Raw genomic sequence first — 113,423 nt, 5'->3', positions numbered from 1 at the left:
TTGGGATATTAACCATCCTCATCTCTATCAGTTGAAGACTCGCATCTACAAAAATGGCATTTTGGTTGATGAAGAAGAGGAGACCTTTGGTTACCGCTATATGGATTGGCAAGCGGATAAGGGCTTCTTTCTAAATGGTCGCTGGTTGAAGATTCATGGGGTTTGTCTCCACCATGACTATGGAGCGCTGGGAGCTGTGGAAAATAGGTCAGCTGCTGAGAGACGCTTGCGCCAGATGAAGGAAATGGGCGTCAATGCGATTCGAATTACCCATAATCCAGCCAGTAGTATCTTGCTAGATGTGGCTGCCAAAATGGGCTTACTCATCCAAGAAGAAGCCTTTGATACCTGGTATGGAGGCAAGAAAGAATATGACTATGGTCGCTTTTTTGAGGAAGAAGCGACTCATCCAGAAGCGAAAGCAGGCGATTTCTGGTCAGATTATGATTTGCGCACTATGATTAAGCGTGGCAAGAACAATCCAGCCATCTTTATGTGGTCCTTGGGAAATGAAGTTAGTGAAGCAAATGGCGATGCTCATTCATTGAAGACGATCAAACGCTTGCTAGAAAGGGTCAAGGAGATTGATGATAGCCGTTTTGTGACCATGGGAATGGATCAATTCCGCTTTGGAGATGGTTCTGGAGGTCATGAAAAGATTGCTGATTTGCTGGATGTGGTGGGTTTGAATTACTCGGAAGACAACATTGATGGGATTCGCAAAAGACATCCCAAGTGGCGACTTTACGGGTCTGAAACCTCATCAGCGACACGGACGCGTGACAGCTATTTTCGTCCAGATAAGGAATGGGTTGGGGATAATCGCCGCGTTCGTAATTTTGAACAGTCAGACTATGGCAATGATCGAGTTCCTTGGGGGAAGACGGCGACGGCTTCTTGGACAGCAGATAGAAATCGGTTAGACTATGCGGGTCAGTTTATCTGGACAGGAGTGGACTATATCGGTGAGCCGACTCCTTGGCACAATCAAAATGACACGCCTGTAAAGAGTTCCTATTTTGGGATCGTGGATACGGCAGGGATTCCTAAAAATGACTATTATCTCTATCAAAGTCAGTGGTTGGACCTAGATCAGCATCCCATGGTTCATATACTGCCCCACTGGAATTGGGAAATCCACAAGAGTTATCAACAAGTTGTGGATAAGTATGGGAATATCCCTGTCCGGGTGTATTCAAATGCCCGTTCTGTAGAGCTATTTCTCAATGGAAAATCTCAAGGTAGGAAGACTTTTCAGGAAAAATGGACTTCAGATGGCAGAAAATACCAAGAGGGAGCAAGTTCTGAACAACTTTATCTCGAATGGAGTTTGGCTTATCAACCAGGAGAATTGCATGCTGTGGCCTATGACCGTCAAGGTCAGATTGTGGCAGAAGATAGGGTGGTGACTGCAGGTAAGCCAGCCAAAATCAGGTTACATGCCGAGAAAACACAACTGGAGTCAGATGGGCAAGACCTCCTTTATCTTTATTTTGATGTATTGGACAAGGATGGAAATTGGGTGCCGAGTGCTTCCAATCAGCTTCATTTTAAAATTGAGGGCCCTGCTCGCATTGTGGGTGTTGATAATGGCAGGCAGTCCAGTCGTGAACGTTATCAGGCTCAGAAAAATGGTCGTTTTAAGAGGAAAGCCTTTCATGGCAGAGGTGTACTTTTGGTTCAGAGCTTGGAGCAGGTAGGTCAAGTGAGAGTAAAGGCTAGTGGCAGAGGACTAGAGCCAGCAAGTTTTGATCTCTTAGTGGGAGAGGCTTTGGCTTGCCAGCCAGTGAAAAATCAGAGCTTATTTGAGATTCGAGTGGACAAGCAGGCAGGATTACAAGAAGGGGATTCCCCAGCCATTGGACTTTATCCACAAACTGTGGATAACCCTGTGAACAAGGTGGGGAATAGTGAAGTGATTTGGGAAACGAGTGGTAGTGCTCACGCCATTATCAAGCAGGGAGTACTTCATTGCTTGTCTGCAGGGGACTTGGCTATTCGCGCCTTTTATCAAGGGAAGACCAATCAAATGCACTTGCAGGTCGCAGAAAATACCTCACTAGGGCAGGCACTTTCTGTACGACCACTTCGCTTGTATACAGCTAAGGGAACTTATCCACAGCTTCCATCTTCAGTTTTGGCGGACTATGAGTTCGGGGGTGCAAAACGAGTCAAGGTTGTTTGGGAAGCAATCTCGGAAGAAGATTTGGCAAGCTTTCATGAGTTTACGGTATCTGGTCAGCTAGAGGGTCTGGATTTAAAGGCTTCTGCTCAGGTTTGTGTCCAAGGGATTTGCGCTATTGAGCCTGAAAGGGTTTGGACGCTTGTCAAGGAAGCCCCACACTTACCAGACCGAGTCAAGCTAGTCTTATCAGATGGCAGACGAGATACGGCCAAGGTTACTTGGGACGAACTCAAGCCTCAAATCTATGCTCAGGTAGGAGAATGCGTTCTCACAGGGCGGGTAGCGGGCTGTGAGTTGCCAGCAACAGTCACCATTCATGTGACAGATGCCAGTGTAGATGGAGAAGTCATTTCCAATCAATGGACAGGGTCCAATCTGCCTCTGGTCTTTACTTCCCACTCAGAGCCGAATCACCCAGCCTCCTACCTCAATGACAAGGTCATTGCTCGGAAGAAATCGATAGCCAATACTTGGATTGCCAAGTCAGAGCAAGCTAGCGTCGGTATTCTGTTTGGAGATGCAGGGATTTTAAAACCGCGATTTGTGGATAACGTGACCTTGTATTATGTCGAAAATCAAGAATACGTGGCGGTGGATCCTACCCATATCGATTATTATGTAGGAAATGAGCCTGCCTTGCCTCGGACTCCAAATCATTTAGATAAGGATTCCCTGCTCAAACAAGAGGAGAATTGGCGACCTGTATCAGCTATTAGAAAAGTTTCAAGTGATAAGGATGAGGAGCTTCGTTTTGAATTTGACAAGGTGGAAACCTATGCCCTTCGTCTTCGATTTGAAAACTTGGTAAATCCACTAGCGTTAACAGAATTGCAAGTGTATGCAAAAAAAGTAAAGAAAAATGTAGATAGGAAGTAATATGGTAAGAGAAATAAAACCGCATGGCCCCTTGCCTAGTCAGGCCCAGCTAGCTTATTTAGAGGATGAACTAGCAGCCTTTATCCATTTTGGGCCCAATACCTTTTATGACCAGGAATGGGGGACAGGTCAGGAGAATCCTGAACGATTTAACCCGACAAGGTTAGACGCGCGTGAGTGGGTTCGTGTACTCAAAGAAACGGGCTTTAAAAAGTTGATTTTGGTGGTCAAACACCACGATGGTTTTGTCCTCTATCCGACAGTTCACACAGATTATTCGGTCAAGGCCAGTCCTTGGAGGAGTGGAGAGGGGGATTTGCTCCTTGAAGTATCACAAGCTGCCACAGAGTTTGATATGGATATGGGGGTCTACCTGTCACCGTGGGATGCCCACAGTCCTCTCTATCATGTGGACCGAGAAGCGGACTATAATGCCTATTATCTGGCTCAGCTGAAGGAGATCTTATCAAATCCTGCCTATGGAAATGGAGGGAAATTTGCTGAGGTCTGGATGGATGGTGCCAGAGGAGAGGGCGCTCAAAAGGTCAATTATGAATTTGAAAAATGGTTTGAAACCATTCGTGACCTGCAGGGCGATTGCTTAATTTTTTCAACAGAAGGCACCAGTATACGCTGGATTGGCAATGAACGAGGGTATGCAGGTGATCCCCTGTGGCAAAAGGTGAATCCTGACAAACTAGGAACAGAAGCAGCGCTGGATTATCTTCAGCATGGAGATTCTTCAGGCACTATTTTTTCAATCGGTGAGGCAGATGTTTCCATCCGGCCAGGTTGGTTTTACCATGAGGACCAGGATCCTAAGTCTCTTGAGGAGTTGGTAGAGATTTATTTTCACTCGGTGGGTCGGGGAACTCCACTCTTGCTTAATATTCCGCCGAATCAAGATGGGCTATTTGATGCAAAGGATATTGAACGACTTTATGAATTTGCTGCCTATCGCAATGAGCTCTATAAAGAAGATTTGGCTCTGGGAGCTGAGGTATTTGGTCCAGCTCTTTCCGCAGACTTCGCTTGTCACCATCTGACAGATGGTCTTGAGACCAGCTCTTGGGCAAGTGATGTAGGCTTGCCCATCCAGTTAGAACTCGACTTAGGTTCTCCTAAAACTTTTGATGTAATTGAGTTAAGAGAAGATTTGAAGCTAGGGCAACGAATCGCTGCTTTTCATGTGCAAGTAGAGATGGATGGCGTCTGGCAAGAATTTGGTACAGGCTTTACAGTTGGTCATAAGCGTCTCCTGCGAGGTCCGCTAGTAGAGGCACAGAAGGTGCGCGTGATGATTACCGAGGCGCAATCTAAGCCTGTATTGACCAAGATTTCACTCTATAAAACTCCGAGGTTATCACAAAAAGTAGTTGTTCAGGGGCTAGCATTTGTAGAAAAAAGTCTAGCTGTGACAAAGGGAGAGACTCTTCATTTTAGGATTGAACGTAGCGAAAGTAGTACTCCTTTAGAGACTAAGATTTCGATCCAACCGGGGACAGGTGTCCATGGTGTCGCCTATCAGGACGAAATTCAAGTCCTTCAATTCCAAGCTGGGGAAAGCAAAAAAGACCTGACCATACCAACCCTGTATTTTGCTGCCGACAAGACCTTGGATTTCTATCTGAATCTGACTGTTGATGGACAGCTGGTTGATCAAGCTCAAGTACAAGTTTCATAAAATAAAAGAACCTTTGCACGATACAAAGGTTCTTTTGTCTACTAGCTAGTGACTTGGTAACCAGCTGAGGGTGAAGGTTAGTTGTTCAGCTTTTAGGAGATCTTGGTGTTGAATAGTTGATACTAGAGTTGTGTCCAGTCGGCATTCTTTTACAAAGTTAAAATGGCTGTGGTTTTGCTCAGCATGAATATCTAGCCATTTATCTTCTTTGGCAAGGTAGACTCGGAGGTGGTCAAAGAGAGGGATTCCGAGGTCATAGCTTGGTTTTCCTGGACAGGTCGGATAAAAACCGAGAGTTGACCAGATGTACCAGGCTGAGAGACTGCCATTGTCTTCATCGCCAGGATAGGCTTCCCAACTTGGGTGAAAAGCTTTCTGACGGAGCGTCTTGATGAGAAGAGCAGTGTAGTCAGGGTAATCGCAGTAACGGAAGAGATAAGGAATGTGGAAGCTTGGCTGGTTGGAAATGGCGAGTTGTCCAAAAGGAGCAGTAGCCATCTCGCTCATTTCGTGAATCTCGTAGCCATAGCCTGTTGTCTCAAAGAGGGGAGCCTCCTGACAGGCTTTTAAAAGATAGTTGCTAAAGGCTTCTTTTCCACCCATAAGCTGGATCAAGCCTGGGATATCGTGGAGGACGCCTAAAGTTGCTTGGATGGCTGAACATTCGGCATAATCACGTCCCCAACTATAAGGAGAGAAATCAGGACGGAAGTTGCCTTGACCATCACGCGCTCGCATGTAACCTGTCTCAGCGTCAAATAGATGGCGGTAATTTTGTGATGCGGCCTTGTAGGTTTCAGCGATTTCTATTTTCCCTAGTTTTTCAGCACAGCTAGAGATACAAAAGTCACTATAGGCATAGTCTAGGGTGTGGCTGACGCTTTCGTGGTGGTCGGTAGAGAGGTAGCCTAGTTCTTGGTATTGGGCTAATCCGTGACGACCATTGATGCCGAGAGGGTCGGACTTGGTGGCTGTTTCAAGCATGGCTTGGAGGAGTTCTTCTTCTAGGTCGGGGGCCATGTCCTTGCAGGCGCTATCTGCGATAATGCCATCTAGCAGGGTACCTGGCATCATGCCACGTTCATCTGGAGCCAGCCATTTTGGAAGGAAACCAGTATCGCGGTAGTTATTGAGAAATCCTTCTAAGAAGCGGTGGTAGTGTTCTGGTATGATAAGAGCAAAGAGGGGGAAGGTGGTGCGGAAGGTATCCCAGAAACCATTGTTGCTGAAGAGGACACCAGGCTTGACAGTTCCAGTAGCCAGATCCATATGGATGGCTTGCCCTGATTCATCAACCTCATAAAAAGTCTGTGGGAAGAGGAAGAGTCTGTAAAGGCAGTGATCAAAGAAGGTTCGGTCAGCCTCTCCTGTTTCCATGATATCAAAACGATGGAGGAGATTTTCCCAGTCCGCTTGTGCATTTGCTTTACAGTTATCAAAATCTTTTTGAGGTAGATTAAGCAGAGCCTGAGAGTGAGAGATGAAAGAAGTCGCTAGCTGAATTTCAGCATGGCTACTTGCTAAGTCAATTAGCCAGTCTTCGCCTTCTTGGCTGATAGCAAGGATATCCGTATTCATTTTCAGGGATGTGAACAGTATCAGTGGATTTTTGTTGGTTTCAGTTTTACCTTCTTGTCGTATGGTAAGAGTCCGCTCATCTACTTGCTCCACTGTCAGTTCATCTGCTGCGTGAAGATAGAGGGAGAGGGCTTTGCCTTGCTTTTGTTCCAAACGAATAGAAGCACCGTAGCAAGTCGGTGTAAGCTGGCTTTCAATCTGATAGCGCAGGGAGAAAATTTTCAGATAATGAGGTTGGAAAGAGGCCTTATCCATATCATAGGAAGACTGGCGATGGAAGAGGCTGTCTCCACCCAGTTGGCCTGTGACAGGTGTCAGAAGGAGCCAAGAGTAGTCGCCAATCCAAGGGCTGGGCTGGTGGGTTAATCGAATCCCCTGAAAGATAGGCAGATGCGGATCAAAAAACCAAGAGCCCTCCTCGTCACTGGTCTGGGGTACAAAGTAATTCATCCCAAAAGGCACTCCTGTGTATGGCAGGGTATTTCCTCGAGAAAAGGCATGTTTGCTGGCAGTTCCAAATCGGGTATCGATGGTTTCAAGTAGTGGTTTCATAGTCTTTCCTTTAGCTGTTTTTCTACATTATATCAGAAAAAGATAGCCTTTAGAAAAGGAGTTTTAAAGATAACTATTTTGTAGAAAAATGACTATCATTTGTGTATGTATTTTCTGTCTCAAAAGCTATATACTGAAAATGAAACTTGTTTGAAAGAGGATACTGCACGATGATTTATTCAAAAGAAATTGTTCGAGAATGGCTAGATGAAGTGGCAGAGCGGGCTAAGGACCATCCAGAGTGGGTGGATGTTTTCGAGCGTTGCTATACAGACACCTTGGACAATACGGTTGCAATCCTAGAAGATGGTTCAACCTTTGTACTCACTGGTGATATTCCTGCTATGTGGCTTCGGGATTCAACAGCTCAACTCAGACCCTACCTTCATGTGGCTAAAAGAGATGCCCTCCTGCGTCAGACCATTGCAGGTTTGGTCAAGCGTCAGATGACCTTGGTACTCAAGGATCCTTATGCCAATTCCTTTAATATTGAGGAAAACTGGAAGGGGCACCACGAGACCGACCATACAGACCTTAATGGCTGGATTTGGGAACGCAAGTACGAGGTGGACTCGCTTTGCTATCCTTTGCAGTTGGCTTATCTCCTCTGGAAAGAGACTGGCGAGACTAGCCAGTTTGATGAGACTTTTGTCGCAGCGACTAAGGAAATTCTCCATCTGTGGACAGTGGAACAAGACCACAAGAACTCTCCTTATCGTTTTGTCCGAGATACGGACCGTAAGGAAGACACCTTGGTAAATGATGGATTTGGCCCTGATTTTGCAGTGACAGGCATGACTTGGTCAGCTTTTCGCCCGAGTGATGACTGTTGCCAGTATAGCTACTTGATTCCGTCAAATATGTTTGCTGTAGTAGTCTTGGGGTATGTCCAAGAAATCTTTGCAGAACTGGACCTAGCTGATAGCCAGAGTGTTACCACAGACGCCAAGCGCCTCCAGTCTGAAATCCAAGAAGGAATTGAAAACTACGCCTACACAAGCAACAGCAAGGGCGAAAAGATTTATGCCTTTGAAGTAGACGGTTTGGGAAATGCTAGCATCATGGATGATCCAAACGTACCAAGTCTGCTGGCTGCACCTTATCTGGGCTACTGTTCGGTCGATGATGAAGTTTATCAAGCAACTCGTCGTACCATTCTGAGCCCTGAAAATCCCTACTTCTACCAAGGAGAATACGCTAGCGGTCTCGGAAGTTCTCATACCTTCTATCGCTATATCTGGCCAATCGCTCTGTCTATCCAAGGTTTGACAACAAGAGATAAGGCAGAGAAGAAATTCTTGCTGGATCAGCTGGTTGCTTGCGATGGTGGTACAGGTGCTATGCATGAAAGCTTCCACGTAGATGACCCAACTCTCTACTCTCGTGAATGGTTCTCTTGGGCCAACATGATGTTCTGTGAATTGGTCTTGGATTACTTGGATATCCGCTAAGGAACACGCTTTAGCGCAACTGATTCTTGGAAAGAATCACAAATTTACATTTAAAACGTTAACAATAAAAATTTAAATTTAGAATGAGGTTTTACTTCATGGAAAATGTTGTCGTACATATTATCTCACATAGTCACTGGGATCGTGAGTGGTACTTGCCTTTTGAAAGCCACCGTATGCAGTTGGTGGAATTATTTGACAATCTCTTTGATCTCTTTGAAAATGACCCTGAGTTCAAGAGCTTCCACTTGGATGGTCAAACCATTGTCCTTGATGACTACTTGGAGATTCGCCCTGAAAATCGCGACAAAGTCCAACGATACATCGACGAAGGCAAACTTAAAATTGGTCCTTTTTACATCTTGCAAGATGACTACTTGATTTCAAGTGAAGCCAATGTCCGCAACACTCTTATCGGTCAGCAGGAGGCTGCAAAATGGGGCAAATCTACTCAGATTGGTTACTTCCCAGATACCTTTGGAAATATGGGGCAAGCTCCTCAAATCCTTCAAAAATCAGGCATTCACGTGGCAGCCTTTGGTCGTGGTGTGAAACCGATTGGATTTGACAACCAAGTTCTCGAAGATGAGCAGTTTACTTCCCAGTTTTCAGAAATGTACTGGCAGGGTGCGGACGGAAGTCGTGTCCTCGGGATTCTCTTTGCCAACTGGTACAGTAACGGGAATGAAATCCCAGTTGATAAAGACGAGGCCTTGACCTTCTGGAAACAAAAACTGGCAGACGTGCGTGACTATGCTTCGACCAACCAGTGGTTGATGATGAACGGCTGTGACCATCAGCCTGTCCAGAAAAATTTGAGTGAAGCCATTCGTGTGGCAAATGAACTCTTCCCAGATGTAACCTTTGTTCATAGTTCTTTTGATGAATATGTCCAAGCCGTGGAAAGTGCCCTACCAGAGCAATTATCAACGGTTACAGGTGAGTTGACCAGTCAGGAAACAGACGGCTGGTACACACTTGCCAACACTTCTTCATCTCGCATTTATCTCAAACAAGCCTTCCAAGAAAATAGCAACCTCCTAGAGCAAGTTGTAGAACCCTTGACGATTATCACTGGGGGCCACAATCACAAGGATCAGTTGACCTATGCTTGGAAAACACTTTTGCAAAATGCGCCGCATGATAGTATCTGTGGCTGTAGCGTGGACGAAGTTCACCGTGAGATGGAGACACGTTTTGCCAAGGTCAATCAAGTCGGAAACTTTGTTAAGAGCAATCTTCTTAACGAATGGAAGGGTAAAATCGCTACAGCTAAGGCTCAAAGCGATTATCTCTTTACTGTCATTAACACAGGTTTGCATGATAAGGTTGATACTGTCAGCACAGTGATTGATGTGGCGACTTGTGATTTTAAGGAATTGCACCCAACAGAAGGTTACAAGAAGATGGCTGCCTTAACCTTGCCAAGCTACCGTGTGGAGGACTTGGATGGTCGTCCTGTAGAAGCTAAAATCGAAGACCTCGGGGCTAATTTTGAGTACGATTTACCAAAAGACAAGTTCCGACAAGCTCGTATCGCTCGACAAGTGCGCGTGACCATTCCAGTTCACCTAGCGCCACTTTCTTGGACAACCTTCCAATTACTGGAAGGAGAACAAGAACACCGCGACGGTATTTACCAAAACGGAGTGATTGATACACCATTCGTAACGGTGAGAGTAGATGACAATATCACAGTTTATGACAAGACAACTCACGAAGCCTATGAAGACTTTATCCGCTTTGAGGACCGTGGGGATATCGGAAACGAGTATATCTATTTCCAACCAAAAGGAACAGAGCCAATCTATGCAGAGCTTAAGGGCTACGAGGTCTTGGAAAACACAGCTCGCTACGCTAAGATTTTGCTCAAACATGAATTGACCGTGCCTGTCAGTGCCGATGAAAAGCTAGAAGAAGAGCAAAAAGGTATCATCGAGTTTATGAAGCGTGAAGCTGGACGCTCTGAAGAGTTGATAACTATTCCTCTGGAAACTGAGTTGACTGTCTTCGTTGACAATCCACAAATCCGTTGCAAGACTCGCTTTACTAACACTGCCAAAGACCACCGTATCCGTCTCTTGGTCAAGACTCATAACACGCGTCCAAGCAATGATTCTGAAAGCATCTATGAGGTGGTGACACGACCAAACAAACCAGCAGCTTCATGGGAAAATCCTGAAAATCCTCAACACCAACAAGCCTTTGTCAGTCTGTATGACGATGAAAAAGGAGTGACGGTAGCCAATAAGGGATTGAATGAATACGAAATCCTTGGAGACGACACTATTGCAGTGACTATTTTGCGTGCATCAGGTGAGCTAGGTGACTGGGGTTACTTCCCAACACCAGAAGCTCAATGCTTGCGTGAGTTTGAAGTCGAGTTTGCGCTTGAATGCCACCAAGCTCAAGAACGCTTCTCAGCCTATCGTCGTGCTAAAGCCTTGCAGACACCATTTACTAGCCTTCAGATTGCTAAACAAGAAGGAAGCGTGGCTGCGACTGGTAGCCTCTTGAACCATTTTGTTCTCAGCATACCGCAAATCTGTCCAACAGCCTTTAAGGTAGCTGAAAATGGAGAAGGCTATGTGCTTCGTTACTACAATATGTGTAGTGAAAATGTGCGTGTACCGGAAAGTCAACATCTCTTCCTTGACCTACTTGAACGACCATACCCCGTTCATAGAGGCCTCATTTCACCACAAGAGATTCGTACAGAATTCATCCAAAAAGAAGAAATCTAAGATTTTGAAAATGTTTGATAACTAATACTACAAGATAGAAAGGAGGGGCGAAAAGGTAAGAACTAACTGCTGATTCGCCCCTTTTTATGGTAAAAACAATGACTATTGCAACGATTGATATCGGAGGGACTGGGATTAAGTTTGCCAGTCTGACTCCTGATGGTAAAATACTGAATAAGACAAGCATTCCAACGCCTGAAAACTTGGAGGACTTACTAGCTTGGTTAGACCAGCGTTTGTCAGAGCAGGATTATAGCGGGATTGCTATGAGCGTTCCAGGCGCGGTCAATCAAGAGACAGGTGTGATTGATGGCTTCAGTGCAGTACCCTACATTCACGGATTTTCTTGGTATGAGGCGCTTAGCTCTTATCAGATTCCTATCCATCTGGAAAATGATGCTAACTGCGTTGGACTCAGTGAATTACTGGCTCATCCAGAACTTGAAAATGCAGCCTGTGTCGTGATTGGGACAGGGATTGGCGGAGCTATGATTATCAATGGTAGACTTCATCGAGGTCGCCACGGTCTGGGTGGAGAATTTGGCTACATGACCACCCTTGCCCCTGCTGAAAAGCTCAACAACTGGTCGCAACTAGCATCAACTGGGAATATGGTGCGATACGTGATTGAAAAATCTGGTCAGACTGACTGGGACGGTCGCAAGATTTACCAAGAGGCCGAAGCAGGAAATGCCCTTTGTCAAGAAGCCATTGAGCGCATGAATCGTAATCTGGCGCAAGGCTTGCTCAATATTCAGTATCTCATCGACCCAAATGTCATTAGTCTGGGAGGCTCTATCAGTCAAAATCCAGATTTCATCCAAGGTGTCAAGAAGGCTGTTGATGACTTTGTCGAGACCTACGAAGAATACACGGTCGCACCAGTTATCCAAGCCTGTACCTATCATGCAGATGCTAATCTTTACGGTGCCCTTGTCAACTGGCTACAGGAGGAAAACCAATGGTAAGATTTACAGGACTTAATTCCAAACAAACTCAGGCAATCGACTTGCTGACAAAGCATATTTCTTTACCAGATGTGGAAGTATCTGTTGCTCAGTCTGACCAAGCTTCTATCTCTATCAAGGGTGAGGGTGGCCACTATCAACTAACTTACCGCAAACCTCACCAACTTTATCGTGCCTTGTCCTTGTTGGCAACAGCTCTAGTAGAAGGTGATAAAGTAGCGATTGAGGAGCAGGCGGATTATGAAGATTTAGCCTACATGGCAGACTGTTCCCGCAATGCAGTTTTGAATGTCGCTTCTGCCAAGCAGATGATTGAGGTCTTGGCTCTCATGGGCTACTCAACCTTTGAGCTTTACATGGAAGATACCTACCAGATTGAAGGGCAGCCTTACTTTGGCTATTTTCGTGGAGCCTACTCGGTTGAGGAGTTGCAGGAAATCGAAGCCTATGCCCAGCAGTTTGACATGGCCTTTGTTCCTTGCATCCAGACCTTGGCCCACTTGTCAGCCTTCGTTAAATGGGGTGTCAAAGAAGTGCAGGAACTCCGTGATGTGGAGGATATCCTCCTTATCGGCGAAGAAAAGGTTTATGACCTGATTGATGGCATGTTTGCTACTCTATCTAAACTACAAACTCGCAAGGTCAATATCGGGATGGACGAAGCCCACTTGGTTGGTTTGGGACGCTACTTGATTCTCAACGGTGTTGTGGATCGTAGTCTCCTCATGTGCCAACACTTGGAGCGCGTGCTGGATATTGCAGACAAATATGGTTTCCACTGCCAGATGTGGAGCGATATGTTCTTTAAACTTATGTCAGCAGATGGCCAGTACGACCGTGATGTGGAAATTCCAGAAGAAACTCGTGTCTACCTAGACCGTCTCAAAGACCGAGTGACCTTGGTTTACTGGGACTATTATCAGGATAGCGAGGAAAAATACAATCGCAACTTCCACAACCATCATAAGATTAGTCATGACCTTGCCTTTGCAGGTGGTGCTTGGAAGTGGATTGGTTTCACACCCAACAACCATTTCAGCCGTCTTATCGCTCTTGAAGCGAACAAGGCCTGTCGTGCCAATGATATCAAAGAAGTTATCGTGACAGGTTGGGGGGATAATGGTGGGGAAACAGCTCAGTTCTCTATCTTACCAAGCTTGCAAATCTGGGCAGAACTCAGCTACCGCAATGACCTAGACCGTTTGTCTGCTAACTTCAAGACTAATACTGGTCTATCGGTTGAGGACTTTATGCAGATTGACCTAGCCAACCTTTTACCAGACCTACCAGGCAATCTCAGTGGCATCAATCCCAACCGCTATGTCTTTTATCAGGATATTCTCTGTCCGATTCTTGACCGACACATGACACCTGAACAGGACAAACCGCACTTCGCTCAGGCTGCTGAGACGCTTGCTGATATTAAAGAAAAAGCAGGAAATTATGCCTACCTCTTTGAAACTCAGGACCAGTTGAATCAGATTTTAAGTAGCAAAGTCGATGTGGGACGGCGCATTCGTCAGGCTTACCAAGAAGGTGATAAAGAAAGCCTGCAAGAAATCGCCAGACAAGAATTACCAGAACTCAGAAGCCAAATTGAGCACTTCCATACCCTCTTTAGTCATCAATGGTTGAAGGAAAATAAGGTCTTTGGCTTGGATACGGTCGATATCCGTATGGGCGGACTCTTGCAACGCATTAAGCGAGCAGAAAGCCGTATCGAGGCTTATCTGGCTGGCCAGCTTGACCGCATCGACGAGTTAGAAGTGGAAATCCTGCCATTTACTGACTTTTACGCAGACAAGGACTTCGCAGCCACAACAGCCAACCAGTGGCATACTATTGCGACAGCTTCAACGATTTATACGATCTAAAACAAGAACACCTTACCTTGAGCAGAGTGTTTCTCGTGAAACATCCCTCTCTTAAACAAGTACTCCACATAAAATAATTTGTGGAGTTTTTTCTATAATTAGTAGTTTAACCTAACCTTCAAATAGGAGTATACTAATAATGTAATCGTTATCAAAAGTCTAAAAAGGAATTTTTAGATAGATATCAAAATAAAAAGGGAGGAAATTATGAATAAGTTTTCAAAAACCTTGAGAGACAACTGGATCTTTCTCTTGATGGTTTTACCAGGGGCACTCTGGTTGATTCTATTCTTCTACATTCCAGTATTTGGGAACGTGGTTGCCTTTAAAGACTACCACATGACCAGTAATGGATTTATAGATAGTATCGTGAATAGTAAATGGGTCGGACTCGATAATTTCAGATTCTTGTTTAGTTCAAAAGACGCCTTTATTATCACACGAAATACTGTCCTCTATAATCTCGGCTTTATCTTTATCGGTTTGATTGTATCTGTAGGGATTGCCATCATCCTCAGTGAACTCCGTTCTAAGAGAATGGTTAAGATCTTCCAAACTTCCATGTTGTTCCCTTACTTCTTGTCTTGGGTTATCATCAGTTTCTTTACAGATGCCTTCCTAAACATTGATAAAGGTGTGTTCAACCATTTCCTAGAGTCTATCGGAATGAAGGAAATCAACTTCTACGCTGACTTGGGTATCTGGCCATATCTTCTACTTTTCCTAGGTATTTGGAAAGGCTTTGGATATAGCAGTGTCATGTACTATGCGACAATCATGGGAATTGATCCAACCTACTACGAAGCAGCAACAGTAGACGGGGCTAGCAAATGGCAACGAATTCGCAATGTAACTATTCCGCAGTTGACACCATTGGTAACCGTATTGACCATCCTTGCAGTCGGAAATATCTTCCGTGCAGACTTTGGTCTTTTCTACCAAATTCCCCACAATGCTGGTCAGCTTTATAACGTAACCAACGTCTTGGACGTATATGTTTATAATGGTTTGACTCAGACAGCGGATATCGGGATGGCTTCAGCAGCAGGTCTCTACCAATCAGTAGTCGGCTTGATTCTGGTTATCCTATCAAACTTACTTGCAAGACGAGTTGATCCAAACTCAGCCTTGTTCTAGAAAGGAGGAGAATATGGCAGAAAAGAAAATTAAAAAAGAAAAAATTGATAATGTCGGCATTCACTCCTTCAGTAAGAAAGCAGATATCTTCTTTAGTACCATTTCTGGTTTGATCGCCCTCTCGTGTATCCTACCCTTCATATTTGTTATTGTTATCTCTGTGACAGATGAAAAGAGTATCCTCCAAAATGGATATAGCTTCTTCCCATCCCAATTTGGATTAGACGGTTTTGAGTTCTTGGCACAGTTTAAGGATAAAATCCTCCAAGCCCTCTTCATCTCAGTCTTTGTAACAGTGGTGGGAACTATCACAAACGTTTTTATCACAACAACTTATGCCTACGCCATTTCACGGACAACCTTTAAGTATCGCAGATTCTTTACGATCTTTGCCCTTCTTAGTATGTTGTTCAACGCTGGTTTGGTACCAGGCTATATCGTGGTAACTCGTTTGCTTCAACTCGGTGATACAGTTTGGGCCTTGATTGTTCCAATGCTTCTCTCACCATTCAACATCATCTTGATGCGTTCCTTCTTCAAGAAGACCATTCCAGAAGCCATTCTTGAATCCGCTCGTATCGATGGTGCTAGTGAGGCCCGGATCTTCTTCCAAATCTGTTTGCCATTGTCATTACCAGGTATCGCAACCATCACGCTTTTGACAGCTCTTGGTTTCTGGAATGACTGGTTCAACGCCCTTCTTTACATCAAGAGTGACAACTTGTATCCATTGCAATATTTGCTCATGCAAATCCAGCAAAATATGGACTACATCGCCAAAGCAGTCGGCCTATCTGGTCAACTGGGAGTTGCTCTTCCAAAAGAAACAGGTCGTATGGCCATGGTTGTGGTCGCAACCCTTCCAATCGCGATTCTGTATCCATTCTTCCAACGCTACTTTGTAAAAGGTTTGACTATCGGTGGTGTGAAAGAATAGTACTTGTCGAGAAAAATCATTTCTCATTTCCAAACTTCCCTTGTGTGAAGTTAATACTCTTCGAAAATCTCTTCAAACGGCGTCAACGTCGTCTTGCCGTACTCAAGTACAGCCTGCGACTAGTTTCCTAGTTTGCTCTTTGATTTTCATTGAGTATAAGATCATTACATTGTTTATAAGTTTAAAAATAAAAAAAGGAGTTTTTATCATGAAAAACTGGAAAAAATATGCTTTTGCATCTGCTAGTGTAGTCGCTTTGGCTGCTGGTCTCGCTGCTTGTGGAAACCTTTCAGGTAACAAGAAAGCTGCTGACTCAGCTTCAGGTGAAAAAACTGTTATCAAAATGTACCAAATCGGTGACAAACCAGATAACTTAGATGAATTGCTAGAAAATGCCAACAAAATCATCGGTGAAAAAGTTGGTGCTAAATTGGATATCCAATATCTTGGATGGGGTGACTATGATAAGAAAATGTCAGTTATCACATCATCTGGTGAAAACTACGATATCGCCTTTGCATCTAACTATGTTGTAAATGCTCAAAAAGGTGCCTATGCTGACTTGACTGACTTGTATAAGAAAGAAGGGGCAGAGCTTTATAAAGCACTTGACCCAGCTTACATCAAAGGTAACAGCATTAACGGTAAAATTTACGCAGTTCCAGTTGCAGCCAACGTTGCATCATCTCAAAACTTCGCTTTCAACGGAACTCTTCTTGCTAAATACGGTATCGATATTTCAGGTGTCACTTCATATGAAACACTTGAACCAGTCTTGAAACAAATCAAAGAAAAAGCTCCAGATGTAGTGCCATTTGCGGTTACTAAGAACTTCATCCCATCTGATAACTTTGACTACCCAGTTCCAAACGGACTTCCATTCGTTATCGACCTTGAAGGGGACACTACTAAGATCGTAAACCGTTACGAAGTGCCTCGCTTTAAAGAACACTTGAAGACTCTTCACAAATTCTATGAAGCTGGATACATTCCAAAAGACGTAGCAACAAGCGATACTTCATTTGACCTTCAACAAGATACTTGGTTCGTTCGTGAAGAAACAGTAGGACCAGCTGACTACGGTAACAGCTTGCTTTCACGTGTTGCGAACAAAGATATCCAAATCAAACCAATCACTAACTTCATCAAGAAAAACCAAACAACACAAGTTGCTAACTTTGTCATCTCAAACAACTCTAAGAACAAAGAAAAATCAATGGAAGTGTTGAACCTCTTGAACACTAACCCAGAACTCTTGAATGGTCTTGTTTATGGTCCAGAAGGCAAGAACTGGGAAAAAATTCCAGGTAAAGAAAACCGTGTTAAAGTCCTTGATGGCTACAAAGGAAACACTCACATGGGTGGATGGAACACTGGTAACAACTGGATTCTTTACATCAACGAAAACGTTACAGACCAACAAATCGAAGATTCTAAGAAACAATTGGCTGAAGCTAAAGAATCTCCAGCACTTGGATTCATCTTTAGCACTGACAATGTGAAATCTGAAATCTCAGCAATCTCTAACACAATGCAACAATTCGATACAGCTATCAACACTGGTACTGTAGACCCAGATAAAGCTATTCCAGAATTGATGGAAAAATTGAAATCTGAAGGTGCTTACGAAAAAGTATTGAACGAAATGCAAAAACAATACGATGAATTCTTGAAAAACAAAAAATCATAAGATCAATTGATTTCGTGTATTCATTCCTAATTCCTAAAAACTGAATCACTGTTTTCCTCAGGCTTATCTTGGGGAGGCAGTGATTTTTTGAAACGAGAGCATAGATATCTATGTTGTTTTATCACTATTTAACCATTCAGGAAATCTCAAGTACCATTTAGGATTTGGAGTAAGGATTTAGGAAAATATAGCTTATATTAGAGATGTATCGAGTTTACAAAGGAGAGTTCATATGAAGAAGTATCAACTTCTATTCAAAATAAGTGCAGTCTTGTCTTACTTATTTTTCGTATTTGGTCTTTCTCAGCTGACGCTTATTGTTCAAAATTATTGGCAATTTTCTTCCCAGATTGGCAATTTCGTCTGGATTCAAAATCTCTTGAGTTTGCTATTTAGCGGAGTCATGATTTGGATTCTGGTTAAGACAGGTCATGGTTATCTCTTTCACATTCCAAGAAAAAAATGGCTTTGGTATTCGATTTTGACAGTACTAGTGGTAGTGCTCCAGATCTCTTTTAACGTTCAGACAGCTAAACATGTTCAGTCAACTGCTGAAGGTTGGGCTGTATTGATCGGTTATAGTGGGACCAACTTTGCTGAGCTAGGTATCTATATAACTTTGTTCTTTCTGACTCCACTTATGGAAGAGCTAATCTATAGAGGATTACTGCAACACGCCTTTTTTAAGCATTCGAGATTTGGCCTTGATTTGCTTCTTCCGTCAATTTTATTTGCTCTTCCTCATTTTTCAAGCCTGCCTAGTTTGTTAGATATCTTCGTCTTTGCAACATCTGGCATCATCTTTGCTAGTTTGACCCGCTATACCAAGAGCATTTATCCATCCTATGCGGTGCATGTGATTAATAATATTTTCGCAACATTACCATTTTTTCTGACTTTTTTACACAGGGTATTTGGGTAAAATATTGGTATGAGAGTTAGGAATGATAGTTTTTTAATTTATAAGTGAGTTTCAGGAGGAAAATAAGAATGACAACATTAAAATGGTTTGCCGGAGGCAGTGAAAGGCGTTGTGAAGCCATGACGATCATAAATCATCTCTTGGAAGATATAAAGGATACGCCTCAACTGACTCCCTTGAAAAATCTGTTAGTGAGTTATAAAAGACGATTAGAGGACGATGGGACCTCTACTCCATTTATTTTGAGTCAAATGAATGTTGACCTTGCGCGCGTATTGATTGATAACAAGCTAAGTTTGTCAGAAAATCAAGCTGAGCAGATCAAAAAATTGAGAGAACTATCTGCAATTCGCTATGGTTACTGATGAAGTGCAGGGACAGGCCATCTTCTACAATTTCCAGTCAAATAAATTGCATTCGCTTTCTCAAGCAGGTATACTAGTATAGTTAGATGAAAAATTCTGAAAATTTAAGAATAGAAAAGAGAACAAATCTTATGGCAAAAGATATTCGTGTCTTACTTTACTACCTTTACACTCCAATTGAAAATGCAGAGCAATTTGCTGCAGACCACTTGGCTTTCTGTAAATCAATTGGCCTTAAAGGTCGTATCCTAGTCGCTGACGAGGGAATTAACGGAACAGTTTCAGGTGATTATGAAACAACTCAAAAATACATGGACTACGTTCACAGCCTCCCAGGTATGGAAGACCTCTGGTTCAAGATTGACGAAGAAAGTGAACAAGCCTTCAAGAAGATGTTTGTTCGCTACAAGAAAGAGATTGTCCACCTTGGTTTGGAAGACAACGACTTTGACAACGACATCAACCCACTTGAAACAACAGGTGCTTACTTGTCTCCAAAAGAGTTCAAAGAAGCTCTTCTTGACGAAGATACCGTTGTCCTTGACACACGTAACGATTATGAGTACGACCTAGGACACTTCCGTGGGGCTATCCGCCCAGATATCCGCAACTTCCGTGAGTTGCCACAATGGGTCCGTGACAACAAGGAAAAATTCATGGACAAGCGTGTCGTGGTTTACTGTACAGGTGGCGTTCGCTGTGAGAAATTCTCAGGTTGGATGGTCCGTGAAGGCTACAAAGATGTTGGCCAATTGCACGGAGGAATTGCAACTTACGGTAAAGACCCCGAAGTTCAAGGTGAGCTTTGGGATGGGAAAATGTACGTCTTTGACGAGCGTATTGCCGTAGATGTAAACCATGTCAACCCAACCATCGTAGGGAAAGACTGGTTTGATGGAACACCATGTGAACGTTATGTCAACTGTGGAAATCCATTCTGTAACCGTCGTATCTTGACATCAGAAGAAAATGAAGACAAGTACCTTCGTGGATGCTCACACGAGTGCCGTGTTCACCCACGTAACCGCTATGTTTCAGAAAATGAATTGACACAAGCTGAAGTGATCGAGCGCCTAGCCGCTATCGGTGAAAGCTTGGATCAAGCAGCTACTGTATAAGATTAAACAGTCCTTAGGGGCTGTTTTTCTATGCTTTTTACTCAAAAATTAATACTCAATGAAAATCAAAGAGCAAACTAGGAAGCTAGCCGCAGGCTGTACTTGAGTACGGCAAGGCGAAGCTGACGCGGTTTGAATTTGATTTTCGAAGAGTATAAAGTTTGTTTTTGTATCTTTCAGAAAAATAAGGTATACTATATGTAAACGATTTCAAAGGAGTTCAGTTATGACGAAAACATTTTTTATTCCAAATAAACAGAGCATTTTAGGAGAACAGGAAATTTTGACTGCCAAGTCTATCTTGGCCTTGGTGGATGGTTTGGAGTCGCATAGCTATGATGCTATCTATCTCCGTCAGCCTCTTAATCGTCTTGAGTATATCGAGTGTGCGATAGTGGGGCAATCACAATTTCTTTTTAAGGTCAGTTATGCTGATAGTCAAAAGGCTTACCGTATCGATCTTCCTGACCTACTCACGAAGACAGACTGGCAGATTATCAAATCATTTTTAGATGCTCTGCTTGCTTATACAGGAACTGAGATTGAAGGACTAGATGGTTTTGATTTTGAAGCTTATTTCCAAGCAAGTATTCAAGCCCATCTGACAGACGCTGCAGCCCGTTTTACGATTTGCCAAGGAATTTTTAATCCTGTTTTCTTTGGTCATGAGGACTTGAAAAGCTTTTTAGAGGAAAATGGCTTGGCTCAGTTTGAAGCGCGTGTACGTGCGGTTCAAGAGACAGATGCCTACTTTGCAAGAGTTTCCTTCTATCAGGATGGAGAAGGCCAAGTGCACGGTGTTTACCATCTGGCTCAAGGAGTCAAGACAGTATTACCGAGAGAACCATTTGTTCCTACTGCCTATATTGAGCAATTGGTGGATAAGGAAGTGCAGTGGGAGATTGACTTGGTTCAAATCACAGGAGACGGCTCTAAACCAGAAGACTATGAAGCCATTGTCCGCTTAGACTATGCAAAATTCCTAGAGTCACTACCATCAGCATCTTACCACCAACTAGATGCCAATCAATTAGAAGTGCAACCCATCTTAGACAAAGATTTTAAAGCATTAGCACAAGAAAAGTAAAGCAGAAGCAGGTCAATTGCTATTTAGCGTGCGAAATATGGTTTAGTCTTGTTAAGTTTTGTAATATAAAATTTTAAGAATTGCTTAGTTCAATAAAAAACAGCATAATATAAAAAATATAATATTATTCGGTAACTAATTATCAGGAGATTTTAAGATGGATATCAAGAAGGAAGTAGGTAAAAGAATCCGAATGTTGCGAGAGATGAAACATATCACTCGTGAAACTCTTTGTGATGATGAAACTGAGATAACGGTGCGCCAATTAGCACGGATTGAATCAGGCCAGTCTTCCCCGAGTTTATCCAAGGTAGAGTATATAGCTTACAAACTAGGCTGTTCAATTTCACATATAGTAGATATGGATCATATGATTTTACCCTCCGAGTACTTGATATTAAAGGATAAACTCATTAAGTTTCAAACTTATGGAGATGATGATAGAATCCAAGTTAAGGAAGAGTTGTTTGAAAGAGTTTACGAACACTATTATGACAGTCTACCTGAGGATGAGCAGATTGCAGTTAGTGCCTTACAAGCTAGTTTTGATGTCTTTGTAAGTGAAGATGCAGGTTTTGGCGATGCTTTGCTGGATGAATATTTTGAACAAGTAAAGATAAGGAAAAACTATTCGGTGAATGATTTGCTTCTGATAAAATTGTACTTTGTTTCGTGTTTAGCAAGACCGATTGGGTATCATCATGAACTGTTTTGGATGCTTTCTAAAAAACTTATAAGAGAAACAAATTCATCCGATTTAGAGACAGCTTATATGTTAAAGAGAACAGTGCTTGATTCTTTAGCTGTTCAATGGATGGAAAAATCTTACTCCACTTTTGAGCCTTATGTTAAGGCGATGAACAGGCTGATGATTTTATCGCAGGATTTTCAAAACAAGCCAATTGTTGATATGCTTGAAGCTATGTGTACCTTATTTCATAAACGGGATAAGGAAAAAGCCATCCGCTTATACGATAGAGCTATTATTTGTGCTCAAGCATTTGGAGACCAAGTATTAGAAGCGCGTATATTGGGAGAAAAAGAAAAAGATTTAAAAACTTTTGAGGAAATGGAGAGCTAACATGACATTTTTGTCATGTTTTTTTATTTTTGAAAGCGCTATACTATGATCATAAAGAACAAGAGATAAGGAGGAAAGAAGCATGTTTGGATTTGAAGTATTCTTAAGTCTTAGTTTTTGGTTTTCTGGATAGGAGATAGAAATGGAAGATTTTAGTATCTCGCTAGAGACGTTTACACAAACTCGCCACAGTTTGCTGTTTCGAAATAACACGACGGAGCAAAAGTTGGTACAAATAGAGTTGAATAAGGAACCATTCCGTTTAGCTATTTTAGATGCAGGCGAAGAGCGAGTTTTAATCTTACCAGAAGAATTATCTATTATCGAAAGTTTTAGAATTTCAGAAGTGGAGGACAATCCATGATGTCAAAAAAACATGTTGTAGAGACAATGGTTCTTCTTGTGATAGCATCTTTATTTTTAGCAGGATTTTACTATCAAAACCAGGAATCTCATCATCAAGAAGAAACAGCGCAAGAGCTCCTCTTAAAAAAAGAGGAGGAAATAAACCAATATATTTCAAAAACTAAAAATACAACATTCAAGAATGCATTGTTAACCTCTAATGAGGGAGCACAGGTTCAACTATCAGATTATAAGTTTAGACCAAAGGTTGTGGTATTCTGGGCTAGTTGGTGTCCTGATTGCCAAAAAGAGCTCCCAATCATTCAGCGCCTTTATGATAAATACCAAGATAAAGTTGATTTCTTTATGGTGGATATAGTTGATGGGGAACGTGAAACACTTGAAACCTCTCATCAATTTTTAAGGAATCAGGGTTTTACCTTTCCAGTTTATATAGATCAAGATTTACAAGCTTTTAAGTTTTTTGATGTAAAAGCTATTCCAACAATATTTATAGTGGATAAAGATGGGATAGTGAAACAAATTTATGTAGAACAAGGAAGCGAAGAAATCTTGTCTAAAGATTTAAAACAGTTAATAAATGACTGAAATGAGAATCTCATTTGGTTATTATAAAAAATTTTTTAAAAGGAGGGTTTTCTGATGAGAAAACTAACTGGACGTGTCAAAAGACACATTGTAGCAGGTCGCTTTTGTATTATAGGTCTTCGATATGGAGTAGGCATATTTTGTTGGGATTAAATAGGAGGATGAAGTAGTGAAAAAACTAAGTAACAAAAATAAACAGCACATTGTAGCAGGTCGCTTTTGTATTATAGGTCTTCGATATGGAGTAGGTATATTTTGTTGGGATTAAAAGGAGGGTTAAGTAATGAAAAAACTAAGTAATAAACATAAAAAACACATTGTGGCAGGTCAATTTTGTGCTGTTTCACCACTCGGTATTTATGGAATGCTCACAGGTATTGGGTTCTTCTGCTGGAGTTAACGTAATCTAAAAATCTCTGGCAGGGTTCATTCCTTGTCAGAGACTTTTTAATATAATGAACGGAGAGAAACTATGAATCGTGTGATTTTAAGTCTTAAAAATATTGATAAAACATATGGGAAAGAACAGGTTTTACATAATATTTCCTTTGATATTGAGCAAGGGGAAATATGTGGTCTTATCGGTGAAAATGGTGCAGGAAAGACAACCTTAATGAGAATTCTTCTAGGACTAATTCAAGCTGATAAGGGAGAAATTGAGAGTGTTTCGCAGCATAAGATTGGTAGTATTATCGAATCACCTGCCCTCTATCCAAACTTGACTGGACGTCAACACCTGCAATATTATAAAACAAGATTTGGTTTAAAGACAGATATCACAAAAATGTTGGAATTGGTTCACTTGCCGGAACCGTCATGGGATCGAAAAGTAAAAAACTATTCCCTTGGAATGAAGCAAAGACTATCGATAGCAATTGCGCTTTTGGATAATCCAGAGCTTATTATCTTAGATGAACCAGTGAATGGTTTAGATCCTCAAGGGATTTCAGATTTAAGAAAAATGATTTTGAATTTACGGGATCAGTTAGGAGTTACTTTTTTAATCTCGAGCCATATTCTGTCAGAATTGGAATTTATAACAGATAAGTATATCATCATGAAAAAAGGAAAGATTCTAAATGTGATGAGTTCAAAAGAGCTAGCAAATGATTTGTCAGAAAAGCTCTTCCTTAAGACGAGTAATAATCAGATTCTAAAAACGTTTTTAAAAGAAGAGGGCATTGTTCATTTTGAGCAGGATGACTATCTGGTTGTGCCAGAAAAGGAAAAATTAATGGCTATCTTGGAATATAGTGTCGTGTCAAATCTAGTGATACAGGATATTTATATTAAGAAAGAACGCTTTGAGGACTACTATTTGCATAATATTATCTGATGATTTAAGAAAGGAGGAGAGTCATGAATTCTCTTAAAGCAGATATGTATAAATTTTACTGGGAAAAAAGAGGAGTACTTCCTAGTTTGTTGATAGGATTATTGATTTTGTTATTCTCCTTATTTTTTAAGTCATCGAATGAAGATGAACCAGCATTTCGAGTATTGATTTCAAATGTGAGTGGTTTTATTCCTTTGCTTTTTATCTCTACTAATTTATTTTTCTGGGGGGAAGATTATAGTTTCCGTACGATTAACATTCTCCTCACAAAAGAAAAACAACGTTGGAAGTTATTTTTATATAAAACTTTGGGAGCCTTTTGTTTGTCTTTCCTATATGTAACTATTTTTTATAGTTTAACAGCCCTCGTCTATTTGGAGGGAGACTTGGTGTTGATTGTTTCGACATTTTTACATCAACTACCATACTATTTGGTTATTATCAGTATCTCATTATTAATTTTTCAAATATTTGATAAGGTTTATGAATCATGTATGATTTATATACTCTATATTTTACTGTTTGATAACCTATTGGTTTATGTCCTTCCAAACTCTGGTGAGAGTGTGAGAGACTATTTATTAATGACTTTAAATTTGAAAACTTCCCCTGGAGTAAGTCAATTTACCCTTACGAATGTAGGCTATCCTATATTGGTAAGTATAGCAGTGATTGTACTTGCGTTTGTTGTATTCAGTAAAAAAGAATTTAAGTAGGAGTACTAATGATGAAAAAAATAGGAATTGTAATTGGGCTGTTGTTACTGTTTGTAGTGGCTGGAATTTTATTAACCTTAAAACGAGGAGAGACGACAATCAGTGTAAAACAATCGTGGGCTCTTTCTTCTAAAAGTATTAAAACGTTAGAGTTTTATGGTTCAAAGCAAGCAATTGATGTTAAAGTTGTCAAGAGTGAATCAGATGAAACAAGTGTTCAAATAGAAGGAAAAGTTTCCGAAGAATCAGTGAATAACATAACTAAAAACGTTAAAATGAGTTCAGATAGTCTATATATTCCATTTTCACAACATGGCTTTAATTTGGCTTTGAGTTCACAAGGGAAAGACAAGTTATATGTAACCATTTCCTTAGGGAAAAATGCAACTTTCGAAAAAATTTTTGTAGATACTCTTGTTGGCGATGTATCTATTACAGTTCCTAAAGATTTTGATGGAATCTATACTTTGCATACAAATAATACAGGAGAAGTTTTAAAGGTTCCTACGACAAATCAAACTTCGAATAGCGTCATTGAAGTTGATGGTTATAGTAAGATAAGTGTTGAAAAAGGAGAAAATAATGGTTAGTCACTATAAACAAGCAACTTTGCTGGATTGTGGAATGGCTTGTGTAAAGACAATCATTTCTTACTATTTCCCAAAATTAGAACATTTAGATAGTCTACAATTTGATAACAATAACCACCAAGGACTGTCTTTGTTTGATATAGAAGATATACTAAAAAGCTATGGTATTGATGCGGATTCTTATCAAATTGAGACTCCTAGTTTGTTAAACAACGTATCATTTCCTTATTTACTAGTAGTAGAAAGAGCTAGCTTGCCTCATTATATCGTCGTGTTGGATGGAGACAGTAGTTCATTGATTGTTTCTGATCCTGCAAATGAGGAAATTGAGAAAATTTCAAGATTAGAACTTTTTAGTCAGAGTGTAGGAATTGTTTTAATTCCTCAAAAGAATGAGAATGTTAATTCAGAAGATAGAAAAGATATTGTTACGATAAGCTATGCAGATAAGTTATATCATAGATTTCTAGCTTCACTTGGTTGGAAGAGAAAATTGGCAATCTTTTTCTTGGGATTAGCTAAAATTAGTTTACCTATTGCTATTGCTTTTTTACTACAAATAACAATGTCTGGTCTACTTAACATTCAGTTTAGTATTCAACTATTTACCCTAGCTTCAATAATATTAGCTTCATATTTGTATTGGCAGTTCTCTATATTAGAAACGAGATTAAAAGGAAAGATTGAGAATAATTTTTTAAATGATATTCTGTCCTCTTTTTATAAGAACCAATTAAATGATTTTTCTTTAACTAAAAATTATGAGTATGTGAGTAGTTATTTTTGGAATTTATTGTTATCAGCAACAGGTATTATGCAAAAATTTTACTTAAAGGTACAGCTTTTAGTGTTTTGTTTGCTACTGTTATTGCTATTAAAATTGAATATTATTATTTTCGCAGTTACATGCGTATCTATAGCTATTCTTGGTTTATATGTCAATTTTGAAATACGAAAAGTTGTAAAAAATCAGCGAGAATTTATTGCTAATAGTTCTAACTTTAGTTCTCTGGTAGAAAATACAATTTATGGTTTGCAAGATATTATAAGTTTCCAAAAATCTAGCGACTTCATCAAAGAATTTGATGAAAGACTCAATGAACTATTGGGAACGAAACTAGATAGTACACATATTACCAATAGATTATTAGCTTCTACGCAGATATTTATTGGTTTAACTGGTTCATTTTTGCTTGCTACTGTAAATATTATTAGAGATTACGCACATATATCGGAGTATACAAATAGTATTTTGATTTTATTACTGTTATCCAGCATTTTAAATTCTTTAATTACATCTTGGGTAGCATTGAAAAAAAGTCAATATTCCTTTGAGTTTATTGGACTAGAGGAAGTAGGGATGGAAAGTAATCTTGCTACCATTCCAGTATCTAAAATTGAACAATTGTCATGCCGGAATTTATGTAAAAAATGGGATGAAAGATTGGTGTTTACTAAATTAAATTTTGAGTTCAATAGTGGTGAATTAACCGTTATTACAGGCGGGAATGGAACTGGGAAATCATCTCTTTTGAATATTATTCAGGGATTATCTTCTCCAACAGAGGGTGATATTGTACTGAATGGAATGGAAAGTTTTTCTACTTTAGAGGAGACTAATATTTTAGATTATTTAAGCGTGTATTCATCTGAATTTCATGTATTCCCTGGAAGTGTTTCAAAAAATATTAATTTCACTCTATTTAATAAGGAAAACTATGAATCAAATAATCTTGATAGTCTGAATCTCAATATAGCTCTAAGTCATCAGATTGATGGGAAAGCCACCAATATTTCGCAAGGTCAGAAACAAAAAATTCTACTCATGAGGAGTTTATCGCAAGAAAAGGACATCTATCTATTTGATGAGCCTACAGGAAATTTGGACAGAAACTCAACTGAATTATTTCTAAATGAGGTTGAGAAATTAGTGAACGAGGAAAAGATTGTTATTGTCGTGACTCATGATAAGGATGTTATTGCTAGAGCAGGTAAAGTTATTAATATGGACGAATTTCATTAAAAGTTAATAAATGGAGATTGGTGGTTTCTAATCTTAATTTTACATATAACTAGTTTGCATAATATTTGGAATAACGAACTTCATAGCAACGTTATCATACTACTGAACTCTAGGAATAAAACCCATCCTAGGACAAAGATTTTAAAGCATTAGCACAAGAAGAGTAAATCAGAAGCAGGTCAATCGACTTGCTTTTTGGTATAGAAAAATCCTGCCATGGATGACAGGATTGAATCTTAAAGAAAGGCTAAGATACGAAGATAATCTCCAATCAGTGCCACTTCAGCTACAAAGAAGAGGAGGATAATGACTCCGTTCACAAGGACAGACAAGAATAATTGATAGAAGGAGTCGGTTTCACTTGCTTGACTTGGCCTTGTAATGATATGGAGACTAGCAAGCAGAATGATTCCAATGCTAATCACACACAAGAGGGCTGTAAATCGCAGGCTATCAAAGAAGGCAAAGAAACTAGCAATAGCAGTGAGGAAGATTGGAATTGCCAAGAGTTGACTATATTGTTGGAGAACCTTTTCTAGCGTCCAGTCCTTTTCTTGGTAGATAAATCGTCTCACGACGAAACTACCCAAGAGGAATGAAAAGAAGAAGAGTGTTGTTGCTACTAGGATAGAGATAATCGAAAAGAGATTCAATGAAGCAAATTGTTCAGGGAAGTGATTATGCATAGTTGCTATATGTCCATAGTAAGCATGTTTGATGTGGTAGATACTAAAGAAAAAGGAAGATGCAGAAAACAGAATGAGCAAGAGAAAGGCTGTGTAACTGTGTGTGCTACTTGTTTCAAGCTTGCTTGTAGGAGATTTGAGAGCCTCCACTAGCCAAGACCAAAAATCAAGCACTTGCTCTTTCCATTTATCCGTAGATTTTGGAGCTTGGTCGGGGATATAGGGACTTTCTAAGGATTGACTGAGAAGAAGGGGCTCTTTCGTGGTTGGTTTTTGCTGAGGAAGTGCTTCTTGGTTCTCTTCAGCTTTAGTGACTTTTTCTGTTTCTTTAGAAAAATCTTGCTCTTCTTCAGTAGAATCTAATGCTTTCTTTTCTTCTATTTCTGTTCTCGCTTCACTGTCTTCAGGCGTTTCAATTGTCTCTTCTTGCTGGCTTTCCAGTTCGACTTCGGCTTGAGAGACGTCCTCCTCTACTTGAGTATTTTTTTCAATTGGTGTATCGAGATTGGCTATCGTTTCTTCAGCCTTGTCTGCAACCTCTTGAGTTTGCTCTTCAGGTTTGTTCTTGCTTGTTGCTTTTACAAAATCATTACTTTCAAACCATTCTTGTTTCATGGTAGAACCTCCTTTTTAGTTAGATAAATATGCTTTCATAGTAGCAAATGTAAGCGCTTTTGTCAACGATTTCTAGAAGAAGACTCGTGTTCCTCTGATTTGAGTAGATAGATATCCTGGTCTGCTCTGGCGATGAGTTGATCTTTTGCATCTGCTTTTTCTGTCTTATAAGGATTGCTTAATCGTTCATCTTTGTTTTCTTCGTTTTTAAACGAACGCCTTCCTTCTCTTAAAAAATGAAGAATAGAACCATGTTTTGTTGAAAGATCTAAGTTGATTCTTTGTTTTTCTTCTTTGGAAAGTAGCAGATTTAGGTTTGTTTTTGCTACCAATTCCACCTTACCATGTACTTGGATTTTTTCAGCGTGGAAGTGATTCTCTGTTGACTCTAGCTGACTATCTGTAAGGTCTGTATCAAAGATATTAATGATATTAGGGGTTGTGAGTTTACTGTTTTTGATACGACTTCCTTCAATTCGGAGGAGATAGCCATTATTGGTATTGATGGTCGCATTTTCAAGACTAGCATTAGTGATACTAGTTTGTCCACGATTGGCTGACACGTTGATTCCTTTTAGAGTTCTCCCTTTTGGAAGTTGGAGAATAACTTCTTCAAAACGACGAGAGTAGCTACTTGCGATATGGAGAATCCCGCCAATTCCAGAAGAGAGAAATGGACTTTCAGACAGTTTCTTATCAGTGAGGCTCAGCGTTTTATCGTTTTGATTTGTGATAAGATCATGGTTAGCAGAAATAGATGGATGGTAAGAAATGTGGATTTGATCATCGAAAGAGTCTGTGATGGTCAGCGCGTGTTGGTGGAGAGTAATTTCTAGGTTTTCGACTTCCTTGCCAAAGGTTAGCTCTTCCGTACGGCTATCATAGACAGGTTCTTTGGACATGGCAAGTAGGCTCTTAATTCCGTCAGATTGGATGCCTACAAAGAGCAGGACAAAGCCGATAACGGTAGTCACAACACCAAAAATGAGAAATCCTTTTGTCCATTTACGCATGCTGGTCACCTCTCTTTCCTTTTTTAAGAACAAATTGCACCAGGCGAACAATGAGTAGACCGAAGAAGCGAGCTACATAGGAAATACCTAATAAAACCAGCGAAGAAGCACCGATAGCTAGTAAACCAGAACCGAAAATCAAGATAAAGGCTGATTTAGCTTGGGCTAGGACAGTAAAACTTTCAACTAAAAATAGGAATCCGCCGATGATACCAAGTATGGAAACTGCAAAGAAAGCCAGAATGACAGTCAAAGCAGCAACAAGGATTGCGAACAGGGACACGAGGATGGCGATTCCCAGAGGAATACCGATGGGTGCTGCAAGCAAAGCTAACAAGGCGATATGCAAAATTTGTCGGTTATTCTTTTGAGCAGGCGCTTCATTGATTTTTTTATCTAGAAGATTTGATAGAACTTCGTGGGCTGCTTCCTTAGGAGTTCCCAAGCTAGCGATGAGTTCTTCTTCTCCCTCGACTCCAGCATCGTCAAAGAGTTCTCTGAAATAGTCCATGGCTTCAATTTGGTCAGCCTGAGGCAGTTTTTTGAGATAAAGTTCTAGCTGAGTCAGGTATTCAGTTCTTGTCATGGCGGATACTCCCTTCTATGATGCCATTGATGGTGTCTGTATAAAGTGCCCATTCATCTTTTAGGGTCACGAGCTGTTCTATACCACCATTTGTCAAGGAGTAGTATTTGCGCATGCGACCTTGGAACTCTCTAGAATAGGTTGTCAGAAAGCTATTGCCCTCCAATTTTTTGAGAATGGGATAGAGTGTAGATTCTTTGATATTAGCGATCAGCTTAATGGTTTGGCTAATCTCATAACCATAAGAATCATCCTGCTCCAGTACAGCCAAGATGAGAAATTCAATCAAGGCAGAGGATGTTGGAAAGTACATGGGGAACCTCCTTTTCTAATGTGTAAGATTTTTATATATAATTTTTCTACACATACATTGTACATCTAAATGAAAGCCCTGTCAAGAGAAATGTGTAAAATTTTTATATATAAAAAACTTCTAGCCAAAACTAGAAGTTTAGAGGATTTTATCAGCTCTGTCCACTGTAAAGAGGGCCACAGTCATCAGGATATCGACGAGTAAGAGGGCAGCTACAGCTGGTACCCAAGAGTGGAAAAGGTCAAAACTGTAACCAAAGAGGGTTGGTCCAAAGGCTGCTAGGATATAGCCTCCTGTTTGAGATAGACCGGACAATTGGGCCGTCTTTTCAGGAGCGCTTGTCTTGAGTGAAAAATTGACCATGAGATAAGGGAAGAGGGCACTGGTTGCGGTTCCGATGAGGAGATGGATGGCAAGCCAGTAAAAGAAATTACCGATTGGGAAAAAGAGCATGGAAATACCGACCACACCAGCTAGTGAAACCAGAGTGAGCATGAGCTGACGGTTACGAGTAGATAAACTGGTTGTCAGGCTTGGGATGGTCATTGAAAAAGGAATGCTAATCAGGGAGAAGATAGAGGTCAGCAAGCCAGCTTCGTGACTGGATAGGCCTGCATGGATGGCCATGGTAGGTAGCCAGGTCATAGCGGTGTAAAAGAGTAAGGATTGAAAACCTGCAAAGACAATCACTGCCCAGACCTGTTTATTACGCATGACCTTTGCTTTGCTTTTTTGTTTGGTTTGTGGAGCTAGTCTGTGATTATAGCGGTGATTTGGGAGCCAGACCAAAAAAGTTGCTAGACAGAGCAGGGTGAGGAGGATGATAAGTCCTTTCCAAGAACTGGCTTGTGTAATAGGCACGGCTAGATAGGAAGCCAGAGCCGTCGCAATCCCCATAGAGGTTACATATAAGGTGGTCAGAAAACCAATCTTCTTTGGTTGATTGGCTTGGATGAGACTAGGAAGCAGCACATTGATGACTGCGATACTTGCCCCAACCATCAAGGTTCCTAGATAGAGCAGGGGCAGATTGATTAGTCGAATGAGAGAACCGATGGTCAAGAAGAAAAGGCTGTAGGTGAAGAGATGCTCCAAGCCGATTTTTTGAGCCAGTCGGGTAGAAAAGAGTGAGAAGAGGGTAAACATGAGGAGGGGAAGGCTGGTCAAGACACCAAGCGAACTAACTTCTACTCCCAACCCTTGCGAAATATCTCCCAAAATAATGGGTAAAACAGTAAAAGGAGTCCGCAAGGAAACACCAATCAGGATAATACCTGGAACAAAAAAGAGTGATTGCTTTTTCATATAATACCTCTTCTAGCTGATTTTAATAACAGCTTATTTTAAGGCTTTTTCCCTATAATGTCAAGTAAGGTTTTGGGCTTTCAAGATAAAAATGGGAAAGTCTTGAAAATTATGATAAAATAGTGGAAGGAAATCTATACATTGGAGAAAAACTGTGTCTGAAAAGCAAAAAATCAGCGTATTGATGTCGGTCTATATCAAGGAAAATCCGACATTTTTAAAGGATGCTATTGAGAGTGTTCAAAATCAGACTCTGAAACCGAGCGAATTGGTTCTGGTTGAGGATGGGCCTTTGACACCTGAGCTCTATCAGGTATTAAACCAAGTGGAAGCCCAGTCTGAAATTCCAGTGAAACGCTATCCTCTTGAGCAGAATCAAGGTTTGGGTCTGGCTCTTCGACAGGGTGTTTTGCAGTGTCAGTATGATATTATTGCCCGTATGGATACGGATGATATAGCAGTTCCAGACCGTTTTGAGAAACAGGTTCAGCTAATGGAGAAGGACAAGCTCGACCTATTAGGTGGACATATTGCAGAATTTATTGACAATCCTGATGAGATTGTTTCTTACCGTCGTGTTCCAACCCAGCATGCAGAGATTGTGGCTTATCAAAGGATGAGAAGTGCCTTTAACCACATGACTGTCATGTTCAAGAAGGACATGGTTCTCAAGGCAGGCAACTATGAGGATGGCCTTTATATGGAGGATGACCTCCTCTGGCTCAACATGATTGCTGCAGGAGCCAAGACTGGAAATCTGGATCAAATCTTGTGTAAGGTTCGTGTTGGAGCAGGAATGTTTGAGCGTCGTGGGGGACTGCGTTACCTCAAACTCTATCGTCAAGCTCGTCAGCGCATGCTGAAGAGAGGGCAAATTTCTTACCTGGAGTACGCCAAGAGTGTTGCCATTCAGATGATTGTTGCCCTTTGTCCTGGATTTGTCCGACAGTTTATTTTTATGAAACTGTTACGAAAAAGCAAGTAAAAGATTGTAGCAAATCGTAAACTAGAGAAAAAGTGTTATAATAACAATATAACTATTCAGCTCTTTTAAGGAGGAGTAAATTTCTATGAATAAAAAACTCACAGATTATGTGATTGATCTGGTGGAAATTTTAAATAAACAACAAAAACAGGTTTTCTGGGGAATATTTGATATTTTGAGTATGGTGGTTTCCATCATTGTATCTTATATTTTATTCTACGGATTGATTAATCCAGCACCTGTTGACTACATCATCTATACGAGTTTGGCTTTCCTGTTCTATCAATTGATGATTGGATTTTGGGGGCTGAACGCTAGTATTAGTCGTTACAGCAAGATTACGGATTTCATGAAAATCTTTTTTGGTGTGACTGCTAGCAGTATCTTGTCATATAGTATCTGCTATGCTTTCTTGCCACTTTTTTCAATCCGTTTCATCATTCTCTTTATCTTGTTGAGTACTTTCTTGATTTTATTGCCACGGATTACTTGGCAGTTAATCTACTCTAAACGCAAAAAGGGAAGTGGTGATGGAGAACACCGTCGGACCTTCTTGATTGGTGCCGGTGATGGTGGAGCCCTCTTTATGGATAGTTACCAACATCCAACTAGTGAATTAGAACTTGTCGGTATTTTGGACAAGGATTCTAAGAAAAAGGGCCAAAAACTTGGTGGAATCCCTGTTTTGGGTTCATATGATGATCTGCCTGAATTAGCCAAACGCCATCAAATCGAGCGTGTTATCGTTGCGATTCCGTCGCTTGACCCGTCAGAATATGAACGTATCTTGCAGATGTGTAATAAGCTGGGAGTCAAATGTTACAAGATGCCTAAGGTTGAAACGGTTGTTCAAGGACTTCACCAAGCAGGTACTGGCTTCCAAAAAATTGATATTACGGACCTTTTGGGACGTCAGGAAATTCGTCTTGATGAATCGCGTCTGGGCGCAGAACTGACAGGTAAGACAATCTTGGTTACAGGTGCTGGTGGCTCAATCGGTTCTGAAATCTGTCGCCAAGTTAGTCGCTTCAATCCTGAACGCATCGTCTTGCTCGGTCATGGGGAAAACTCAATCTACCTTGTTTATCATGAATTGATTCGCAAGTTCCAAGGGATTGATTATGTACCGGTTATTGCCGATATTCAAGACTATGACCGTCTCTTGCAAGTCTTTGAACAGTACAAGCCAGCTATTGTTTATCATGCGGCTGCTCACAAGCACGTTCCTATGATGGAGCGCAATCCAAAAGAAGCCTTCAAAAATAATATTCGTGGAACTTACAATGTTGCTAAGGCTGTTGATGAAGCCAAAGTACCTAAGATGGTTATGATTTCGACAGATAAGGCGGTTAATCCACCAAATGTTATGGGAGCAACCAAGCGCGTGGCTGAGTTGATTGTCACTGGCTTTAACCAACGTAGCCAATCAACCTACTGTGCAGTTCGTTTTGGGAATGTTCTTGGTAGCCGTGGTAGTGTCATTCCAGTCTTTGAACGTCAAATTGCTGAAGGCGGGCCTGTAACGGTCACAGATTTCCGCATGACCCGTTACTTTATGACCATTCCAGAAGCTAGCCGTTTGGTTATTCACGCTGGTGCTTATGCCAAGGATGGGGAAGTCTTTATCCTTGATATGGGCAAACCAGTCAAGATTTATGACTTGGCCAAGAAAATGGTCCTTCTAAGTGGACACACCGAAAGCGAAATTCCAATTGTTGAAGTTGGAATCCGCCCAGGCGAAAAACTTTACGAAGAACTCTTGGTATCAACAGAACTTGTTGATAATCAGGTTATGGATAAGATTTTCGTTGGTAAGGTTAATGTCATGCCTCTAGAAGCTATCGACCAAAAAATTGAAGAGTTCCGAACTCTCAGTGGAGATGAATTGAAGCAAGCCATTATCGCCTTTGCCAATCAAACCACCCACGTTGAATAAAAACAGAAAAACGCATATTATCAGTTCTGAAGAATCTTGGTAATATGCGTTTTGTTATGTAGAAACTTGCTCCATTTTCTTCTGAAATGGGGTTGTCGCCCAGTCTATGTTATTGAAAATAGGCCAAAACTTCTATGGGTTTGTGAGCGATATAATCAGGCTGATAGTTTAGCAAATCTGCTTGCTCCCCAAATCCCCAAGTGACGGCTAATTTCTGAATGCCTGTTTCTTGAGCACCCAGCATATCAAACTTGGTATCTCCGATGATGATAGCTTGTTCTGGGGCTAGTTGATGTGTCTGCAAGGTTTGGCGAATGACATCTGCCTTATGGGGTGCTTCAGGGCTTGAACCATAAATGCCATCAAAGAAATGATAGATTCCCAAGTTTTTAGTCATGTCTTGAGCGGTTGGAGTATTCTTTGTAGTGGTGATATAAAGAGGGTAATTGCTCGATAACTTCTCAAGCAAGTCTACGACCTGAGGAAAGAGTTGAGCTTCATGGATGCCTTTTGCCTTATAGTAAGAACGGTATATCTGGACAGCCTCAGAAATTTGGTCTTTGGGAAGGCAGGTCGCAAAACTACTTTCGAGGGGCGGTCCCATAAAACTAAGAATGGTTTTGGCATCAGGGCTAGGCACCCCTAGCTCTTTAAAGGTATGGGTAAAGGCATTGTGAATCCCGATAGAACTGTCAACGAGGGTTCCATCTAGATCGAAAAAGATAGCTGTGATAGAGGTCATGGTTTCTCCTATTTGATAAGCTTATTCTCCGAAAATTTCTTTTTGGAGGCGACGACCAGTAGGGGTGGCAGCGAGTCCACCTTCAGCTGTTTCACGAAAGGCAGTTGGCATGCTTGCTCCTACTTGGTACATGGCATCGATAACTTCATCCACAGGAATTTTAGATTCGATACCTGCCAAGGCCATGTCTGCTGCGATGAAGGCAAAGCTAGCTCCCATGGCATTACGTTTAACACAGGGAACTTCAACCAAGCCGGCAACAGGGTCACAAATGAGGCCCAGCATATTTTTAATAACAAAGGCAATGGCCTGACTGGCTTGATAAGGTGTCCCACCAGCAGCCAGAGTCAAGGCGGCAGCACTCATAGCAGAGGCAGAGCCGACTTCGGCTTGACAGCCACCCTCAGCACCTGAGATAGAAGCGTTGTTTGCGATGACTAGTCCAAAGGCACCTGCAGCAAAGAGGAAATCCAGCTGTTGCTCGTGGCTGAGGTCTAATTTTTCAATAGCAGCAGTGAGAACCGAGGGCAGACAGCCGGCACTTCCTGCTGTCGGAGTGGCACATACCAAGCCCATTTTAGCATTGTGTTCATTGACTGCGATGGCATTTCGGGCAGCCGAGAGAATCGTGTAATCTGACAAGGTTTTTCCGTTTTTGATGTAGTGGTCCAATTTGGCAGCATCTCCACCTGTCAGGCCACTACGAGATTTATTTTCATTGAGGCCAAGTTGGACAGAGGCTTTCATGACTTCCAGATTGCGTTCCATGAGAAGGAAGACTTCTTCACGTTCGCGACCGGTCAATTCAAACTCTGTTGTAATCATGAGTTCTGCGACATTTCCTTGAAAGTCCAGTTCTGCCTGCTCGACCAATTCTTTGATAGAATAAAACATGCTTCCTCCTATTTAAAGAAATTGACATTGTGGAGATGAGGGATTTTTCGAATTTCTTCGATAGCCTCATCACAGTTGCGACTGTCAACTTCGATAATCATAATAGCTTTTTCACCAGCTTTTTCACGAGTAACATTCATCTGGGCGATATTGATATCATAGCGGGAAAGGGCCTCTGTTACGAGGGCAATCATACCTGGAATATCTTGATGAACAATGATGATAGTCGGTGTATTCATATTGAGAGAGACGGCAAAGCCATTGAGTTCGGTTACCTGAATATTTCCTCCCCCGATAGAAATACCAGTCACGCTAATGGTCTTATGAGCATTTTTAACGGTAATTTTAGTGGTGTTTGGGTGAGGGGCATTGCTGTCTTTCTGAATGGTCCAGACAATCTTGATGCCACGCTTGTGGGCAATTTCCAGGCTGTTTGGGATTTCAGGATCATCTGTATCCATGCCCAAAATACCTGCAACAAGGGCTAGGTCTGTTCCGTGACCACGATAGGTCTTGGCAAATGAGTTAAATAGTTGGAATTCGACTTCTGTCGGAGTATCATCAAAAATGGAAGAGACAATCTTCCCAATACGAACAGCACCAGCTGTATGGCTACTAGATGGGCCAATCATAACTGGTCCGATGATATCAAAGACAGATTGAAAACGAAGTGATTTCATCAGTTTCCCCTTATAAAAATTCTTATCTCTATTATATCAAAGAATGAAGGTCTTGGCTTTAATTGTGGATGAAAACCTTTTTACACTACAAATAGCATAAAAAAGCATCTTTTGTAACAAAAAATAGCTTATTTAGGGAAATAAAAAATAATTTTGTAATATTTCTACATAAAAGTGTCAAGAAACGGTAATATTTAAAGGGTATGATAGAACTATAGAAAGAAGGAGAATTTTCAAATATGAAATCAACAACTAAAAAGATTAAAACAACTCTTGCAGGAGTAGCTGCCTTGTTTGCAGTATTTGCTCCATCATTTGTATCTGCTCAAGAATCATCAACTTACACTGTTAAAGAAGGTGATACACTTTCAGAAATCGCTGAAACTCACAACACAACTGTTGAGAAATTGGCAGAAAACAACCACATCGACAACGTTCATTTGATTTATGTTGGTCAAGAGTTGGTTATTGATGGCCCTGTAGCGCCTGCTGCAACACCAGCGCCAACTACTTATGCAGCACCAGCTGCTCAAGATGAAACTGTTTCAGCTCCAGTAGCAGAAACTACAGAAGTAGCAGAAGAAGCTCCAGTGGCAAGCGCACCTGCAGCAGAAGAAACTGTTGCTACAGCAGAAACTTCAGCACCAGCTGCAACTGTAAGCGGATCTGAAGCAGAAGCTAAAGAATGGATTGCACAAAAAGAATCAGGTGGTAGCTATACAGCTACAAACGGTCAATACATTGGACGTTACCAATTGACAGATTCATACTTGAACGGTGACTACTCAGCTGAAAACCAAGAGCGTGTAGCAGATGCTTACGTTACAGGACGTTACGGTTCATGGTCAGCCGCTAAAAACTTCTGGCTTAACAACGGCTGGTATTAAGAAATAACGAACAGAATAATATGAAAAGGTCGAGGAAATCCCTCGACTTTTTTATATTTCTTTAGGTTGATAATAGGTCTCCACTTCTTTTTTGAGGTAGGCCAGCATAGAAGTTTCCTCGGTCAGCTCCAGAAGGGAGAACCCTTTTTGGATAAATTTAGCATCATTCCTACAAATCCCAATACGGACATAGCAGATAGCAAGCATATCGTAGCTTTTCTTGTTCTTGGCATCCTCCAATAAAGTGTAGCAGATTTGTTGACACATGTTTTTGTCTTGATGGTATAAGTAAATGGTGGAAAGATTGAGTAGGATTGTCATTCGCAAGTCATGTAAATGTTGATAGTTTTTATAGACTTCTAAGCGTTGCAAGATTTTTTCAGTGATGAGATGGAGGTGTTCAATAGGAAAGCTGAAAAGGATGGTATTGAGGATTTTTAGGTCGCTTTCATACCATGTATCTTGTTTTTCAATTTTTTCCCAAAGTTTTTTGACAGTTTGTTTCACTTGGTCTGACAGTTGCTCTGTACCATGTTGACGAATATGAATGACAACTTCAAGCATATCCCTGATTTCTTCTATAGGCAGGTCGTGATGGGTCTTGAGATAGTTTTGGCATGTTTCAAAAAAATGAACTAGACCACTGCCACCAATGATGGAATTCATATTGAGATAAGTTTGCATGATTTCTGTCCGTTGGCTCGGCTGATAGAGATGGCAGATGTAGTCAAACTCTTCAAAACTCATATTCATTTGCCGGAGAAGAAAATCCATATTTTCATATTTAGGAGTTGCCTTACCACTTTCAATCTTTGATAGGCTAGTTCTTGAAAGAACATTTCCACAGACCTCTTCTTGGGTCAATCCTTTTGACTCTCGTATTTCTTTATAGACCTTTCCAAAATCATAACGCATGATTGACTCCTTTTCGTGAAAAAAGTTAACAAAGAATAAAATCCTATTAAAAATATTGTATCATAGTAATATAAAAAGTAAAGATGCAGAAGGATCTAATCTTAGATTGGGTGGATGGACAGGGTTCGCAACATATGTTAAAGTTCAAACCAGCGGTTCATGGAGTTCTGATGAGTATTAAGAGCTAGAATATAGGTTTGTATATTTGGGGGTGAGAATGTTCGCTCATCCCATTTGTTTTATAGGAGAGAAGTATGGATTACAAGGTCAGTATTTTTTTAAAAGGGATGAAAAATAAGCAATTCTTTTTAGCAATATTAATTATTTTAACTTCTATGATATTTTCTGTAAGTGCATTTATTGAAGAGGGGACGGAGTATTTTTTTAATCATGATTATATTGTGGCATTTTTACAAGGTTATAATGGTGATAGGTCGTTGTTAATAGTTTTGGCACCTCTTATTGCAACAATTCCTTTTGCGTCACAGCATATCGAAAATAGAAAAAGTGGAACAATGAAATATATTGTATCAAGGATGGGATATAGACAGTATTTTAATTCTATTTTTATAATCAATGGATTCATATCATTTACAACATTTATTTTTGGAATGTTATTATTCTTGATAATGTCAATTTTATTTTTTAATAGAAGTATAAATATGGATGCTTATTATGCAATAACAAAAGTTTCTATTTATGAATCAGCAGCGAGGACATCTCCGTTATTTTATGTAGGAATAATCATTTTACATTGTTCCTTTGTTGGCGTTGCATATAGTAGTGTTGGATTGGCGATGTCATATTTTATTAAGAGCAAATTTGTTGCATGGTTATCCCCATTTATTTTAACAACAATAGGATCATTGTTTGCTATGTTTCTAGATCTTACTAAAATTGAACCAATGGCAATTTTTGATGTTTCAAGAGTAAAAGGAATAAGCGTAATATTTGTTTTTGTATACTTAATCCTTATAGTAGTAATATCATATTGGATGTCGTATAAAAAATTTAAAAGGGATATAGAAACTGATGAAGAAATTTAAAGAATTAAAAAATAAAGAAGATTTTTATATAGGTTTTATATATTTATTAGTGGCTTTTGCTATATTAGCAAATTTTAGTCAGCTGATAGTATTGAAATATAAATTTGGGAATTTTCATTTTGGTGAGCTGATCCTTATTATGTTTAATGATTCCTATACTGGATATTTCGCATTTCCGTTTTTATTAGCTTTCATAATGATGCTAAAAAGCCCAGTTGAACAAAATATATTTTTTGTACTAAGTAGGTATTCAAGTAGAAATGATTTTTATAGAAATAAGCATTTTAAAATTTTGAAAAGTGTGATTTATTATGTGGTTAGTATTTGTATATTTTCCACTATAGTAGGAATAGGAGATTCTAACTTTGGCATTGGCATTTCAACAGCCACAAAAAAATTTTCAGAAACGTATTTATTTGGAAATTTTGAAACGAATATCGTAATTTATGAGATAGGAAAGATAATAATTTTACAAGGATTGTTGCTATATTTCTTTTCCCTGCTCCATGCACTTTTAACACAGTTTAGAATATCACAATCGTTAGTATTTGTTATCTATACGGGCACTTTGGTTATAATGGCAGGTTCAACATTGGGCTTTTTAGGAGAACATCTGAGACCATTTTCATTGTTTTCTATTTCTGGTTCAGTATATGGTTACGGTATAAATTTCATTGGTAGATGTGGGATATTGGTATTTGTTGATGCAATGTTGCTTCTATTAAATTTTAAAATATTTGAAAATAAAGATGTTACATTACCTAAAGGAAGTAAGCAGTATCAAAATGAGTAAGGAGTTGAAACGTATGAATTGTATAAAAGTAGATCATCTTTCAAAAATATTTGGGAAAAAGTATGTTATAGATGATGTTAGTTATGTTTTTGAATCAGGTAAAATATATGGAATTGTAGGAACCAATGGATGCGGTAAAAGTGTATTATTTAAAATGCTTTCAGGATTAATGAAACCTACTACTGGTAAGATTACAGTTGGGAGTGTAATTGTTGGGGAAAATGGTTCTATGCCACTTGATGTAGGGTTACTTATTGAACATCCGGGATTTTTGCCTAGTCTAACTGCATTAGAGAATTTAGAGCAATTAGCTGCAATCAAAAATAAAATTACTAAGAAAGAGATTGAGGAAGTATTGAATAAGGTAGGTTTATATCAGGATAAAGATGTAAAAGTAAAAAATTATTCATTAGGCATGCTACAAAGATTAGGGATTGCCCAAGCATTGATGGAAAATCCTAAGATTTTACTCCTAGATGAACCATTTAATAGTATGGACTATGAAGGTGTAGAAGAACTTAGAAAAATAATTAAGAGTTATGCTCGAAAGAATCATATTACTATGTTGGTCACATCTCACAATAAAGAGGATATTGAAGTATTATCTGATATTGTTCTTGAATTGAAAAACGGTAAATTAGTTAAGACATCTAACTTTTAGTAATGGTAGCTGGCTAACTTTATTATAGGTCTTTCAATATACTTTCCCTAAATCATAACGCATGATTGACTCCTTTTCGTGAAAAAAGTTAACAAATAATAAAATCCTATTAAAAATATTGTATCATAGTAATATAAAAAGTAGAAAATAAAACTAAAATAAGATTGGTGTAATTTTAAAATGGGCTTAATAGTACTATGATGTAGCTAGAAAAGGGGTGGAAAAATGTTTAAAAATAAGGAGCTTTTTAGAGTAGTCATGATATTTGTGATAGGAATCATCCTCATTTTAATGACACCAGTCTTATTTAAAGTTGTTATGGAACTATTTTCAAAATAGATAGGCCTCTGCTTTAGGCGGAGTCGTGAATCAGGAGGTTAAGTGATGAACTACAATGTAAAATATCTCTTATCAGGAATATTTATTATAGTCTTTATAGGTTTTCTAGTCTGGATGCGTTATTTTAATCAGAAGAAGGAAGAAGAGCATTCGGATGTGTCTTTTGAAGCGAGATTAGACAGTGAGGTTAAGACATTATATAAACAACTAGGATTGGGTGAGGAGCCTCATTATTTCTTAGCCTATCGCTACCTACATCCCTGGTTTAATTTGGCGATTTTACCACCAACAGTTGAAATTTTCTTAACTAAAATAGCGCTGGTGATGGTGACTCCAGATGAACTACTGATAAGAAATCTTGGGAATGGGATGACTTTCACAAGTGAGCACCATCGTGATTTGCGGCAAGGACTTATCCGCATTCCAAAATCAGAGATGAAAGAATTTGAGATTCGCAACTGGAAAAGAGTTTTTATATTTGGCGATTTTTTGACAATTAAAACAAGCCAACATAGCTATTATTTGCAGGTTAGAGATGATGGACTTCAAAAAGGAAGTCTTTCTACCAAACACTTCTCCGACTTGAAACGACAAGATTTTCTCGGGTTATTGACAGATAAACGGACATTTTGATAGACGCTTGCTCAAAAAACTAACCTCTAAACATTCAAAAACCACACAGTGTTTCTTTCAGCTTGATTGTACTCAAGACTGAAATCACTATGTGATTTTATTTGGAAGCTAGTTTTTCCCAGCCTCTTTTTGCTTACATGTAGGGAAATCTGTTCACTCTTTGTAGCCAATTTGATATAATCTTATCAAAAAAGTAGTATAATGTTTTTATAGAATATAAATAGTGGTGGATAGCATGCATGCATTATTAGCAACAAGATTAAAAAATAAGCGAAAAGAGCTGGGTTGGTCGCAAAAAGAATTGGCAGAAGGAATTTGCCAACAAACTCAGATAAGTCGCATGGAACAAGGCAAATATATGCCAGGAGCAGATTTGTTATATAAATTATCTGAAAAAATGGGCTTAAATATGGACTATTTCTTTTCAGGAGAAATTTCGAAAGAGTTTCTAGGCTTGTCTGCTTTCAAGAGATTGTCTAAAACATTATTGGAAAATCAAGATTACGCCTCTTTGAAATATGCTTTTGAGGGAGAAAGAAAGCAGCAGACTTCTTTATCTTTTGATGAAAAGATTTATCTGGACTGGATAGATGCTATTCTAACCTATCAATGTGAACATCAATTAAAACTAGCTATTTCAAAAATAGAGGACATCCTCAGTAGGATTAGTATTGATAAAGTGGACTACTTATATATTTTGAATACCCTGCTGATTTTCTTAGGCTATGATGAGGATAAGGAGAAATTTGAGCAACTATATGATCAGGTTTCCGTAGCCCTTTCAAAAATCGATACCAGTGTGCGTGAACAAATTGAGTTGTATATCAAAATAAAATACAATTATTGTTACCACCTTTGGAAACAGGAGGAGATGGATAAGTCCAGAGCGCTATTATTGGAGATAATTGAATTTTGTAACAAATATCATAGTAGCTTTAGGTTAGCAGATTTATATTGTTTGTTGGGAAATGTAACAGAAAATCTTGATATCTCTGTTGCTAAGGACTATTATATGAAAGCTAAGGTGCTTTATCTAATTGAAAATAATGAAGTCATGGCACTCAAGGTAGAACAATATCTAATGGATAAGAAGTCAGAGAATGTATAAGGCTGGGAAAAAAGTCTTTAAAATAAAGAAACGCATAATATCAGGTTTTGAAAAAACTGATACTATGCGTTTTATTATGGGGATATTTACTTCATTTTATCCTGAAATTGAGTTTTTGACCATCCTCTTCATACACAAAACATAACTATAATTCTTTTTTAAAAAAATATATGATTTTTTACTTTAATTGCTTGACAGTTTATATATGTTGATTTATAATATAGGTGAAAGAAGGTGGCAAGATGGGAAAATTAAAATTCGAATATTTGAAAGCGCTATCTATATTGCTTATTGTGCTAATTCTACTGAGTAATAGTCGAAGTTTTATTAGTACTACTCTAGTTACTCAAGGTATTGATACAGGAGCGTACTATTCTCCCGGTTAAAAATAAGTTCGTTGTTAAAGAATGAGATAGAAGGAAGGTGAGTCCAATGGACTACGATACTTGTTGATAAATTACGATAGCTGTTTTTACGGAACAGCTCTCGATAATAGGAGAAATAAATCATGAGAAAATTAGTTAAAATTGGTGTTGCATCTTTAATGGTATGTGGTATACTTGCTACTACAAATGCTTTAGCAGTATGGGTTGAGGGTGGTCAATGGAACTATGGAGTAGGTTGGACAGGAACTTTTGGATATTCTGATTATTTACATTCTACTCGATCTCATACAGCAACTGTCAAGCATGGAGGTAGAATCTCTAAGGATCGTGAAGATCCCGAGGTTTGGGCTCAAGCTTCCCTTAATAAAATTCCGCCAACAGGATTAGAATATTTCTATGGATTTTAAGTGAAATTTTCCCTCTCCTATTAGGAGAGGGAAAACTTTAGTGGAGGTACTTTTATGAAAAAAATCAGTCATCTTTGTATGTTTCTGCTGTTGCTGTGTACCACTTTTTTTGTTTTTAATGTAAACTACACACGTGAAGCGGTTCGGATTCGGGAAATGGGAAAGACTGTAGATTCTTTGGATTTGTATTTGAAAGATATTAACGAACCTGCAGCGTCTGTTCTTCGATTTTTTGAGGATGTATCAAAGGAGTACAAAGTCTCCATCATCAAAACAGACAGTGGTGATGAGGTAATCAAGTCTGGTGTTTTTGATAAAGATACCTTCCCCTACCAAGAGTTTGGGATTTCTTCTCTTGATTTTACCACAGATGGTGAAGGAGTCTACAGTAATAAAGAAATTTCTAATAAACTTGGTACGATACCGACCTTTCTAAAAGCCAAGCCTATTCAGCTTATAACTTTTCAAACCTATATCAAGGATACATCTCGTAGTTTAAATGGTCGCTATACGATAACTTCTACACAAGAGATGGATAAGGATAGGATTGTACAGAAATGGAGCGATTTTTTCAAGATAGACCAGGCTACCTTGCTAGAGCCTACCTATAAAAGTGCAGTGGAAGTCATAAATCGAGATTTGCTTTTATCTGCCATTGTTTTTGTCTTGGCTATTTTACTTCTTGTGTTAGTAACAGTTTATCAGCCGATGATGGAGATGAAACGAGTGGGGGTTCAAAAGTTACTTGGTTTTCAAAGCGGGGCGATTTTAGCTGGTTTTGTAAAAACTAATTTTTATCTTCTCTTGGGTGGAAGTCTTATCATTGACTTGGGACTATTTTTAGTGCTGGACTACAGACCAAAACTTTTGTTCCCAAGTTTACTCTTATCCCAATTTCTGCTTTTACAGTTGTATTTGTTCATCAGTTGGCTGACCTACCTAATGATTCAGAAAATGACAGTCAGCTCCATGTTGAAAGGTTTTTCATCTATCAAACTTGGTCTCATCTTCAATTATGTGATGAAAATAGGGACAACTATTTTATTGACGGTTTTACTGATTGGGGTAGGCAGAAGTCTAGAACAAGAAAACAAAGAACTTGCTTATCAGCAACAGTGGGTAAGCCAAGGGAATTACCTGACCTTAGAAACCTTCAAACTTAATGATAACCTGTGGCAGGAAGAGCTAGCAGGTTCAGGGAAATCTACAGATTATTTCTACCAATTTTATCAAGATTTGCTAGCAAAAATACAAGTAAATTATGTGCGAAGTGCGAGTCTTCCTATCAAACCAGTCATCAAAGCTGAACAAGTACAGCAGTACCAACTGCCTGATAAGGTAGATGTTTACTATGCAAACCGTCAATTTTTAGAAAGTCAGGGCTTTAAGCTACCTGATATCGGCACTAAAAAGGTGATCTTGTTGCCAGCCAGTGATAAAGGACAAGAAGGCAAGAATCAGTTCTTGGGAAAATCCATCGCCTATCTTTCTATGAGGTATGAAGATCAGCAAAAGCAAACAATAGAAGATATGGATGTAGAAATTGCCTACTATGAAAGAGATTGGTCTTTCTTCCCTTATAACAATGAGCGAAAGGAAAATCTCCACAATCCAATCATTAGTCTAGTAAATGATCAAGACATGATGTGGGAAGAAAAGACTCGTTTGTCAACGACAGGTTTAAATAACCCGATGAAAGTTGAAAATACAGAACAAAATCAAAAAGTGATTACGGAGTTAGTTGAGAAATTATCAGATGGGAATTATTTAAAATTTTCATCGATTCAAGCCATTCAACAAGAGAAAGTAGATTCTTATCGAGATGCAGTTCGAAATCTTAATATACTCTTTGCTTTGTTTGGTCTCCTTAGCATGATGATTTCCTACTTCTTACTAGTAACAACTTTCTTGTTGAAGCGTAGGGATATCATTACCAAGAAGTTTATGGGGTGGAAACTGGTCGATCGCTACCGCGCTCTCTTAGTTCTGCTCTTGCTGGGCTATAGTCTCCCTCTTCTGGTCTTGATTTTCTTTGCCCATGCGCTCCTGCCACTCCTACTTTTTGCAGGTTTTACATGTCTGGATATACTATTTGTGTTAGTCTTGGCTTCTAGGATGGAGAAAAGAAGTTTAGTAGAGTTATTGAAAGGGGGCATCTTATGATTGAGTTGGAAAATATTACCAAAACCATTGGGAGAAAAGTGATTTTGGATCACTTGTCTCTCAGGATTGATCAGGGGGATTTGGTAGCCATTGTTGGCAAGAGTGGTAGTGGTAAGTCGACCTTGTTAAATTTATTAGGTTTGATAGATAGTGATTACAGCGGACGGTATGAGATTTTTGGTCAGACAAATCTAGCGGTCAATTCTGCCAAGTCGCAAATAATAATCCGTGAACACATCTCTTATCTATTTCAAAATTTTGCCCTGATTGATGATGAAACGGTCGAGTACAATCTCATGCTTGCGCTGAAATATGTGAAATTGTCCAAGAAAGACAAGCTCAAAAAATTGGAAGAGATTTTAGAGAGAGTAGGTTTGTCAGCTACTTTGCATCAAAAGGTCTCCGAGTTGTCTGGTGGCGAACAACAACGAATTGCAGTTGCTAGAGCCATCTTAAAACCCAGCCAGCTGATTTTAGCCGATGAGCCGACAGGTTCGCTGGACCCTGAAAATAGAGATTTGGTCTTGAAGTTTCTCTTAGAGATGAATCGAGAGGGGAAAACAGTCATTATTGTGACCCACGATGCTTATGTAGCCCAACAATGTCATCGAATCATTGAATTGTGAAAAATACAGAAATCTTATCAAAAATCTTTAAATTTAAGGATACCTTTAAAATTTAATTTTAAAACACTCATTTATCAACATTTTTGATTGATAAAAATAGGAAATCGGTTGTTTTTGGGAGATTCCCTAAAATTACCTCCTAACCACACGTACTAAAAAGATACTTCCTATGGAAATCGTATGACTCTGAAGCTTCGAATAGTTCAGTTTTCATGATTTTTATGCTATTCTAGCTTTAAAATCCTTCAGAACGTAAAATTTTAAGCAGTCAAAGACTTAGAATATCCCTAAAACATTTATTTTATGACAATTCTAAACATAGAATTGCGTGGATATGTATGGATTTAATCTGTTCGATAGTTAGGACAGCTCTATTCTGGGAAATCTGAGCTATCAATGGTTTAGAACAGCATTTCAACAATGGATTTTGTTGAAGGATTGATTATTTTATGAAAGAGGTTGGTCGATTGACAGCCTCTTTCTTGTCTTCTCTAACCAAGCATGTTATAATGAATACTGCTCAAGCGACCTTCAATCGTGAAGCACACACGACCTTCAATCGTGAATAAACGAATAGATGGGAGACTTACCATGAGTGATAACTCTAAAACACGTGTTGTTGTGGGGATGAGTGGTGGTGTTGATTCGTCGGTGACGGCTCTTTTGCTCAAGGAGCAGGGCTACGATGTGATCGGTATCTTCATGAAGAACTGGGATGACACAGATGAAAACGGCGTTTGTACGGCGACCGAAGATTACAAGGATGTGGCTGCGGTGGCAGACCAGATTGGCATTCCTTACTACTCTGTCAACTTTGAAAAAGAGTATTGGGACCGTGTTTTTGAGTATTTCCTAGCGGAATACCGTGCAGGGCGCACGCCAAATCCAGATGTTATGTGCAACAAGGAAATCAAGTTTAAGGCCTTTTTGGACTATGCCATGACCTTGGGGGCAGACTATGTAGCGACTGGCCATTATGCCCGAGTGGCGCGTGATGAGGATGGGATCGTTCACATGCTTCGTGGCGTGGACAATGGCAAGGACCAGACCTATTTCCTCAGCCAACTTTCGCAAGAACAACTGCAAAAAACCATGTTCCCATTGGGACATTTGGAAAAGCCTGAAGTTCGCAGACTCGCAGAAGAAGCAGGACTTGCGACTGCTAAGAAGAAAGACTCGACAGGGATTTGCTTTATCGGAGAAAAGAACTTTAAAAATTTCCTCAGCAACTACCTGCCAGCTCAGCCTGGTCGCATGATGACTGTGGATGGTCGCGATATGGGTGAGCATGCAGGACTTATGTACTATACGATTGGTCAGCGTGGCGGTCTCGGTATCGGTGGGCAAAACGGTGGTGACAATGCACCTTGGTTCGTTGTCGGAAAAGACCTGAGCAAGAATATTCTCTATGTAGGACAAGGATTCTACCATGATTCGCTCATGTCAACCAGCCTAGAGGCTAGTCAAGTCCACTTTACTCGTGACATGCCAGAGGAGTTTACGCTCGAATGTACGGCTAAATTCCGCTATCGTCAACCTGATTCGAAGGTTACTGTCCATGTCAAAGGAGACAAGGCAGAGGTCATCTTTGCGGAACCGCAACGCGCGATTACACCAGGACAGGCAGTTGTCTTTTACGATGGCGAAGAGTGTCTAGGTGGTGGTTTGATTGACAATGCTTACCGCGATGGACAAGTTTGTCAGTACATTTAGATTGACAAATTTTCTCAATTTGCTACAATAATAAAAGCAATAGAAATGATGGTCAAAGCTCATGGATGTTGCAGGCTTTTTTGTCCTGCACTTCTTTGGAGTTTTGACTGTTTTTGTGTCGTTTAAGGGAAAGGACAAAAATGACTCAACAAGACTTTCGGACAAAAGTGGGAAATACGGTTTTTGGCGTTCGAGCGACAGCCTTGATTCTCCAAAATCGCAAGCTCCTAGTTACCAAAGACAAGGGCAAGTATTACACTATTGGCGGTGCGATTCAAGTCAATGAAAGCACGGAAGACGCGGTAGTCCGTGAAGTGAGGGAAGAACTGGGTGTCGAAGCTCAAGCTGGGCAACTAGCTTTTGTTGTTGAAAATCGTTTTGAAGAAGATGGTGTCTATTGGCACAACATCGAGTTTCATTATCTGGTGGACTTGCTTGAGGATGCCCCATTGACCATGCAGGAAGATGAGAAAAGGCAGCCTTGTGAGTGGATTGATTTGGATCAGCTTAAGGGTATCAATCTAGTTCCAGCCTTTTTGAAAACAGCCCTGCCAGATTGGGACGGCCAACTAAGACACATCCATCTTGAGGAATAGGAGAGAAAATAATGGTTAAGCTTATTGCCCATGTACTTGTTCATAGTGGTGATGATTATTTGCTCATTCAGCGTTCGGAAATTAAAAGAGGACAACCCAATGTTTATCCAACTTACTGGGATATTCCTGGTGGCGGGGTTGAAAAGGGTGAAATTCCGCGAGATGGAGCTCTTAGAGAATGTATTGAAGAAGCGGGAGTTAGGCTAGATAGCAGTTTGCTCAAACTTCTTCACGAAGATAGTCAACTGGATACCTCTAAGGATACTGTCTTTACTCGCTTAGTTTATAAAGCAGAGTGGGTTGGGGAGAAGCCAATTATCAGATTAGATCCTGAAGAGCATACGCACTTTAAATGGGTTACTATGGCTCAAGCTCTAGAGGAGGAGAAGTTAGTTCCTTATTTACGAGAAATTTTTGAAAGGTTAAGAAATGACATATAATTTTACTGAAGAATACGATATTATTGTAATCGGTGCGGGACACGCTGGGGTAGAAGCATCCCTAGCTGCTAGCCGTATGGGCTGTAAGGTCTTGCTTGCGACTATCAACATTGAAATGCTGGCTTTCATGCCTTGTAACCCCTCTATCGGTGGTTCTGCCAAAGGGATTGTTGTGCGTGAAGTTGATGCCCTCGGTGGCGAGATGGCTAAAACCATTGACAAGACTTACATCCAGATGAAGATGCTCAACACAGGTAAGGGTCCTGCCGTTCGTGCCCTTCGTGCGCAGGCTGACAAGGAGCTTTACTCTAAGGAGATGCGCAAGACAGTTGAAAATCAAGAAAATCTGACTCTTCGTCAGACCATGATTGATGAGATTTTGGTTGAAGATGGCAAGGTTGTCGGTGTTCGTACAGCGACCCATCAAGAATATGCTGCCAAGGCTGTTATCGTGACCACAGGGACTGCTCTCCGTGGGGAAATTATCATTGGAGACCTTAAGTATTCATCAGGTCCTAACCACAGCTTGGCTTCTATTAACCTTGCTGATAACCTTAAGGAATTAGGACTCGAAATTGGTCGTTTCAAGACAGGAACGCCTCCACGTGTCAAGGCTTCTTCTATCAACTACGATGTGACAGAGATTCAGCCAGGGGACGAAGCGCCTAATCACTTCTCATACACTTCACGTGATGAGGATTATGTCAAAGATCAAGTGCCATGCTGGTTGACCTATACCAATGTTACCAGTCATGAAATTATCCAAAATAACCTCCACCGTGCGCCTATGTTTACAGGTGTGGTCAAGGGAGTGGGGCCTCGTTACTGCCCATCGATTGAGGACAAGATTGTGCGCTTTGCGGACAAGGAACGCCACCAACTATTCCTTGAGCCAGAAGGACGCAATACAGAGGAAGTCTATGTCCAAGGTCTTTCAACCAGTTTGCCTGAAGATGTGCAACGTGAACTGGTTCATTCTATCAAAGGTTTGGAAAATGCAGAGATGATGCGAACAGGTTATGCCATTGAGTATGATATGGTCTTGCCTCATCAGTTGCGTGCGACACTGGAAACCAAGAAAATCTCAGGACTTTTCACTGCTGGTCAGACAAATGGGACGTCAGGTTATGAAGAGGCAGCAGGCCAAGGGATTATCGCGGGTATCAATGCGGCTTTGAAAGTCCAAGGCAAGCCTGAGTTGATTTTGAAGCGCAGTGACGGTTATATCGGGGTCATGATTGATGACTTGGTGACCAAGGGAACCATTGAACCCTACCGTCTCTTGACCAGTCGTGCTGAATACCGTCTCATTCTCCGTCATGACAATGCTGATATGCGTTTGACTGAGATGGGACGTGAGATTGGCCTTGTGGATGATGAACGTTGGGCTCGCTTTGCAATCAAGAAAAATCAATTTGACAATGAGATGAAGCGCCTAGACAGCATCAAACTCAAGCCAGTCAAGGAAACCAATGCCAAGGTTGAGGAGATGGGTTTCAAGCCGTTGACAGATGCAGTGACAGCCAAGGAATTCCTTCGCCGTCCAGAAGTTTCTTATCAAGATGTGGTGGCTTTCATCGGACCAGCTGCAGAGGACTTGGATGACAAGATTATCGAATTGATTGAAACAGAAATCAAGTACGAAGGCTATATTTCCAAAGCCATGGACCAGGTTGCTAAGATGAAACGCATGGAAGAAAAACGTATTCCAGCCAATATTGACTGGGATGACATTGATTCTATCGCAACCGAAGCCCGTCAGAAGTTCAAACTCATCAATCCAGAAACCATCGGCCAAGCCAGCCGTATTTCGGGAGTAAACCCAGCAGATATTTCTATTTTGATGGTGTATCTTGAAGGTAAAAATCGTAGTATTTCTAAAACTCTTCAAAAATCAAAATGATACGTCGTCGGCTTCGGCTCACCTAACTCAAGTTATGCTTTCGCCTAGCCTTCTAGTCTGATTTCGATTTTTATTGAGTTTTAATCTCAAAAGAAAGCATAGAGAAAAACAGCTCCGAAGACGGAGCTGTTTTGTTGACTTGTACTCAATGAAAATCAAAGAGCAAACTAGGAAGTTAGCCGAAGGCTGTACTTGAGTACGGCAAGGCGAAGCTGACGTGGTTTGAATTTGATTTTCGAAGAGTGTTATTCTTCATCTGGTGTGAGGATCATAGGGATGATAATCGGTTCACGTTCTGTATTTTCATAAAGGAAGGGGCGAATAGCGTTGACAATGGCACCATTGACTGATTGCACGCTAGCATCCTTATTTTTCAGTGCGATACGAATTGCATTGAAGAGGATGCGCTGGCTTTGGCGAATCAAGTCGCCAGACTCTCTCATGTAGACAAAGCCTCGGCTGAGGATGTCTGGGCCAGACAGAATCATCTGCGATTTGAAGTCAACAGTTGCGACTGCCAGAACGACACCGTCTTCAGATAGATCACGACGATCTTTGAGGACAGCTGCGCCGATTTCACCGATACGATTTCCATCGACATAGATATCTTGGGCGTTGAAATGACCTGCGATACGAGCTGAGTCAGCAGTAAGGGCAAGCACATCACCATTGCTCATGATAAAGATATTGTCCTTCTCAACACCAGTATCTACTGCTAGTCCAGCGTGGACCTTTTGCATGCGGTATTCACCGTGGACAGGCATGAAGTATTTTGGCTTAATCAAGCGGAGCATGAGTTTTTGCTCTTGCTGACCACCGTGTCCAGATGTATGGATATTGTTCACTTTACCGTGGATAACTTCGACACCAGCTTCTGAAATGATGTTAATCAGCTTGTTGACGCTAGTAGTGTTTCCAGGGATTGGGCTAGAAGAGAAGATAACCGTATCACCTGGTTGGAGTTGCACCTGACGGTGGGTTCCGTTGGCGATACGAGAGAGGGCTGCCATCGGCTCGCCTTGACTACCTGTACAGAGGATAAGAATCTCGCCTGCAGGGTAGTCTTTTATTTCATTTGGCTCGATAAAGGTTCCCTTAGGAGCTTTGATGTAGCCAAGGTCGATTCCGTTGACAATGGCCTTTTCCATAGAACGACCAAAGACCGCAATCTTGCGTCCAGTCTTAACAGCGGCTTCTGTTGCTTGTTGGAGACGGAAGATATTTGAGGCAAAGGATGCAAAGATGATACGTCCTTCAATGCCTTGGATAATCTTCATGATGGACTGGCCAACGACTTTTTCAGAGTTGGTAAAGGTTGGAATTTCTGCATTTGTCGAGTCAGACAGGAGACAGAGTACACCTTCTTCACCAAGCGCAGCCATACGGTGCAAATCTGCTGGTTCACCAACTGGTGTTAAGTCAAACTTGAAGTCACCCGTACAGACAATTTTTCCTTGAGGAGTATGAATGACAATCCCCAAAGGTTCTGGAATAGAGTGTGTCGTTCTAAAGAAAGTTGCCTTGAGATTTTTAAAGGTCAACTCTGTGTTATGGTTGATTTCGTAAAGTTTAGCGTTGCGTAAGAGGCCATGTTCTTCGAGTTTTCCACGGATCAAAGCTAAGGCAAGTGGTCCAGCATAGATAGGGACATTTGCTTGCTTGAGTAGGAATGGAATCCCACCGATGTGGTCCTCGTGTCCGTGTGTAATCAAAACAGCCTTGACGCGGTCGATATTGTCTACGATGTAAGAATAATCAGGAATGACATAGTCGATACCAAGCAAGTCATCTTCTGGGAATTTAATCCCAGCATCGACGATGATAATCTCGTCTTGGTATTCAATCCCGTAAGTGTTTTTCCCGATTTCTCCCAGACCACCGATGGCAAAAACGCCGACTTCTTCAGGTTTAAGAGTATAGGCCATATTAGAACTCCGTGATTTCGAAGGCGCCAGTTTCTTTTTCGTAATCTAGCAATTTGTCAGACAAGAGTTCGATATACTCGATATTGTACTCTGGGCGATTTTCTTCGACAAGTTGGCGAGCAGCGATGCGGCCCTCAAGTTCTGAGCTGGCATTGATGTCTAGGTAAAGTGCGCGTGTAGTTTCACGGCGTGGGCTACGTTCTTTTGTTTCTTGATAAAAAACTTTGTAAATCATATAGTTCCTTTCTATTTACAGGTCAGCTTATTCCAAACTTTTAGCATAGATTTGCTTGATTTCATTTCATTTTGTGTCTAGATTGACCTTGATTCGTTACAATTATTTCAATTATACCACAAAATGAAAAATTAGTAAAAGACGGAAACGAGAAAGTCACATAAGCACTCAAAGGTAAGCGTTTGCAAAAATAAAGAAAATATGTTATCTTGATAATGGAAGTGAAATTTATTGCTTGTCATAATTCCATATAGTTTTAAGTCAAGGAGGTTGCCCTATGTATAACTTATTTGCTTTTGCTATCGGAGCTCGCTTGGTGGCTTTTATTGTGTTTGTTGCTTGCGTTTACGCTGGGAATCTTCTATTTGCCAAACTGGAACGACGACAAACCAAGTTCTTATGGAAAATTACCTTTGTGACCCTCTACTCGCTTTTTCTCCTCCTTGTAACCTATGTCGTTTGGTTTGTATTTTACTTTGGATTAAATGCTTAGATGCCCTGCTCATGCTGGGGCATTTTTGTTTGGGGATAAAGAAAATTCCCATGTGCCAGCTTTTGTAGTATAATAGTAAGCAGACAAAAAGATAGGAATGTGTTATGAAAGTATTAGCTTTTGATACGTCCAGCAAGGCTCTTTCTCTCGCCATTTTAGAGGACAAGCAGGTTCTTGCCGAGACGACGATTAATATTAAGAAAAATCACAGTATTACCCTTATGCCTGCCATCGATTTTTTGATGGAAAGTTTAGATTGGACACCCAAGGACTTGGACCGAATCGTGGTGGCGGAAGGGCCAGGTAGCTACACAGGTTTGCGAATTGCGGTAGCCACTGCCAAGACTTTGGCTCATACCCTGAACATTGAGTTAGTTGGTATGTCGAGTCTCTTGGCTCTGGTGCCCTACCAACAAGAAGGCTTGTTCGTCCCTTTGATGGATGCGCGTCGCAACAATGTTTATGCAGGATTTTATGAAAATGCGAAACCTGTCATGCCAGAAGCGCACCTGCCTTTTGAGCGAGTGATTGAGTTAATCAAGGGTGCTAGTCAGGTAACCTTTGTCGGAGAAGTTGGCCCCTTTGTTGAGCAGATTCAAGAACACTTGCCAAGGACTAATTACAAAGAAACCTTGCCTAATGCAGCCAATCTTGCTCTTTTGGCTTGGGACAAGGAAGCAGACTCCTTGCATGACTTTGTGCCGAATTACCTCAAGCGTGTTGAGGCTGAGGAAAACTGGCTCAAGAACCACACCGAGTCTGGCGAGTCTTACATTAAACGCCTATGATAGAAATCAAACGAATCAAACAGCAACCTGACTTGACTCAAGCCATCTACGCAGTCATGGCTGATGTTTACCCAGTCAGTCCTTGGACGCTGGAACAAATCCAAGCAGATCTGTCCCAAGGCCAGACTTGGTATGCTCTGGCTTATGATGGGGCAGAAGTGATTGGCTTTCTAGCTGTGCAGGAAAATATCTTTGAGGCAGAAGTCCTGCAAATCGCTGTCAAAGGAGCTTATCAGGGTCAGGGAATTGCGTCAGCCTTGTTTGCAACATTGCCGACAGACAAGGAGATTTTCCTCGAAGTCAGAAGGTCAAATCATCGAGCGCAAGCATTTTACAAGAAAGAAAAGATGGCGGTCATCGCTGAGCGAAAGGCCTACTACCATGATCCAGTCGAGGACGCCATCATCATGAAGAGAGAAATAGATGAAGGATAGATATATTTTAGCATTTGAGACATCCTGTGATGAGACCAGTGTTGCCGTCTTGAAAAACGACGATGAGCTCTTGTCCAATGTCATTGCTAGTCAAATTGAGAGTCACAAACGTTTTGGGGGCGTAGTGCCTGAAGTAGCCAGTCGTCACCATGTCGAGGTCATTACAGCCTGTATCGAGGAGGCACTAGCAGAAGCAGGGATTACCGAAGACGATGTAACAGCTGTGGCGGTTACCTATGGACCGGGCTTGGTTGGAGCCTTGCTAGTTGGCTTGTCAGCTGCTAAGGCCTTTGCTTGGGCACATGGACTTCCACTTATCCCTGTTAACCACATGGCTGGTCACCTCATGGCAGCTCAGAGCGTGGAGCCTTTGGAGTTTCCCTTACTAGCCCTCTTGGTCAGCGGTGGACACACAGAGTTGGTTTATGTTTCGGAGGCTGGTGATTACAAGATTGTTGGAGAAACGAGAGATGACGCGGTTGGTGAGGCTTATGATAAGGTCGGCCGTGTCATGGGCTTGACCTATCCTGCAGGTCGTGAGATTGATGAGTTAGCTCATCAGGGGCAGGATATTTATGATTTTCCTCGTGCCATGATTAAGGAAGATAATCTAGAGTTTTCATTCTCAGGTTTGAAGTCTGCCTTTATCAATCTTCACCACAATGCCGAACAAAAGGGAGAAAGCCTATCTACAGAGGACTTGTGTGCTTCCTTCCAAGCAGCTGTCTTGGATATTCTTATGGCAAAAACCAAGAAGGCTTTGGAGAAATATCCTGTTAAAACTCTAGTTGTGGCAGGTGGCGTGGCAGCCAATAAAGGTCTCAGAGAACGCCTAGCAACTGAAATTACAGATGTCAAGGTCATCATTCCACCTCTGCGTCTCTGTGGAGACAATGCAGGCATGATTGCCTATGCCAGCGTCAGCGAGTGGAACAAAGAAAATTTTGCAAGCTTGGACCTCAATGCCAAACCAAGCCTCGCTTTTGATACCATGGAATAAAGAGTCAGCTTAGGGCTGGCTTTTTTGCTCTCTTAAATGTCAGAATATTTTGACAAAACTATAAAAATGATGATATAATATCTAAACAATAGGAGGTGGTGAGATGATTGAGAGAATGGAGTTGGGAGAATTTTACAAGGAATTACGCTTGGCGAGAAAGCTCAAGCAGTCAGATGTGGCTTGTGCTGGACTAACAGCCTCTCAGTTGTCAAAGTTTGAGCTAGGGCAGTCTATGCTATCTGCGGATAAGTTGATCCTAGCCATCCAAGGGATCAATATGAATTTTGATGAGTTTGGTCATAAGCTAAACAATTATCAAGAATCCCTACATATGCAGATTGGTAGAAAGGTTGTGGATCGCTTTGCCCACCAAGATATAGCTGGCTTAGAGCAACTGTTGGAGGAAATCAAGCAAGAACAGATGGCAGAGACCTATCGTTGTTTGAATGCCATTGTGATTAAAAATGCTATTCATTCCTTAAATAAGAGCTATCTGCTAACAGAGGAGGATAGGGAGTTTTTGACTACTTATCTCTATGCTATTGAGTCTTGGACCTGGTTTGAACTCTATCTCTTTTGTGATACCATGCCCTTCTTGAGCAATCAAGATCTGATTTTTTTATCAACCTCTTTGCTTGAAAAATCCAAGGAATTTAAAGAGTTGGTACATAATAGACTGTATATGAAGCAAGGACTCTTAAATATCTTATCAGAACTCATGGAGCGAAAACTTTTCTCATACATCCCAATCTTTGAAGCCGAGTTGGAGAGTATGCTGCGTCCGTATGATGTTTTTGAGAAAGTATCGTGGCAATTTTTAAAGAAAATGAGTATTTTTCTTCAAACTAAAGGAAGCAATCAAAAAGAGATTGAACACTTTATCCAATCTCTGCAAATATTAGAAAATCCACAATTGATAGCCCTCTTCGAATTGCGTTTTCAGCAATACAAAGAACTTATCAATTAATTAGAAAGGGGAAGACGATAACCCACTCCGAAATAAGCAGGAGTATCAGTTGGATTTTTCTTTTATTCATCATTATATCCCTCCTCATTAGTAATAACTTTATTATACCGGGGAGATAATCAAATCTACCAAAATCGCGAATGTGAAATTTCTATAAGAAAAAATGTCAAATATGCGATTTTCTAAAATAAGCCAATTTCCATGTTATACTGTCCTTGTAAAACATTTGAAGCAAATCCTAGGTCGCAGAAGTGGTTTACAAGAAGAAAACGATTGAAGGAGTATAAAAGATGTTAAATTTACAATTTGCAGAAACGATGGAATTGACAGAAGCTGAGTTGGAGAAGATTTACGGTGGAGATCTTGTGTATGTTGGCAATATCCCAAGCGGTGCATGGGGAGGGTTCGGGACACCTTGGTCAATCACTAATTTCTGGGAGAAAAATTTTAACCATGATTCTTCCACTGTTAATCGTCGTCGTTGATATTTAAAGCCCTTGCTTTTGTTTGGGTTAGGGCTTTTTTTATTTTATAGTATAGGAGAAAATAGAATGAAAAAGATAATCTCACGCTACTACTTTATTATAGCTATTCTACTAGTTGTTGCTGACCAGTTCTTCATTCGTTTGCTTTTACATAGCGATCTTGCTGCTGGTTTATCCGACTTTGCCTATTATTTGTCGGATATGCTGTTAAATTTTCTTGTGGTTCTGCTTGCTTTTATTGTTATGGTTTGGTCAGGGAAATGGCAGAAAATTAACAGTAGAAAATTTAAAGGTTCCTATCTTTTCTATTCCTTCCTAGCTCTTCTTGCTTTTGTTGTTTGGAATTTCGTCACCTTTTTTCTTTTTCCGCCTACCAAAAATGCAATTTCTTATCAACTGGATGTTCCTACTTTTACAGGAGCTACAGCATTTTTGATGTATTTTTTCTATCCTGTGATTGCAGGTCCCATTTTTGAAGAGATGATTTATCGTGGATTAGTGATGACAGCTCTGGAAAAAGGAAAGAAGTGGGGACTAGATGTGCTTGGCTCAGCTATATTATTTGGAATCTTACACATTAGTGGCCATGGTTGGGTCTTAACAGACTTTTTTGTATATATGGGTGGTGGTCTCATATTTGCAGTCTTGTTTAGAGTGACAAAGTCTATTTATTGGCCTATTGGGCTGCATATAGTCTACAATGGCATTGGTCAGATTTTGATGTTACTGTAATTTTGGTTGTTAGTAGTATCGCAGTCTATCCTTGGGGAAAGCTTCCCATTTGAATTTAAAAAGGAGTTGTGATGAAAGTATTTCTTCAAAATAGAAATTTTAGGCAATTAACCATCAACCAGTGGATTTCAACGGTTGGGGATACGATTTTTTATCTGGCTTTTTTGAATTATGTGGCAGATGCGTCTTTTGCCCCTTTGGCGATTTTACTTATCACGATTTCAGAAACCCTTCCTCAAGTTCTGCAAATCTTTCTGGGAGTTTTGGCGGATTTTCAACATCATCGTGTCCTAAAATATACAATGATTAGTTTTGCAAAATTTTTGCTTTACTCTATCGTTTCTTTATCACTTTCAGGGCAGTCCTTTTCCTTGTTATTAGTAGCATTTATTTGTCTGATTAACCTCTTATCTGACACATTGAGTTATTTTTCAGGCGCCATGCTCACTCCGATTTTCATTAGAATTATTGGGCAAGACCATCTGGCAGAAGCTATTGGATTTAAACAGTCAACTGTTAGTTTAGTGAAAACAATCAGTAATATTCTAGGAGGAGTCTTACTAGGTATTCTATCTATCCAGTCTATTTCCTTACTGAATGCTCTGACCTTTTTAATCGCATTTTTAGGTATTCTTTTCATAAAAACAGACCTCTTGAAAGTAGAAAAAACGATTAGCTATCAAGAAGGACTCTCTGTAAAATCCTTTTGCCAGCATCTGCTCCAATCATCAAAATTGATATGGAATATGAATAAGGTGCTCTTGGTTTTGTTTATTATCTCTATTAGTCAAGCAGTGATAAATGTTACAGTTCCTGTTTCTACTCTGTTTTTGAGGAATCAGCCCTTTTTGAATTTACAAACAGGTCAATCTCTTGCCTTGTTATCCACCCTTGAATTGTCAGCCCTTATTGTCGGAAGCCTTGTGAGTGGCTATCTGAAGAATACAATCTCCATAAAACTAGCCCTATATGCCTCGCTTATTATCCAATTACTCCTTTTAGTTGGCTTTGTGGCAGTTCGTTTTGACTGGATTCTTATCTTTAGTGCCTTGGATGCCTTTTTCGCAGGTATCCTCTCTCCTCGATTACAGGAACTCATTTTTAAACAAATACCTGAGGAGTCAATGGGAGCAGTTCAATCCTCTATCGGTGCCATTACAGTTGTTTTACCTAGCTTATTTACAATAGCTTTGGTAACCATTGCTACTAGCTTTGGAACTCTGGCAGTTAGCTTTGTTTTATTGCTATTTCTTCTAGCTGCCTTTATCATACTCTTGAATATCCGTGAAAACATTTAGCGAAGAATGTGTATATTATATGTTTGAGACTGGATTCCAGTCTGTTTATGATGGCTACAATCAGCAGACTGTTAAATTTTTGAGAAAGTTGCTTGACATTTCAGACCAATCGGTTTATAATCAAAAAATGTAGAGATAAATACATGAGAAAAGAAGAAAAAACAAGACTACGAAGAGAGAAAATCATTACCGCTGCTTTGTTTGAATTTGCTACAAAAGGCTATCAAGGTTTTGTCATCAATGAACTTTGTAAAGTGGATGGTATTTCCAAAGGAGTTTTGTATCATAATTTTTCAGGGAAATCAGACCTCTATCTAACTTGTTTTTAGGAGAGTTTTGAGAAAGCTTTGGCAGTGTTTCTGGGGGTGGAAGGTCAAGTGCCCTCCTTAGCTGATTATATGGAAAGACGTCACCAATTTTATCAGCAATACCCAGAACATAGCCACATTTTCTTTGAGGCAATGATTGCGACACCAGAAGAATTGGAAGCAGACATTGCACCACAGAAAGCTATCTTTTTGGACTTGAATGAACAAGTTTGTCAAAAACTTATATCAGAATCCAAAAGCTATCTTTTTGGACTTGAATGAACAAGTTTGTCAAAAACTTATATCAGAATCCAAACTGAAAGAGCATATTGATGAGAAACGAGCTATGGACTATCTGCGATTGATTCAGGATATGTTTCGTTCCTATTATTTAACTGTTTCGTCAGATAGCAGTTTGCCTGACTTGGTTTCAGGATATGAACATCAATTATCACAGGTTTTGGATATGATGATTTATGGAATACTAGAGGAAGATTCCTCTAAAAAAGGAGAAAAATAATGTCGAAAATTTGGAAATGGTTGTTACTAATTGCGGGTATTTTTGCAGTTTTTGTAGGTTTTAATATGTTTGCACATCCTCTTATTAGCTTGGCTTCCATGACTTTCTGGTTTGCACTTGTATTTGCAGTTCAAGGGATTTCTGAGATTGTACAATACTTCAAATCAGAAGAAAAGCATGGCTGGAATTTATTTGGAGGAATTGTTACCCTCATCCTCGCTCTTACCTTGTTCTCAGGTAGCTTTATTGAAATGGTAACATTTGTACCATTTATCATTTCTTTATGGGCCTTGACAAATGGTATTACAAAAACTATCGTTGGTTTCAAGGTTCGTAAGACGGATAAATCGGTAGGTACCCCTCTAGTTTGGATGGGGATTTTAGGAATCGTAGCAGGTTTAATCATGATGGGACACCCATTGATGACCGGTCTCTATATTAGTTACACCATTGCCTTTGTCTTTATTTATCAAGGTATTGTGGCAATTGTTCAATTCTTCAAGATTAAATAAGAATAAAATGGAGTCTGTCTGATTACAATCAGCAGACTTTTTTCTCTTTCCTGAATGTGTTATAATAGTCCATGCTATGGCTGGAGCCTTTTCAGCCTACTTATACTCTTCGAAAATCTCTTCAAACTGCGTCAGCTTCTATCTGCAACCTCAAAACAATGTTTTGAGCAACCTGTGGCCAGCTTTCTAGTTTGCTCTTTGATTTTCATTGAGTATTATTAAGACAATATGAGGAGAAAGATGAAAGAAAAAGGATTTTGGGAGGGGGCGCAGGCGGCCATGCCAACGGCCCTTGGTTATGTCAGTATTGGCTTGGCCTGTGGGATTATTGGTGCGCCCTATGTGACACCTGTTGAGATGGGCTTGATGAGCCTCTTTGTTTATGCTGGGAGTGCCCAGTTTGCCATGTTGGCACTGATTGCGGTTCAAGCACCTGTGGCAGCTATTGCTATGACGGTCTTTTTGATTAATTTGCGTCTCTTTTTGTTGAGTTTGCATGCGTCAACCTATTTCCGTCATACCAGTCTCTGGCAAAATATCGGTATGTCTAGTCTCTTGACGGATGAGACTTATGGCGTTTTGATGGGCGAGTTAGCCCATACAGACAAGGTCAATCCGATGTGGATGCACGGAAACAATCTCAACAGCTATGTGGCTTGGTTTGTGGGAACAGTTGTCGGAACGGCTCTGGGTGGTCTGCTGCCAAATCCAGAAATCTTTGGCTTGGATTTTGCCCTGGTTGGGATGTTCATTGGAATTTTTGCTTCGCAATTCCAGATTATGCAAAGACGGATTCCTGTCCGCAATCTGCTCATTATCCTAGCAGTTGTTGCGGTGTCCTTCTTTTTACTCTTAACAGTGGTGTCTCAGTCGCTAGCTGTTCTGTTTGCGACCTTGCTAGGTTGTACAATGGGGGTGGTTTTAGATGGTCAGTAAGTATCTTTTATTAGCAGTTATTTTCTCTGGCTTGGTGACTTGGATTCCCCGTATGATTCCCTTCATCTTGGTCAAGTATAAGGGCTTGCCTGCAATCGTTGAGCGTTTTTTGAAATTCTTGCCTGTTTCTATTATCTTTGCCTTGATTCTTTCAAGCGTAGTGACAGGCAAGGTTGGGAGTCTTCCTCAAATCAAATGGCTGGACTTCTTAGCAGTCTTTCCAACGGCTTGGGTAGCCTTTCGCTACCGCAATCTAGTTGGAACAGTTCTCTTTGGAGTGGTCTTAACTGCAGTCTTGCGTTTGGTCTTTTAATACTCTTCGAAAATCAAATTCAAACCACGTCAGCGTCGCCTTACCGTACTCAAGTACAGCTTGTGGCTAGCTTCCTAGTTTGCTCTTTGATTTTCATTGAGTATAAATTAGCCATAAAGAAAACCTATCACAGAGATAGATATCATATAATGGCGGAAATGCTCTTTTTCTGTTAAGATTATAAGGTATTCTATTTTGGAGGAAATGACATGAAAAAAATCGTTAAATACTCATCTCTTGCTGCCTTAGGCCTTGTTGCTGCAGGTGTTTTAGCAGCTTGTTCAGGTGGTGCTAAGAAAGAAGGAGAAGCAGCTAGCAAGAAAGAAATTATCGTTGCAACCAATGGCTCACCAAAACCATTTATCTATGAAGAAAATGGTGAATTGACTGGTTACGAGATTGAAGTCGTTCGCGCTATCTTTAAAGATTCTGACAAATATGATGTCAAGTTTGAAAAGACAGAATGGTCAGGTGTCTTTGCTGGTCTTGACGCTGACCGTTACAATATGGCTGTCAACAATCTTAGCTACACTAAAGAACGTGCGGAGAAATACCTATATGCCGCACCAATTGCCCAAAACCCTAATGTCCTTGTAGTGAAGAAAGATGACTCTAGTATCAAGTCTCTCGCTGATATCGGTGGAAAATCGACAGAGATTGTTCAAGCTACTACATCAGCTAAACAGTTGGAAGAATATAACAAACAACACGCAGATAACCCAACTATCCTGAACTATACTAAGGCAGATTTCCAACAAATTATGGGACGTTTGAGTGATGGACAATTTGACTATAAAATTTTTGATAAAATCGGTGTTGAAACAGTCATCAAGAACCAAGGTTTGGACAACTTGAAAGTTATCGAACTTCCAAGCGACCAACAACCTTACGTTTACCCACTTCTTGCCAAAGGTCAAGATGAGTTGAAAACATTTGTAGACAAACGTATCCAAGAACTCTACAAAGATGGAACTCTTGAAAAGTTGTCTAAACAATTCTTTGGAGACACTTACCTACCAGCAGAAGCTGATATTAAATAATTTTTTGAAATCATCCATTCTGAATCAGGTGGGTGATTTCTCAATTTTTAAGTATATAGTTTTAAACTATATATCTGATTATCTAATAACAATTTGTGAAATCAAACAAATTGTGAGATACTAGTACGGTATTATTTTTAAGGAGAAAGAATCATGAAAATTAAAAAATGGCTTGGTGTAGCAGCCCTTGCTACAGTCGCAGGTTTGGCTCTTGCAGCTTGCGGAAACTCAGAAAAGAAAGCAGACAATGCAACAACTATCAAAATCGCAACTGTTAACCGTAGCGGTTCTGAAGAAGCTCGTTGGGATAAAGTTCAAGAATTAGTTAAAAAAGACGGTATTACTTTGGAATTTACAGAGTTCACAGACTACTCACAACCAAACAAGGCAACTGCTGATGGCGAAGTAGATTTGAACGCTTTCCAACACTATAACTTCTTGAACAACTGGAACAAAGAAAACGGAAAAGACCTTGTAGCGATTGCAGATACTTACATCTCTCCAATCCGTCTTTACTCAGGTTTGAATGGAAGTGACAACAAGTACACTAAAGTAGAAGACATCCCAGCAAACGGAGAAATCGCTGTACCAAACGACGCTACAAACGAAAGTCGTGCACTTTACTTGCTTCAATCAGCTGGCTTGATTAAATTGGATGTTTCTGGAACTGCTCTTGCAACAGTTGCCAACATCAAAGAAAATCCAAAGAACTTGAAAATCACTGAATTGGACGCTAGCCAAACAGCTCGTTCATTGTCATCAGTTGACGCTGCCGTTGTAAACAATACCTTCGTTACAGAAGCAAAATTGGACTACAAGAAAGCACTTTTCAAAGAACAAGCTGATGAAAACTCAAAACAATGGTACAACATCATCGTTGCGAAAAAAGATTGGGAAACATCACCTAAGGCTGATGCTATCAAGAAAGTGATCGCAGCTTACCACACAGATGACGTGAAAAAAGTTATCGAAGAAACATCAGACGGTTTGGATCAACCAGTTTGGTAATAAGAAACAGGGAGGTGGGAGAGAAAATTCCACCTCTTGCTTTTGTATAGAGCATGGATTGTAAAGAAGACTATAGGTTCATAGAAAGGTAGAGAGAATATGGTTTTTCCTAGCGAACAAGAACAGATTGAAAAATTTGAAAAGGATCATGTGGCCCAGCATTATTTTGAGGTTTTGCGTACCTTGATTTCTAAGAAGTCGGTCTTTGCCCAACAGGTGGGGCTCAAAGAAGTTGCTAACTATCTGGGTGAGATTTTCAAACGTGTTGGGGCTGAAGTGGAGATTGATGAGACTTATACGGCTCCCTTTGTCATGGCGCATTTCAAGAGTTCGCGTCCAGATGCTAAGACTCTGATTTTCTATAACCACTATGACACTGTGCCAGCGGATGGGGATCAGATCTGGACAGAGGATCCCTTTACTCTTTCAGTGCGCAATGGCTTCATGTATGGGCGTGGGGTTGATGACGACAAGGGTCATATCACAGCTCGTTTGAGTGCTTTGAGAAAATACATGCAGCACCATGATGATTTGCCTGTCAATATCAGTTTTATCATGGAGGGAGCGGAGGAATCGGCTTCAACAGACCTAGATAAGTATCTAGAAAAGCATGCGGATAAACTCCGTGGTGCAGATTTGTTGGTCTGGGAACAAGGGACCAAGAATGCCTTGGAGCAGTTAGAAATTTCTGGTGGAAATAAGGGGATTGTGACCTTTGATGCCAAGGTAAAAAGTGCGGATGTGGATATCCACTCTAGTTATGGAGGAGTTGTGGAATCAGCTCCTTGGTATCTCCTTCAAGCCCTACAGTCTCTTCGTGCCGCAGATGGCCGTATCTTGGTTGAAGGTTTGTACGAAGAAGTTCAAGAGCCAAATGAACGTGAATTGGCCTTAGTGGATACCTATGCCCAACGAAATCCAGGGGAAATCAGCCAGATTTATGGTTTGGAATTGCCTCTCTTACAAGAGGACCGCGCAGCCTTTCTAAAACGTTTCTTTTTTGAACCTGCTCTCAATATCGAAGGGATTCAGTCAGGTTATCAAGGACAAGGGGTTAAAACGATTTTGCCAGCAGAAGCCAGTGCTAAGCTAGAGGTTCGTTTGGTTCCTGGTCTAGAACCGCATGATGTTCTGGAAAAAATTCGGAAACAGCTAGACAAAAATGGTTTTGATAAGGTAGAATTATACTATACCTTGGGAGAGATGAGTTATCGAAGCGATATGAGCGCGCCAGCCATTCTCAATGTGATTGAGTTGGCCAAGAAATTCTATCCACAGGGCGTTTCAGTCTTGCCAACTACAGCTGGAACAGGGCCTATGCATACGGTATTTGACGCCCTAGAGGTACCAATGGTGGCCTTCGGTCTAGGAAATGCTAATAGTCGAGACCACGGTGGGGATGAAAATGTGCGAATCGCCGATTATTACACCCATATTGAATTAGTAGAGGAGCTGATTAGAAGCTATGAGTAGAGATATTATCAAGTTAGATCAGATCGATGTGACTTTTCACCAAAAGAAGAGAACCATCACAGCGGTCAAGGATGTGACCATTCACATCCAAGAAGGGGATATCTACGGAATCGTTGGATATTCTGGAGCAGGGAAATCAACCCTTGTACGGGTGATTAATCTCTTGCAAAAGCCATCTGCAGGGAAAATTACCATTGATGACGATGTGATTTTTGATGGCAAGGTGACCTTGACGGCCGAGCAGTTGCGTCGTAAACGTCAAGATATTGGAATGATTTTCCAGCATTTTAACCTGATGAGCCAAAAGACAGCAGAGGAGAATGTAGCCTTTGCCCTTAAACACTCTGGACTCAGCAAGGAAGAAAAGAAGGCTAAAGTAGCCAAGTTATTGGACTTGGTTGGCTTGGCAGACCGTGCTGAAAACTACCCTTCACAACTATCTGGAGGGCAAAAACAGCGTGTGGCCATTGCGCGTGCCTTGGCAAATAATCCAAAAATCTTGATTTCAGATGAGTCAACTTCTGCCCTTGATCCTAAGACAACCAAGCAGATTTTGGCCTTGTTGCAAGATTTGAACCAAAAATTAGGCTTGACGGTTGTCTTGATTACGCATGAAATGCAGATTGTCAAAGACATTGCCAATCGTGTGGCAGTCATGCAGGATGGGCATTTGATTGAAGAGGGCAGCGTCCTTGAAATCTTCTCAGATCCTAAACAGCCTTTGACTCAAGACTTTATCTCAACAGCCACAGGAATTGATGAAGCTATGGTCAAAATTGAGAAGCAAGAAATCGTACAACATTTGTCTGAAAACAGTCTTTTAGTGCAACTCAAGTATGCAGGTGCTTCAACAGACGAGCCACTTTTGAATGAATTGTACAAGCATTATCAAGTAACGGCTAATATCCTCTATGGAAATATTGAAATCCTCGATGGTACTCCTGTTGGAGAATTGGTTGTGGTCTTGTCAGGTGAAAAAGCAGCGTTGGCAGGTGCCCAAGAAGCCATTCGTCAAGCAGGTGTACAACTAAAAGTATTGAAGGGAGGACAGTAAGATGGAATCATTGATTCAAACCTATTTGCCAAATGTCTATAAAATGGGCTGGGCTGGTCAAGCAGGCTGGGGAACAGCCATCTACCTAACCCTCTATATGACAGTTCTTTCCTTCATTATCGGAGGGTTCTTGGGGCTAGTTGCAGGTCTCTTCCTTGTCTTGACAGCGCCAGGTGGTGTCTTGGAAAATAAGGTCGTTTTCTGGATTTTGGATAAGATTACCTCTATTTTCCGTGCGGTGCCATTTATCATTCTCTTGGCAGTCTTGTCACCCTTCTCACACCTAATCGTAGGGACAAGTATCGGGCCAAATGCGGCTATTGTACCCCTATCTTTTGCGGTCTTTGCCTTCTTTGCCCGTCAGGTGCAGGTTGTCTTGGCTGAGCTGGATGGCGGTGTCATTGAGGCGGCTCAAGCTAGCGGAGCGACATTCTGGGATATCGTAGGTGTTTACCTATCAGAAGGTCTTCCAGATTTGATCCGTGTGACGACTGTGACCTTGATTTCTCTTGTTGGAGAAACAGCTATGGCTGGTGCGGTTGGAGCTGGTGGTATCGGTAACGTAGCCATTGCTTATGGATTTAACCGCTACAATCACGATGTGACCATCTTGGCAACCATCATTATCATTTTGATTATCTTTACAATCCAATTCTTGGGAGATTTCTTGACTAAGAAATTGAGCCATAAATAAAAAGAACTAGGCAATCTGTACATCATTCATAGGAGTTGTCGTTATAGTCAAGACTTAAAATGCTCTGTACTGGTTGCTATCAATCGTCGCTTTTATGAGTTAGAGAGTTAAGAATTGTGGGGAGTCAATATGCAAAATCTGGGAGAAGTTTTTAAAGAATTGAGAAAGAGTCGGAATGTATCTCTACAGGAGGCGACGGGAGGAGAGTTTACTTATTCCATGCTGAGCAAATTTGAGCGTGGAGAAGCAGACTTATCATCTATGAAATTGATTGCTGCCTTAGATAATATCCACTCTGATTTGAATGAATTTATGTACTTGGTACGTGGTTTTTCTCAGAAAAAGATTTTGGCTTTTCAAGAAAATCTCTGGGAACTATATGATAGAGAAGGGATTGATTCTCTACACTCCTTGTATGAAGAGACGACTCAAAAGTATAGATTAAGTGGTGAAAAGAGCTATCTTTTACAAATGATTCGTATCAAAAGCCTTCTTGTGTTTTTTGCTTCAGAAATCAGGGCAACGGATGAAGAACTGACTTTTCTCTATGACTATTTTTTTACTATTGATATCTGGGGAAATTATGAATTAGAACTATTTTCAACTATTTCTACTTTGTTTCCTCTGCCCCTCTATTTTAAATATTCTAGGGAGATGTTACAAAAGACAGATTTATTAGGCTCTTTACCTAGTAACAAAGTTGGTATTGACACCATTTTAATTAATGGACTCTTTAAAGCGATAGAGGAAAAGGATAAATTAAAAGCAGACTATTTTGTTTTTCAGATTGAAAAACGAGAATTGCCAGAATCTCAAGCTTATCTTAAAATCATTTATATGATTGCTAAAGGGTATTATGATACTATTTTTAATGTAAAAAATAAGGGTCTTGAAAAAATCCAGAGAGGCATTGCAATCTTACAAGATTTAGAATATGTAGATGGTGCAAGATATTATGAAAACTATTTTGCAAATCAGCTCTCAAATGAAGATTTGTAATATATTCTCATTACATCGATTGACGAAAAATAAATAGGCTTGTAGGTGGATTGATAATTAGTAGTTTCTAGGCTCTAGAGTTTCTATTTGCAGAAAAAATATATTACAAAAAAGTGGGGAGTCCCGCTTTTTTTGTTAGACTGGTTTCAATGAAATACTCTTTGAAATGTGAGAAAGGCCTGTTATGAAACTGTTCTTAAACCACCATTTATTTAGGATACTTACCTTATCAAGGTTTTTGAGCTCAAGTGGAGCTTATATTTATAATCTGGTATTTATTGTTTATGCTGCGAGTCTACCCTTTAAAAATATAGCAGTATTTATGGCGAATATGATTACGATTTTACCTTTCCTATTTACTTTTTATGTTGGAATTAAGGCTGATCATACTCGGAATAAAGCAAGGACAATTATCTGGGTTGGTTGTGTGCAAAGTCTACTATTTCTTTTGATTGCTAGTGTGATTCATGACCAGAACTTCGTAACGTTTGCTTTTATCTGTATGGTTAATATCTGTTCGGATATTTTATCAGATTATACAGCAGGCCTGCGTATGCCGATTATCCAGCATAACATTTCGGAAGATAGGCTCTATGAAGCTTATTCCTTTACTCAGTTTGTTTCCTATTTATCAAATCTAGGAGGTCAAGCCTTAGGAGTGTGGCTACTCACAACCAGTCATCAAAATTTTTCTTTTGTTGCAATTGTGAATGCTGGTTTCTTTTTACTATCTTCTCTCATTTTGTTCAAAAATAGAAGAGAATTGACGCATTTGTCTGTAAGTGTAGAGAATAAGTCGATTAGTTTACTTCAACAAGTTAAGGCAATCTATGCGGACATGGATGCTATCTTTAGACAGCGAGAAAGTAAATCATTGCTTAAAATTATACTTGTCATTTTGGTGATGAATACTTTGGGAGGAGCTGTTGGAGGTATTTATCACTTTTACTTATTAGACCATACTATCTATCATCTCAGTTATGCTCAATCCCTATTTTTAATTGAATGTGTTAGCTTGGGAGGAGCTATTCTTGGTAGCCTAACCCCAAATGGTTATTTTGGGAAATTATCTTTTTCAAGCTTGTTATCGCTCAATGCAATTCTGTTTGTCTTGCTGGCTACTGCTAATATTTTAGAGTTCTCTCCTCTAGTAGGTGTTGCCTGCTTAGCCTTTGTCATGTATTTGATGTCGAAATCAATGCCTAAATTAGATACTTTGTTACTGTCTAATTTGAGCGCGGATGTATTAGCTAGAAGTAATAATCTTTTGAGTATGATTTTTTCCCTAACATTACCCTTGGGAATGTCTGTATTTTCCTTCTTAGCTTTACAAGATATCAGGCTTTGTTGGTGGGTGTTTTTGGTAGTGAGTGTGATAGGGTTGATTTTATCACTAGAAAAAGGAAGTTTTTCAGGTAAAAAATTTTAACCGAGAAAGCTCAGACTTACTAGAAGGTCTTCCAGATTTGATCCGTGTGACGACTGTGACCTTGATTTCCCTTGTTGGGGAAACAGCTATGGCGGGAGCAGTTGGAGCTGGTGGTATTGGTAACGTAGCCATCGCTTATGGATTTATACTCTTTGAAAATCAAATTCAAACTACGTCAGCTTTGCCTTGCCGTAGGTATATGTAACTGACTTCGTCAGTCTTATCTCCAATCTCAAAACAGTGTTTTGAGCAACCTGCGGCTAGCTTCCTAGTTTGCTCTTTGATTTTCATTGAGTATTAACCGCTACAATCACGATGTGACGATTTTGGCAACCATTATTATCATTTTGATTATCTTTGCAATCCAATTCTTGGGAGATTTCTTGACTAAGTCTTGAGCCATAAATAAAAAAGAGCCGCCTGGCTCTTTTTTATTGACTAGATTTTCTGCGCAAATTTTTTACTCAAGGCTTGTCCAATCAAGGCACCCAATAGGGCTCCGATGACTACACTTGCAACAAATAGAAGGATGGTTCCAGGATTTGGAGCAACCATGATACGGTCGATATATTCTTGAGATTTTCCTCTTGCCAGAAGGGTAGCCATATAGGCTTTGGGCGCAATCCACATAAGCAAGATTGGACCAGTTGAGCTAAAAGCAAAAATAACGAAAGAAAGGAAATTCTTTGTTTGGTCCTTGTATTTTCCTAGGCTAGCTACTCCATCTGCTAGGAGGCCACAGATAATGCCAGGAAGGAAGGCACCGGCACCGTGTTTAGTTCCCAAGAAAAAGAGGGCAATAACAAGGCCGATAGTGGTAATGGCTCCAAAACGCGGAACTTTTGCGATTAGAATCATATAGGCGCTACCGCCGACAAGGGCAGTAAAGGCAGGCGCATAAAACATGTTTCCAGTTTGATCAAAGAGATTGCCCAAAAGGACACCAATCCCCATGGAGAGGAAGTAAAGAACTGCAAAAAGTAGTGTAGTTAAGATAGATTTCTTCATGAATTGTCTCCTGATAATTTTTTCACAATTCTCATTTTACCATGGTTTGATGGGATTGTAAATGGATACTAGAAGTTTTTGAAAACGCTTGAAATATGATATAATAGTTTCATAGTTATTTTTAGGAGGATATCATGGGGAGATTTTTAGACTTTGTCTTTAATCGTTTCTTTTTAGGGATGATTGCGACAGCCTTCTTTTGGCTATTAACTTTAGCAGGAGGGATTATCCTTGGTCTAGCGCCGGCTAGTGCCACCTTGATGAGCCTATATGCAGAACATGGTTATAGCTTTCGGGAATACAGTTTGAAGGAGGCGTGGTCTCTTTATAAGCAAAATTTCGTCTCAAGCAACCTGATTTTCTATAGCTTTTTAGGGGTGGATCTAGTTTTGGTCTATGGCCTGTATCTCTTGGTTCAATTGCCTCATCAGACTATTATTCATTTGATTGCGACCTTTTTGAATGTCCTAGTAGTTGCCCTGATCTTTTTGGCTTATACAGTATCTTTGAAATTACAAGTTTATTTTGATTTGTCCTATCGAAATAGTCTCAAACTATCCTTGATTGGCATCTTTATGAGCTTAGCAGCTGTGGGCAAGGTTCTCCTTGGGACAGTGCTACTTGTGGCAATTGGTTACTATATGCCTGCCCTACTTTTCTTTGTAGGAATTGGGATGTGGCATTTCTTTATCAGTGATATGTTGGAACCGGTCTATGAAAGTATCCATGAAAAATTGGCGACAAAATAGAATGAAGCAGTTTTGGCTACATACGCTTCTGCGAACCTACAGTTCAGTTATGATCATTATTATTGCGAGTTTTGCAATCTTACTCTCCTATGCTGACTGGGATTCACGGGAAAAGGAAGCCCAGAGAGTAGCCCAGCGTGTAACTACTCGAACAGTCGAAGAGGTGGAGTATTATTATCGCGAGTCAGCTCAGCTAGCACAAGATTTAGTAGCCAATCAAGATCGTATACAAGGGGTTTATAAGTACTTTAGCCTCTCCACTTCTGAGTATTTTTATTGGCTGTTAGAGCATCAAGCGGCTTCGTCAACTTCTATTTCTCTGTATGAAAATATTGATGATCTTTATGTCCAAAATGACTATATAACGGGTGTTGCAATCGTCTTGCAGGACTTTAAAGAAGTTTATGTGTCAACAAGGGATAAAAGAAGTGGGCATGTCTTGCCATCTGAGGCTTTTAAACCGGAGGCCAATAGTTTTGGGATTCCTGTTCTGGACCCAGCAACGGACCAATCTATAGGAGTAATTTACATCTCCTTGGATCCAGAAGTTTTATATCATGCCATTGACAATACTCGAGGTCATATTCCGATGGCTGTTACCGTGACTTCACCTTTTGATACGGAGATTTTTCATATTGGCGAGAGAGTCAATAGGGAGCATGAGAACTGGTTTGTCGGTTTTACCTCTCATGGTTATCAGGTTCAGGTAGCAGTTCCTAAAAACTTTGTTTTGCAAGGAACAGTGACTAGCTCTGCTTTGATTGTGGGCTTGAGCATGCTCTTTATTGTTATTCTCTATCTGACTTTGAGGCAGACCTTTGCCAATTATCAAAAGCAGGTAGTGGATTTGGTGGATTCCATTCAAGCTATTGCTCAAGGAGAGGAAGGTCTCCGCATCGATACGCTTGAAAAGGACCAGGAATTGCTCCTAATCGCAGAGACGACCAATGATATGTTGGATCGTTTGGAAAAGAATATCCATGATATTTATCAGCTAGAACTTAGTCAAAAAGATGCCAATATGCGAGCTCTACAAGCTCAAATCAATCCTCATTTTATGTATAATACGCTGGAATTCTTGCGCATGTACGCAGTTATGCAGAGTCAAGATGAATTGGCAGATATTATTTATGAGTTTAGCAGTCTCTTGCGGAACAATATTTCTGACGAAAGAGAAACCCTTCTCAAACAGGAATTGGAATTTTGTCGTAAATATAGCTATCTCTGCATGGTTCGCTATCCCAAGTCCATTGCCTATGGTTTCAAGATAGATCCAGAGTTGGAGAATATGAAGATTCCTAAGTTTACCTTACAACCTCTGGTAGAAAATTATTTCGCGCATGGTGTTGACCACAGACGGACAGATAATGTGATTAGCATCAAGGCTCTTAAACAGGATGGTTTTGTGGAAATTTTAGTGGTAGATAATGGCCGTGGTATGTCAGCTGAAAAACTGGCAAGTATTCGAGAAAAATTAAGTCAGAGACATTTTGAACACCAAGCCAGTTACAGTGATCAAAAGCAATCTATCGGGATTGTCAATATCCATGAGCGTTTTGTACTCTATTTTGGGGACCGCTATGCTATTACTATAGAGTCTGCGGAGCAAGCAGGTGTTCAGTATCGTATTACAATTCAAGATGAGTAGAAAGGGAGAAAATGTATAAAGTATTATTAGTAGATGATGAGTACATGGTGACAGAAGGTCTGAAACGTTTGATTCCCTTTGATAAGTGGGATATGGAGGTCGTCGCAACAGCCAGTCATGCCGATGAAGCCCTAGAATATGTTCAGGAAAATCCTGTCGATGTGGTCATTTCCGATGTCAATATGCCCGACAAAACAGGGCTTGATATGATTCGGGAGATGAAAGAAATCTTACCAGATATTGCCTATATCCTTCTCTCGGGTTATCAGGAGTTTGATTATGTAAAAAGAGCCATGAACCTTAGTGTGGTGGACTATTTGGTCAAACCTGTTGATAAGGTAGAGTTGGGAAATCTGCTGGAGAAGATTGCAGGTCAGCTCGGCGAGAGAGGAAAGAAAAGTCAGACCCTTAGTCAAGATTTAGATGAGGCTGGATTTGTTAGTTATCTAGGAGGTGAGGAGAATTGGTGGATAGGCCTATCCAAGGAAAAACAAGGCTCCTTCACCATTCCTTACTATGTCTTGGGACAAGACTGGCAGATTTTTATTTCTGATCAACCCCTAGATGGTTTAGTCGTTACTCCCTTTGAAGCTCCTTATCAAGAACACTTTGAACGCTGGAAGCTGAATGCTGAGAAAGCCCTCTTTTACGGCTCTGTAAATCTACAACAGTCTGAGAGTCTCTTTACCTATTACGAACCGATTTATAGGGTTATCATTCAGGGGAATCTCAATCAAATCGTTGAAGAGTTGAACCTTTTGGAGAAGGTGGTTCTTGAAAATACGCCGCGTGTTCCGATTACCAAACAGCTTTTTATCCAGTTTGTCATGGATGTCTTCCACTTGTTTGAACATCTCAAAGCTGATGATATGACGGACATTGTCAAAACCATTCATGCTATTCAAACCTTCGATGAATTGGTTCTTTATATCAAGGAAACTCTGACCCGATTCTTTGGGCAATATCGTATGAATGAGAATGTGGTCAGTGTTCTGGAAGTTATTGGGCGTGATTATCAGAAAGAACTTTCTCTCAAGGATATCAGTAAGGATCTCTTTATCAATCCTGTCTATCTGGGGCAGTTGATTAAGCGAGAAACCAATTCGACCTTCGCTGAATTGCTCAATAAACAACGTATTAAGGCTGCCCAGCAACTTTTGCTTTCAACCAGTGACAGTATCGAAGACATCTGTTATGCGGTTGGTTACAGTAACGTTGGATATTTCTATAAAGTGTTCCGAAAATTGTGCGGAAAATCGCCAAAAGCTTACCGAAAACAGGTAGAAACGACACTATAATATTTGTATCCCTTTACAAAAAGTGCTATAATATCAATAATAACATCAGGAGGTTCTATCATGAAAAAGAAACCAATTTATCTATGGGTCTTGCTCATCTTGTCTGCCCTTATTTCAGCTACGTCTCTGTTTGAACTTTTGAAGCCCTTGCCTAGTAAAGAAGTCCTTCGTGCTGCTCAAAAACAAGTTGCAGGGGTCAGTGCTCAGCAGGTAGAAGATAGCATTAATTTTAGCTATAGAGTGGCAGAAGCATCTCATTCTATTTTTAATGTGGCCTTGGTTGTACTATCTGCTATTTTAGTGGTAGTAGCGATTGTATTCCTTGTTCGTAAGAATTTGCAGTATGCAAACTATACTTATGTCGGCTATGTTTTGCTAGCCATTATTGGTTCGATTTATACCTATGTGACTTTACAAGACGCTTTGCAGCTGGTTCAAGATGAAACTATTCGTTTGACAATGGGTATTGGTTCAAAAGCTGTCAGCATTTTCTATATCGTCATCAATGTTCTCTTCCTAGCCCTTGTCTTCTACAAGATATGGCGTCAGCAAAAAGCCTTGGCTGAAGAAGAGGAAACAGAAGAACTTGCCTAAGTATTGACAAAAAAGAACTATCAAGTTACAATCTTGGTAGTTCTTTTTCGATTAAAAATAAAATCATGGAGGTACATATGAAGACAATTTCTTTAGTTTATATTAGTCTGAGTGGCAATACTGAAAGTTTTGTGACGCGCTTGAAAGACTATCTCTTGTCCCAGTACGAGGGAATTGAGGTTCAAAAGATTCATATAAAAGATTTGGTCAAAGAAGGCCAAGATTTCTATGAAATGGACCATCCCTATGTTGCTTTTTTGCCGACTTACCTAGAAGGTGGGAATGGCGTGGATAACGGAGATGTTGAGATATTGACAACGCCAGTGGGAGATTTTATCGCTTATGGTGACAATGCTAGTAAGTGTTTTGGCGTAGTTGGTTCAGGCAATCGTAACTTTAATAACCAATACTGCTTGACAGCTAAGCAATACAGTCAACGTTTTGGTTTCCCTGTCTTGGCTGACTTTGAAATGCGAGGCATGCTGGGAGATATCAAACGTGTCGCAGCTATTATCGCAGATTTGTATGAGTTGGAAAGTTGAGCTTAGGCTTGACTTTTTTATTATTCCAAGTGGTTTTATCAGCACTCTTACTTTTTATGCTTCAAGAGTTGATTGATATGGTCTACTTTTTTTGATGCTCTTTTATAGGAAATAGTCCAAATGATGAGGTAGACAATCGCAAACTCGATAATGAGTTGGAGGTAGAAAATCCAGTGGAAGGGGAACCAACCTGCTAGGGTTGCTAATGGGATAAATCCTACTAGCATAAGGAAGAAATGAGTCAGAGTTGCACGGAGCAAGCTCCAGTCACGGCTGAATAATCGCTTGCCAAAGTTGAAGAGAATACCGATGGCTGCCCAGATCAGTGTGCAGTAGAGCAAGACCAGGGCACCGTGAATCTGATGTTGGGTCATCACTTGGCCGATGAGAGACTCGGGACTCAGTGGAGCGTAGGTATTTGGTGCATAAATGAGTGAAAAGATGATAGAGAGGATGAGGCCGATGAGGACACCAGTAGCTGCGTCGTGGAAGATTTGTTTTTTCATAGTTCTAATTTCTCCTTGATGGTTTTTAGGTAACGGCGTGAAGAGTAGGTGAAGCTTTCGTTTTTCAAGAAAATTTCTACTAGGCCGTTGGGCGTGAGCTTGAGATGAGAGATGGAGTTGATATTGATGATTTCTGATTGGGAAATTTGGATAAAATTGCTTGGCAAGAGTTCAAGAACTTGATAGAGTCGCAAATCAATGTTGTAGGTCTGACTCGCAGTTTCTGCTAGAACCTTCCGATTCTCGATATAGAAGCGTTGTATCTTACCAATCTTAACGAGATAGACCTGATTATTAATTTTCCCTTTGATTTTTTCTATTCGATCCAGATTTTCTGCGAACTCGATGACTTTCTGGACTTTATCTGTCGGCTGAGGTGCTTGGACAATCAGTTTTTCCTCCTTGTAAGTTTCACTAATCTGTAGTTCTACTTTCATAAATTTCTCTCCTTGTTTTTCATACAAAATTGTGATCACTTCTTGTACACCTTTATTAAACACTATTTTATGCCCCCTGGCAAGGGACTTTGTTTATGTGGAGGGATTTGGCTCCTATGTGGTGCTTGCTTTTCTGTCCTTTCTGAAATATGGTATAATAGCACTAATCAATTTCTAGGAAAATAGATACGGAAAGGGGCTGAAAGATGTCTCATATTATTGAATTGCCAGAGGTGTTGGCAAACCAGATTGCAGCTGGAGAGGTTATCGAGCGTCCAGCTAGCGTTGTTAAGGAGCTGGTAGAAAACGCCATTGATGCGGGCTCTAGTCAGGTTATCATTGAGATTGAGGAAGCTGGTCTCAAGAAGATTCAAATCACAGATAATGGTCATGGAATTGCCCACGATGAGGTGGAATTGGCCCTGCGTCGTCATGCGACCAGTAAGATAAAAAATCAAGCAGACCTCTTTCGAATTCGGACGCTTGGTTTTCGTGGTGAAGCCCTTCCTTCTATCGCGTCTGTCAGTGTACTGACTCTGTTGACGGCGGTGGATGGTGCAAGTCATGGAACCAAGCTCGTCGCGCGTGGGGGAGAAGTTGAAGAAGTCATCCCAGCGACTAGTCCTGTGGGGACCAAGGTTTGTGTGGAGGACCTATTTTTCAATACGCCTGCCCGCCTCAAATATATGAAGAGTCAGCAAGCGGAGCTGTCTCATATCATTGATATTGTCAACCGTCTGGGCTTGGCCCATCCTGAGATTTCTTTTAGTTTGATTAGTGATGGTAAGGAAATGACGCGAACAGCGGGAACAGGTCAATTGCGCCAAGCTATCGCAGGGATTTACGGTTTGGCGAGTGCCAAGAAGATGATTGAAATTGAGAATTCTGACCTAGATTTCGAAATTTCAGGTTTTGTGTCCTTGCCTGAGTTAACTCGGGCCAATCGCAACTATATCAGCCTTTTCATCAATGGTCGTTATATCAAGAATTTCCTACTCAATCGTGCTATTTTAGATGGTTACGGAAGTAAGCTCATGGTGGGGCGCTTTCCGTTGGCTGTCATTCATATCCATATCGACCCTTATCTAGCGGATGTCAATGTGCACCCAACCAAGCAAGAAGTGCGGATTTCCAAGGAAAAGGAACTGATGACTCTGGTTTCAGAAGCTATTGCAAACAGTCTCAAGGAGCAAACTTTGATACCTGATGCCTTGGAAAATCTTGCCAAATCGACTGTGCGCAATCGTCAAAAGGTGGAGCAGACCATTCTCCCACTCAAAGAAAATACGCTCTACTATGAGAAAACTGAGCCGACAAGACCTAGTCAAGTTGAGGTGGCTGATTATCAGGTAGAATTGACTGATGAAGGACAGGATTTGACCCTGTTTGTCAAGGAAACCTTGGACCAATTGACCAAGCCAGCTAAACTGCATTTTGCAGAGAGAAAGCCTGCTAACTACGACCAGCTAGATCACCCAGAGCTAGATTTAACTAGTCTGGATAAGGCTTATGACAAGCTGGAGCGAGAAGAATCATCCAGCTTCCCAGAGTTGGAATTTTTCGGGCAAATGCACGGGACTTATCTCTTTGCCCAAGGGCGAGATGGGCTCTATATCATAGACCAGCACGCGGCTCAGGAACGGGTCAAGTACGAGGAATACCGTGAAAGTATTGGCAATGTTGACCAGAGCCAGCAGCAACTCCTAGTGCCCTATATCTTTGAATTTCCAGCGGATGATGCTCTTCGTCTCAAGGAAAGAATGACACATTTGGAGGAAGTGGGCGTCTTTCTAGCAGAGTACGGAGAAAATCAATTTATCCTGCGTGAACATCCTATTTGGATGGCAGAGGAGGAAATCGAGTCAGGCATCTATGAGATGTGCGACATGCTCCTTTTGACCAAGGAAGTTTCTATCAAGAAATATCGAGCAGAGTTGGCTATTATGATGTCCTGCAAGCGGTCTATCAAGGCCAACCATCGTATTGACGACCATTCGGCTAGACAGCTCCTCTATCAGCTCTCTCAATGTGACAATCCCTATAACTGTCCCCACGGACGCCCTGTTTTGGTGCATTTTACCAAGTCGGATATGGAAAAGATGTTCCGACGTATTCAGGAAAATCACACCAGTCTCCGTGAGTTGGGGAAATATTAAACTAAAAGGAAAACTATGTACGAATATTTAAAAGGAATCATTACCAAAATCACTGCTAAATACATTGTTCTTGAAGTCAATGGTATCGGTTATATTTTGCATGTGGCCAATCCTTATGCCTATTCAGGACAGGTCAATCAAGAAGCTCAAATTTATGTGCACCAGGTCGTGCGTGAGGATGCCCATCTACTTTATGGATTTCGCTCAGAAGATGAGAAAAAGCTCTTTCTCAGTCTGATTTCGGTTTCTGGGATCGGTCCTGTATCAGCTCTTGCTATTATCGCTGCCGATGACAATGCTGGCCTGGTTCAAGCCATCGAAACCAAGAACATCACCTACTTGACCAAGTTCCCTAAAATTGGCAAGAAAACAGCCCAGCAAATGGTGCTGGACTTGGAAGGTAAGGTAGTAGTTGCAGGAGATGACCTTCCTGCTAAGGTGGCAGTGCAAGCAAGCGCTGAAAACCAAGAACTGGAAGAAGCTATGGAAGCCATGTTGGCACTGGGCTACAAGGCAACTGAGCTCAAGAAAATCAAGAAATTCTTTGAAGGAACGACAGATACAGCTGAGAACTATATCAAGTCGGCCCTTAAAATGTTGGTTAAATAGGAGCGGAGCATGACAAAACGTTGTTCGTGGGTCAAGATGACCAATCCTCTCTATATCGCCTATCATGATGAGGAGTGGGGCCAGCCCCTCCATGATGACCAAGCATTGTTTGAGTTATTGTGCATGGAAACCTATCAGGCAGGCCTGTCTTGGGAAACGGTGCTCAACAAACGACAAGCTTTCCGAGAAGCCTTTCATGGTTATCAAATTCAAGCGGTTGTAGACATGACTGATACCGAATTGGAAGACTTGCTGGAGAATCCAGCCATCATTCGAAATAGAGCCAAGATTTTTGCTACACGCGCTAACGCCCAAGCCTTTCTACGACTACAGGAAGAATATGGCTCTTTTGATGCCTATCTTTGGTCTTTTGTTGAGGGGAAAACTATCGTTAACGATGTTTCCGATTACCGCCAATCCCCAGCTAAAACCGTTTTGTCTGAGAAATTAGCCAAAGATCTCAAAAAACGAGGCTTCAAGTTCACAGGCCCAGTCGCCGTCTTGTCTTTTCTACAGGCAGCAGGCCTGGTTGATGACCACGAGAATGATTGTGAATGGAAAAGCGGGAATTAGTGAGTGTAGGTAACTAGAATATCTGAGAATATAGAAAAAAGCTGAGAAATTTATCTCAGCTTTTTATACATACTAGTATATTTGTTAGAGTGAAGTCAGAAAAGTGATTCCACCTAAAATAACACCGGCTGAATTTGGAATGATTAGTATCCAATCCTTCTTAGGTTCCTTTGTCCATCCATAAATAACCCAGATTAAGCAAGATATTGCAGCTGATAAAGGTTGAAATGGTTGAGCTTTATTTCCTTGTAAATTAGCGATAATTTGAGGTATGTAGGCAATAAATACTATAATTCCAATAAAGGCACCAATAGAACCTACGATTCGATTAATTTTTTGTTTTGTCATATACACCTCCTTTAAAAGGATATCATAGAAATTAGCGAAATGCAATAAATTCAGATATAAATTGTAACGAAAACCAATACAAAAGCACAAAAATAGAGAAACTATTTATTTTTTGTTATAGTCAAAGCGAATGACTTGCTCCTTTGCATCTACATGGGCATGGATGCCAAAGGGGACAATTGCTCTTGGAGTTGCGTGGCCAACATTTAGATTATAGATAATCGGGATATTGCTGTCAATGATATCCAATAGCGCCTCTTTATAGTCGTCATAGAAAGTTTCATCCATAGGTTTTCCGACCAGGAGTCCACTGATGACCTTGAATATACCAGTGTTCTTTAAAGTCCGCAACATCTTTTTGAAGTCTTCTGGCTCAGGCTTTTCTTCGCTTGTTTCTAGCAAGAGAATTTTTCCTTCCCAGTCTGACAAGTCAGGGAAAAGTTTGTATTGTTGGCAGAGCTCCGTGCTATCTGCGTATCGAGAGTTGTCAAAGATATCGTAGAGGGATTCGAGGCAACCACCGAGAATTTTTCCCTCGAACTGGGCATTTCCTTGCAATAATTCAAAACCGGTATTTGCATGACTGACACGAGGTGTCCCCAGAGCCTTGGGACTGAAGTCAGTCCTTTCATCATACCAAACGTCACTAGGGCGGATTTCTGAGATTCTTCCCGTCTCAATCAATTCTTTAAAGTAGTGAAGGCTATAGGCTAACATTTCTTTGTCTAATTCACAAATGTCTGCTAAGAAGGATTGACCATAAAAAGTTTTGATTCCTAGTTTATGCAACATGAGATGGTTCATGGTTGTATCCGAGAAGCCAAGAAAAATTTTTTGTTTGATAACCTTTTGTAGTTGGTCATTTTCAAAAAGATAAGGTAGCAAGCGATAGGTATCGTCTCCACCGATGGCGCATAGGATTATGTCGATGCTATCATCAGAAAAGGCATGAATCAAATCCTCTGCACGCGCTTCAGGATGGTTCTTGATAAAGTCTAATCCTTTTAGCGAATGGGGCAAAACGATAGGATTGAGTCCCAGGTCCTTGAGACGTTGGACACCCAAGTCCACTTCGTGTTTGACAAAGTCCTCTCCGATAATGCCACTAGATAAACTAACAATACCAATAGTAGAAATCATATTTTATCCTCCTAGAAATAGATTGAACCTATTTTATCACAAAAGATTAGATAGAGCTATGTGGGATGTCAGAAGAATACTTTAAAATCAAAAAAGTAAGTGAAAAAGCAACCGCATCTGCAGTTGCTTTTATGATTCTTCTTAATAGCGTGTTGGTCCTGCACTTGCGCTGCGGATGTTCAAGTGTTTCTTGAGATAGAAGCGAAGGGCTAGGAGGGCTGCTCCAATAATAGCTAGTGGCAATGGAGCAAGTACTGGGTTAAGGCTAGCTGGTAGGAAGCTTGTTGCAAAGAAGACAAGCAACCAAAGGAACATAGAAGCTAGGATAACCAGTACAGATTTCCAGAAAGGTGGACGTTGACTTCGGTCCATATCAGGTCCATAGTATTGGTAAACAAAGTAGTACATCAAGTAGAAGGCAAATCCACCAACCAGTCCAACTAATAGGAGGGTAATCAAACCGTAACCGATAGCTTGATCTGCTGAGAAGAAGGTTGTGAGGGCGCTGACGAGGGCAAAGAGGCTAGTGATGAAAAGAGCCGAGTCCATAATCATGAGTTTTGGATCATCATTTTCCTTTGGATGCTCTTTTTCATATTGTTCCTTGACAGTGAAGCTGTGCGCCCAGTGGGTCGGTGCGCCATAGAGGGAACGAGCAGTCGTACCCTTGGCTTGCTCTTCAAGGATTTGGGGAATAACTTCCTCAAAAATAGCCTTGATTTCAGCATCTGTTTTTCCATCTTTGATGAATTGTTGGGTAGCGATGTGGATAAACTCTTGGTTTTTCTTAGTTAATTTTTGTAGATCAATCTGAGACATAGGAACTCCTCTTAGAACCATTTTTTATGGATGAGATAGAGAGTGAGCGAGACACTCATAGCAAAGGCGATAAAGACGATTAACCAAAAAGCATTTGGCTCGCCGTTTAGGGGGATTTCATTATCCTTAAAGTTCATCCCGTAGGCAGAAAAGACCATGGTTGGGATAGACATGACGATGGTCACAAGGGCCAAGGTTTTCATGATGTTGTTCTGGTTGTTAGAAATGATAGAGGCAAAGGTCTCTGTCATAGAGTGTAAGACATTTCCATAGATATCTGCCATCTCGATGGCCTGTTGGGTTTCAATCAGGGTATCTTCAAGCAGGTCTTCGTCCTCAAGGTATTTCTTGATATTGCTGGTTGAGCTGGTCAATTTCTTGATCACGCGCTCATTTGTTTTGAGGGAGGCCTTGAAATAGACGATGGTTTTTTCCAATTCCATGAGCTCAATCAATTCTTCATTACGAGTTGATTGATGCAGTTGACTTTCGATTTGCTCACTCTTACGGTCGATTGAACGAAGGGCTGTTAGGTAAAGCTCTGCATTGCGATAGAGAATCTGGAAGATAAAACGTGAGCGCATGAAGGTATAGAAATTACGCAATCGACGGTTGATAAAGACATCGAGGACTGGTAATGGTTCCAAACACGTAGTGATAATGGTTTCCTCGGTGATGATAATACCAAGCGGGATGGTGACGTAGTAGGTGCGGTTATTTCTTTCTTCTGTGACCGGCACGTCAACGATAATCAGGGTATACTCGTCTTCAATGGTAATACGAGACATTTCTTCCGCATCGAGCGGTGCTCGAAGGTCGGCAATATCAATATCGAAGGCGTTAGCGATTTCGAGTGATTCATTTTGAGTCGGATTAACGAGATTGATCCAAGTACCCGGTTCAAGCGTATCGATCTCTTTAAATTCAGTTGTTGTAGAGAGAAAAACTTGTTTCATATCCCTTATCCTTTCTCATTTTTCAGATTTTTTCACACCGTACTATTATACTACAAAATCGGCCTTTTGGGTAATAGAATCTCACTTTTTTTGGTATAATGGTAAGCAATAATGGACTAGAAAGAACAAAGATGCAAGATAAAATTGTCATTCATGGGGCGCGTGCCCATAATTTAAAAAATATTGATGTGGAGATTCCGCGAGACAAGTTGGTTGTCGTGACCGGTTTGTCAGGCTCAGGAAAATCCAGTCTGGCCTTTGATACCCTCTATGCGGAGGGTCAACGTCGCTATGTGGAGAGCTTGTCAGCCTATGCTCGTCAGTTTTTGGGAAATATGGAAAAACCAGATGTAGATGCCATTGATGGTCTCAGCCCAGCTATTTCCATCGACCAGAAAACGACCAGCAAAAACCCTCGCTCGACAGTGGGAACCACGACTGAAATCAATGATTATCTGCGTCTCCTCTACGCACGTGTGGGGACGCCTTACTGTATCAACGGGCATGGAGCTATCAAGGCTTCTTCTGTGGAGCAAATTGTGGATAAGGTTTTGGAGTTACCAGAACGCCAGCGCCTGCAAATCTTAGCACCAGTCATTCGTAAGAAAAAAGGACAGCACAAGAGCGTCATTGAAAAGGTTCAGAAAGACGGCTATGTTCGTGTCCGTGTGGATGGGGAAGTCTATGATGTGACCGAAGTGCCAGACTTGTCCAAGAGCAAGCAACACAATATTGATGTTGTGGTTGACCGTATTGTCATCAAGGAGGGCATTCGTAGCCGTCTCTTTGATTCCATTGAGGCAGCCCTTCGTATTGCAGAAGGTTATGTCATTATCGATACTATGGACGACTCTGAGTTGCTCTTCTCTGAGCATTATGCCTGCCCAGTTTGTGGTTTTACTGTTCCAGAGTTAGAGCCACGTCTCTTCTCCTTCAATGCTCCTTTTGGATCATGTAGCGAGTGTGATGGTTTGGGCATCAAGCTAGAGGTGGATACTGATTTGGTGGTGCCAGATGCCAGCAAAACGCTACGCGAGGGAGCCTTGGCACCTTGGAATCCTATCTCATCCAACTACTATCCAAATATGCTGGAACAAGCCATGACAGCCTTTGGAGTGGATATGGATAAGCCTTTTGAGGACTTGTCAGAAGAAGATAAGAACTTGATTCTCTACGGCTCAGATGGCAAGGAATTCCATTTCCACTATGAGAATGAATTTGGTGGTGTGCGCGATATTGACATTCCTTTTGAGGGAGTTGTCAATAATATTAAACGTCGCTACCATGAGACCAATAGTGACTACACCCGCACCCAGATGCGTCTCTACATGAATGAGCTGACCTGCGGAACCTGTCGTGGCTATCGTCTTAATGATCAGGCCTTGTCTGTCCGTGTAGGTGGCGAGCAAGGGCCACATATCGGAGAAATTTCAGACCTGTCTATCGCAGACCACTTGGAATTGGTGAGCCAGCTGACCTTGTCTGAAAATGAAGCCATCATTGCTCGGCCTATTCTCAAGGAAATCAAGGATCGTTTGACCTTCCTTAATAACGTGGGTCTTAACTATTTGACTCTGTCTCGTTCAGCAGGAACCCTTTCAGGTGGGGAAAGTCAGCGTATTCGCTTGGCAACCCAGATTGGTTCTAACCTATCAGGTGTCCTTTATATTCTAGACGAGCCGTCAATCGGTCTTCACCAGAGGGATAATGACCGTCTGATTGCCAGTCTCAAAAAGATGCGTGATTTGGGTAATACTCTCATAGTAGTGGAACATGACGAAGATACCATGCGTGAGGCGGATTATCTGATTGACGTTGGTCCCGGTGCAGGTGTTTTTGGTGGAGAGATTGTCGCTGCAGGTACGCCCAAGCAGGTTGCTCGCAATAGCAAGTCTATCACAGGCCAGTACTTGTCAGGCAAACGTGCTATTCCAGTGCCAACAGAGCGCCGTGCCGGAAATGGTCGTTTTATCGAAGTGACAGGAGCGCGTGAGAACAACTTGCAAAATGTCACAGCTCGCTTTCCACTAGGAAAATTCATCGCGGTGACAGGGGTATCGGGTTCAGGGAAATCGACCCTAATCAATAGCATTCTCAAAAAAGCTATTGCTCAGAAGCTTAACCGCAATTCAGATAAGCCTGGTAAGTTTAAGAATATTACAGGAATTGAGCATGTAGACCGCTTGATTGATATTGACCAGAGCCCAATCGGACGAACGCCGAGGTCCAACCCAGCTACCTATACAGGAGTTTTTGACGATATACGTGACCTCTTTGCACAGACAAATGAAGCCAAGATTCGAGGCTACAAGAAGGGCCGTTTCAGTTTCAACGTCAAGGGTGGTCGCTGTGAAGCCTGCTCAGGTGACGGGATTATCAAGATTGAGATGCACTTCTTACCAGATGTTTACGTGGCTTGTGAAGTCTGCCACGGAACCCGCTACAACAGTGAAACCCTAGAAGTTCACTACAAGGAAAAGAATATCTCGCAGGTCTTGGATATGACGGTCAACGATGCGGTAGAATTTTTCCAACACATTCCGAAAATTCAACGCAAACTTCAGACTATCAAGGATGTGGGACTGGGCTATGTGACGCTAGGTCAACCAGCTACCACCCTTTCTGGGGGAGAAGCCCAGCGTATGAAGTTGGCTAGTGAACTCCACAAACGATCGACAGGAAAATCTTTCTACATTCTGGATGAGCCGACGACAGGGCTTCATACCGAGGATATTGCTCGCTTGCTCAAGGTTTTAGCTCGCTTTGTCGACGATGGCAATACAGTACTCGTTATCGAGCACAATCTAGATGTTATTAAGACGGCAGACCATATCATTGACTTGGGACCTGAGGGCGGTGTCGGTGGTGGAACCATTATCGCAACAGGAACTCCAGAAGAAGTAGCGGCCAACGAAGCCAGCTACACAGGACAGTATTTGAAAGGAAAATTACATCATGAATAAACGTGTACAAGCATTTCTAGCTAAAATGCAAGAAAAAGAACTAGATGGCATCATCATTAATAACCTTAAAAACGTCTATTATTTGACTGGTTTTTGGGGTTCAAACGGAACAGTTTTTATCAGCCGTGACCGTCAGGTCTTGGTGACAGACTCTCGCTATATCATCGCAGCCAAGCAAGAAACCAGTGGGTTTGAGATTGTGGCTGACCGTGATGAATTGGCTGTCATTGCAGGCATTGTCAAGGATATGGGCTTGTCTAGAATCGGTTTTGAGGATGAGATTTCTGTCTCTTATTATCACCGTATGCAGGCAACTTTTGAAGGAATAGACTTGCTGCCACAAACTCAGTTTGTTGAAGGCCTTCGTATGATTAAGGATGAGGCGGAGATTGCAGCTATTCGTAAGGCTTGTTCTATCTCAGACCAAGCTTTCCGCGATGCTCTTGACTTTATTAAGCCAGGAAAGACTGAAATTGAGATTGCCAACTTCCTTGACTTCCGCATGCGTGAGTTGGGAGCATCTGGCTTATCTTTTGATACGATTCTAGCTAGCGGTATCAACTCTTCCAAACCCCATGCCCATCCTATGCACAAACCAGTTGAACTAGGAGAAGCCATTACCATGGACTTCGGTTGCCTTTATGACCACTATGTCAGTGATATGACACGGACTATCTATCTGGGACATGTCAGTGATGAGCAGGCAGAGATTTACAATACGGTTCTCAAAGCCAATCAAGCCTTGATTGACCAGGCTAAGGCAGGATTAGGTTTCCGTGACTTTGATAAAATTCCTCGTGATATTATCATCGAGGCAGGCTATGGCGACTACTTTACCCACGGTATTGGACACGGTATTGGACTGGATATCCATGAGGAACCATACTTTAGCCAGACTTCTACAGAAACTATTAAAGCAGGTATGGCCTTGACAGACGAGCCAGGTATCTATATCGAAGGCAAATATGGTGTTCGTATCGAGGATGATATTCTGATTACAGAAACAGGTTGTGAATTATTGACCCTAGCTCCAAAAGAGTTGATAGTCATTTAGTTGTTTGTCAAGAAAAAAGTACGAAAATGACGAAAAAAGTCAAAAAAATTTAAAAATAGGTCGCAAGTCGGATGTTTTTTATGGTATAATAGACTAAACTGATAGTAACATGTAGCGAAAGGGGTAGGTACATGATTAAAATTTATACAGTCTCAAGTTGTACTAGCTGTAAAAAAGCAAAAACCTGGCTCAATGCCCACCAGTTAAGTTATAAAGAACAAAACCTTGGTAAAGAAGGAATTACGAGAGAAGAATTACTGGATATTCTGACAAAAACAGATAACGGAATAGCCAGCATCGTTTCGTCTAAAAATCGCTATGCCAAAGCCCTTGGAGTGGATATTGAAGATTTGAGTGTCAATGAAGTCCTCAATCTGATTATGGAAACACCGAGAATTTTAAAGAGCCCAATCCTTGTGGATGAAAAACGCCTGCAAGTTGGCTATAAGGAAGACGATATTCGTGCCTTCCTACCACGCTCTGTCCGTAATGTAGAAAATGCAGAAGCACGTTTGCGTGCAGCTCTATAAACATCAAGGCTGGGAGCAACTCCCAGTCTTATTTTAATTTCAAAAAGAAAGAAGAAAGAAATGAAAAAAATAGTTCTTGTTAGTCTAGCTTTCCTTTTTGTCCTGGTTGGTTGCGGACAGAAAAAAGAAACTGGAACAGCTACAAAAACAGAAAAGGATACGCTTCAGTCGGCATTGCCAGTTATTGAGAATGCTGAGAAGAATACAGTTGTGACCAAGACTTTGGTCTTGCCCAAGTCAGATGATGGTAGCCAGCAAACCCAAACCATTACATACAAGGACAAGACTTTTTTGAGCTTAACGATTCAACAAAAACGTCCAGTTTCTGATGAGTTGAAGACTTATATCGACCAACATGGAGTGGAAGAAACTCAAAAAGCTCTTCTCGAGGCAGAGGAGAAGGATGAGGCTATTATAGAAGCTCGTAAATTAGCAGGATTTAAGCTTGAAACCAAACTATTGAGCGCAACCGAACTTCAAACAACGACTAGTTTTGATTTTCAAGTTTTGGATGTCAAGAAGGCTTCTCAGTTAGAATATTTGAAGAACATTGGTTTAGAAAATCTCTTGAAAAATGAACCAAGCAAATATATTTCAGACAGATTGGCAAATGGTGCGACAGAACAATAGAAAATCCAAATAAATAGACTGCCTGAATTGTAGAACGTAAGGAATTATGCTATAATGGTACTATTCTAAGGAAAGAGGGTGTTAGAATGGGATTTACTGAAGAAACAGTACGTTTTAAATTGGACGATTCCAATAAAAAAGAAATTAGCGAAACTCTGACTGATGTTTATGCTTCGTTGAACGATAAGGGCTACAACCCGATTAACCAAATCGTAGGTTACGTATTGAGTGGAGACCCTGCCTACGTTCCTCGTTATAATAATGCACGAAATCAAATCCGTAAGTATGAGCGGGATGAAATCGTTGAGGAATTGGTCCGCTACTACCTTAAAGGACAAGGAGTCGATCTATAACCTATGAGAATTATGGGATTGGACGTCGGTTCAAAAACGGTAGGGGTGGCCATTAGCGATCCGCTTGGTTTTACAGCTCAAGGACTTGAAATCATCCAAATCAATGAGGAGCAAGGTCAATTTGGTTTTGACCGCGTTAAGGAGTTGGTTGATACTTACAAGGTGGAACGATTTGTAGTGGGCTTGCCTAAAAACATGAACAATACAAGCGGACCGCGCGTGGAAGCTAGTCAAGCCTACGGAGCAAAGTTAGAAGAGCTTTTTGGTTTACCAGTAGACTATCAAGATGAACGCTTGACAACAGTTGCCGCAGAGCGTATGTTGATTGAGCAAGCAGATATCAGCCGTAACAAGCGCAAGAAAGTCATTGATAAGTTAGCAGCTCAGCTGATTTTACAAAATTATTTAGATAGAAAATTTTAATACAAAGGAGAGGCTATGTCACACGATCATAACCACGACCACGAAGAACGTGAATTAATTACACTAGTAGATGAGCAAGGAAATGAAACCTTGTTTGAAATCCTTTTGACCATTGACGGAAAAGAAGAATTTGGTAAAAACTATGTTCTTCTAGTACCAGTTAACGCAGAAGAAGACGAAGACGGACAAGTTGAAATCCAAGCTTACTCATTCATCGAAAACGAAGATGGAACAGAAGGCGAATTGCAACCAATCCCAGAAGACTCAGAAGACGAATGGAACATGATTGAAGAAGTCTTCAACAGCTTTATGGAGGAGTAAAAATGTTCAGTGAACATTTTTACCCTTACGCTAAAAATAAAGACCGTAAGTAAGTCTGGGAGACTGTATCAGCCCAACTCCCAGAAATTGGGAAGAGTTGGAACGTCTAGTGGACGTTTTTAGCCCTGCGCTAGAAATTAGAAACGCAGGCACATTCAGTGGATGTTTTTACCCCACGTTAACTTCATAGTAGCTAGTTATTAGCTAACCAGGTGAGAGGTCGGGACGAAAATCCTGGTCTCGTTTTTGTTAGTTATGAGACTTTATTGAGGCAGTTGATTGAACCTGTAATTAAGGAGATGTATATGTTTGAAGTAGAAGAATGGCTCCATAGTCGAATTGGTTTGAATTTTCGATCAGGTTTGAGCCGAATGCAACAAGCGGTGGATTTGTTGGGGAATCCCGAGAAGTCTTATCCTATTATCCATGTAACCGGGACTAATGGAAAAGGATCTACCATTGCTTTCATGAGGGAGTTATTTATGGGGCATGGTAAAAAAGTTGCGACTTTTACATCCCCTCATATCGTCTCTATCAATGATCGAATCTGCATTAATGGACAACCTATAGCTGATGCAGACTTCATCCGTTTGGTTAATCAGGTCAAGGAGATGGAGAAAACGCTTCTGCAAACCCATGATCAGTTGTCTTTTTTTGAATTGCTGACCTTGATTGCTTTTCTTTATTTTAGAGAGCAAGAGGTGGATTTGGTTTTATTAGAAGTGGGAATTGGCGGCTTACTAGACACGACCAATGTGGTAACTGGAGAGATTGCTGTCATCACCTCCATCGGACTTGACCATCAGGAGACTCTGGGTGACAATATAGCAGCAATTGCAGAGCAGAAAGCTGGTATTTTTAAGGCTGGTAAAAAGGCAGTGATTGCTAAGTTGCCTTCAGAAGCTAGGCTTGTTTGTCAGAAAAAAGCAGAATCTTTAGCTGTTGACCTTTATCAGGCAGGTCAGGATTTTTCAATGCTGAATGGGGATTTTTCAAGCTCTTTGGCTAACCTTTCACAGTTGAAAATAGGCTTGGAAGGAGCTTATCAGCAGGAAAATGCGGCCTTGGCGCTACAAACGTTTCTTCTCTTTATGAGAGAAGGAAAGGAAGCTGTTGATGAACAGGTTGTAAGACAGGCTTTGGAGAAGACCCATTGGGCTGGGCGTTTGGAGCGTATTCGTCCTCAAATTTACTTGGACGGTGCTCATAACCTCCCTGCCTTGACTCGCTTGGTTGAATTTACTAAAGAAAAAGAGCAGGAAGGATATCGTCCTCAAATCCTATTTGGAGCCTTGAAAAGGAAGGATTATCAAGGGATGTTGGCTTATCTGACTGAAAAATTGCCTCAGGTGGAACTCAAGGTGACCGGCTTTGACTATCAAGGTTCTTTGGATGAAACAGATGTAACAGGTTACGATGTAATTCCTTCTTACCGAGAATTTATTAGCGATTTTGAAGCAAGAGCAGATGCCCAGGATTTGTTGTTCGTTACAGGGTCTCTCTATTTTATCTCAGAAGTACGGGGCTACTTGCTGGCCCATGAGCAGATAAATTGACCTCCTTTTTTGAACTTGTTATACTAGGAAAACTACTAGTTAGAAGGAAAAACTTCTGTAAATTGGTAGCAGAAAGGAAATTCATCATGAAATTAAAAAGATTCACACTTTCTCTTGCTTCTCTAGCAAGTCTTAGTCTCTTAGTAGCTTGTTCACAAAGAGCTCAACAAGTTCAACAACCAGTAGCTCAATCGCAAACACAACAAACTCAGCAATCACAACCTGCTGCTTCATCTTCGGCAGAAAATTCAAACCAGGCAGCGACAAGTTCTTCACAAAATACGCCTGAGGCTCAACCAACCAATATTGATGGAACTTATACTGGTCAGGACGAAGGAGACCGTATCACTTTAGTGGTAACTGGAACAACTGGTACATGGACACAGGTAGAAACTGACGGAGATCAAGAAATCAAGCAGGTTAGCTTCGATGCCGCTAATCAACGCATGATTATTGGGGATGATGTCAAGATTTATGCAATTAATGGCAATCAGATGATTATTGACGATAGGGATAGAGAAGCGTCTGATCGCATTGTTTTATCAAAATAGACTGGAAGGAGACTGGTTTTGTCAGTCTCTTTTGCTTTTACTCAGAAAAATGATTATAAATACTTGCCTTCTACCGAATACCTGCGTTATACTAGTATTAATTACCTGTTTTTAGCATTCATACTCTTCGAAAATCTCTTCAAACCACGTCAGCTTCCATCTGCAACCTCAAAACAGTGTTTTGAGCAACCTGCGACTAGCTTCCTAGTTTGCTCTTTGCTTTTCATTGAGTATCAAAATATCAAGGAGGGGATGTATGAAATATAGAAAATTTCAATTATTGATGTCCAAGTATGGCTTTAGTCTTTCGATTATGTTGCTTGAACTGTGTCTTGTTTTTGGTCTCTTTCTTTATTTAGGGCGGATGGCTCCTATTCGATGGGGGATTCTCTTAATCTTTATGAGTATGGCGACTATCGTAGCGATTGTCAATCGTTCCATGGCGCCTGAAAGCAAGGTAATGTGGTTAGTGGTGACCTTTGTTCCTGTTATTGGCCCCCTGCTCTATCTGATGTTTGGTGAAAGGCGATTGTCCAAAAAAGAAATCAAGCAGTTGGACAAACTTGGCTCCATGCATTTTCGGGAGGATAACAGTAAAGCTCTCCGCCAGAAATTGAAGGAAGATGATAAGGCGGCTTACGGAGTTATCAAATCTTTGCTAAGTATGGATAGCAATGCCGATGTCTATGATCGAACAGATTCACAATTCTTTTCTTCGGGTGAAAGCATGTGGCAACATATGTTGGAAGACCTCAAGAAAGCTGAGAAATTTATCTTTCTAGAGTACTATATTGTCGAAGAAGGTCTGATGTGGAATAGCATACTAGATATACTAGAGCAAAAGGCAGCTCAGGGTGTAGAGGTCAAGATGCTCTATGATGATATCGGTTGTATGGCGACTTTACCTGGAGACTATACTGTTCAGCTTCGTAGTCGAGGAATTGAAGCACATAAGTTTAACAAGGTGATTCCTCGTTTGACGGTGGCTTACAACAATCGGGACCATCGTAAAATCCTTGTCATAGATGGTCAGGTAGCTTATACAGGAGGGATTAACTTAGCTGATGAGTACATCAACCATGTAGAACGTTTTGGCTACTGGAAGGACAGTGGGATTCGCTTAGATGGCCCTGGTGTCAAGGCTCTCACCCGTCTCTTTTTGATGACTTGGTACATTAATCGTGGGGAAATCAGCGATTTTGACCAGTATCACTTGGAAAATCAGCCTTGTTCTGGCCAAGGGCTCTGCATTCCTTACGGTAGTGGACCCAAGCCCATCTTCCGTACTCAGGTAGGGAAAAAAGTTTATCAAAGTTTGATTAATCAGGCTACTGATTCAGTCTATATCACAACCCCCTATTTGATTATTGACTATGATTTAACTGAGAGTATTAAAAATGCAGCCATGAGAGGTGTTGATGTCCGCATCGTGACTCCTTTCATTCCGGATAAAAAATTAATCCAGCTCATAACAAGAGGAGCCTATCCGGATCTTTTGTCAGCAGGAGTCAGGATTTTTGAGTATAGTCCAGGCTTTATCCACAGTAAACAAATCCTAGTGGACAAGGACTTTGCTGCAGTTGGAACCATTAATCTAGATTATAGAAGTTTGCTTCATCACTATGAAGATGCAGTTTTGCTATATAAAACGGCATCAATCACAGAGATTCAAAAAGATTTTGAGGAGATTTTTTCAGTATCGCAAGAAATTTTCCCTCATACGATAAAAAATAGCTGGTATCAAAAATTGATTAAGGAAATTGCCCAGTTATTCGCCCCTATCTTATAAGAAATCTAGGACTTAGGACACAAACCAGTCCTATTTTTCTTGCCTTTTACGAATAAGAAGATGTAGGAGGAACGATGCTGACTCAGAAGGAATTGAACTATATCACGACGTTTGAACAGACGCATTTACACCGATTTCGGGAAATTGAAACCTTTGTGAAACTATGCAAAAAATCACTCAAACACCCATCGCAAGCTGACAATTTTAGGTCTTTTTGATATACTAAGACAGATAAATTGAATAGGAGAAACGACATGGCTGTATATGGCAGAATCGAAGAAGTATCCGAAACGATACAGAGTAATGAAATTGAAAATAGACTGGATAGGAACCTTGAATCTCATGTAGAAAAAGAAGAACAGGTAGCTTTTCCATTTTTCAGACTCATCATTGGAAGTACGATTGCAACGGTTTTTTCTGTGGTGCTACCTTTACTTTTAGATATGGTAAGTCCCTCTCAGGCGCAGGATTTGTATATAGGGTGGGCTTTACATCAGGGAGGACAGCTCTACAGTAGCTATTATGCTAGTCACGGTCTTCTTTATTACTTGCCACTTTATATTACCCAAGGAGGCATTCTTTTTGCCTTGGTAGAATGGCTAGCTCTCTTAGGAGGAGGTTACTTCCTCTTTTCTTCAACTGACTATCTGACGGGACAAAGGGAACAAGCCAAGCAACTCCTAACCATATTTTATATTTTGGTATCCGGTCTCGGTTTTGGAGGAGGCTATGCTACGATCTTAGCTCTGCCATTCCTGTTTGCAGGATTTTCGTTCATAGCAGCTTATCTATCAAATCCTAACCATGACAAGGGATTTCTACGTCTGGGGATCTTTTTGGGTCTATCATTTTTCATAGAGCCTCTTACAAGTCTTCTCTTTACTGTAGTAGTAACGATTGGTTTATTTGTCTTTAATGTTGGGCATGGTCGCTTTGCTCATGGAGTTTATCAGTTTTTTGCAGCAGCACTTGGCTTTTCTCTCATCTTTTATCCAGTAGGCTACTATGTGCTTACTTCAGGTAGTTTTGGAGGAGCTATGGGAAGTCTTTTATATCCGATTGATTCCCTTCAGGTCTTTACGAATCCTCAACTAATGGATAATGTTGTATTCTATGGTTTGTTGACCTTTGGTTTAGGAGCTCTCTTCCTTGTTTTTCTAGGATTGTTCCAATCAAAGGCATCAAGATTGTATGTTATTTCAGTGCCAGCTAGTTTTGCTTTCTTATTTGTATTAGCTTTGTTGCTTTTTTCTCAAGAATCTCTTCACGGTTCGCGTTTGATTCTAATCCTTCCATTTTTACTCCTTCTTTTGATGACCAGTATTCGTGGGAAACATTCAGCTAGGGGAGCTCGCCGTAGTAGAAGAGAAGAAGTTCCTACTTTATGGAAAAAATTCATGAAAGGGAATCTCTACTTACCGATCCTAGTGGTGGTTTATCTGATTGCAATTCCTTTTGTAGCTCGTTTTGTCTTGCATCCAGCTTCTTATAGAGAACAACATCAAGTGGTAGATAGAGTCAAACAAGAGACGAGTGATGGTGACCAAATCTATATTTGGGATTCACATGTTCAGATGTATAAAGAAAGCCAGCGTTTGTCTGGATCCATGTTCCCATCACCTCTTCTTTACACGAGTACAGAAGAGAATAAAACTAGTTTAATCAATGACTTGAAAGAAAACAAACCTAAGGTGATTGTGGTGAATGATAAGGTAGCAGTCTGGTCTGAAGTGGAAACAATTTTGAAAGAAAATTACCAACAAGTAAAGACTGATTACTCAGAGTTTAAAGTCTATAAAATTAAATAACGAAATCAATATCTTGTGTATTTTTAAAAATTTTAGGATTTTTAACACAAGATATTGATTTTTCTTTTTAGAGTGGTATAATACTTTTTAGAAAGAACATTTTAGAAAAGAGCATGCATATGATTGCACTAGAAGAAAAAATTACAATTTTGCCAACTCTCTTCGTTGAAAAACGAGATGGGAGACGTGTTGTATTTGATGTGGACAAGATTGACAAGGCTCTCCACAAGGCGGCTGACAAGGTTATGGATGTGACACCCCTGGTCGAAAAACGCCTCGATGCTCTGACCGAGCGAATTGTCACAGAAATTCATAGTCGCTTTCCACAGGGGGTTAAGATTTACGAAATTCAAAATATCGTAGAACATGAACTCCTTGAAGCCAAAGAATATGCGCTAGCTGAGGAGTATATTACTTATCGGACACAAAGGGATTTTGAGCGTTCAAAAGCGACAGATATCAACTTTAGCATCCATAAACTTCTCAACAAAGACCAGGCCGTTGTCAATGAAAATGCTAATAAAGACAGCGATGTCTTTAATACCCAGCGTGATTTGACAGCAGGGATTGTTGGGAAATCAATCGGACTGCAAATGCTTCCTAAGCATGTAGCCAATGCCCATCAAAAAGGGGATATCCACTATCACGATTTGGACTACAGTCCTTATACACCTATGACCAACTGCTGTTTGATTGATTTCAAGGGGATGTTGGAGAATGGTTTTAAGATTGGAAATGCAGAGGTAGAAAGTCCCAAGTCTATCCAGACTGCGACAGCTCAGATTTCTCAAATTATCGCCAACGTTGCTTCTAGCCAGTACGGTGGCTGTTCAGCTGACCGTATCGATGAAGTTTTGGCGCCTTATGCAGAGAAGAATTACCAAAAACACCTCAAGGATGCGGAAGAATGGGTCTTACCTGACAAACGGGAAGATTACGCTTGGAAGAAAACCCAAAAAGATATCTATGATGCCATGCAATCTCTCGAGTATGAAATCAACACTCTCTTCACTTCAAATGGACAAACACCTTTCACTTCGCTAGGTTTTGGTCTAGGAACCAATCGTTTTGAGCGGGAAATTCAAAAAGCTATCTTAAACATTCGCATTAAGGGCCTTGGTTCAGAACACCGTACAGCCATCTTCCCTAAGCTCATTTTTACGCTAAAAAGAGGTCTTAACTTGGAAGAAGGGACTCCCAACTACGACATTAAGCAGTTGGCTCTTGAGTGTGCAACCAAGCGGATGTACCCAGACGTCTTGTCTTACGATAAGATTGTTGACTTGACAGGTTCCTTCAAGGTGCCTATGGGTTGCCGTTCGTTTCTTCAAGGTTGGAAGGATGAAAATGGTGTAGAAGTCAATTCAGGCCGTATGAATCTGGGTGTTGTGACAGTTAACCTACCTCGTATTGCTCTCGAGTCTGAAGGAGATATGAACAAGTTCTGGGAAATCTTCAACGAGCGTATGAATATCGCTGAAGATGCCCTGGTTTATCGTGTTGAACGGACCAAGGAAGCGACACCAGCTAATGCTCCTATCCTTTATCAATACGGTGCTTTTGGTCATCGTCTAGGTAAAGAAGAAAGTGTTGACCAGCTCTTTAAGAATCGTCGTGCGACAGTTTCGCTGGGCTATATCGGTTTGTATGAAGTAGCGACTGTTTTCTTTGGAAACAGCTGGGAAAGTAATCCAGATGCTAAGGAATTCACGCTAGATATCATTCGCGATATGAAACGCCGTGTAGAAGAGTGGTCTGACCAATATGGCTACCATTTCTCTATCTACTCAACACCATCTGAAAGTTTGACAGACCGTTTCTGCCGACTAGATACAGACAAGTTTGGTTCTATTCCTGATATTACAGACAAGGAATACTACACCAACTCTTTCCACTACGATGTTCGTAAAAATCCAACACCGTTTGAAAAATTGGACTTTGAGAAAGTCTATCCAGAAGCGGGTGCGTCAGGTGGTTTCATTCATTATTGTGAGTACCCAGTCCTTCAGCAAAATCCAAAGGCCCTGGAAGCTGTCTGGGACTATGCCTATGACCGTGTCGGCTATCTAGGAACCAATACTCCGATTGACCGTTGCTACAAGTGTGATTTTGAAGGGGATTTTGAACCAACTGAGAGAGGGTTTGCTTGTCCAAACTGTGGCAATAGTGACCCTAAAACAGTAGACGTTGTTAAACGGACTTGTGGTTATCTTGGCAATCCTCAAGCCAGACCTATGGTCAACGGCCGTCACAAGGAAATCGCTGCGCGTGTCAAACACATGAATGGCTCAACGATTAAAATAGCTGGCCATCAAGTAACCAATTAGAAAGAAATGAAATGGGAAAATATCAATTAGATGATAAAGGGCGCGCACAAGTGACCCGTTATCACGAGAAACACTCTAAAGGTGGAGCTGGTAAGAAAGAACGCTTGCTCAACCTCAGAGAACAATTTTTAAACAAGAATAAGAAAAAATAAAAGTGAGAGTCAACTCTCGCTTTTCTCTTAGTGGGAGGTAAGGATGGAATTACGCAGACCAAGTTTAGCAGATAAAGAAACAGTTTTAGAGATGATGGAAGAGTTTGAAAAATATCAGTCGCCTCACGACGGTGGTTTCTGGGATACAGAAAATTTTTCTTATGAGGAATGGTTGGAAAGTAATCAGAATCAGGAAATGGGGATTAATTTGACTGAAGGATGGGTTCCCGCAATTCAGTTAGTAGCTTTTTCTGTGAAAGGTAAAGCAATTGGATTTCTTAATCTCCGGTTGCGCCTCAGTAACTTTTTACTAGAAGAAGGTGGCCACATTGGCTACTCCATTCGTCCATCAGAAAGAGGCAAGGGTTATGCTAAGGAAACTCTCCGTCAGGGCTTGCAAGTTGCTAAGGAAAAGAATATCAAGAAAGCTCTGGTGACCTGTAGCGTGAATAATCCTGCTAGCAGAGCAGTCATTTTAGCAAATGGTGGGCTCCTTGAGGATGTTCGTGATGGTGTAGAGCGTTATTGGATAGAGGTAGCGAATGAATAATCCAAAACCACAAGAATGGAAAAGCGAGGAACTCAGTCAAGGGCGTATCATTGACTACAAGGCTTTTAACTTTGTGGATGGAGAAGGTGTGCGGAATTCCCTCTATGTATCAGGCTGCATGTTTCACTGTGAGGGGTGCTATAATGTAGCTACCTGGTCCTTCAATGCTGGCATTCCCTATACAGCAGAATTAGAAGAACAGATCATGGCAGACCTTGCCCAGCCCTATGTTCAAGGATTGACCTTGCTGGGAGGGGAACCTTTTCTCAATACTGGCATTCTTTTGCCACTCGTGAAGCGTATTCGGAAAGAATTGCCAGATAAGGATATCTGGTCCTGGACGGGCTATACATGGGAAGAAATGATGTTGGAAACTCCAGATAAACTGGAACTCTTATCATTGATTGACATTCTTGTCGACGGACGATACGATCGAACTAAGAGAAATCTCATGCTCCAGTTTCGAGGTTCGTCCAACCAACGAATTATCGATGTGCAAAAATCTTTCAAAAGTGGGCAAGTAGTGATTTGGGATAAACTCAATGACGGGAAAGAAAGCTATGAACAGGTGAAGAGAGAGTAACTTTCTTCTATAAAATACTTAAATAAATGACCTGTCAAAAAGGAAAACATTTTCATGTTAAAAATTTTAAAAAACAGCAACAAATCCCTTGCAATCGCAGGGGCTTTGTGTTATTCTATTATGGTGCTGTAAATTACAGCCTTAGCTTTGATGCAAGAGGTTGCGACACGCTCGGTTGCATTGCCACGCAACACCGCGTCGGTTTTCTTGTGGAGCTAGCCTATTATCTTAAATAGACGAAAAGGAGAAAAAGATGGCAAACAAAAAAATCCGTATCCGTTTGAAAGCTTACGAACACCGTACGCTTGACACAGCGGCTGCAAAAATCGTAGAATCAGCTACTCGTACAGGTGCACAAGTTGCGGGTCCAATCCCACTTCCAACTGAACGTAGCCTCTACACAATCATTCGTGCGACTCACAAATACAAAGACTCTCGCGAACAATTTGAAATGCGTACACACAAACGTTTGATCGATATCGTTAACCCAACTCAAAAAACAGTTGATGCTTTGATGAAATTGGATCTTCCAAGTGGTGTAAACGTAGAAATCAAACTTTAATCTAAAGCTTGATATCTTGAGCATAAAAAACGCTCGTTAAAAACTTTTTGAATAAAAATATAGAAAAGGAACTATTTTCTCATGACAAAAGGAATCTTAGGGAAAAAAGTGGGAATGACTCAAATCTTCACTGAAGCTGGCGAATTGATCCCTGTAACAGTTATTGAAGCAACTCCAAACGTTGTTCTTCAAGTTAAAACTGTTGAAACAGACGGATACAACGCTATCCAAGTTGGTTTCGATGACAAACGCGAAGTATTGAGCAACAAACCTGCTAAAGGACATGTAGCGAAAGCTAACACGGCTCCTAAGCGCTTCATTCGTGAATTCAAAAACGTTGAAGGCTTGGAAGTTGGTGCTGAAATCACAGTTGAAACATTCGCAGCTGGAGACGTTGTTGACGTAACTGGTACTTCTAAAGGTAAAGGTTTCCAAGGTGTTATCAAACGCCACGGACAATCACGTGGACCAATGGCTCACGGTTCTCGTTACCACCGTCGTCCAGGTTCTATGGGACCTGTTGCACCTAACCGCGTATTCAAAGGTAAAAACCTTGCAGGACGTATGGGTGGCGACCGCGTAACAATTCAAAACCTTGAAGTTGTACAAGTTGTTCCAGAAAAGAACGTTATCCTTATCAAAGGTAACGTACCAGGTGCTAAGAAATCTCTTATCACTATCAAGTCAGCAGTTAAAGCTGGTAAATAATAAGGAAAGGGGAATACAGTCAAAATGGCAAATGTAACATTATTCGACCAAACTGGTAAACAAGCGGGCGAAGTTGTTCTTAATGATGCAATCTTTGGTATCGAACCAAATGAATCTGTTGTGTTTGATGTGATCATCAGCCAACGTGCTAGCCTTCGTCAAGGAACTCACGCAGTTAAAAACCGCTCAGCTGTTTCAGGTGGCGGACGCAAACCATGGCGTCAAAAAGGAACTGGACGTGCTCGTCAAGGTTCTATCCGCTCTCCACAATGGCGTGGTGGTGGAATTGTCTTCGGACCAACTCCACGTAGCTATGCGTACAAACTTCCTCAAAAAGTTCGTCGCCTTGCGCTTAAATCTGTTTACTCAGAAAAAGTTGCTGAAAATAAATTTGTAGCCGTTGATTCTCTTGAATTTACAGCTCCAAAAACTGCTGAATTTGCAAAAGTTCTTGCAGCTTTGAGCATCGATTCTAAAGTCCTTGTTATTCTTGAAGAAGGAAACGAATTCGCAGCTCTCTCAGCTCGTAACCTTCCAAACGTGAAAGTTGCGACTGCTACAACTGCAAGTGTTCTTGACATCGCAAATAGTGACAAACTTCTTGTTACTCAAGCAGCTATCTCTAAAATCGAGGAGGTTCTTGCATAATGAATTTGTATGATGTTATCAAAAAACCTGTAATCACTGAAAGCTCAATGGCTCAACTTGAAGCAGGAAAATATGTATTTGAAGTTGACACTCGTGCACACAAACTTTTGATCAAGCAAGCTGTTGAAGCTGCTTTCGAAGGTGTTAAAGTTGCTAATGTTAACACAATCAACGTAAAACCAAAAGCTAAACGTGTTGGACGTTACACTGGTTTTACTAACAAAACTAAAAAAGCTATCATCACACTTACAGCTGATTCAAAAGCAATCGAGTTGTTTGCTGCTGAAGCTGAATAATCTAAGGAGGAAATATCGTGGGAATTCGTGTTTATAAACCAACAACAAACGGTCGCCGTAATATGACTTCTTTGGATTTCGCTGAAATCACAACAAGCACTCCTGAAAAATCATTGCTTGTTGCATTGAAGAGCAAGGCTGGTCGTAACAACAACGGTCGTATCACAGTTCGTCACCAAGGTGGTGGACACAAACGTTTCTACCGTTTGGTTGACTTCAAACGTAACAAAGACAACGTTGAAGCAGTTGTTAAAACAATCGAGTACGATCCAAACCGTTCTGCAAACATCGCTCTTGTACACTACACTGACGGTGTGAAAGCATACATCATCGCTCCAAAAGGTCTTGAAGTAGGTCAACGTATCGTTTCAGGTCCAGAAGCAGATATCAAAGTCGGAAATGCTCTTCCACTTGCTAACATCCCAGTTGGTACTTTGATCCACAACATCGAGTTGAAACCAGGTCGTGGTGGTGAATTGGTACGTGCTGCTGGTGCATCTGCTCAAGTATTGGGTTCTGAAGGTAAATACGTTCTTGTTCGTCTTCAATCAGGTGAAGTTCGTATGATTCTTGGAACTTGCCGTGCTACAGTTGGTGTTGTCGGAAACGAACAACATGGACTTGTAAACCTTGGTAAAGCAGGACGTAGCCGTTGGAAAGGTATCCGTCCAACAGTTCGTGGTTCTGTAATGAACCCTAACGATCACCCACACGGTGGTGGTGAAGGTAAAGCACCAGTTGGTCGTAAAGCACCATCTACTCCATGGGGCAAACCTGCTCTTGGTCTTAAAACTCGTAACAAGAAAGCGAAATCTGACAAACTTATCGTTCGTCGTCGCAACGAGAAATAATATTAAACTAGTCGCTTAAGCAACTAGTAAATCCGCCAGCTCGGTAGCGCTCCTTGTGAGCGCAAGCCGCTGTGGTACAACATTTAAAGGAGAAAATATAAAAATGGGACGCAGTCTTAAAAAAGGACCTTTCGTCGATGAGCATTTGATGAAAAAAGTTGAAGCTCAAGCTAACGACGAAAAGAAAAAAGTTATTAAAACTTGGTCACGTCGTTCAACGATCTTCCCAAGTTTCATTGGTTACACTATTGCAGTTTATGACGGACGTAAACACGTACCTGTTTACATCCAAGAAGACATGGTAGGTCACAAACTTGGTGAATTTGCACCAACTCGTACTTACAAAGGTCACGCTGCAGACGACAAGAAAACACGTAGAAAATAAGGAGAACATAAATGGCAGAAATTACTTCAGCTAAAGCAATGGCTCGTACAGTACGTGTTTCACCTCGTAAATCACGTCTTGTTCTTGATAACATCCGTGGTAAAAGCGTAGCCGATGCAATCGCAATCTTGACATTCACTCCAAACAAAGCTGCTGAAATCATCTTGAAAGTTTTGAACTCAGCTGTAGCTAACGCTGAAAACAACTTTGGTTTGGATAAAGCTAACTTGGTAGTATCTGAAGCATTCGCAAACGAAGGACCAACTATGAAACGTTTCCGTCCACGTGCGAAAGGTTCAGCTTCACCAATCAACAAACGTACAGCTCACATCACTGTAGCTGTTGCAGAAAAATAAGGAGGTAAAATCGTGGGTCAAAAAGTACATCCAATTGGTATGCGTGTCGGCATCATCCGTGATTGGGATGCCAAATGGTATGCTGAAAAAGAATACGCGGATTACCTTCATGAAGATCTTGCAATCCGTAAATTCGTTCAAAAAGAACTTGCTGACGCAGCAGTTTCAACTATCGAAATCGAACGCGCAGTAAACAAAGTTAACGTTTCACTTCACACTGCTAAACCAGGTATGGTAATCGGTAAAGGTGGTGCTAACGTTGATGCACTCCGTGCAAAACTTAACAAATTGACTGGAAAACAAGTACACATCAACATCATCGAAATCAAACAACCTGATTTGGATGCTCACCTTGTAGGTGAAGGTATTGCTCGTCAATTGGAGCAACGTGTTGCTTTCCGTCGTGCACAAAAACAAGCAATCCAACGTGCAATGCGTGCTGGAGCTAAAGGAATCAAAACTCAAGTATCAGGTCGTTTGAACGGTGCAGATATCGCCCGTGCTGAAGGATACTCTGAAGGAACTGTTCCACTTCACACACTTCGTGCAGATATCGATTACGCTTGGGAAGAAGCAGATACTACATACGGTAAACTTGGTGTTAAAGTTTGGATCTACCGTGGTGAAGTTCTTCCAGCTCGCAAAAACACTAAAGGAGGTAAATAACCAATGTTAGTACCTAAACGTGTTAAACACCGTCGTGAATTCCGTGGAAAAATGCGCGGTGAAGCAAAAGGTGGAAAAGAAGTAGCATTCGGTGAATACGGTCTTCAAGCTACAACTAGCCACTGGATCACTAACCGCCAAATCGAAGCTGCTCGTATCGCCATGACTCGTTACATGAAACGTGGTGGTAAAGTTTGGATTAAAATCTTCCCACACAAATCATACACTGCTAAAGCTATCGGTGTGCGTATGGGATCTGGTAAAGGGGCACCTGAAGGTTGGGTAGCACCAGTTAAACGTGGTAAAGTGATGTTCGAAATCGCTGGTGTATCTGAAGAGATCGCTCGCGAAGCACTTCGTCTTGCTAGCCACAAATTGCCAGTTAAATGTAAATTCGTAAAACGTGAAGCAGAATAAGGAGAAGGCATGAAACTTAATGAAGTAAAAGAATTTGTTAAAGAACTTCGTGGTCTTTCTCAAGAAGAACTCGCGAAGCGCGAAAACGAATTGAAAAAAGAATTGTTTGAACTTCGTTTCCAAGCTGCTACTGGTCAATTGGAACAAACAGCTCGCTTGAAAGAAGTTAAAAAACAAATCGCTCGTATCAAAACAGTTCAATCTGAAGCGAAATAATAGACTAGGGAAGGAGAAATTTCAATGGAACGCAATAATCGTAAAGTTCTTGTTGGACGTGTTGTATCTGACAAAATGGACAAGACAATCACAGTTGTAGTTGAAACAAAACGTAACCACCCAGTCTATGGTAAACGTATTAACTACTCTAAGAAATACAAAGCTCATGATGAAAACAATGTTGCCAAAGAAGGCGATATCGTACGTATCATGGAAACTCGCCCGCTTTCAGCTACAAAACGTTTCCGTCTTGTAGAAGTTGTTGAAGAAGCGGTCATCATCTAATCAAACCTGAAAGGAGAAAACTGAAATGATTCAAACAGAAACTCGTTTGAAAGTCGCAGACAACAGCGGTGCTCGCGAAATCTTGACTATCAAAGTTCTTGGTGGTTCAGGACGTAAATTTGCAAACATCGGTGATGTTATCGTGGCATCTGTAAAACAAGCTACTCCTGGTGGTGCGGTTAAAAAAGGTGACGTTGTTAAAGCAGTTATCGTTCGTACTAAATCAGGTGCTCGTCGTGCTGATGGTTCATACATCAAATTTGACGAAAATGCAGCAGTTATCATCCGTGAAGACAAAACTCCTCGCGGAACACGTATCTTTGGCCCAGTTGCACGTGAATTGCGTGAAGGTGGCTTCATGAAGATCGTGTCACTTGCTCCAGAAGTACTTTAATTTTTAGAAACAAACTAGTCCCCTGGATTTACCTCCAGGGTGCCCTTATGGGCGTAAGAAAAATCAAGGAGAAACCTAATGTTTGTAAAAAAAGGCGACAAAGTTCGCGTAATCGCTGGTAAAGATAAGGGAACAGAAGCTGTTGTCCTTACTGCCCTTCCAAAAGTAAACAAAGTTATCGTTGAAGGTGTTAACATCGTTAAGAAACACCAACGTCCAACTAACGAGCTTCCTCAAGGTGGTATCATCGAGAAAGAAGCAGCTATCCACGTATCAAACGTTCAAGTTTTGGACAAAAATGGTGTAGCTGGTCGTGTTGGTTACAAATTTGTAGACGGTAAAAAAGTTCGCTACAACAAAAAATCAGGCGAAGTGCTTGATTAATCACGAAGGAAAGGAGAAGTATAATGGCAAATCGTTTAAAAGAAAAATATCTTAATGAAGTAGTTCCTGCTTTGACAGAACAATTTAACTACTCATCAGTGATGGCTGTGCCTAAAGTAGATAAGATCGTTTTGAACATGGGTGTTGGTGAAGCTGTATCAAACGCTAAAAGCCTTGAAAAAGCTGCTGAAGAATTGGCACTTATCTCAGGTCAAAAACCACTTATCACTAAAGCTAAAAAATCAATCGCCGGCTTCCGTCTTCGTGAAGGTGTTGCGATCGGTGCAAAAGTTACCCTTCGTGGTGAACGTATGTACGAATTCTTGGATAAATTGGTTTCAGTTTCACTTCCACGTGTACGTGACTTCCACGGTGTTCCAACAAAATCATTTGACGGACGCGGAAACTACACACTTGGTGTGAAAGAACAATTGATCTTCCCAGAAATCAACTTCGATGACGTTGACAAAACTCGTGGTCTTGACATCGTTATCGTAACAACTGCTAACACTGACGAAGAGTCACGTGCATTGCTTACAGGCCTTGGAATGCCTTTTGCAAAATAATATAGGAGGTAAATCTAATGGCTAAAAAATCAATGATTGCTAAGAACAAACGTCCAGCGAAGTTCTCTACTCAAGCTTATACTCGTTGTGAAAAATGTGGTCGTCCACATTCAGTTTACCGCAAATTTAAACTTTGCCGTGTTTGCTTCCGTGAATTAGCTTACAAAGGACAAATCCCAGGCGTTACCAAAGCATCTTGGTAATTTAAGATATCAAGAGCGTCAAAACTCTAAGTGAAAATAGGAAACTTGACGAAGAAACTGAAGTTTCTAGGAAAGTTTATCTTTTTCACACAGAGTTTAGCCCGGGTTCAGTTGGGCTTGCCAATTTGAACACGAGCTACAGCTTTGGCAAAAAAGACCAATTTTCTTTGGAGCATCGCTCCTGCATCAAATTGCCTATTTTTGCTCTTGCTGTTACGCTCTTTGTATCATGTATTAACTAGCAAGTGCAACTTGCAAACTACTAGTAAGAGGAGAAAAACAAAATGGTTATGACTGACCCAATCGCAGACTTCCTAACTCGTATTCGTAATGCTAACCAAGCTAAACACGAAGTACTTGAAGTACCTGCATCAAACATCAAAAAAGGGATTGCTGCAATCCTTAAACGCGAAGGTTTTGTAAAAAACGTTGAAATCATCGAAGATGACAAACAAGGCATCATCCGTGTATTCCTTAAATACGGACCAAATGGTGAAAAAGTTATCACTAACTTGAAACGTGTTTCTAAACCAGGACTTCGTGTCTACAAAAAACGTGAAGACCTTCCAAAAGTTCTTAACGGACTTGGAATTGCTATCCTTTCAACTTCTGAAGGTTTGCTTACTGATAAAGAAGCACGCCAAAAGAATGTTGGTGGAGAAGTTATCGCTTACGTTTGGTAATATTTAGCTCCCAATTTCTTTGTGACTCTTCGTTATCGTCTCTTGCCTAACCCAAAGTTATGCCTGCGAGACGATGCCTAGATTCACTTTGAAATTGAAACCTAAATGTTCCTTTAGATCGAGGAATCGATTTAACCCCGTGAAAACTGGCCATTCTGGCCTGACAATTTAACAGGAGAAAATAAACATGTCACGTATTGGTAATAAAGTTATCGTGTTGCCTGCTGGTGTAGAAATCACTAACAATGACAACGTTGTAACTGTAAAAGGACCTAAAGGAGAACTTACTCGTGAGTTCTCAAAAGATATTGAAATCCGTGTGGAAGGTACTGAAGTAACTCTTCACCGTCCAAATGATTCAAAAGAAATGAAAACTATCCACGGAACTACTCGTGCCCTTTTGAACAACATGGTTGTTGGTGTATCAGAAGGATTCAAGAAAGAACTTGAAATGCGCGGGGTTGGTTACCGTGCACAACTTCAAGGATCTAAACTTGTTTTGGCTGTTGGTAAATCTCATCCAGACGAAGTTGAAGCTCCAGAAGGAATTACTTTTGAACTTCCAAACCCAACAACAATCGTTGTTAGCGGAATTTCAAAAGAAGTAGTTGGTCAAACAGCTGCTTACGTACGTAGCCTTCGTTCACCAGAACCATATAAAGGTAAAGGTATCCGTTACGTTGGTGAATTCGTTCGCCGTAAAGAAGGTAAAACAGGTAAATAATGTTGAGTGGTTGAGTCTCAACCACCAACCTATTTTCCAACTTTGTGCATAGCACACGATTTAAAACTAAAGAGGTGAAAACTGTGATTTCAAAACCAGATAAAAACAAACTCCGCCAAAAACGCCACCGTCGCGTTCGCGGAAAACTCTCTGGAACTGCTGATCGCCCACGTTTGAACGTATTCCGTTCTAATACAGGCATCTACGCTCAAGTGATTGATGACGTAGCGGGTGTAACGCTCGCAAGTGCTTCAACTCTTGACAAAGAAGTTTCAAAAGGAACTAAAACTGAACAAGCCGTTGCTGTCGGTAAACTCGTTGCAGAACGTGCAAACGCTAAAGGTATTTCAGAAGTGGTGTTCGACCGCGGTGGATATCTATATCACGGACGTGTGAAAGCTTTGGCTGATGCAGCTCGTGAAAACGGATTGAAATTCTAATAGGAGGACACTAGAAAATGGCATTTAAAGACAATGCAGTTGAATTAGAAGAACGCGTAGTTGCTGTCAACCGTGTTACAAAAGTTGTTAAAGGTGGACGTCGTCTTCGTTTCGCAGCTCTTGTTGTTGTTGGTGACCACAACGGTCGCGTAGGATTTGGTACTGGTAAAGCTCAAGAAGTTCCAGAAGCAATCCGTAAAGCAGTAGATGATGCTAAGAAAAACTTGATCGAAGTTCCTATGGTTGGAACAACAATCCCACACGAAGTTCTTTCAGAATTCGGTGGAGCTAAAGTATTGTTGAAACCTGCTGTAGAAGGTTCTGGAGTTGCCGCTGGTGGTGCAGTTCGTGCCGTTGTGGAATTGGCAGGTGTGGCAGATATTACATCTAAATCACTTGGTTCTAACACTCCAATCAACATTGTTCGTGCAACTGTTGAAGGTTTGAAACAATTGAAACGCGCTGAAGAAGTTGCTGCCCTTCGTGGTATTTCAGTTTCTGATTTGGCATAAGAAAGGGGATAAAATGGCTCAAATTAAAATTACTTTGACTAAGTCTCCAATCGGACGCATTCCATCACAACGTAAAACTGTTGTAGCACTTGGACTTGGCAAATTGAACAGCTCTGTTATTAAAGAAGATAACGCTGCTATCCGTGGTATGATCACTGCAGTATCTCACTTGGTAACAGTTGAAGAAGTAAACTAATGAACTTTTAGGGGATGTGCACTATACCATCCCCTAAAACTAGATATAGTCATCTATGATGACGTCGTATAGGCGAGTTGATGGGGGAGACAACCTTTTCTCCCTTATCGGCGCTAGCATTTTACAAAAGAGGAGAAAATAAAAATGAAACTTCATGAATTGAAACCTGCAGAAGGTTCTCGTAAAGTACGTAACCGCGTTGGTCGTGGTACTTCATCAGGTAACGGTAAAACATCTGGTCGTGGTCAAAAAGGTCAAAAAGCTCGTAGCGGTGGCGGAGTTCGCCTTGGTTTTGAAGGTGGACAAACTCCATTGTTCCGTCGTCTTCCAAAACGTGGATTCACTAACATCAACGCTAAAGAATACGCAATTGTGAACCTTGACCAATTGAACGTCTTTGAAGATGGTGCTGAAGTTACTCCAGTTGTTCTTATCGAAGCAGGAATTGTTAAAGCTGAAAAATCAGGTATTAAAATTCTTGGTAACGGTGAGTTGACTAAGAAATTGACTGTGAAAGCAGCTAAATTCTCTAAATCAGCTGAAGAAGCTATCACTGCTAAAGGTGGTTCAGTAGAAGTCATCTAAGAGAGGTGACCTATGTTTTTTAAATTATTAAGAGAAGCTCTTAAAGTCAAGCAGGTTCGATCAAAAATTTTATTCACAATTTTTATCGTTTTGGTCTTTCGTATCGGAACTAGCATTACAGTTCCTGGTGTGAATGCCAATAGCTTGAATGCTTTAAGTGGATTATCCTTCTTAAACATGTTGAGCTTGGTGTCAGGGAATGCCATGAAAAACTTCTCAGTTTTTGCTCTTGGTGTTAGCCCCTACATTACGGCCTCTATCGTTGTCCAACTCTTGCAAATGGATATTTTACCCAAATTTGTAGAGTGGGGTAAACAAGGGGAAGTAGGTCGAAGAAAATTAAATCAAGCTACTCGTTATATTGCTCTTGTTCTAGCCTTTGTGCAATCGATCGGGATTACAGCTGGTTTTAATACTTTGGCTGGAGCTCAATTGTTGAAAACAGCTCTTACTCCACAAGTCTTTATCATGATTGGTATCATCTTAACAGCTGGTAGTATGATTGTGACTTGGTTGGGAGAGCAAATTACAGATAAGGGATACGGAAATGGTGTTTCTATGATTATCTTTGCCGGGATTGTTGCCTCAATTCCAGAGATGATTCAGGGCATCTATGTGGACTACTTTGTGAACGTCCCAAGTAGCCGTATCAACTCATCCATCATTTTCGTAATCATTTTGATTATTACTGTATTGTTGATCATTTATTTTACAACTTATGTTCAACAAGCAGAATACAAAATTCCAATCCAATATACTAAGGTTGCACAAGGTGCTCCATCTAGCTCTTACCTTCCTTTGAAGGTAAACCCTGCTGGAGTTATCCCTGTTATCTTTGCAAGTTCGATTACTGCAGCGCCTGCGGCTATTCTTCAGTTTTTGAGTGCTACAGGTCATGATTGGGCTTGGGTAAGAACAGCACAAGAAATGCTGGCAACAACTTCACCAACTGGTATTGCTATGTATGCTTTATTGATTATTCTCTTTACATTCTTCTATACGTTTGTACAGATTAATCCTGAAAAAGCGGCAGAGAATCTACAAAAGAGCGGTGCCTATATCCACGGAGTTCGTCCTGGTAAAGGTACAGAAGAATATATGTCTAAACTTCTTCGTCGTCTTGCAACTGTTGGTTCTCTCTTCCTTGGTGTGATTTCTATTTTACCGATCGTAGCAAAAGATGTTTTCGGACTTTCAGAAGCAGTTGCTTTTGGAGGAACCAGTCTTTTGATCATTATCTCTACAGGTATTGAAGGAATCAAACAATTGGAGGGCTACCTATTGAAACGTAAGTATGTTGGTTTCATGGACAGAACAGAATAAAAGTAATTACTGAATCAGTAATTACTGAGGGAGTGGAGGTTTAACTCTAACATTTGTGAGAGTTTGGTCTCCCCTCTTCTATTTTGTTTTTAAATAGGGGTGAAAAGACTTTTTGCTTCTATTTAAAAATAAAATAAGGAGATCAAATCATGAATCTTTTGATTATGGGCTTACCTGGTGCAGGTAAGGGAACTCAAGCAGCAAAAATCGTAGAACAATTCCATGTTGCACATATCTCAACAGGTGATATGTTCCGCGCTGCAATGGCAAATCAAACTGAAATGGGTGTTCTTGCTAAGTCATACATTGACAAGGGTGAATTGGTTCCTGACGAAGTTACAAATGGAATCGTAAAAGAACGTCTTTCACAAGATGATATTAAAGAAACAGGATTCTTGTTGGATGGTTACCCACGTACAATCGAACAAGCTCATGCCTTGGACAAAACATTGGCTGAACTTGGCATCGAACTAGAAGGTGTTATCAACATAGAAGTGAATCCAGATAGCCTCTTGGAACGTTTGAGTGGTCGTATCATCCACCGCGTAACTGGAGAAACTTTCCACAAGGTCTTTAACCCACCAGTTGACTATAAAGAAGAAGATTACTACCAACGTGAAGATGATAAGCCTGAGACAGTCAAACGTCGTTTGGATGTGAATATTGCTCAAGGGGAACCAATCATTGCTCACTACCGTGCCAAAGGTTTGGTTCATGACATCGAAGGTAATCAAGATATCAATGATGTCTTCTCAGATATCGAAAAAGTATTGACAAATTTGAAATAAAGCGTTTTTCACACTTGCAAAAATCCGCTACAAATGTTATACTGAGATAGTCTGACTTATAATTGTTGTCTCTGTGTCTAGAGGCATCGAATCGAAATTTATGGAGGTGCTTTTGCGTGGCAAAAGACGATGTGATTGAAGTTGAAGGCAAAGTAGTTGATACAATGCCGAATGCAATGTTTACGGTTGAACTTGAAAATGGACATCAGATTTTAGCAACAGTTTCTGGTAAAATTCGTAAAAACTATATTCGTATTTTAGCGGGAGATCGTGTTACTGTCGAAATGAGTCCATATGACTTGACACGTGGACGTATCACTTACCGCTTTAAATAATCGAAAAACTTGGAGGGATAAGAAATGAAAGTAAGACCATCGGTCAAACCAATTTGCGAATACTGTAAAGTTATTCGTCGTAATGGTCGTGTTATGGTAATTTGCCCAGCAAATCCAAAACACAAACAACGTCAAGGATAAGATAGAAAGGAGAAAACATGGCTCGTATTGCTGGAGTTGACATTCCAAATGACAAACGCGTAGTAATCTCATTGACTTATGTTTATGGTATCGGACTTGCAACATCTAAGAAAATTTTGGCTGCTGCTGGAATCTCAGAAGATGTTCGTGTACGTGATCTTACATCAGATCAAGAAGATGCTATCCGTCGTGAAGTGGATGCAATCAAAGTTGAAGGTGACCTTCGTCGTGAAGTAAACTTGAACATCAAACGTTTGATGGAAATCGGTTCATACCGTGGTATCCGTCACCGTCGTGGACTTCCTGTCCGTGGACAAAACACTAAAAACAACGCTCGCACTCGTAAAGGTAAAGCTGTTGCGATTGCTGGTAAGAAAAAATAATATAGGAGGTAAAAGTCTTGGCTAAACCAACACGTAAACGTCGTGTGAAAAAGAATATCGAATCTGGTATTGCTCATATTCACGCTACATTTAATAACACTATTGTTATGATTACTGATGTGCATGGTAATGCAATTGCTTGGTCATCAGCTGGTGCTCTTGGTTTCAAAGGTTCTCGTAAATCTACACCATTCGCTGCTCAAATGGCTTCTGAAGCTGCTGCTAAATCTGCACAAGAACACGGTCTTAAATCAGTTGAAGTTACTGTAAAAGGTCCAGGTTCTGGTCGTGAGTCAGCTATTCGTGCGCTTGCTGCCGCTGGTCTTGAAGTAACAGCAATTCGTGATGTGACTCCAGTGCCACACAATGGTGCTCGTCCTCCAAAACGTCGCCGTGTATAATCATCGCATTACACTGCTTTTCGTTTAAGAGGGAGTAACTAAATGATCGAGTTTGAAAAACCAAATATAACAAAAATTGATGAAAATAAAGATTATGGCAAGTTTGTAATCGAACCACTT

126 protein-coding genes and 2 pseudogenes (2 of these 128 running past the window's edge) are annotated in these 113,423 nt (G+C 40.7%); 109 read left to right on the top strand and 19 right to left on the bottom strand.

The annotated features are described in order from the left end of the window. Positions 1-3,061: the 3' portion of a sugar-binding domain-containing protein gene (locus ACLNCV_RS01150; protein ID WP_261125877.1), read on the top strand. 728 nt of this gene lie to the left of the window's left edge; the window shows 3,061 of its 3,789 coding nt (coding positions 729-3,789); the start codon falls outside the window, past its left edge; the stop codon is at positions 3,059-3,061. A 1-nt stretch (position 3,062) separates the two neighbouring features. Continuing rightward, on the top strand, positions 3,063-4,745 hold the full coding sequence (locus ACLNCV_RS01145) for an alpha-L-fucosidase (RefSeq protein WP_084947738.1): 1,683 nt from the start codon (positions 3,063-3,065) through the stop codon (positions 4,743-4,745). A 45-nt stretch (positions 4,746-4,790) separates the two neighbouring features. Here the strand turns inward: ACLNCV_RS01145 and ACLNCV_RS01140 are convergent, their stop codons facing one another. Next, positions 4,791-6,875, bottom strand: coding sequence for a GH92 family glycosyl hydrolase (locus ACLNCV_RS01140; RefSeq protein WP_424844792.1), 2,085 nt, complete (start codon positions 6,873-6,875; stop codon positions 4,791-4,793). Positions 6,876-7,045: 170 nt separating this feature from the next. Here ACLNCV_RS01140 and ACLNCV_RS01135 point away from each other — a divergent pair, with 170 nt between their 5' ends. The 18 genes from ACLNCV_RS01135 (at position 7,046) to ACLNCV_RS01050 (ending at position 27,868) form a co-directional block, all read left to right on the top strand. Beyond that, entirely contained in the window at positions 7,046-8,326 is a 1,281-nt protein-coding gene (locus tag ACLNCV_RS01135; RefSeq protein ID WP_261125874.1) for a glycoside hydrolase family 125 protein, read from the top strand. A 98-nt stretch (positions 8,327-8,424) separates the two neighbouring features. Then, on the top strand, positions 8,425-11,070 hold the full coding sequence (locus ACLNCV_RS01130) for an alpha-mannosidase (protein WP_424844791.1): 2,646 nt from the start codon (positions 8,425-8,427) through the stop codon (positions 11,068-11,070). Positions 11,071-11,168: 98 nt separating this feature from the next. Next, entirely contained in the window at positions 11,169-12,038 is an 870-nt protein-coding gene (locus ACLNCV_RS01125) for an ROK family protein (protein WP_424844790.1), read from the top strand. Beyond that, complete coding sequence (locus ACLNCV_RS01120) at positions 12,032-13,912, top strand: beta-N-acetylhexosaminidase (RefSeq protein WP_424844789.1); 1,881 nt, start codon at positions 12,032-12,034, stop codon at positions 13,910-13,912. Before ACLNCV_RS01125 ends, ACLNCV_RS01120 begins: the two co-directional genes overlap by 7 nt. A gap of 207 nt (positions 13,913-14,119) precedes the next feature. Continuing rightward, complete coding sequence (locus ACLNCV_RS01115; RefSeq protein ID WP_001032152.1) at positions 14,120-15,049, top strand: ABC transporter permease; 930 nt, start codon at positions 14,120-14,122, stop codon at positions 15,047-15,049. Between the two features lie 13 nt (positions 15,050-15,062). Continuing rightward, entirely contained in the window at positions 15,063-15,986 is a 924-nt protein-coding gene (locus tag ACLNCV_RS01110; RefSeq protein WP_000818349.1) for a carbohydrate ABC transporter permease, read from the top strand. Positions 15,987-16,194: 208 nt separating this feature from the next. Continuing rightward, on the top strand, positions 16,195-17,676 hold the full coding sequence (locus ACLNCV_RS01105) for an ABC transporter substrate-binding protein (protein WP_424844788.1): 1,482 nt from the start codon (positions 16,195-16,197) through the stop codon (positions 17,674-17,676). A 232-nt stretch (positions 17,677-17,908) separates the two neighbouring features. Next, on the top strand, positions 17,909-18,598 hold the full coding sequence (locus ACLNCV_RS01100; protein ID WP_261029060.1) for a CPBP family intramembrane glutamic endopeptidase: 690 nt from the start codon (positions 17,909-17,911) through the stop codon (positions 18,596-18,598). Positions 18,599-18,666: 68 nt separating this feature from the next. Next, positions 18,667-18,963: a bacteriocin immunity protein gene (locus ACLNCV_RS01095; RefSeq protein WP_238096079.1), complete on the top strand. Its 297-nt coding sequence runs from the start codon at positions 18,667-18,669 to the stop codon at positions 18,961-18,963. 131 nt (positions 18,964-19,094) lie between these two features. Then, positions 19,095-20,081: an oxygen-dependent tRNA uridine(34) hydroxylase TrhO gene (trhO, locus tag ACLNCV_RS01090; protein ID WP_001030022.1), complete on the top strand. Its 987-nt coding sequence runs from the start codon at positions 19,095-19,097 to the stop codon at positions 20,079-20,081. Positions 20,082-20,307: 226 nt separating this feature from the next. After that, positions 20,308-21,168 (top strand): DUF4299 family protein, encoded by an 861-nt coding sequence (locus ACLNCV_RS01085; protein WP_084887743.1) that lies wholly within the window; start codon positions 20,308-20,310, stop codon positions 21,166-21,168. A 157-nt stretch (positions 21,169-21,325) separates the two neighbouring features. After that, positions 21,326-22,249 carry a helix-turn-helix domain-containing protein gene (locus ACLNCV_RS01080; RefSeq protein WP_020902121.1) on the top strand — a complete coding sequence of 308 codons (924 nt, stop codon included), beginning with the start codon at positions 21,326-21,328 and terminating at the stop codon, positions 22,247-22,249. Between the two features lie 142 nt (positions 22,250-22,391). Continuing rightward, positions 22,392-22,613, top strand: a complete 222-nt coding sequence (locus tag ACLNCV_RS01075) for a hypothetical protein (RefSeq protein WP_000389381.1) — start codon at positions 22,392-22,394, stop codon at positions 22,611-22,613. Continuing rightward, complete coding sequence (locus ACLNCV_RS01070; RefSeq protein WP_247949421.1) at positions 22,613-23,203, top strand: TlpA family protein disulfide reductase; 591 nt, start codon at positions 22,613-22,615, stop codon at positions 23,201-23,203. The genes ACLNCV_RS01075 and ACLNCV_RS01070 overlap by 1 nt, the downstream gene beginning before the upstream one ends. Before the next feature lie 472 nt (positions 23,204-23,675). Further along, positions 23,676-24,539: an ATP-binding cassette domain-containing protein gene (locus ACLNCV_RS01065; RefSeq protein ID WP_020902118.1), complete on the top strand. Its 864-nt coding sequence runs from the start codon at positions 23,676-23,678 to the stop codon at positions 24,537-24,539. Between the two features lie 23 nt (positions 24,540-24,562). After that, complete coding sequence (locus ACLNCV_RS01060; protein ID WP_020902117.1) at positions 24,563-25,255, top strand: hypothetical protein; 693 nt, start codon at positions 24,563-24,565, stop codon at positions 25,253-25,255. A gap of 11 nt (positions 25,256-25,266) precedes the next feature. Then, positions 25,267-25,845: a hypothetical protein gene (locus ACLNCV_RS01055; RefSeq protein ID WP_261125868.1), complete on the top strand. Its 579-nt coding sequence runs from the start codon at positions 25,267-25,269 to the stop codon at positions 25,843-25,845. Next, positions 25,838-27,868 (top strand): ATP-binding cassette domain-containing protein, encoded by a 2,031-nt coding sequence (locus tag ACLNCV_RS01050; protein ID WP_084887745.1) that lies wholly within the window; start codon positions 25,838-25,840, stop codon positions 27,866-27,868. Before ACLNCV_RS01055 ends, ACLNCV_RS01050 begins: the two co-directional genes overlap by 8 nt. 236 nt (positions 27,869-28,104) lie before the next feature. Here the strand turns inward: ACLNCV_RS01050 and ACLNCV_RS01045 are convergent, their stop codons facing one another. The 5 genes from ACLNCV_RS01045 to ACLNCV_RS01025 form a co-directional block, all read right to left on the bottom strand. Beyond that, positions 28,105-29,169 (bottom strand): DUF6574 domain-containing protein, encoded by a 1,065-nt coding sequence (locus ACLNCV_RS01045; RefSeq protein ID WP_247949422.1) that lies wholly within the window; start codon positions 29,167-29,169, stop codon positions 28,105-28,107. 62 nt (positions 29,170-29,231) lie between these two features. Then, a complete protein-coding gene (locus ACLNCV_RS01040; RefSeq protein ID WP_424844787.1) occupies positions 29,232-30,182 on the bottom strand; it encodes a DUF4097 family beta strand repeat-containing protein in 951 nt (316 codons plus the stop codon). Further along, on the bottom strand, positions 30,175-30,768 hold the full coding sequence (locus tag ACLNCV_RS01035) for a DUF1700 domain-containing protein (RefSeq protein ID WP_000198700.1): 594 nt from the start codon (positions 30,766-30,768) through the stop codon (positions 30,175-30,177). Before ACLNCV_RS01035 ends, ACLNCV_RS01040 begins: the two co-directional genes overlap by 8 nt. After that, a complete protein-coding gene (locus tag ACLNCV_RS01030) occupies positions 30,755-31,081 on the bottom strand; it encodes a PadR family transcriptional regulator (RefSeq protein WP_000273858.1) in 327 nt (108 codons plus the stop codon). Before ACLNCV_RS01030 ends, ACLNCV_RS01035 begins: the two co-directional genes overlap by 14 nt. Positions 31,082-31,219: 138 nt before the next feature. Beyond that, entirely contained in the window at positions 31,220-32,386 is a 1,167-nt protein-coding gene (locus ACLNCV_RS01025; protein WP_049499175.1) for a CynX/NimT family MFS transporter, read from the bottom strand. 154 nt (positions 32,387-32,540) lie between these two features. Here ACLNCV_RS01025 and ACLNCV_RS01020 point away from each other — a divergent pair, with 154 nt between their 5' ends. Beyond that, a complete protein-coding gene (locus ACLNCV_RS01020) occupies positions 32,541-33,371 on the top strand; it encodes a glycosyltransferase (RefSeq protein WP_049502588.1) in 831 nt (276 codons plus the stop codon). An 85-nt stretch (positions 33,372-33,456) separates the two neighbouring features. After that, positions 33,457-35,307, top strand: a complete 1,851-nt coding sequence (locus ACLNCV_RS01015) for a polysaccharide biosynthesis protein (RefSeq protein WP_001035713.1) — start codon at positions 33,457-33,459, stop codon at positions 35,305-35,307. A gap of 109 nt (positions 35,308-35,416) precedes the next feature. On the opposite strand, the gene ACLNCV_RS01010 is transcribed toward ACLNCV_RS01015, so the two are convergent. Genes ACLNCV_RS01010 through sdaAB form a run of 3 tightly spaced genes read right to left on the bottom strand, consistent with a single transcriptional unit; the run spans position 35,417 to position 37,623 of the window. Continuing rightward, entirely contained in the window at positions 35,417-36,049 is a 633-nt protein-coding gene (locus ACLNCV_RS01010; RefSeq protein WP_424844786.1) for an HAD hydrolase-like protein, read from the bottom strand. 21 nt (positions 36,050-36,070) lie between these two features. Continuing rightward, positions 36,071-36,943, bottom strand: a complete 873-nt coding sequence (gene sdaAA / locus ACLNCV_RS01005; protein ID WP_000500050.1) for an L-serine ammonia-lyase, iron-sulfur-dependent, subunit alpha — start codon at positions 36,941-36,943, stop codon at positions 36,071-36,073. Between the two features lie 8 nt (positions 36,944-36,951). Next, entirely contained in the window at positions 36,952-37,623 is a 672-nt protein-coding gene (gene sdaAB, locus ACLNCV_RS01000; RefSeq protein ID WP_000838909.1) for an L-serine ammonia-lyase, iron-sulfur-dependent subunit beta, read from the bottom strand. 239 nt (positions 37,624-37,862) lie between these two features. On the opposite strand from sdaAB, the gene ACLNCV_RS00995 reads away from it, so the two are divergent. Continuing rightward, positions 37,863-38,510, top strand: coding sequence for a LysM peptidoglycan-binding domain-containing protein (locus ACLNCV_RS00995; RefSeq protein WP_424844785.1), 648 nt, complete (start codon positions 37,863-37,865; stop codon positions 38,508-38,510). Between the two features lie 51 nt (positions 38,511-38,561). On the opposite strand, the gene ACLNCV_RS00990 is transcribed toward ACLNCV_RS00995, so the two are convergent. Next, positions 38,562-39,425 carry a helix-turn-helix domain-containing protein gene (locus ACLNCV_RS00990; protein ID WP_424844784.1) on the bottom strand — a complete coding sequence of 288 codons (864 nt, stop codon included), beginning with the start codon at positions 39,423-39,425 and terminating at the stop codon, positions 38,562-38,564. Positions 39,426-39,679: 254 nt separating this feature from the next. Here ACLNCV_RS00990 and ACLNCV_RS00985 point away from each other — a divergent pair, with 254 nt between their 5' ends. The 12 genes from ACLNCV_RS00985 to mnmG all read left to right on the top strand — a co-directional run bounded on the left by ACLNCV_RS00985 (position 39,680) and on the right by mnmG (position 52,239). Continuing rightward, the gene (locus ACLNCV_RS00985) at positions 39,680-40,471 is read left to right on the top strand and encodes a hypothetical protein (protein WP_261099559.1); all 792 of its coding nucleotides are present in this window, start codon (positions 39,680-39,682) and stop codon (positions 40,469-40,471) included. Then, on the top strand, positions 40,458-41,264 hold the full coding sequence (locus tag ACLNCV_RS00980; RefSeq protein ID WP_424844783.1) for a hypothetical protein: 807 nt from the start codon (positions 40,458-40,460) through the stop codon (positions 41,262-41,264). Before ACLNCV_RS00985 ends, ACLNCV_RS00980 begins: the two co-directional genes overlap by 14 nt. A 13-nt stretch (positions 41,265-41,277) precedes the next feature. Then, complete coding sequence (locus ACLNCV_RS00975) at positions 41,278-41,925, top strand: ATP-binding cassette domain-containing protein (protein ID WP_424844782.1); 648 nt, start codon at positions 41,278-41,280, stop codon at positions 41,923-41,925. Between the two features lie 384 nt (positions 41,926-42,309). After that, positions 42,310-42,897, top strand: a complete 588-nt coding sequence (locus ACLNCV_RS00970) for a hypothetical protein (protein ID WP_001108834.1) — start codon at positions 42,310-42,312, stop codon at positions 42,895-42,897. 235 nt (positions 42,898-43,132) lie between these two features. Then, entirely contained in the window at positions 43,133-44,005 is an 873-nt protein-coding gene (locus ACLNCV_RS00965) for a helix-turn-helix domain-containing protein (RefSeq protein ID WP_049546864.1), read from the top strand. A gap of 508 nt (positions 44,006-44,513) precedes the next feature. Next, positions 44,514-44,798: a lactococcin 972 family bacteriocin gene (locus tag ACLNCV_RS00960; RefSeq protein WP_100910945.1), complete on the top strand. Its 285-nt coding sequence runs from the start codon at positions 44,514-44,516 to the stop codon at positions 44,796-44,798. A 54-nt stretch (positions 44,799-44,852) separates the two neighbouring features. Continuing rightward, positions 44,853-46,961 (top strand): bacteriocin-associated integral membrane family protein, encoded by a 2,109-nt coding sequence (locus ACLNCV_RS00955; RefSeq protein WP_290108862.1) that lies wholly within the window; start codon positions 44,853-44,855, stop codon positions 46,959-46,961. Continuing rightward, a complete protein-coding gene (locus ACLNCV_RS00950) occupies positions 46,958-47,587 on the top strand; it encodes an ABC transporter ATP-binding protein (protein ID WP_424844781.1) in 630 nt (209 codons plus the stop codon). The genes ACLNCV_RS00955 and ACLNCV_RS00950 overlap by 4 nt, the downstream gene beginning before the upstream one ends. 591 nt (positions 47,588-48,178) lie before the next feature. Further along, positions 48,179-49,300: a tRNA 2-thiouridine(34) synthase MnmA gene (mnmA, locus tag ACLNCV_RS00945; protein WP_424844780.1), complete on the top strand. Its 1,122-nt coding sequence runs from the start codon at positions 48,179-48,181 to the stop codon at positions 49,298-49,300. A gap of 140 nt (positions 49,301-49,440) precedes the next feature. Next, a complete protein-coding gene (locus ACLNCV_RS00940; protein WP_424844779.1) occupies positions 49,441-49,896 on the top strand; it encodes an NUDIX hydrolase in 456 nt (151 codons plus the stop codon). Between the two features lie 8 nt (positions 49,897-49,904). Further along, the gene (locus ACLNCV_RS00935; RefSeq protein WP_049543155.1) at positions 49,905-50,336 is read left to right on the top strand and encodes an NUDIX hydrolase; all 432 of its coding nucleotides are present in this window, start codon (positions 49,905-49,907) and stop codon (positions 50,334-50,336) included. Beyond that, complete coding sequence (gene mnmG, locus ACLNCV_RS00930; protein ID WP_424844778.1) at positions 50,326-52,239, top strand: tRNA uridine-5-carboxymethylaminomethyl(34) synthesis enzyme MnmG; 1,914 nt, start codon at positions 50,326-50,328, stop codon at positions 52,237-52,239. Before ACLNCV_RS00935 ends, mnmG begins: the two co-directional genes overlap by 11 nt. Before the next feature lie 245 nt (positions 52,240-52,484). Here the strand turns inward: mnmG and rnjA are convergent, their stop codons facing one another. Both rnjA and ACLNCV_RS00920 read right to left on the bottom strand, forming a co-directional pair. Continuing rightward, entirely contained in the window at positions 52,485-54,164 is a 1,680-nt protein-coding gene (gene rnjA, locus ACLNCV_RS00925) for a ribonuclease J1 (protein WP_261012088.1), read from the bottom strand. 1 nt (position 54,165) lies between these two features. Further along, positions 54,166-54,399, bottom strand: coding sequence for a DNA-dependent RNA polymerase subunit epsilon (locus ACLNCV_RS00920; protein WP_261125851.1), 234 nt, complete (start codon positions 54,397-54,399; stop codon positions 54,166-54,168). A gap of 277 nt (positions 54,400-54,676) precedes the next feature. Between ACLNCV_RS00920 and ACLNCV_RS00915 the strand changes: the two genes are divergently transcribed. The 23 genes and pseudogenes from ACLNCV_RS00915 to ACLNCV_RS00805 all read left to right on the top strand — a co-directional run. Continuing rightward, on the top strand, positions 54,677-54,892 hold the full coding sequence (locus ACLNCV_RS00915) for a hypothetical protein (protein ID WP_000282478.1): 216 nt from the start codon (positions 54,677-54,679) through the stop codon (positions 54,890-54,892). A 104-nt stretch (positions 54,893-54,996) separates the two neighbouring features. Continuing rightward, complete coding sequence (tsaB, locus tag ACLNCV_RS00910) at positions 54,997-55,680, top strand: tRNA (adenosine(37)-N6)-threonylcarbamoyltransferase complex dimerization subunit type 1 TsaB (RefSeq protein ID WP_064276776.1); 684 nt, start codon at positions 54,997-54,999, stop codon at positions 55,678-55,680. Then, positions 55,677-56,114, top strand: coding sequence for a ribosomal protein S18-alanine N-acetyltransferase (rimI, locus tag ACLNCV_RS00905; protein WP_000569805.1), 438 nt, complete (start codon positions 55,677-55,679; stop codon positions 56,112-56,114). The genes tsaB and rimI overlap by 4 nt, the downstream gene beginning before the upstream one ends. Next, positions 56,104-57,114, top strand: coding sequence for a tRNA (adenosine(37)-N6)-threonylcarbamoyltransferase complex transferase subunit TsaD (gene tsaD, locus ACLNCV_RS00900; RefSeq protein ID WP_064276775.1), 1,011 nt, complete (start codon positions 56,104-56,106; stop codon positions 57,112-57,114). The genes rimI and tsaD overlap by 11 nt, the downstream gene beginning before the upstream one ends. A 103-nt stretch (positions 57,115-57,217) precedes the next feature. Beyond that, complete coding sequence (locus tag ACLNCV_RS00895; protein ID WP_064276774.1) at positions 57,218-58,081, top strand: XRE/MutR family transcriptional regulator; 864 nt, start codon at positions 57,218-57,220, stop codon at positions 58,079-58,081. Between the two features lie 290 nt (positions 58,082-58,371). Then, on the top strand, positions 58,372-58,566 hold the full coding sequence (locus ACLNCV_RS00890) for a peptide pheromone VP1 (protein WP_064276773.1): 195 nt from the start codon (positions 58,372-58,374) through the stop codon (positions 58,564-58,566). Positions 58,567-58,632: 66 nt separating this feature from the next. Beyond that, positions 58,633-59,298, top strand: a complete 666-nt coding sequence (locus ACLNCV_RS00885; RefSeq protein ID WP_049486768.1) for a CPBP family intramembrane glutamic endopeptidase — start codon at positions 58,633-58,635, stop codon at positions 59,296-59,298. A 71-nt stretch (positions 59,299-59,369) separates the two neighbouring features. Beyond that, positions 59,370-60,596, top strand: a complete 1,227-nt coding sequence (locus tag ACLNCV_RS00880) for an MFS transporter (RefSeq protein ID WP_004254988.1) — start codon at positions 59,370-59,372, stop codon at positions 60,594-60,596. 143 nt (positions 60,597-60,739) lie between these two features. Next, entirely contained in the window at positions 60,740-60,925 is a 186-nt protein-coding gene (locus ACLNCV_RS00875; protein ID WP_414367863.1) for a TetR/AcrR family transcriptional regulator, read from the top strand. Positions 60,926-60,943: 18 nt separating this feature from the next. Continuing rightward, on the top strand, positions 60,944-61,186 hold the full coding sequence (locus ACLNCV_RS00870) for a hypothetical protein (RefSeq protein ID WP_414367865.1): 243 nt from the start codon (positions 60,944-60,946) through the stop codon (positions 61,184-61,186). Positions 61,187-61,250: 64 nt separating this feature from the next. After that, on the top strand, positions 61,251-61,424 hold the full coding sequence (locus tag ACLNCV_RS00865; protein WP_228111531.1) for a hypothetical protein: 174 nt from the start codon (positions 61,251-61,253) through the stop codon (positions 61,422-61,424). Then, entirely contained in the window at positions 61,424-61,936 is a 513-nt protein-coding gene (locus ACLNCV_RS00860) for an HdeD family acid-resistance protein (protein WP_000036821.1), read from the top strand. The genes ACLNCV_RS00865 and ACLNCV_RS00860 overlap by 1 nt, the downstream gene beginning before the upstream one ends. Positions 61,937-62,176: 240 nt before the next feature. Continuing rightward, on the top strand, positions 62,177-62,872 hold the full coding sequence (locus tag ACLNCV_RS00855) for an AzlC family ABC transporter permease (RefSeq protein WP_000659743.1): 696 nt from the start codon (positions 62,177-62,179) through the stop codon (positions 62,870-62,872). Continuing rightward, positions 62,862-63,185, top strand: a complete 324-nt coding sequence (locus ACLNCV_RS00850; RefSeq protein ID WP_000253937.1) for an AzlD domain-containing protein — start codon at positions 62,862-62,864, stop codon at positions 63,183-63,185. The genes ACLNCV_RS00855 and ACLNCV_RS00850 overlap by 11 nt, the downstream gene beginning before the upstream one ends. A gap of 209 nt (positions 63,186-63,394) precedes the next feature. Continuing rightward, positions 63,395-64,225 (top strand): amino acid ABC transporter substrate-binding protein, encoded by an 831-nt coding sequence (locus ACLNCV_RS00845; RefSeq protein WP_414367869.1) that lies wholly within the window; start codon positions 63,395-63,397, stop codon positions 64,223-64,225. Positions 64,226-64,378: 153 nt separating this feature from the next. After that, positions 64,379-65,233: a MetQ/NlpA family ABC transporter substrate-binding protein gene (locus ACLNCV_RS00840; RefSeq protein ID WP_023948487.1), complete on the top strand. Its 855-nt coding sequence runs from the start codon at positions 64,379-64,381 to the stop codon at positions 65,231-65,233. A gap of 99 nt (positions 65,234-65,332) precedes the next feature. Further along, entirely contained in the window at positions 65,333-66,706 is a 1,374-nt protein-coding gene (locus tag ACLNCV_RS00835) for a M20 family metallopeptidase (protein WP_060627390.1), read from the top strand. Beyond that, positions 66,699-67,760: a methionine ABC transporter ATP-binding protein gene (locus ACLNCV_RS00830; protein WP_424844777.1), complete on the top strand. Its 1,062-nt coding sequence runs from the start codon at positions 66,699-66,701 to the stop codon at positions 67,758-67,760. The genes ACLNCV_RS00835 and ACLNCV_RS00830 overlap by 8 nt, the downstream gene beginning before the upstream one ends. Position 67,761: 1 nt before the next feature. Next, positions 67,762-68,454, top strand: coding sequence for a methionine ABC transporter permease (locus ACLNCV_RS00825; protein ID WP_000444649.1), 693 nt, complete (start codon positions 67,762-67,764; stop codon positions 68,452-68,454). Positions 68,455-68,583: 129 nt separating this feature from the next. Further along, positions 68,584-69,453: a helix-turn-helix domain-containing protein gene (locus tag ACLNCV_RS00820; RefSeq protein ID WP_049500708.1), complete on the top strand. Its 870-nt coding sequence runs from the start codon at positions 68,584-68,586 to the stop codon at positions 69,451-69,453. A gap of 184 nt (positions 69,454-69,637) precedes the next feature. Continuing rightward, positions 69,638-70,882, top strand: a complete 1,245-nt coding sequence (locus ACLNCV_RS00815; RefSeq protein WP_125454343.1) for a transporter — start codon at positions 69,638-69,640, stop codon at positions 70,880-70,882. 16 nt (positions 70,883-70,898) lie between these two features. Continuing rightward, a pseudogene (locus tag ACLNCV_RS00810) lies at positions 70,899-71,027 on the top strand (ABC transporter permease); the annotation flags it as partial. Between the two features lie 154 nt (positions 71,028-71,181). After that, positions 71,182-71,291: pseudogene (locus ACLNCV_RS00805) on the top strand (ABC transporter permease); the annotation flags it as partial. 29 nt (positions 71,292-71,320) lie between these two features. On the opposite strand, the gene ACLNCV_RS00800 reads toward ACLNCV_RS00805, so the two are convergent. Then, a complete protein-coding gene (locus ACLNCV_RS00800; protein ID WP_261050650.1) occupies positions 71,321-71,890 on the bottom strand; it encodes an MptD family putative ECF transporter S component in 570 nt (189 codons plus the stop codon). A gap of 134 nt (positions 71,891-72,024) precedes the next feature. Between ACLNCV_RS00800 and ACLNCV_RS00795 the strand changes: the two genes are divergently transcribed. From ACLNCV_RS00795 to nrdI, 5 genes are all read left to right on the top strand, one after another. Continuing rightward, positions 72,025-72,639, top strand: coding sequence for a YesL family protein (locus ACLNCV_RS00795; protein ID WP_261050649.1), 615 nt, complete (start codon positions 72,025-72,027; stop codon positions 72,637-72,639). Beyond that, the gene (locus ACLNCV_RS00790) at positions 72,617-74,287 is read left to right on the top strand and encodes a sensor histidine kinase (protein ID WP_424844776.1); all 1,671 of its coding nucleotides are present in this window, start codon (positions 72,617-72,619) and stop codon (positions 74,285-74,287) included. The genes ACLNCV_RS00795 and ACLNCV_RS00790 overlap by 23 nt, the downstream gene beginning before the upstream one ends. An 11-nt stretch (positions 74,288-74,298) precedes the next feature. Continuing rightward, positions 74,299-75,585 carry a response regulator transcription factor gene (locus tag ACLNCV_RS00785; RefSeq protein WP_424844775.1) on the top strand — a complete coding sequence of 429 codons (1,287 nt, stop codon included), beginning with the start codon at positions 74,299-74,301 and terminating at the stop codon, positions 75,583-75,585. Positions 75,586-75,645: 60 nt separating this feature from the next. After that, on the top strand, positions 75,646-76,179 hold the full coding sequence (locus ACLNCV_RS00780; protein ID WP_023946835.1) for an ABC transporter permease: 534 nt from the start codon (positions 75,646-75,648) through the stop codon (positions 76,177-76,179). Positions 76,180-76,256: 77 nt separating this feature from the next. Beyond that, positions 76,257-76,721: a class Ib ribonucleoside-diphosphate reductase assembly flavoprotein NrdI gene (gene nrdI / locus ACLNCV_RS00775; RefSeq protein ID WP_004255033.1), complete on the top strand. Its 465-nt coding sequence runs from the start codon at positions 76,257-76,259 to the stop codon at positions 76,719-76,721. Positions 76,722-76,768: 47 nt separating this feature from the next. Here nrdI and ACLNCV_RS00770 read toward each other — a convergent pair whose 3' ends face one another. Together ACLNCV_RS00770 and ACLNCV_RS00765 are read right to left on the bottom strand one after the other, a co-directional pair. Further along, a complete protein-coding gene (locus tag ACLNCV_RS00770) occupies positions 76,769-77,227 on the bottom strand; it encodes a DUF3021 domain-containing protein (protein WP_238095549.1) in 459 nt (152 codons plus the stop codon). Beyond that, the gene (locus ACLNCV_RS00765; protein WP_424844774.1) at positions 77,224-77,664 is read right to left on the bottom strand and encodes a LytTR family DNA-binding domain-containing protein; all 441 of its coding nucleotides are present in this window, start codon (positions 77,662-77,664) and stop codon (positions 77,224-77,226) included. Before ACLNCV_RS00765 ends, ACLNCV_RS00770 begins: the two co-directional genes overlap by 4 nt. Before the next feature lie 206 nt (positions 77,665-77,870). On the opposite strand from ACLNCV_RS00765, the gene mutL reads away from it, so the two are divergent. The 3 genes from mutL to ACLNCV_RS00750 are packed head-to-tail and all read left to right on the top strand — an operon-like array spanning position 77,871 to position 81,002. After that, positions 77,871-79,820 carry a DNA mismatch repair endonuclease MutL gene (gene mutL, locus ACLNCV_RS00760; RefSeq protein WP_424844773.1) on the top strand — a complete coding sequence of 650 codons (1,950 nt, stop codon included), beginning with the start codon at positions 77,871-77,873 and terminating at the stop codon, positions 79,818-79,820. 15 nt (positions 79,821-79,835) lie between these two features. Next, positions 79,836-80,429 (top strand): Holliday junction branch migration protein RuvA, encoded by a 594-nt coding sequence (gene ruvA / locus ACLNCV_RS00755; protein WP_000273423.1) that lies wholly within the window; start codon positions 79,836-79,838, stop codon positions 80,427-80,429. Positions 80,430-80,438: 9 nt separating this feature from the next. After that, positions 80,439-81,002, top strand: coding sequence for a DNA-3-methyladenine glycosylase I (locus ACLNCV_RS00750; RefSeq protein ID WP_261125817.1), 564 nt, complete (start codon positions 80,439-80,441; stop codon positions 81,000-81,002). Positions 81,003-81,086: 84 nt separating this feature from the next. Here ACLNCV_RS00750 and ACLNCV_RS00745 read toward each other — a convergent pair whose 3' ends face one another. The 4 genes from ACLNCV_RS00745 to ACLNCV_RS00730 all read right to left on the bottom strand — a co-directional run bounded on the left by ACLNCV_RS00745 (position 81,087) and on the right by ACLNCV_RS00730 (position 84,265). After that, the gene (locus ACLNCV_RS00745) at positions 81,087-81,350 is read right to left on the bottom strand and encodes a SemiSWEET family transporter (RefSeq protein ID WP_000166114.1); all 264 of its coding nucleotides are present in this window, start codon (positions 81,348-81,350) and stop codon (positions 81,087-81,089) included. A gap of 105 nt (positions 81,351-81,455) precedes the next feature. Further along, complete coding sequence (locus tag ACLNCV_RS00740; RefSeq protein WP_261125815.1) at positions 81,456-82,490, bottom strand: LD-carboxypeptidase; 1,035 nt, start codon at positions 82,488-82,490, stop codon at positions 81,456-81,458. Between the two features lie 141 nt (positions 82,491-82,631). Continuing rightward, positions 82,632-83,309, bottom strand: a complete 678-nt coding sequence (locus tag ACLNCV_RS00735; protein WP_261125813.1) for a DUF1129 domain-containing protein — start codon at positions 83,307-83,309, stop codon at positions 82,632-82,634. Between the two features lie 11 nt (positions 83,310-83,320). Then, positions 83,321-84,265 (bottom strand): magnesium transporter CorA family protein, encoded by a 945-nt coding sequence (locus ACLNCV_RS00730; protein ID WP_000815623.1) that lies wholly within the window; start codon positions 84,263-84,265, stop codon positions 83,321-83,323. Positions 84,266-84,396: 131 nt separating this feature from the next. On the opposite strand from ACLNCV_RS00730, the gene uvrA reads away from it, so the two are divergent. From uvrA to ACLNCV_RS00515, 43 genes are all read left to right on the top strand, one after another. After that, positions 84,397-87,228, top strand: a complete 2,832-nt coding sequence (gene uvrA, locus ACLNCV_RS00725; protein WP_261125812.1) for an excinuclease ABC subunit UvrA — start codon at positions 84,397-84,399, stop codon at positions 87,226-87,228. Further along, the gene (locus tag ACLNCV_RS00720; protein WP_049515513.1) at positions 87,221-88,282 is read left to right on the top strand and encodes a M24 family metallopeptidase; all 1,062 of its coding nucleotides are present in this window, start codon (positions 87,221-87,223) and stop codon (positions 88,280-88,282) included. Before uvrA ends, ACLNCV_RS00720 begins: the two co-directional genes overlap by 8 nt. 131 nt (positions 88,283-88,413) lie before the next feature. Beyond that, complete coding sequence (gene spx, locus ACLNCV_RS00715) at positions 88,414-88,812, top strand: transcriptional regulator Spx (protein WP_000591165.1); 399 nt, start codon at positions 88,414-88,416, stop codon at positions 88,810-88,812. Between the two features lie 60 nt (positions 88,813-88,872). Further along, complete coding sequence (locus ACLNCV_RS00710) at positions 88,873-89,442, top strand: SP0191 family lipoprotein (protein WP_000725153.1); 570 nt, start codon at positions 88,873-88,875, stop codon at positions 89,440-89,442. Between the two features lie 86 nt (positions 89,443-89,528). Next, on the top strand, positions 89,529-89,795 hold the full coding sequence (locus ACLNCV_RS00705; RefSeq protein WP_000507059.1) for an IreB family regulatory phosphoprotein: 267 nt from the start codon (positions 89,529-89,531) through the stop codon (positions 89,793-89,795). A 3-nt stretch (positions 89,796-89,798) separates the two neighbouring features. After that, a complete protein-coding gene (ruvX, locus tag ACLNCV_RS00700) occupies positions 89,799-90,218 on the top strand; it encodes a Holliday junction resolvase RuvX (RefSeq protein WP_004239076.1) in 420 nt (139 codons plus the stop codon). A gap of 15 nt (positions 90,219-90,233) precedes the next feature. Next, positions 90,234-90,539: a DUF1292 domain-containing protein gene (locus ACLNCV_RS00695; protein WP_000017620.1), complete on the top strand. Its 306-nt coding sequence runs from the start codon at positions 90,234-90,236 to the stop codon at positions 90,537-90,539. Between the two features lie 305 nt (positions 90,540-90,844). Further along, on the top strand, positions 90,845-92,095 hold the full coding sequence (locus ACLNCV_RS00690) for a folylpolyglutamate synthase/dihydrofolate synthase family protein (protein WP_261057056.1): 1,251 nt from the start codon (positions 90,845-90,847) through the stop codon (positions 92,093-92,095). Between the two features lie 86 nt (positions 92,096-92,181). Continuing rightward, complete coding sequence (locus tag ACLNCV_RS00685) at positions 92,182-92,646, top strand: SP_0198 family lipoprotein (protein ID WP_049502624.1); 465 nt, start codon at positions 92,182-92,184, stop codon at positions 92,644-92,646. Positions 92,647-92,902: 256 nt separating this feature from the next. Next, positions 92,903-94,435, top strand: coding sequence for a cardiolipin synthase (cls, locus tag ACLNCV_RS00680; RefSeq protein WP_084862765.1), 1,533 nt, complete (start codon positions 92,903-92,905; stop codon positions 94,433-94,435). A 254-nt stretch (positions 94,436-94,689) separates the two neighbouring features. Next, complete coding sequence (locus ACLNCV_RS00675; RefSeq protein ID WP_237447104.1) at positions 94,690-96,243, top strand: damage-inducible protein CinA; 1,554 nt, start codon at positions 94,690-94,692, stop codon at positions 96,241-96,243. Between the two features lie 119 nt (positions 96,244-96,362). After that, a complete protein-coding gene (gene nrdD, locus ACLNCV_RS00670; protein ID WP_237447103.1) occupies positions 96,363-98,570 on the top strand; it encodes an anaerobic ribonucleoside-triphosphate reductase in 2,208 nt (735 codons plus the stop codon). Positions 98,571-98,581: 11 nt separating this feature from the next. After that, entirely contained in the window at positions 98,582-98,722 is a 141-nt protein-coding gene (locus ACLNCV_RS00665; RefSeq protein WP_000521618.1) for a hypothetical protein, read from the top strand. 43 nt (positions 98,723-98,765) lie between these two features. Next, positions 98,766-99,272 carry a GNAT family N-acetyltransferase gene (locus ACLNCV_RS00660; RefSeq protein WP_049546950.1) on the top strand — a complete coding sequence of 169 codons (507 nt, stop codon included), beginning with the start codon at positions 98,766-98,768 and terminating at the stop codon, positions 99,270-99,272. After that, complete coding sequence (nrdG, locus tag ACLNCV_RS00655; RefSeq protein WP_001064215.1) at positions 99,265-99,855, top strand: anaerobic ribonucleoside-triphosphate reductase activating protein; 591 nt, start codon at positions 99,265-99,267, stop codon at positions 99,853-99,855. The genes ACLNCV_RS00660 and nrdG overlap by 8 nt, the downstream gene beginning before the upstream one ends. 253 nt (positions 99,856-100,108) lie before the next feature. Continuing rightward, positions 100,109-100,417 carry a 30S ribosomal protein S10 gene (gene rpsJ, locus ACLNCV_RS00650; RefSeq protein WP_001284513.1) on the top strand — a complete coding sequence of 103 codons (309 nt, stop codon included), beginning with the start codon at positions 100,109-100,111 and terminating at the stop codon, positions 100,415-100,417. A gap of 81 nt (positions 100,418-100,498) precedes the next feature. Next, positions 100,499-101,125: a 50S ribosomal protein L3 gene (rplC, locus tag ACLNCV_RS00645; protein WP_000160197.1), complete on the top strand. Its 627-nt coding sequence runs from the start codon at positions 100,499-100,501 to the stop codon at positions 101,123-101,125. Between the two features lie 24 nt (positions 101,126-101,149). Then, positions 101,150-101,773: a 50S ribosomal protein L4 gene (rplD, locus tag ACLNCV_RS00640; protein WP_000024547.1), complete on the top strand. Its 624-nt coding sequence runs from the start codon at positions 101,150-101,152 to the stop codon at positions 101,771-101,773. Continuing rightward, positions 101,773-102,069, top strand: a complete 297-nt coding sequence (locus ACLNCV_RS00635; protein ID WP_001055347.1) for a 50S ribosomal protein L23 — start codon at positions 101,773-101,775, stop codon at positions 102,067-102,069. The genes rplD and ACLNCV_RS00635 overlap by 1 nt, the downstream gene beginning before the upstream one ends. A gap of 17 nt (positions 102,070-102,086) precedes the next feature. Then, positions 102,087-102,920 carry a 50S ribosomal protein L2 gene (gene rplB / locus ACLNCV_RS00630; RefSeq protein ID WP_000512911.1) on the top strand — a complete coding sequence of 278 codons (834 nt, stop codon included), beginning with the start codon at positions 102,087-102,089 and terminating at the stop codon, positions 102,918-102,920. A gap of 103 nt (positions 102,921-103,023) precedes the next feature. Continuing rightward, the gene (gene rpsS, locus ACLNCV_RS00625; protein ID WP_000533766.1) at positions 103,024-103,305 is read left to right on the top strand and encodes a 30S ribosomal protein S19; all 282 of its coding nucleotides are present in this window, start codon (positions 103,024-103,026) and stop codon (positions 103,303-103,305) included. Between the two features lie 11 nt (positions 103,306-103,316). Then, positions 103,317-103,661, top strand: a complete 345-nt coding sequence (gene rplV / locus ACLNCV_RS00620; RefSeq protein ID WP_000818137.1) for a 50S ribosomal protein L22 — start codon at positions 103,317-103,319, stop codon at positions 103,659-103,661. A 12-nt stretch (positions 103,662-103,673) separates the two neighbouring features. Beyond that, positions 103,674-104,327: a 30S ribosomal protein S3 gene (rpsC, locus tag ACLNCV_RS00615; RefSeq protein ID WP_000529936.1), complete on the top strand. Its 654-nt coding sequence runs from the start codon at positions 103,674-103,676 to the stop codon at positions 104,325-104,327. Positions 104,328-104,330: 3 nt separating this feature from the next. Then, positions 104,331-104,744 carry a 50S ribosomal protein L16 gene (rplP, locus tag ACLNCV_RS00610; protein ID WP_000960946.1) on the top strand — a complete coding sequence of 138 codons (414 nt, stop codon included), beginning with the start codon at positions 104,331-104,333 and terminating at the stop codon, positions 104,742-104,744. Positions 104,745-104,753: 9 nt separating this feature from the next. Then, entirely contained in the window at positions 104,754-104,960 is a 207-nt protein-coding gene (gene rpmC / locus ACLNCV_RS00605; RefSeq protein WP_000772918.1) for a 50S ribosomal protein L29, read from the top strand. A gap of 24 nt (positions 104,961-104,984) precedes the next feature. After that, positions 104,985-105,245 carry a 30S ribosomal protein S17 gene (rpsQ, locus tag ACLNCV_RS00600; protein WP_000440801.1) on the top strand — a complete coding sequence of 87 codons (261 nt, stop codon included), beginning with the start codon at positions 104,985-104,987 and terminating at the stop codon, positions 105,243-105,245. Positions 105,246-105,270: 25 nt separating this feature from the next. Then, positions 105,271-105,639, top strand: coding sequence for a 50S ribosomal protein L14 (gene rplN / locus ACLNCV_RS00595; RefSeq protein ID WP_000616545.1), 369 nt, complete (start codon positions 105,271-105,273; stop codon positions 105,637-105,639). A 78-nt stretch (positions 105,640-105,717) separates the two neighbouring features. Next, a complete protein-coding gene (gene rplX / locus ACLNCV_RS00590; RefSeq protein WP_000497691.1) occupies positions 105,718-106,023 on the top strand; it encodes a 50S ribosomal protein L24 in 306 nt (101 codons plus the stop codon). A 23-nt stretch (positions 106,024-106,046) separates the two neighbouring features. Beyond that, positions 106,047-106,589, top strand: a complete 543-nt coding sequence (rplE, locus tag ACLNCV_RS00585) for a 50S ribosomal protein L5 (protein WP_000013542.1) — start codon at positions 106,047-106,049, stop codon at positions 106,587-106,589. Between the two features lie 17 nt (positions 106,590-106,606). Beyond that, the gene (locus tag ACLNCV_RS00580) at positions 106,607-106,792 is read left to right on the top strand and encodes a type Z 30S ribosomal protein S14 (protein WP_001085697.1); all 186 of its coding nucleotides are present in this window, start codon (positions 106,607-106,609) and stop codon (positions 106,790-106,792) included. Positions 106,793-107,076: 284 nt separating this feature from the next. After that, positions 107,077-107,475 (top strand): 30S ribosomal protein S8, encoded by a 399-nt coding sequence (gene rpsH / locus ACLNCV_RS00575; RefSeq protein WP_424844772.1) that lies wholly within the window; start codon positions 107,077-107,079, stop codon positions 107,473-107,475. Between the two features lie 187 nt (positions 107,476-107,662). After that, a complete protein-coding gene (gene rplF / locus ACLNCV_RS00570) occupies positions 107,663-108,199 on the top strand; it encodes a 50S ribosomal protein L6 (protein ID WP_000086626.1) in 537 nt (178 codons plus the stop codon). A gap of 83 nt (positions 108,200-108,282) precedes the next feature. Further along, positions 108,283-108,639, top strand: coding sequence for a 50S ribosomal protein L18 (rplR, locus tag ACLNCV_RS00565; protein WP_000624044.1), 357 nt, complete (start codon positions 108,283-108,285; stop codon positions 108,637-108,639). A 17-nt stretch (positions 108,640-108,656) separates the two neighbouring features. Further along, the gene (gene rpsE / locus ACLNCV_RS00560; protein WP_000874202.1) at positions 108,657-109,151 is read left to right on the top strand and encodes a 30S ribosomal protein S5; all 495 of its coding nucleotides are present in this window, start codon (positions 108,657-108,659) and stop codon (positions 109,149-109,151) included. Between the two features lie 13 nt (positions 109,152-109,164). Further along, positions 109,165-109,347 carry a 50S ribosomal protein L30 gene (gene rpmD / locus ACLNCV_RS00555; protein ID WP_000057241.1) on the top strand — a complete coding sequence of 61 codons (183 nt, stop codon included), beginning with the start codon at positions 109,165-109,167 and terminating at the stop codon, positions 109,345-109,347. Positions 109,348-109,491: 144 nt separating this feature from the next. Next, positions 109,492-109,932 carry a 50S ribosomal protein L15 gene (gene rplO / locus ACLNCV_RS00550; protein WP_000766087.1) on the top strand — a complete coding sequence of 147 codons (441 nt, stop codon included), beginning with the start codon at positions 109,492-109,494 and terminating at the stop codon, positions 109,930-109,932. A gap of 12 nt (positions 109,933-109,944) precedes the next feature. Further along, entirely contained in the window at positions 109,945-111,255 is a 1,311-nt protein-coding gene (gene secY / locus ACLNCV_RS00545) for a preprotein translocase subunit SecY (RefSeq protein WP_000465403.1), read from the top strand. A gap of 149 nt (positions 111,256-111,404) precedes the next feature. After that, on the top strand, positions 111,405-112,043 hold the full coding sequence (locus ACLNCV_RS00540; RefSeq protein WP_001050436.1) for an adenylate kinase: 639 nt from the start codon (positions 111,405-111,407) through the stop codon (positions 112,041-112,043). 116 nt (positions 112,044-112,159) lie between these two features. Continuing rightward, positions 112,160-112,378 (top strand): translation initiation factor IF-1, encoded by a 219-nt coding sequence (gene infA, locus ACLNCV_RS00535; RefSeq protein ID WP_001029883.1) that lies wholly within the window; start codon positions 112,160-112,162, stop codon positions 112,376-112,378. A 24-nt stretch (positions 112,379-112,402) separates the two neighbouring features. Then, the gene (rpmJ, locus tag ACLNCV_RS00530; protein WP_001808836.1) at positions 112,403-112,519 is read left to right on the top strand and encodes a 50S ribosomal protein L36; all 117 of its coding nucleotides are present in this window, start codon (positions 112,403-112,405) and stop codon (positions 112,517-112,519) included. Positions 112,520-112,536: 17 nt separating this feature from the next. Next, entirely contained in the window at positions 112,537-112,902 is a 366-nt protein-coding gene (rpsM, locus tag ACLNCV_RS00525) for a 30S ribosomal protein S13 (protein ID WP_000090781.1), read from the top strand. 17 nt (positions 112,903-112,919) lie between these two features. Further along, complete coding sequence (rpsK, locus tag ACLNCV_RS00520) at positions 112,920-113,303, top strand: 30S ribosomal protein S11 (protein WP_001118385.1); 384 nt, start codon at positions 112,920-112,922, stop codon at positions 113,301-113,303. 42 nt (positions 113,304-113,345) lie between these two features. Then, positions 113,346-113,423, top strand: the 5' end (the start) of a protein-coding gene (locus ACLNCV_RS00515; protein ID WP_000568988.1) for a DNA-directed RNA polymerase subunit alpha. Its footprint extends 858 nt past the window's final position; only the first 78 of its 936 coding nucleotides appear in the window; the start codon lies at positions 113,346-113,348; the stop codon falls past the right edge of the window.

This window comes from Streptococcus sp. CL5.50 (assembly GCF_049738015.1).
GTDB lineage: Bacteria > Bacillota > Bacilli > Lactobacillales > Streptococcaceae > Streptococcus > Streptococcus mitis_CA.
The sequence above is the reverse complement of the archived record's forward strand: the minus strand, read 5'-3'. Positions and strand labels throughout refer to the sequence as shown.

Bases quoted from the DNA above. Each gene is read 5' to 3' on its own strand.
- ACLNCV_RS00540 (WP_001050436.1), top strand. From the start codon at position 111,405: ATGAATCTTTTGATTATGGGCTTACCTGGTGCAGGTAAGGGAACTCAA.
- rimI (WP_000569805.1), top strand. From the start codon at position 55,677: ATGATAGAAATCAAACGAATCAAACAGCAACCTGACTTGACTCAAGCC.
- ACLNCV_RS00845 (WP_414367869.1), top strand. From the start codon at position 63,395: ATGAAAAAAATCGTTAAATACTCATCTCTTGCTGCCTTAGGCCTTGTT.
- rplE (WP_000013542.1), top strand. From the start codon at position 106,047: ATGGCAAATCGTTTAAAAGAAAAATATCTTAATGAAGTAGTTCCTGCT.
- ACLNCV_RS00690 (WP_261057056.1), top strand. From the start codon at position 90,845: ATGTTTGAAGTAGAAGAATGGCTCCATAGTCGAATTGGTTTGAATTTT.
- rpsM (WP_000090781.1), top strand. From the start codon at position 112,537: ATGGCTCGTATTGCTGGAGTTGACATTCCAAATGACAAACGCGTAGTA.
- ACLNCV_RS01085 (WP_084887743.1), top strand. From the start codon at position 20,308: ATGACGAAAACATTTTTTATTCCAAATAAACAGAGCATTTTAGGAGAA.
- ACLNCV_RS00750 (WP_261125817.1), top strand. From the start codon at position 80,439: ATGACAAAACGTTGTTCGTGGGTCAAGATGACCAATCCTCTCTATATC.
- rpsH (WP_424844772.1), top strand. From the start codon at position 107,077: ATGGTTATGACTGACCCAATCGCAGACTTCCTAACTCGTATTCGTAAT.
- rplO (WP_000766087.1), top strand. From the start codon at position 109,492: ATGAAACTTCATGAATTGAAACCTGCAGAAGGTTCTCGTAAAGTACGT.
- mutL (WP_424844773.1), top strand. From the start codon at position 77,871: ATGTCTCATATTATTGAATTGCCAGAGGTGTTGGCAAACCAGATTGCA.
- ACLNCV_RS00860 (WP_000036821.1), top strand. From the start codon at position 61,424: ATGTCGAAAATTTGGAAATGGTTGTTACTAATTGCGGGTATTTTTGCA.
- tsaB (WP_064276776.1), top strand. From the start codon at position 54,997: ATGAAAGTATTAGCTTTTGATACGTCCAGCAAGGCTCTTTCTCTCGCC.
- ACLNCV_RS00995 (WP_424844785.1), top strand. From the start codon at position 37,863: ATGAAATCAACAACTAAAAAGATTAAAACAACTCTTGCAGGAGTAGCT.
- ACLNCV_RS00915 (WP_000282478.1), top strand. From the start codon at position 54,677: ATGTATAACTTATTTGCTTTTGCTATCGGAGCTCGCTTGGTGGCTTTT.
- ACLNCV_RS01075 (WP_000389381.1), top strand. From the start codon at position 22,392: ATGGAAGATTTTAGTATCTCGCTAGAGACGTTTACACAAACTCGCCAC.
- cls (WP_084862765.1), top strand. From the start codon at position 92,903: ATGAAATATAGAAAATTTCAATTATTGATGTCCAAGTATGGCTTTAGT.
- trhO (WP_001030022.1), top strand. From the start codon at position 19,095: ATGGCAAAAGATATTCGTGTCTTACTTTACTACCTTTACACTCCAATT.
- ACLNCV_RS01125 (WP_424844790.1), top strand. From the start codon at position 11,169: ATGACTATTGCAACGATTGATATCGGAGGGACTGGGATTAAGTTTGCC.
- ACLNCV_RS01115 (WP_001032152.1), top strand. From the start codon at position 14,120: ATGAATAAGTTTTCAAAAACCTTGAGAGACAACTGGATCTTTCTCTTG.
- ACLNCV_RS00815 (WP_125454343.1), top strand. From the start codon at position 69,638: ATGAAACTGTTCTTAAACCACCATTTATTTAGGATACTTACCTTATCA.
- ACLNCV_RS00675 (WP_237447104.1), top strand. From the start codon at position 94,690: ATGGCTGTATATGGCAGAATCGAAGAAGTATCCGAAACGATACAGAGT.
- ACLNCV_RS00745 (WP_000166114.1), bottom strand. From the start codon at position 81,350: ATGACAAAACAAAAAATTAATCGAATCGTAGGTTCTATTGGTGCCTTT.
- ACLNCV_RS00580 (WP_001085697.1), top strand. From the start codon at position 106,607: ATGGCTAAAAAATCAATGATTGCTAAGAACAAACGTCCAGCGAAGTTC.
- ACLNCV_RS00730 (WP_000815623.1), bottom strand. From the start codon at position 84,265: ATGAAACAAGTTTTTCTCTCTACAACAACTGAATTTAAAGAGATCGAT.
- ACLNCV_RS00880 (WP_004254988.1), top strand. From the start codon at position 59,370: ATGAAAGTATTTCTTCAAAATAGAAATTTTAGGCAATTAACCATCAAC.
- ACLNCV_RS00855 (WP_000659743.1), top strand. From the start codon at position 62,177: ATGAAAGAAAAAGGATTTTGGGAGGGGGCGCAGGCGGCCATGCCAACG.
- ACLNCV_RS01025 (WP_049499175.1), bottom strand. From the start codon at position 32,386: ATGAAAAAGCAATCACTCTTTTTTGTTCCAGGTATTATCCTGATTGGT.
- nrdI (WP_004255033.1), top strand. From the start codon at position 76,257: ATGAAGACAATTTCTTTAGTTTATATTAGTCTGAGTGGCAATACTGAA.
- mnmG (WP_424844778.1), top strand. From the start codon at position 50,326: ATGACATATAATTTTACTGAAGAATACGATATTATTGTAATCGGTGCG.
- ACLNCV_RS00850 (WP_000253937.1), top strand. From the start codon at position 62,862: ATGGTCAGTAAGTATCTTTTATTAGCAGTTATTTTCTCTGGCTTGGTG.
- ACLNCV_RS00950 (WP_424844781.1), top strand. From the start codon at position 46,958: ATGATTGAGTTGGAAAATATTACCAAAACCATTGGGAGAAAAGTGATT.
- rpsQ (WP_000440801.1), top strand. From the start codon at position 104,985: ATGGAACGCAATAATCGTAAAGTTCTTGTTGGACGTGTTGTATCTGAC.
- ACLNCV_RS01030 (WP_000273858.1), bottom strand. From the start codon at position 31,081: ATGTACTTTCCAACATCCTCTGCCTTGATTGAATTTCTCATCTTGGCT.
- ACLNCV_RS00695 (WP_000017620.1), top strand. From the start codon at position 90,234: ATGTCACACGATCATAACCACGACCACGAAGAACGTGAATTAATTACA.
- ACLNCV_RS00825 (WP_000444649.1), top strand. From the start codon at position 67,762: ATGGAATCATTGATTCAAACCTATTTGCCAAATGTCTATAAAATGGGC.
- ACLNCV_RS00635 (WP_001055347.1), top strand. From the start codon at position 101,773: ATGAATTTGTATGATGTTATCAAAAAACCTGTAATCACTGAAAGCTCA.
- ACLNCV_RS00970 (WP_001108834.1), top strand. From the start codon at position 42,310: ATGAACTACAATGTAAAATATCTCTTATCAGGAATATTTATTATAGTC.
- ACLNCV_RS00890 (WP_064276773.1), top strand. From the start codon at position 58,372: ATGTTAAATTTACAATTTGCAGAAACGATGGAATTGACAGAAGCTGAG.
- ACLNCV_RS01080 (WP_020902121.1), top strand. From the start codon at position 21,326: ATGGATATCAAGAAGGAAGTAGGTAAAAGAATCCGAATGTTGCGAGAG.
- ACLNCV_RS01070 (WP_247949421.1), top strand. From the start codon at position 22,613: ATGTCAAAAAAACATGTTGTAGAGACAATGGTTCTTCTTGTGATAGCA.
- ACLNCV_RS00795 (WP_261050649.1), top strand. From the start codon at position 72,025: ATGGGGAGATTTTTAGACTTTGTCTTTAATCGTTTCTTTTTAGGGATG.
- ACLNCV_RS01105 (WP_424844788.1), top strand. From the start codon at position 16,195: ATGAAAAACTGGAAAAAATATGCTTTTGCATCTGCTAGTGTAGTCGCT.
- rnjA (WP_261012088.1), bottom strand. From the start codon at position 54,164: ATGGCCTATACTCTTAAACCTGAAGAAGTCGGCGTTTTTGCCATCGGT.
- ACLNCV_RS00780 (WP_023946835.1), top strand. From the start codon at position 75,646: ATGAAAAAGAAACCAATTTATCTATGGGTCTTGCTCATCTTGTCTGCC.
- ACLNCV_RS00660 (WP_049546950.1), top strand. From the start codon at position 98,766: ATGGAATTACGCAGACCAAGTTTAGCAGATAAAGAAACAGTTTTAGAG.
- rpsJ (WP_001284513.1), top strand. From the start codon at position 100,109: ATGGCAAACAAAAAAATCCGTATCCGTTTGAAAGCTTACGAACACCGT.
- ACLNCV_RS01100 (WP_261029060.1), top strand. From the start codon at position 17,909: ATGAAGAAGTATCAACTTCTATTCAAAATAAGTGCAGTCTTGTCTTAC.
- ACLNCV_RS01060 (WP_020902117.1), top strand. From the start codon at position 24,563: ATGAATTCTCTTAAAGCAGATATGTATAAATTTTACTGGGAAAAAAGA.
- rplF (WP_000086626.1), top strand. From the start codon at position 107,663: ATGTCACGTATTGGTAATAAAGTTATCGTGTTGCCTGCTGGTGTAGAA.
- ACLNCV_RS00980 (WP_424844783.1), top strand. From the start codon at position 40,458: ATGAAGAAATTTAAAGAATTAAAAAATAAAGAAGATTTTTATATAGGT.
- sdaAB (WP_000838909.1), bottom strand. From the start codon at position 37,623: ATGAAATCACTTCGTTTTCAATCTGTCTTTGATATCATCGGACCAGTT.
- rpmJ (WP_001808836.1), top strand. From the start codon at position 112,403: ATGAAAGTAAGACCATCGGTCAAACCAATTTGCGAATACTGTAAAGTT.
- ACLNCV_RS00865 (WP_228111531.1), top strand. From the start codon at position 61,251: ATGGACTATCTGCGATTGATTCAGGATATGTTTCGTTCCTATTATTTA.
- rplV (WP_000818137.1), top strand. From the start codon at position 103,317: ATGGCAGAAATTACTTCAGCTAAAGCAATGGCTCGTACAGTACGTGTT.
- ACLNCV_RS01110 (WP_000818349.1), top strand. From the start codon at position 15,063: ATGGCAGAAAAGAAAATTAAAAAAGAAAAAATTGATAATGTCGGCATT.
- secY (WP_000465403.1), top strand. From the start codon at position 109,945: ATGTTTTTTAAATTATTAAGAGAAGCTCTTAAAGTCAAGCAGGTTCGA.
- ACLNCV_RS00885 (WP_049486768.1), top strand. From the start codon at position 58,633: ATGAAAAAGATAATCTCACGCTACTACTTTATTATAGCTATTCTACTA.
- ACLNCV_RS00720 (WP_049515513.1), top strand. From the start codon at position 87,221: ATGAATAAACGTGTACAAGCATTTCTAGCTAAAATGCAAGAAAAAGAA.
- ACLNCV_RS00665 (WP_000521618.1), top strand. From the start codon at position 98,582: ATGGGAAAATATCAATTAGATGATAAAGGGCGCGCACAAGTGACCCGT.
- ACLNCV_RS00790 (WP_424844776.1), top strand. From the start codon at position 72,617: ATGAAAAATTGGCGACAAAATAGAATGAAGCAGTTTTGGCTACATACG.
- rplX (WP_000497691.1), top strand. From the start codon at position 105,718: ATGTTTGTAAAAAAAGGCGACAAAGTTCGCGTAATCGCTGGTAAAGAT.
- ACLNCV_RS00705 (WP_000507059.1), top strand. From the start codon at position 89,529: ATGGGATTTACTGAAGAAACAGTACGTTTTAAATTGGACGATTCCAAT.
- ACLNCV_RS01120 (WP_424844789.1), top strand. From the start codon at position 12,032: ATGGTAAGATTTACAGGACTTAATTCCAAACAAACTCAGGCAATCGAC.
- ACLNCV_RS01010 (WP_424844786.1), bottom strand. From the start codon at position 36,049: ATGACCTCTATCACAGCTATCTTTTTCGATCTAGATGGAACCCTCGTT.
- ACLNCV_RS01050 (WP_084887745.1), top strand. From the start codon at position 25,838: ATGGTTAGTCACTATAAACAAGCAACTTTGCTGGATTGTGGAATGGCT.
- spx (WP_000591165.1), top strand. From the start codon at position 88,414: ATGATTAAAATTTATACAGTCTCAAGTTGTACTAGCTGTAAAAAAGCA.
- nrdG (WP_001064215.1), top strand. From the start codon at position 99,265: ATGAATAATCCAAAACCACAAGAATGGAAAAGCGAGGAACTCAGTCAA.
- ACLNCV_RS01035 (WP_000198700.1), bottom strand. From the start codon at position 30,768: ATGACAAGAACTGAATACCTGACTCAGCTAGAACTTTATCTCAAAAAA.
- ACLNCV_RS00830 (WP_424844777.1), top strand. From the start codon at position 66,699: ATGAGTAGAGATATTATCAAGTTAGATCAGATCGATGTGACTTTTCAC.
- ACLNCV_RS01015 (WP_001035713.1), top strand. From the start codon at position 33,457: ATGAATAAAAAACTCACAGATTATGTGATTGATCTGGTGGAAATTTTA.
- ACLNCV_RS01065 (WP_020902118.1), top strand. From the start codon at position 23,676: ATGAATCGTGTGATTTTAAGTCTTAAAAATATTGATAAAACATATGGG.
- rplD (WP_000024547.1), top strand. From the start codon at position 101,150: ATGGCAAATGTAACATTATTCGACCAAACTGGTAAACAAGCGGGCGAA.
- ACLNCV_RS00785 (WP_424844775.1), top strand. From the start codon at position 74,299: ATGTATAAAGTATTATTAGTAGATGATGAGTACATGGTGACAGAAGGT.
- mnmA (WP_424844780.1), top strand. From the start codon at position 48,179: ATGAGTGATAACTCTAAAACACGTGTTGTTGTGGGGATGAGTGGTGGT.
- rplC (WP_000160197.1), top strand. From the start codon at position 100,499: ATGACAAAAGGAATCTTAGGGAAAAAAGTGGGAATGACTCAAATCTTC.
- ACLNCV_RS00740 (WP_261125815.1), bottom strand. From the start codon at position 82,490: ATGATTTCTACTATTGGTATTGTTAGTTTATCTAGTGGCATTATCGGA.
- ACLNCV_RS00770 (WP_238095549.1), bottom strand. From the start codon at position 77,227: ATGAAAAAACAAATCTTCCACGACGCAGCTACTGGTGTCCTCATCGGC.
- ACLNCV_RS00940 (WP_424844779.1), top strand. From the start codon at position 49,441: ATGACTCAACAAGACTTTCGGACAAAAGTGGGAAATACGGTTTTTGGC.
- uvrA (WP_261125812.1), top strand. From the start codon at position 84,397: ATGCAAGATAAAATTGTCATTCATGGGGCGCGTGCCCATAATTTAAAA.
- ACLNCV_RS00960 (WP_100910945.1), top strand. From the start codon at position 44,514: ATGAGAAAATTAGTTAAAATTGGTGTTGCATCTTTAATGGTATGTGGT.
- ruvA (WP_000273423.1), top strand. From the start codon at position 79,836: ATGTACGAATATTTAAAAGGAATCATTACCAAAATCACTGCTAAATAC.
- ACLNCV_RS00835 (WP_060627390.1), top strand. From the start codon at position 65,333: ATGGTTTTTCCTAGCGAACAAGAACAGATTGAAAAATTTGAAAAGGAT.
- rplN (WP_000616545.1), top strand. From the start codon at position 105,271: ATGATTCAAACAGAAACTCGTTTGAAAGTCGCAGACAACAGCGGTGCT.
- ACLNCV_RS01145 (WP_084947738.1), top strand. From the start codon at position 3,063: ATGGTAAGAGAAATAAAACCGCATGGCCCCTTGCCTAGTCAGGCCCAG.
- ACLNCV_RS01040 (WP_424844787.1), bottom strand. From the start codon at position 30,182: ATGCGTAAATGGACAAAAGGATTTCTCATTTTTGGTGTTGTGACTACC.
- rpmC (WP_000772918.1), top strand. From the start codon at position 104,754: ATGAAACTTAATGAAGTAAAAGAATTTGTTAAAGAACTTCGTGGTCTT.
- ACLNCV_RS01135 (WP_261125874.1), top strand. From the start codon at position 7,046: ATGATTTATTCAAAAGAAATTGTTCGAGAATGGCTAGATGAAGTGGCA.
- ACLNCV_RS01140 (WP_424844792.1), bottom strand. From the start codon at position 6,875: ATGAAACCACTACTTGAAACCATCGATACCCGATTTGGAACTGCCAGC.
- ACLNCV_RS01045 (WP_247949422.1), bottom strand. From the start codon at position 29,169: ATGAAACAAGAATGGTTTGAAAGTAATGATTTTGTAAAAGCAACAAGC.
- ACLNCV_RS00920 (WP_261125851.1), bottom strand. From the start codon at position 54,399: ATGATTTACAAAGTTTTTTATCAAGAAACAAAAGAACGTAGCCCACGC.
- ACLNCV_RS00985 (WP_261099559.1), top strand. From the start codon at position 39,680: ATGGATTACAAGGTCAGTATTTTTTTAAAAGGGATGAAAAATAAGCAA.
- nrdD (WP_237447103.1), top strand. From the start codon at position 96,363: ATGATTGCACTAGAAGAAAAAATTACAATTTTGCCAACTCTCTTCGTT.
- ACLNCV_RS00685 (WP_049502624.1), top strand. From the start codon at position 92,182: ATGAAATTAAAAAGATTCACACTTTCTCTTGCTTCTCTAGCAAGTCTT.
- ACLNCV_RS00735 (WP_261125813.1), bottom strand. From the start codon at position 83,309: ATGTCTCAGATTGATCTACAAAAATTAACTAAGAAAAACCAAGAGTTT.
- ACLNCV_RS00820 (WP_049500708.1), top strand. From the start codon at position 68,584: ATGCAAAATCTGGGAGAAGTTTTTAAAGAATTGAGAAAGAGTCGGAAT.
- sdaAA (WP_000500050.1), bottom strand. From the start codon at position 36,943: ATGTTTTATTCTATCAAAGAATTGGTCGAGCAGGCAGAACTGGACTTT.
- ACLNCV_RS01095 (WP_238096079.1), top strand. From the start codon at position 18,667: ATGACAACATTAAAATGGTTTGCCGGAGGCAGTGAAAGGCGTTGTGAA.
- rpmD (WP_000057241.1), top strand. From the start codon at position 109,165: ATGGCTCAAATTAAAATTACTTTGACTAAGTCTCCAATCGGACGCATT.
- ACLNCV_RS00965 (WP_049546864.1), top strand. From the start codon at position 43,133: ATGCATGCATTATTAGCAACAAGATTAAAAAATAAGCGAAAAGAGCTG.
- ACLNCV_RS01055 (WP_261125868.1), top strand. From the start codon at position 25,267: ATGAAAAAAATAGGAATTGTAATTGGGCTGTTGTTACTGTTTGTAGTG.
- rpsS (WP_000533766.1), top strand. From the start codon at position 103,024: ATGGGACGCAGTCTTAAAAAAGGACCTTTCGTCGATGAGCATTTGATG.
- ACLNCV_RS00955 (WP_290108862.1), top strand. From the start codon at position 44,853: ATGAAAAAAATCAGTCATCTTTGTATGTTTCTGCTGTTGCTGTGTACC.
- tsaD (WP_064276775.1), top strand. From the start codon at position 56,104: ATGAAGGATAGATATATTTTAGCATTTGAGACATCCTGTGATGAGACC.
- ACLNCV_RS00765 (WP_424844774.1), bottom strand. From the start codon at position 77,664: ATGAAAGTAGAACTACAGATTAGTGAAACTTACAAGGAGGAAAAACTG.
- ACLNCV_RS00710 (WP_000725153.1), top strand. From the start codon at position 88,873: ATGAAAAAAATAGTTCTTGTTAGTCTAGCTTTCCTTTTTGTCCTGGTT.
- ACLNCV_RS00895 (WP_064276774.1), top strand. From the start codon at position 57,218: ATGATTGAGAGAATGGAGTTGGGAGAATTTTACAAGGAATTACGCTTG.
- ACLNCV_RS01130 (WP_424844791.1), top strand. From the start codon at position 8,425: ATGGAAAATGTTGTCGTACATATTATCTCACATAGTCACTGGGATCGT.
- ACLNCV_RS00840 (WP_023948487.1), top strand. From the start codon at position 64,379: ATGAAAATTAAAAAATGGCTTGGTGTAGCAGCCCTTGCTACAGTCGCA.
- ruvX (WP_004239076.1), top strand. From the start codon at position 89,799: ATGAGAATTATGGGATTGGACGTCGGTTCAAAAACGGTAGGGGTGGCC.
- ACLNCV_RS00975 (WP_424844782.1), top strand. From the start codon at position 41,278: ATGAATTGTATAAAAGTAGATCATCTTTCAAAAATATTTGGGAAAAAG.
- ACLNCV_RS00990 (WP_424844784.1), bottom strand. From the start codon at position 39,425: ATGCGTTATGATTTTGGAAAGGTCTATAAAGAAATACGAGAGTCAAAA.
- rplP (WP_000960946.1), top strand. From the start codon at position 104,331: ATGTTAGTACCTAAACGTGTTAAACACCGTCGTGAATTCCGTGGAAAA.
- ACLNCV_RS00800 (WP_261050650.1), bottom strand. From the start codon at position 71,890: ATGAAGAAATCTATCTTAACTACACTACTTTTTGCAGTTCTTTACTTC.
- rpsE (WP_000874202.1), top strand. From the start codon at position 108,657: ATGGCATTTAAAGACAATGCAGTTGAATTAGAAGAACGCGTAGTTGCT.
- ACLNCV_RS00875 (WP_414367863.1), top strand. From the start codon at position 60,740: ATGAGAAAAGAAGAAAAAACAAGACTACGAAGAGAGAAAATCATTACC.